Source organism: Calothrix sp. NIES-3974 (assembly GCF_002368395.1).
Lineage (GTDB): Bacteria > Cyanobacteriota > Cyanobacteriia > Cyanobacteriales > Nostocaceae > NIES-3974.
This window is the reverse complement of record NZ_AP018254.1, coordinates 1,384,117-1,499,459: the sequence shown is the minus strand read 5'-3', so window position 1 is coordinate 1,499,459 and position 115,343 is coordinate 1,384,117. Positions and strand designations below refer to the sequence as shown.

Annotated in this window: 97 protein-coding genes and 1 tRNA gene (2 of these 98 only partly in view); 54 read left to right on the top strand and 44 right to left on the bottom strand. The window is 42.4% G+C overall.

What is annotated here, in order from left to right; genetic code table 11:
* The 4 genes from CDC37_RS05815 to psbX all read right to left on the bottom strand — a co-directional run.
* Positions 1-516, bottom strand: partial view of a TolB family protein gene (locus CDC37_RS05815; protein WP_096625946.1) — the 5' portion only. The gene continues 3 nt to the left of window position 1, outside the view; 516 of the gene's 519 nt are visible here — the first part of the coding sequence; the start codon lies at positions 514-516; its stop codon lies beyond the left edge, outside the window.
* A gap of 535 nt (positions 517-1,051) precedes the next feature.
* Complete coding sequence (locus tag CDC37_RS05810; RefSeq protein WP_172892760.1) at positions 1,052-1,609, bottom strand: TolB family protein; 558 nt, start codon at positions 1,607-1,609, stop codon at positions 1,052-1,054.
* A gap of 530 nt (positions 1,610-2,139) precedes the next feature.
* The gene (locus tag CDC37_RS05805; RefSeq protein WP_096620905.1) at positions 2,140-3,117 is read right to left on the bottom strand and encodes a Ycf66 family protein; all 978 of its coding nucleotides are present in this window, start codon (positions 3,115-3,117) and stop codon (positions 2,140-2,142) included.
* 373 nt (positions 3,118-3,490) lie between these two features.
* Entirely contained in the window at positions 3,491-3,610 is a 120-nt protein-coding gene (gene psbX / locus CDC37_RS05800; RefSeq protein ID WP_096620904.1) for a photosystem II reaction center X protein, read from the bottom strand.
* Between the two features lie 545 nt (positions 3,611-4,155).
* Here psbX and CDC37_RS05795 point away from each other — a divergent pair.
* Positions 4,156-4,446: a YggT family protein gene (locus tag CDC37_RS05795; protein ID WP_096620903.1), complete on the top strand. Its 291-nt coding sequence runs from the start codon at positions 4,156-4,158 to the stop codon at positions 4,444-4,446.
* 33 nt (positions 4,447-4,479) lie between these two features.
* On the opposite strand, the gene accC is transcribed toward CDC37_RS05795, so the two are convergent.
* On the bottom strand, positions 4,480-5,841 hold the full coding sequence (gene accC, locus CDC37_RS05790) for an acetyl-CoA carboxylase biotin carboxylase subunit (protein ID WP_096620902.1): 1,362 nt from the start codon (positions 5,839-5,841) through the stop codon (positions 4,480-4,482).
* Positions 5,831-5,971: a hypothetical protein gene (locus CDC37_RS24050; RefSeq protein ID WP_157780664.1), complete on the bottom strand. Its 141-nt coding sequence runs from the start codon at positions 5,969-5,971 to the stop codon at positions 5,831-5,833. The genes accC and CDC37_RS24050 overlap by 11 nt, the downstream gene beginning before the upstream one ends.
* 218 nt (positions 5,972-6,189) lie before the next feature.
* On the opposite strand from CDC37_RS24050, the gene CDC37_RS05785 reads away from it, so the two are divergent.
* The 5 genes from CDC37_RS05785 to CDC37_RS05765 all read left to right on the top strand — a co-directional run bounded on the left by CDC37_RS05785 (position 6,190) and on the right by CDC37_RS05765 (position 10,385).
* Positions 6,190-6,270 (top strand) — tRNA-Leu (locus tag CDC37_RS05785).
* 401 nt (positions 6,271-6,671) lie between these two features.
* A complete protein-coding gene (locus CDC37_RS05780; RefSeq protein ID WP_096620901.1) occupies positions 6,672-7,277 on the top strand; it encodes a chorismate lyase in 606 nt (201 codons plus the stop codon).
* A gap of 109 nt (positions 7,278-7,386) precedes the next feature.
* Positions 7,387-7,776 (top strand): DUF2358 domain-containing protein, encoded by a 390-nt coding sequence (locus CDC37_RS05775; protein ID WP_096620900.1) that lies wholly within the window; start codon positions 7,387-7,389, stop codon positions 7,774-7,776.
* 65 nt (positions 7,777-7,841) lie between these two features.
* Positions 7,842-9,032 (top strand): TRC40/GET3/ArsA family transport-energizing ATPase, encoded by a 1,191-nt coding sequence (locus CDC37_RS05770; protein ID WP_096620899.1) that lies wholly within the window; start codon positions 7,842-7,844, stop codon positions 9,030-9,032.
* Between the two features lie 741 nt (positions 9,033-9,773).
* Entirely contained in the window at positions 9,774-10,385 is a 612-nt protein-coding gene (locus CDC37_RS05765; protein ID WP_096620898.1) for a glutathione S-transferase family protein, read from the top strand.
* A 94-nt stretch (positions 10,386-10,479) separates the two neighbouring features.
* On the opposite strand, the gene CDC37_RS05760 is transcribed toward CDC37_RS05765, so the two are convergent.
* Both CDC37_RS05760 and CDC37_RS05755 read right to left on the bottom strand, forming a co-directional pair.
* A complete protein-coding gene (locus CDC37_RS05760) occupies positions 10,480-10,707 on the bottom strand; it encodes a DUF167 domain-containing protein (RefSeq protein WP_096620897.1) in 228 nt (75 codons plus the stop codon).
* 730 nt (positions 10,708-11,437) lie between these two features.
* Positions 11,438-12,646, bottom strand: coding sequence for a M20 family metallopeptidase (locus CDC37_RS05755; protein WP_096620896.1), 1,209 nt, complete (start codon positions 12,644-12,646; stop codon positions 11,438-11,440).
* 176 nt (positions 12,647-12,822) lie between these two features.
* On the opposite strand from CDC37_RS05755, the gene rpsO reads away from it, so the two are divergent.
* The 3 genes from rpsO to aroF all read left to right on the top strand — a co-directional run bounded on the left by rpsO (position 12,823) and on the right by aroF (position 15,470).
* Positions 12,823-13,092 (top strand): 30S ribosomal protein S15, encoded by a 270-nt coding sequence (gene rpsO, locus CDC37_RS05750; RefSeq protein WP_096620895.1) that lies wholly within the window; start codon positions 12,823-12,825, stop codon positions 13,090-13,092.
* Positions 13,093-13,113: 21 nt separating this feature from the next.
* Positions 13,114-13,593 (top strand): PAM68 family protein, encoded by a 480-nt coding sequence (locus CDC37_RS05745; RefSeq protein WP_096620894.1) that lies wholly within the window; start codon positions 13,114-13,116, stop codon positions 13,591-13,593.
* An 818-nt stretch (positions 13,594-14,411) separates the two neighbouring features.
* Positions 14,412-15,470 (top strand): 3-deoxy-7-phosphoheptulonate synthase, encoded by a 1,059-nt coding sequence (gene aroF, locus CDC37_RS05740; protein WP_096620893.1) that lies wholly within the window; start codon positions 14,412-14,414, stop codon positions 15,468-15,470.
* A 554-nt stretch (positions 15,471-16,024) separates the two neighbouring features.
* On the opposite strand, the gene CDC37_RS05735 is transcribed toward aroF, so the two are convergent.
* The gene (locus tag CDC37_RS05735; protein ID WP_096620892.1) at positions 16,025-16,387 is read right to left on the bottom strand and encodes an STAS domain-containing protein; all 363 of its coding nucleotides are present in this window, start codon (positions 16,385-16,387) and stop codon (positions 16,025-16,027) included.
* Between the two features lie 492 nt (positions 16,388-16,879).
* Entirely contained in the window at positions 16,880-17,344 is a 465-nt protein-coding gene (locus tag CDC37_RS05730; RefSeq protein WP_096620891.1) for an MEKHLA domain-containing protein, read from the bottom strand.
* A 256-nt stretch (positions 17,345-17,600) separates the two neighbouring features.
* Between CDC37_RS05730 and CDC37_RS24690 the strand changes: the two genes are divergently transcribed.
* From CDC37_RS24690 to CDC37_RS05710, 6 genes are all read left to right on the top strand, one after another.
* On the top strand, positions 17,601-17,768 hold the full coding sequence (locus tag CDC37_RS24690; RefSeq protein WP_172892759.1) for a hypothetical protein: 168 nt from the start codon (positions 17,601-17,603) through the stop codon (positions 17,766-17,768).
* A 671-nt stretch (positions 17,769-18,439) separates the two neighbouring features.
* Positions 18,440-22,180: a hydantoinase B/oxoprolinase family protein gene (locus tag CDC37_RS05725; protein WP_096620890.1), complete on the top strand. Its 3,741-nt coding sequence runs from the start codon at positions 18,440-18,442 to the stop codon at positions 22,178-22,180.
* A gap of 69 nt (positions 22,181-22,249) precedes the next feature.
* The gene (locus CDC37_RS24045; RefSeq protein ID WP_157780663.1) at positions 22,250-22,390 is read left to right on the top strand and encodes a hypothetical protein; all 141 of its coding nucleotides are present in this window, start codon (positions 22,250-22,252) and stop codon (positions 22,388-22,390) included.
* A 170-nt stretch (positions 22,391-22,560) separates the two neighbouring features.
* The gene (locus CDC37_RS05720; RefSeq protein WP_096620889.1) at positions 22,561-23,385 is read left to right on the top strand and encodes a peptidylprolyl isomerase; all 825 of its coding nucleotides are present in this window, start codon (positions 22,561-22,563) and stop codon (positions 23,383-23,385) included.
* A gap of 775 nt (positions 23,386-24,160) precedes the next feature.
* A complete protein-coding gene (locus CDC37_RS05715; protein WP_096620888.1) occupies positions 24,161-25,300 on the top strand; it encodes a beta-ketoacyl-ACP synthase in 1,140 nt (379 codons plus the stop codon).
* Positions 25,301-25,791: 491 nt separating this feature from the next.
* Complete coding sequence (locus tag CDC37_RS05710; RefSeq protein ID WP_096620887.1) at positions 25,792-27,993, top strand: HAD family hydrolase; 2,202 nt, start codon at positions 25,792-25,794, stop codon at positions 27,991-27,993.
* A 50-nt stretch (positions 27,994-28,043) separates the two neighbouring features.
* Here CDC37_RS05710 and CDC37_RS05705 read toward each other — a convergent pair whose 3' ends face one another.
* The 4 genes from CDC37_RS05705 to CDC37_RS05690 all read right to left on the bottom strand — a co-directional run bounded on the left by CDC37_RS05705 (position 28,044) and on the right by CDC37_RS05690 (position 33,041).
* The gene (locus CDC37_RS05705) at positions 28,044-29,780 is read right to left on the bottom strand and encodes a S8 family peptidase (RefSeq protein ID WP_096620886.1); all 1,737 of its coding nucleotides are present in this window, start codon (positions 29,778-29,780) and stop codon (positions 28,044-28,046) included.
* Positions 29,781-31,170: 1,390 nt separating this feature from the next.
* A complete protein-coding gene (locus tag CDC37_RS05700) occupies positions 31,171-31,374 on the bottom strand; it encodes a hypothetical protein (RefSeq protein ID WP_096620885.1) in 204 nt (67 codons plus the stop codon).
* A gap of 12 nt (positions 31,375-31,386) precedes the next feature.
* Positions 31,387-31,950, bottom strand: coding sequence for a peptide deformylase (gene def / locus CDC37_RS05695; protein WP_096620884.1), 564 nt, complete (start codon positions 31,948-31,950; stop codon positions 31,387-31,389).
* 140 nt (positions 31,951-32,090) lie between these two features.
* On the bottom strand, positions 32,091-33,041 hold the full coding sequence (locus tag CDC37_RS05690) for a homogentisate phytyltransferase (RefSeq protein WP_096620883.1): 951 nt from the start codon (positions 33,039-33,041) through the stop codon (positions 32,091-32,093).
* A gap of 424 nt (positions 33,042-33,465) precedes the next feature.
* Between CDC37_RS05690 and CDC37_RS05685 the strand changes: the two genes are divergently transcribed.
* Positions 33,466-34,824: an IS4 family transposase gene (locus CDC37_RS05685; protein ID WP_096620005.1), complete on the top strand. Its 1,359-nt coding sequence runs from the start codon at positions 33,466-33,468 to the stop codon at positions 34,822-34,824.
* A gap of 433 nt (positions 34,825-35,257) precedes the next feature.
* Here the strand turns inward: CDC37_RS05685 and CDC37_RS05680 are convergent, their stop codons facing one another.
* The gene (locus tag CDC37_RS05680; protein WP_096620882.1) at positions 35,258-35,500 is read right to left on the bottom strand and encodes a hypothetical protein; all 243 of its coding nucleotides are present in this window, start codon (positions 35,498-35,500) and stop codon (positions 35,258-35,260) included.
* Positions 35,501-35,572: 72 nt separating this feature from the next.
* Entirely contained in the window at positions 35,573-35,782 is a 210-nt protein-coding gene (locus CDC37_RS05675; RefSeq protein WP_096620881.1) for a chlorophyll a/b-binding protein, read from the bottom strand.
* A 358-nt stretch (positions 35,783-36,140) separates the two neighbouring features.
* On the opposite strand from CDC37_RS05675, the gene CDC37_RS05670 reads away from it, so the two are divergent.
* Together CDC37_RS05670 and CDC37_RS05665 are read left to right on the top strand one after the other, a co-directional pair.
* Positions 36,141-38,720, top strand: a complete 2,580-nt coding sequence (locus tag CDC37_RS05670; RefSeq protein WP_096620880.1) for a sigma 54-interacting transcriptional regulator — start codon at positions 36,141-36,143, stop codon at positions 38,718-38,720.
* A 639-nt stretch (positions 38,721-39,359) separates the two neighbouring features.
* Positions 39,360-39,599, top strand: a complete 240-nt coding sequence (locus CDC37_RS05665) for a ferredoxin-thioredoxin reductase variable chain (protein WP_096620879.1) — start codon at positions 39,360-39,362, stop codon at positions 39,597-39,599.
* A 126-nt stretch (positions 39,600-39,725) separates the two neighbouring features.
* Here CDC37_RS05665 and CDC37_RS05660 read toward each other — a convergent pair whose 3' ends face one another.
* The 3 genes from CDC37_RS05660 to CDC37_RS05650 form a co-directional block, all read right to left on the bottom strand.
* Positions 39,726-39,944, bottom strand: a complete 219-nt coding sequence (locus CDC37_RS05660) for a hypothetical protein (protein WP_096620878.1) — start codon at positions 39,942-39,944, stop codon at positions 39,726-39,728.
* 161 nt (positions 39,945-40,105) lie between these two features.
* Complete coding sequence (gene ppc, locus CDC37_RS05655) at positions 40,106-43,150, bottom strand: phosphoenolpyruvate carboxylase (RefSeq protein ID WP_096620877.1); 3,045 nt, start codon at positions 43,148-43,150, stop codon at positions 40,106-40,108.
* A 139-nt stretch (positions 43,151-43,289) separates the two neighbouring features.
* Positions 43,290-43,547, bottom strand: coding sequence for a hypothetical protein (locus CDC37_RS05650; protein ID WP_096620876.1), 258 nt, complete (start codon positions 43,545-43,547; stop codon positions 43,290-43,292).
* 407 nt (positions 43,548-43,954) lie between these two features.
* Here CDC37_RS05650 and CDC37_RS05640 point away from each other — a divergent pair, with 407 nt between their 5' ends.
* Together CDC37_RS05640 and CDC37_RS05635 are read left to right on the top strand one after the other, a co-directional pair.
* Positions 43,955-46,939 carry a DUF1574 family protein gene (locus CDC37_RS05640; RefSeq protein WP_096620874.1) on the top strand — a complete coding sequence of 995 codons (2,985 nt, stop codon included), beginning with the start codon at positions 43,955-43,957 and terminating at the stop codon, positions 46,937-46,939.
* Positions 46,940-47,176: 237 nt separating this feature from the next.
* Positions 47,177-48,685 (top strand): MBOAT family O-acyltransferase, encoded by a 1,509-nt coding sequence (locus CDC37_RS05635; protein ID WP_096620873.1) that lies wholly within the window; start codon positions 47,177-47,179, stop codon positions 48,683-48,685.
* A gap of 411 nt (positions 48,686-49,096) precedes the next feature.
* Here CDC37_RS05635 and CDC37_RS05630 read toward each other — a convergent pair whose 3' ends face one another.
* The 7 genes from CDC37_RS05630 to gor form a co-directional block, all read right to left on the bottom strand.
* Complete coding sequence (locus CDC37_RS05630; RefSeq protein WP_096620872.1) at positions 49,097-49,810, bottom strand: Uma2 family endonuclease; 714 nt, start codon at positions 49,808-49,810, stop codon at positions 49,097-49,099.
* Between the two features lie 198 nt (positions 49,811-50,008).
* Entirely contained in the window at positions 50,009-51,448 is a 1,440-nt protein-coding gene (locus CDC37_RS05625; RefSeq protein ID WP_096620871.1) for a phosphoglucomutase/phosphomannomutase family protein, read from the bottom strand.
* Between the two features lie 254 nt (positions 51,449-51,702).
* The gene (locus CDC37_RS05620; protein WP_096620870.1) at positions 51,703-52,269 is read right to left on the bottom strand and encodes a plasmid segregation centromere-binding protein ParR; all 567 of its coding nucleotides are present in this window, start codon (positions 52,267-52,269) and stop codon (positions 51,703-51,705) included.
* A gap of 5 nt (positions 52,270-52,274) precedes the next feature.
* Positions 52,275-53,429: a ParM/StbA family protein gene (locus CDC37_RS05615; RefSeq protein WP_096620869.1), complete on the bottom strand. Its 1,155-nt coding sequence runs from the start codon at positions 53,427-53,429 to the stop codon at positions 52,275-52,277.
* A gap of 281 nt (positions 53,430-53,710) precedes the next feature.
* Positions 53,711-54,328 carry a DedA family protein gene (locus tag CDC37_RS05610; protein ID WP_096620868.1) on the bottom strand — a complete coding sequence of 206 codons (618 nt, stop codon included), beginning with the start codon at positions 54,326-54,328 and terminating at the stop codon, positions 53,711-53,713.
* Positions 54,329-54,492: 164 nt separating this feature from the next.
* Positions 54,493-55,572, bottom strand: coding sequence for a Gfo/Idh/MocA family protein (locus CDC37_RS05605; RefSeq protein WP_096620867.1), 1,080 nt, complete (start codon positions 55,570-55,572; stop codon positions 54,493-54,495).
* A gap of 480 nt (positions 55,573-56,052) precedes the next feature.
* Positions 56,053-57,435: a glutathione-disulfide reductase gene (gor, locus tag CDC37_RS05600; protein WP_096620866.1), complete on the bottom strand. Its 1,383-nt coding sequence runs from the start codon at positions 57,433-57,435 to the stop codon at positions 56,053-56,055.
* Between the two features lie 471 nt (positions 57,436-57,906).
* Here gor and CDC37_RS05595 point away from each other — a divergent pair, with 471 nt between their 5' ends.
* Entirely contained in the window at positions 57,907-58,263 is a 357-nt protein-coding gene (locus tag CDC37_RS05595) for a winged helix-turn-helix transcriptional regulator (protein ID WP_096620865.1), read from the top strand.
* Between the two features lie 826 nt (positions 58,264-59,089).
* On the opposite strand, the gene CDC37_RS05590 is transcribed toward CDC37_RS05595, so the two are convergent.
* Positions 59,090-59,809, bottom strand: coding sequence for a Crp/Fnr family transcriptional regulator (locus tag CDC37_RS05590; RefSeq protein WP_096620864.1), 720 nt, complete (start codon positions 59,807-59,809; stop codon positions 59,090-59,092).
* 316 nt (positions 59,810-60,125) lie between these two features.
* On the opposite strand from CDC37_RS05590, the gene CDC37_RS05585 reads away from it, so the two are divergent.
* The 3 genes from CDC37_RS05585 (at position 60,126) to CDC37_RS05575 (ending at position 63,206) form a co-directional block, all read left to right on the top strand.
* Positions 60,126-60,929, top strand: a complete 804-nt coding sequence (locus CDC37_RS05585) for a DALR anticodon-binding domain-containing protein (protein WP_096620863.1) — start codon at positions 60,126-60,128, stop codon at positions 60,927-60,929.
* A gap of 304 nt (positions 60,930-61,233) precedes the next feature.
* Positions 61,234-62,319: a Tll0287-like domain-containing protein gene (locus CDC37_RS05580; RefSeq protein ID WP_096620862.1), complete on the top strand. Its 1,086-nt coding sequence runs from the start codon at positions 61,234-61,236 to the stop codon at positions 62,317-62,319.
* Between the two features lie 62 nt (positions 62,320-62,381).
* Positions 62,382-63,206, top strand: a complete 825-nt coding sequence (locus tag CDC37_RS05575; protein ID WP_096620861.1) for a MinD/ParA family ATP-binding protein — start codon at positions 62,382-62,384, stop codon at positions 63,204-63,206.
* 32 nt (positions 63,207-63,238) lie between these two features.
* On the opposite strand, the gene CDC37_RS05570 is transcribed toward CDC37_RS05575, so the two are convergent.
* Entirely contained in the window at positions 63,239-64,033 is a 795-nt protein-coding gene (locus CDC37_RS05570; RefSeq protein WP_096620860.1) for a pentapeptide repeat-containing protein, read from the bottom strand.
* A gap of 839 nt (positions 64,034-64,872) precedes the next feature.
* Here CDC37_RS05570 and CDC37_RS05565 point away from each other — a divergent pair.
* The 4 genes from CDC37_RS05565 (at position 64,873) to CDC37_RS05550 (ending at position 70,937) form a co-directional block, all read left to right on the top strand.
* Entirely contained in the window at positions 64,873-67,374 is a 2,502-nt protein-coding gene (locus tag CDC37_RS05565) for a sialidase family protein (RefSeq protein WP_231943231.1), read from the top strand.
* Positions 67,375-67,599: 225 nt separating this feature from the next.
* The gene (locus CDC37_RS05560; protein ID WP_096625944.1) at positions 67,600-68,268 is read left to right on the top strand and encodes a pseudouridine synthase; all 669 of its coding nucleotides are present in this window, start codon (positions 67,600-67,602) and stop codon (positions 68,266-68,268) included.
* 315 nt (positions 68,269-68,583) lie between these two features.
* Positions 68,584-70,266, top strand: coding sequence for a sensor histidine kinase (locus tag CDC37_RS05555; RefSeq protein WP_096620858.1), 1,683 nt, complete (start codon positions 68,584-68,586; stop codon positions 70,264-70,266).
* 179 nt (positions 70,267-70,445) lie between these two features.
* The gene (locus tag CDC37_RS05550; RefSeq protein ID WP_096620857.1) at positions 70,446-70,937 is read left to right on the top strand and encodes a GNAT family N-acetyltransferase; all 492 of its coding nucleotides are present in this window, start codon (positions 70,446-70,448) and stop codon (positions 70,935-70,937) included.
* 539 nt (positions 70,938-71,476) lie between these two features.
* Here the strand turns inward: CDC37_RS05550 and CDC37_RS05545 are convergent.
* From CDC37_RS05545 to CDC37_RS05510, 7 genes are all read right to left on the bottom strand, one after another.
* Positions 71,477-73,135, bottom strand: a complete 1,659-nt coding sequence (locus CDC37_RS05545) for a dipeptide ABC transporter ATP-binding protein (RefSeq protein WP_096620856.1) — start codon at positions 73,133-73,135, stop codon at positions 71,477-71,479.
* Between the two features lie 828 nt (positions 73,136-73,963).
* On the bottom strand, positions 73,964-74,083 hold the full coding sequence (locus tag CDC37_RS05535) for a photosystem II reaction center protein J (protein ID WP_096620855.1): 120 nt from the start codon (positions 74,081-74,083) through the stop codon (positions 73,964-73,966).
* A gap of 69 nt (positions 74,084-74,152) precedes the next feature.
* A complete protein-coding gene (locus tag CDC37_RS05530) occupies positions 74,153-74,272 on the bottom strand; it encodes a photosystem II reaction center protein L (protein ID WP_172892758.1) in 120 nt (39 codons plus the stop codon).
* Between the two features lie 12 nt (positions 74,273-74,284).
* Positions 74,285-74,425 (bottom strand): cytochrome b559 subunit beta, encoded by a 141-nt coding sequence (gene psbF, locus CDC37_RS05525; RefSeq protein WP_096620853.1) that lies wholly within the window; start codon positions 74,423-74,425, stop codon positions 74,285-74,287.
* 15 nt (positions 74,426-74,440) lie between these two features.
* Positions 74,441-74,689, bottom strand: a complete 249-nt coding sequence (gene psbE / locus CDC37_RS05520) for a cytochrome b559 subunit alpha (protein WP_096620852.1) — start codon at positions 74,687-74,689, stop codon at positions 74,441-74,443.
* A 389-nt stretch (positions 74,690-75,078) separates the two neighbouring features.
* The gene (locus tag CDC37_RS05515; protein WP_096620851.1) at positions 75,079-76,080 is read right to left on the bottom strand and encodes a photosynthesis system II assembly factor Ycf48; all 1,002 of its coding nucleotides are present in this window, start codon (positions 76,078-76,080) and stop codon (positions 75,079-75,081) included.
* A gap of 217 nt (positions 76,081-76,297) precedes the next feature.
* Entirely contained in the window at positions 76,298-76,648 is a 351-nt protein-coding gene (locus CDC37_RS05510) for a rubredoxin (protein WP_096620850.1), read from the bottom strand.
* Positions 76,649-76,862: 214 nt separating this feature from the next.
* On the opposite strand from CDC37_RS05510, the gene ndhC reads away from it, so the two are divergent.
* The 4 genes from ndhC to thrB all read left to right on the top strand — a co-directional run bounded on the left by ndhC (position 76,863) and on the right by thrB (position 79,667).
* Positions 76,863-77,225 carry a photosynthetic/respiratory NAD(P)H-quinone oxidoreductase subunit C gene (gene ndhC, locus CDC37_RS05505; RefSeq protein ID WP_096620849.1) on the top strand — a complete coding sequence of 121 codons (363 nt, stop codon included), beginning with the start codon at positions 76,863-76,865 and terminating at the stop codon, positions 77,223-77,225.
* Positions 77,226-77,248: 23 nt separating this feature from the next.
* Positions 77,249-77,980 (top strand): photosynthetic/respiratory NAD(P)H-quinone oxidoreductase subunit K, encoded by a 732-nt coding sequence (ndhK, locus tag CDC37_RS05500; RefSeq protein ID WP_442861081.1) that lies wholly within the window; start codon positions 77,249-77,251, stop codon positions 77,978-77,980.
* The gene (locus CDC37_RS05495) at positions 77,973-78,497 is read left to right on the top strand and encodes an NAD(P)H-quinone oxidoreductase subunit J (protein ID WP_096620847.1); all 525 of its coding nucleotides are present in this window, start codon (positions 77,973-77,975) and stop codon (positions 78,495-78,497) included. The genes ndhK and CDC37_RS05495 overlap by 8 nt, the downstream gene beginning before the upstream one ends.
* Before the next feature lie 243 nt (positions 78,498-78,740).
* On the top strand, positions 78,741-79,667 hold the full coding sequence (thrB, locus tag CDC37_RS05490; RefSeq protein WP_096620846.1) for a homoserine kinase: 927 nt from the start codon (positions 78,741-78,743) through the stop codon (positions 79,665-79,667).
* Between the two features lie 55 nt (positions 79,668-79,722).
* On the opposite strand, the gene dprA is transcribed toward thrB, so the two are convergent.
* On the bottom strand, positions 79,723-80,853 hold the full coding sequence (dprA, locus tag CDC37_RS05485; RefSeq protein WP_096620845.1) for a DNA-processing protein DprA: 1,131 nt from the start codon (positions 80,851-80,853) through the stop codon (positions 79,723-79,725).
* 749 nt (positions 80,854-81,602) lie between these two features.
* Here dprA and CDC37_RS05480 point away from each other — a divergent pair.
* Together CDC37_RS05480 and CDC37_RS05475 are read left to right on the top strand one after the other, a co-directional pair.
* Positions 81,603-82,073: a hypothetical protein gene (locus CDC37_RS05480; RefSeq protein ID WP_096620844.1), complete on the top strand. Its 471-nt coding sequence runs from the start codon at positions 81,603-81,605 to the stop codon at positions 82,071-82,073.
* A gap of 200 nt (positions 82,074-82,273) precedes the next feature.
* Positions 82,274-82,927 carry a DUF1295 domain-containing protein gene (locus CDC37_RS05475; protein ID WP_096625942.1) on the top strand — a complete coding sequence of 218 codons (654 nt, stop codon included), beginning with the start codon at positions 82,274-82,276 and terminating at the stop codon, positions 82,925-82,927.
* 146 nt (positions 82,928-83,073) lie between these two features.
* Here the strand turns inward: CDC37_RS05475 and CDC37_RS05470 are convergent, their stop codons facing one another.
* Entirely contained in the window at positions 83,074-86,265 is a 3,192-nt protein-coding gene (locus tag CDC37_RS05470) for an efflux RND transporter permease subunit (RefSeq protein ID WP_096620843.1), read from the bottom strand.
* Positions 86,266-86,553: 288 nt separating this feature from the next.
* Here CDC37_RS05470 and CDC37_RS05465 point away from each other — a divergent pair, with 288 nt between their 5' ends.
* Complete coding sequence (locus CDC37_RS05465; RefSeq protein ID WP_096620842.1) at positions 86,554-86,748, top strand: DUF4089 domain-containing protein; 195 nt, start codon at positions 86,554-86,556, stop codon at positions 86,746-86,748.
* Between the two features lie 63 nt (positions 86,749-86,811).
* Positions 86,812-87,411: an SH3 domain-containing protein gene (locus tag CDC37_RS05460; RefSeq protein ID WP_096620841.1), complete on the top strand. Its 600-nt coding sequence runs from the start codon at positions 86,812-86,814 to the stop codon at positions 87,409-87,411.
* Between the two features lie 376 nt (positions 87,412-87,787).
* Here CDC37_RS05460 and CDC37_RS05455 read toward each other — a convergent pair whose 3' ends face one another.
* Positions 87,788-88,132 carry a translation initiation factor gene (locus CDC37_RS05455; RefSeq protein ID WP_096620840.1) on the bottom strand — a complete coding sequence of 115 codons (345 nt, stop codon included), beginning with the start codon at positions 88,130-88,132 and terminating at the stop codon, positions 87,788-87,790.
* A gap of 150 nt (positions 88,133-88,282) precedes the next feature.
* On the opposite strand from CDC37_RS05455, the gene CDC37_RS05450 reads away from it, so the two are divergent.
* The gene (locus tag CDC37_RS05450; protein WP_096620839.1) at positions 88,283-89,473 is read left to right on the top strand and encodes a glycosyltransferase family 4 protein; all 1,191 of its coding nucleotides are present in this window, start codon (positions 88,283-88,285) and stop codon (positions 89,471-89,473) included.
* Here the strand turns inward: CDC37_RS05450 and CDC37_RS05445 are convergent.
* Complete coding sequence (locus CDC37_RS05445) at positions 89,457-90,812, bottom strand: ATP-binding protein (RefSeq protein WP_096620838.1); 1,356 nt, start codon at positions 90,810-90,812, stop codon at positions 89,457-89,459. The two genes, CDC37_RS05450 and CDC37_RS05445, sit on opposite strands and share 17 nt — an antisense overlap.
* A gap of 689 nt (positions 90,813-91,501) precedes the next feature.
* Between CDC37_RS05445 and CDC37_RS24040 the strand changes: the two genes are divergently transcribed.
* From CDC37_RS24040 to CDC37_RS05430, 4 genes are all read left to right on the top strand, one after another.
* Complete coding sequence (locus CDC37_RS24040) at positions 91,502-91,678, top strand: hypothetical protein (protein ID WP_157780662.1); 177 nt, start codon at positions 91,502-91,504, stop codon at positions 91,676-91,678.
* A 3-nt stretch (positions 91,679-91,681) separates the two neighbouring features.
* Positions 91,682-92,917 carry an aminoglycoside phosphotransferase family protein gene (locus CDC37_RS05440; RefSeq protein WP_096620837.1) on the top strand — a complete coding sequence of 412 codons (1,236 nt, stop codon included), beginning with the start codon at positions 91,682-91,684 and terminating at the stop codon, positions 92,915-92,917.
* 358 nt (positions 92,918-93,275) lie between these two features.
* Positions 93,276-94,361 (top strand): T3SS effector HopA1 family protein, encoded by a 1,086-nt coding sequence (locus tag CDC37_RS05435; RefSeq protein WP_096620836.1) that lies wholly within the window; start codon positions 93,276-93,278, stop codon positions 94,359-94,361.
* Between the two features lie 172 nt (positions 94,362-94,533).
* Entirely contained in the window at positions 94,534-94,980 is a 447-nt protein-coding gene (locus CDC37_RS05430; RefSeq protein ID WP_096620835.1) for an acyl-CoA thioesterase, read from the top strand.
* A gap of 29 nt (positions 94,981-95,009) precedes the next feature.
* Here CDC37_RS05430 and CDC37_RS24685 read toward each other — a convergent pair whose 3' ends face one another.
* Complete coding sequence (locus CDC37_RS24685) at positions 95,010-95,234, bottom strand: SH3 domain-containing protein (RefSeq protein WP_172892757.1); 225 nt, start codon at positions 95,232-95,234, stop codon at positions 95,010-95,012.
* Positions 95,235-95,812: 578 nt separating this feature from the next.
* On the opposite strand from CDC37_RS24685, the gene CDC37_RS05420 reads away from it, so the two are divergent.
* Together CDC37_RS05420 and CDC37_RS05415 are read left to right on the top strand one after the other, a co-directional pair.
* Positions 95,813-96,052 (top strand): hypothetical protein, encoded by a 240-nt coding sequence (locus CDC37_RS05420; RefSeq protein WP_096620834.1) that lies wholly within the window; start codon positions 95,813-95,815, stop codon positions 96,050-96,052.
* Entirely contained in the window at positions 96,049-96,510 is a 462-nt protein-coding gene (locus CDC37_RS05415) for an HNH endonuclease (RefSeq protein WP_096620833.1), read from the top strand. The genes CDC37_RS05420 and CDC37_RS05415 overlap by 4 nt, the downstream gene beginning before the upstream one ends.
* 142 nt (positions 96,511-96,652) lie before the next feature.
* Here the strand turns inward: CDC37_RS05415 and CDC37_RS05405 are convergent, their stop codons facing one another.
* Positions 96,653-98,083, bottom strand: a complete 1,431-nt coding sequence (locus CDC37_RS05405; RefSeq protein WP_231943230.1) for a peptidoglycan DD-metalloendopeptidase family protein — start codon at positions 98,081-98,083, stop codon at positions 96,653-96,655.
* 134 nt (positions 98,084-98,217) lie between these two features.
* Here CDC37_RS05405 and CDC37_RS24035 point away from each other — a divergent pair, with 134 nt between their 5' ends.
* Positions 98,218-98,394, top strand: a complete 177-nt coding sequence (locus CDC37_RS24035) for a hypothetical protein (RefSeq protein ID WP_157780661.1) — start codon at positions 98,218-98,220, stop codon at positions 98,392-98,394.
* A gap of 384 nt (positions 98,395-98,778) precedes the next feature.
* Here CDC37_RS24035 and CDC37_RS05400 read toward each other — a convergent pair whose 3' ends face one another.
* Positions 98,779-100,449: an NAD(P)H-quinone oxidoreductase subunit 4 gene (locus CDC37_RS05400; RefSeq protein WP_096620831.1), complete on the bottom strand. Its 1,671-nt coding sequence runs from the start codon at positions 100,447-100,449 to the stop codon at positions 98,779-98,781.
* Between the two features lie 407 nt (positions 100,450-100,856).
* Between CDC37_RS05400 and CDC37_RS05395 the strand changes: the two genes are divergently transcribed.
* Both CDC37_RS05395 and rocD read left to right on the top strand, forming a co-directional pair.
* Positions 100,857-101,309 carry a thiol-disulfide oxidoreductase DCC family protein gene (locus tag CDC37_RS05395; protein WP_231943229.1) on the top strand — a complete coding sequence of 151 codons (453 nt, stop codon included), beginning with the start codon at positions 100,857-100,859 and terminating at the stop codon, positions 101,307-101,309.
* A gap of 915 nt (positions 101,310-102,224) precedes the next feature.
* Entirely contained in the window at positions 102,225-103,472 is a 1,248-nt protein-coding gene (rocD, locus tag CDC37_RS05390) for an ornithine--oxo-acid transaminase (protein ID WP_096620829.1), read from the top strand.
* Positions 103,473-103,818: 346 nt separating this feature from the next.
* On the opposite strand, the gene CDC37_RS05385 is transcribed toward rocD, so the two are convergent.
* A complete protein-coding gene (locus CDC37_RS05385; protein WP_096620828.1) occupies positions 103,819-104,607 on the bottom strand; it encodes an SAM hydrolase/SAM-dependent halogenase family protein in 789 nt (262 codons plus the stop codon).
* Between the two features lie 137 nt (positions 104,608-104,744).
* Here CDC37_RS05385 and pirA point away from each other — a divergent pair, with 137 nt between their 5' ends.
* The 4 genes from pirA to phnE all read left to right on the top strand — a co-directional run bounded on the left by pirA (position 104,745) and on the right by phnE (position 108,467).
* The gene (gene pirA, locus CDC37_RS24030; RefSeq protein ID WP_157780660.1) at positions 104,745-104,903 is read left to right on the top strand and encodes an arginine synthesis PII-interacting regulator PirA; all 159 of its coding nucleotides are present in this window, start codon (positions 104,745-104,747) and stop codon (positions 104,901-104,903) included.
* A gap of 381 nt (positions 104,904-105,284) precedes the next feature.
* Positions 105,285-106,208 (top strand): phosphate/phosphite/phosphonate ABC transporter substrate-binding protein, encoded by a 924-nt coding sequence (locus CDC37_RS05380; protein WP_096620827.1) that lies wholly within the window; start codon positions 105,285-105,287, stop codon positions 106,206-106,208.
* Between the two features lie 172 nt (positions 106,209-106,380).
* A complete protein-coding gene (locus tag CDC37_RS05375) occupies positions 106,381-107,154 on the top strand; it encodes a phosphonate ABC transporter ATP-binding protein (protein ID WP_231943228.1) in 774 nt (257 codons plus the stop codon).
* A 509-nt stretch (positions 107,155-107,663) separates the two neighbouring features.
* Positions 107,664-108,467 carry a phosphonate ABC transporter, permease protein PhnE gene (gene phnE / locus CDC37_RS05370; protein ID WP_096620826.1) on the top strand — a complete coding sequence of 268 codons (804 nt, stop codon included), beginning with the start codon at positions 107,664-107,666 and terminating at the stop codon, positions 108,465-108,467.
* Positions 108,468-108,663: 196 nt separating this feature from the next.
* Here the strand turns inward: phnE and CDC37_RS05365 are convergent, their stop codons facing one another.
* On the bottom strand, positions 108,664-109,104 hold the full coding sequence (locus tag CDC37_RS05365; protein ID WP_096620825.1) for a hypothetical protein: 441 nt from the start codon (positions 109,102-109,104) through the stop codon (positions 108,664-108,666).
* A gap of 542 nt (positions 109,105-109,646) precedes the next feature.
* On the opposite strand from CDC37_RS05365, the gene CDC37_RS05360 reads away from it, so the two are divergent.
* The 4 genes from CDC37_RS05360 to CDC37_RS05345 form a co-directional block, all read left to right on the top strand.
* A complete protein-coding gene (locus CDC37_RS05360; RefSeq protein WP_096620824.1) occupies positions 109,647-111,014 on the top strand; it encodes a folate/biopterin family MFS transporter in 1,368 nt (455 codons plus the stop codon).
* A gap of 91 nt (positions 111,015-111,105) precedes the next feature.
* On the top strand, positions 111,106-112,581 hold the full coding sequence (locus CDC37_RS05355; RefSeq protein WP_096620823.1) for a carotenoid oxygenase family protein: 1,476 nt from the start codon (positions 111,106-111,108) through the stop codon (positions 112,579-112,581).
* Between the two features lie 844 nt (positions 112,582-113,425).
* Positions 113,426-113,923 carry an FHA domain-containing protein gene (locus CDC37_RS05350; protein ID WP_096620822.1) on the top strand — a complete coding sequence of 166 codons (498 nt, stop codon included), beginning with the start codon at positions 113,426-113,428 and terminating at the stop codon, positions 113,921-113,923.
* A 31-nt stretch (positions 113,924-113,954) separates the two neighbouring features.
* A protein-coding gene (locus tag CDC37_RS05345) for an FHA domain-containing protein (RefSeq protein WP_096620821.1) crosses the window boundary here: on the top strand, positions 113,955-115,343 show its 5' portion. It continues 663 nt past the right edge of the window; the window shows 1,389 of its 2,052 coding nt (coding positions 1-1,389); it begins with the start codon at positions 113,955-113,957; its stop codon lies beyond the right edge, outside the window.

Below are 115,343 nucleotides of genomic sequence, written 5' to 3'. Positions count from 1 at the left end.
TCTGGGGTCTTGGGGGATATTCAACCTGTCTCCAGTGCGGTTATAAACCCAGATATCCCATTGTCCGTTAACGGTAGTTTCAAAAGCAATTCGTGTCCCATCAGCACTGATGGTGGGACTACGTACCTCCGTTGACAAATTTGCCGTGAGATTGCGTAGCTGACGGGTTTCGCGATCGAAGAGAAAAATATCCGAACGACCTTGACGGGAACCAGCAAAAACGATGTATTTACCATCACTTGATGCACTAGGATGGGAAGCGATGGTATCTAAAGAATTTAAACCCGGTAAATCGATTAAATTACGGGTAATTGTGTCGAACATATAGATATCTTGACTTCCCCTGCGATCGCTAGAAAAAACCACAAAGCGACCAGATATTTGGGGGTTTTGTTCCGAAGCACCACTATTTAAACTACGTCCACCGGGGTCAAACGGGTAACTCAGCAAGCGGGGATAACCAACACAACTACTTAAAAGACTGGATAATAATAGGAATAAAACGGGACTTTTCATAATTTCATAATTAGGAAGACAGGACATAGGAACCATCGGATGAAATGATTTTGGTTTTTACGAGCGTTACACAGCGATAAATACCAAAATCTGTCATATTGATGGGAACACCCACAAAATCCATAGACAATACAATATTGCGCTTATACCTGTTGTTATCCTATTTCTCATCGATCAGCTTCGAGTAATGGGTTAATTTTCCTACCACTGTTAACCAAGATGTTAGTTTGAGAGATTTGTGAGAAATCAGGGATATATCCATCTTTTTTCTGACATTCTAAAGCTGATGGGGTGACAATCTAGCTCAAAAGGCTGATGTTGCAAGGATTATAGAAGAGTTACGAGAAAAAAGATAAAAGTAAATTTAGAACCTTACCCTAAAATCCTTGCTGCGTCTTTGTTTATGTTTATCGGGATTTTCTTCACCCCTCAAGAGACTAAAGTAATCCAAAATTCAAATTTATAAGGACTTTCGTCACCTCTTAAGAGACCAAAGTAATCCAAAATCCAAAATCTAAAATCCAAAATCCCTTAATTACTGACCAACAGTAGCACCATTAGGTATATCCAATTCAATATTTGGTCCACGGTCAAGAACTTCGATATCCCATTGTCCACGGATAGTCGTTTCAAACACGATATATCTTCCATCAGGACTAATATGGGGATTGCGTAACCAACCCCGATAGGTAGGAGTAACAACCTGCGATCGCCCAATTGCACGGTCGTAAAGAGCAACTACAGGACGACCCTGGTCACTGGTAATATAGGCAATATAGCGACCGTTGAAGCTTAAACTGGGACTTTCGATAATAGTATTAGGTCGGTTCAGACCCGGAAGTTGAATGAATTCTTGAGTTTCTAAATCATACACCAGCAGTTGATGAGTTCCGTTACGGTTGGAAACAAACGCCAATAAACGTCCATTACCACTTAAAGCTGGTTGTTCTTCTGTGTAACGACTATTTAAGGATGTTGGACCAATGGGAATACTATTGCCACCACAACCAGCTAATAATATTGTCATGGCGATAAAAAATAGACTCCAGGAAATTTGTAGTCGGAGCCTAAACAAGGAGGTACTTAGTCTCACTTTATCTACATTTCAGAAAACCTGAAAAATTTTAACAATGACTTCACAATAAGGGAGAATAGAAGTAGAGGAAATAGGGAACAGAGGGGAAAATGGAACCAAACCACCTCCATCATCAAAACAGGGGTCTTCCGTCATAGTATAGACCGACACCCTTCCCCTGGGTCGTAAGGAAACAATCTCATAATCGCACCTAACCTAAGAGGATGTTTTAAAAGTTGATTTTAATGCTTAACAAGTTCGTTTCTTGGGAGTAGGAAGAGACGCGACATGTCGCGTCTGTAGAGGAATAGGGAGTAGTTTACAACGACAAATATATCGTTTGAGCCTATTGACTGCTATCAACAAGTAGCTGATAAAGTATTTATTAATACTTGACCAACATCCTCTAAGACCCAAATCTCCCGACTACATAACTTGCACACCAACTAGCGAAATCACGTAGACGCACAGCAGGAATTACGAATTACGTAGCTTGCTTCCCGCGTAGCGGGTATTACGAATTACAAATTCTCCCCTACTCCCAACATTCAAGTAATAGGCGTATCATCATCATATTTTCCGGGATTACCAAACTCCTGATCAACAGGTTCGATAGGTTTGTAATCCACATAATCAGTGGGGATAGCATCATCATCACTTTTGCTTGGTGATGGGGTATCACTAGAAGGACGACGACGACGGGGACGAGGACTTGGAGAATCATCTTCCACTCCATCACTAGGACGACTGGAATCGGTCGGTCTGCGTCGCGGGGGACGACTTTCTTGAACTCCACTGCTACCCCAGTCATCTTCGTTTTGAGGACGACTGGAACTATTCCAATCCTCATCATCGTATTTTTCGTAGGAGCGACTGCTAGGACGGGAACTTCCGCTGGTAGAGCTACTCCGACGACGGGGATATTCGCTGTTGTTTGTATCCCGTTCGGGACGGTCGCTTTTACGGGAACTGCGACGCGATCGCGTGGAGGTTTCATCGTCGTAACTGTAACTATCACGGCTATCACGACCGGAACGACTATCACGACTTGCGGGAATGCGTCGTCGAGGTTCATCGTAATCATCATCGTAATAGGGTAAAGGTTCCACCCCTACCACCTCCCGCTCTTCCCGATAACGGGAACTACGTCCACCATACTCATAATCGTCGCTCACAGGGCGATCGCGATCCACAATTGGTGTATTACGCTTGGCTTGTTCGGTGGCTATTCCCCGTAAGCGAATACTTTCAAAGGCAAAAAATACTGTAGAACCAACTAGTAACAACTGTCCAAATTGCAAAATCGGATCAAGTCGCCAACCTTGGAAAATCAAAATAAAACCACACAGCAATCCCACCGCAGCAAAAAAGATATCTTGGTCGCGGGATAATTCCGGTCTCACTGTACGCAGGAAATATAATGCTGCCCCAGCTATCGCGAGGAAAATACCTAAAATGCTGGCTGAGTTTGTACCAAAATTTACTTGAGCCAGAACACTGGCTGAGTTCAGCCCAAAAATAACCATGATTTCGTTTCCCAATATCAAAATCTATGTTAACGATTCAGAATAAAAATCTCTACTAATTAGGCGACACAATAGCAGTTAACCATAGCCTGCGGCAATACTAAAACTGAAAAATCAACTATTTCTTCCCGAAGTTGGAACAGCAAACTCCTAAAACTATCAGTGAGCTAGGGAGTCGTGAGTCGTGAGTAAGAGGTGGTAAGTGCGGGAGTAGGGAGAGAATTGAATCTTAACTGAAAATTTAAGCTTCAAAGCATTATGACCTGCTTTGAAGCCCCTAATTCAAAGCTAAACGCTTTTTTTAACTGGGATTGATGATGTCAGTCTTCAGGAAAATCTCCCCCAGCAGCCATCAAAAATCCCCGTCCCACTCCTAAGAGCGCTGAATTTTATCCGATTGGCTAATAAAAATAAGTGCAACCGTTGCGGGGATGACTACAATTACAGTTCCCCAAAAAAGGCTCCAAAGAAAGTTTGCTAAAGAAGGTGTCATTGTTTCAACCTAATTTTTGTTACACACATCATCCTAATTCTAAATGTTCTCCTACATCCTTGAGAAGGAAGATTTACCGGATTGGTAGATAAAGTATCTGCAAATCAGCCTTCACCACGGTTCAAAGGAGGATAGATAAAGTATTTGGCTCTCAGATTTGCGGTAAAATTTGAGTAAAATATTGTTACAAAGCTTAAAATATGGGAAAAGCCTAGTGGTATGTCTTAACCAACAATGATGGACATATTATTTTTCCCATTCAAACGGGGACAGGGTGACTGGACTGATTACACTTTTGGTTGGTTGACAGTTGACTGATAAAAGTTGACCTGCAAGTTTTAACCATATAAACCAAAAGCTCATTGGTGACAGTGTAAACCTGTATTTCTCACGAGTGAATGGTCAGCCTTGAGTGGGAGTGTAACTATTTTTTTATTCCCTACTCCTCACTCCCTATTCTAGCCCATCGAAATTAATGTGGTGGAGTACTAGTCTTCAACAACCCTACGCGTACCAGCTAATCCAAAATCCAAAATCTAAAATCCATGACATCCATTGAAATTACCAACATCAGTTTAGGAATAATTCTCGGAATCATGATGTTCCTATTCATTTTCCGCATCGTTCTAACTTGGTATCCCCAGGTAGAACTAAATAAGTTTCCAATTAACCTAGTCACCTTTCCCACAGAGCCATTTCTCGCACCGACACGCAAACTGATTCCACCAATGGGAGGAGTTGACATTACACCTATTATCTGGTTCGGGATTGTTAGCCTACTGCGGGAAATTTTACTCGGTCAGCAAGGTTTGTTAACAATGATGGGAAGGGTGTAAATCAAGACCTGCACTCCTCCCCATTTCCCGTTCCTAATCCCGACTCCTCAAACTATCCCCTAACTCCTGGACAAAATTGGTAGAAACTTGACCTTGGATAAATTGGGGGACTTCCATAATTTTTTGATGGAAGCCAATAGTGGTGGTGACTCCGGTGATGGCACACTCCCGTAAAGCTCTTTTCATTCGGGTGATGGCGGTGGAACGGTCAGGACCCCAGGCAATCAATTTGGCGATGAGGGAATCGTAGTAGGGGGGAATTTGGTAATCTGTGTAGACGTGGGAATCGATACGTACTCCTGGACCACCGGGGGGTAGATAACCACTGATTCTCCCTGGGGATGGACGAAAATTATGGTCGGGGTCTTCAGCGTTGATGCGACATTCGATGGCATGTCCCCGCAGTTGAATTTGGTCTTGGGTTAATTTTAAGCGATCGCCTTGGGCAATACGAATTTGTTCTACTAATAAATCTATCCCTGTCACCATTTCCGTAACTGGGTGTTCGACCTGAATACGGGTATTCATTTCCATAAAATAAAATTCCCCGGAGCGGTCTAGCAAAAACTCGATGGTACCCGCCCCTGTATAATTAATAAACTGGGCAGCTTTCACGGCTGCTTGTCCCATTTTTTGCCGCAATTCCTCATCCAATGCGGGACTAGGGGATTCCTCAATTAGCTTCTGATTCCGACGCTGGATAGAACAATCTCGCTCACCTAAATGGATCACATTGCCATAGTTATCTGCCAAAATTTGAAACTCAATATGACGGGGTTGCTCAATAAATTTTTCCAAGTAAACTCCCGGATTACCAAAGGCTGCACCAGCTTCTCCTTGAGCAGCTTGGAATAGCTTAACAAATTCGCTTTCATCCCGCACTAGACGCATCCCCCGACCACCACCACCCGCAGTCGCTTTAATCATCAGTGGATAACCAATTTTTTTCGCTAGTTGTAAACCTTCGGTTTCCGATTCAACCAAGCCATTACTTCCAGGAATTGTCGGTACTCCCGCACGCTGCATGGTTTCCTTCGCGGTGGATTTATCACCCATCAAGCGAATTGCTTCCGGTTGTGGACCAATAAAGGCAATTTGGTGGTCAGCACAAATTTCCGCAAATTTGGCATTTTCTGACAAAAATCCATAGCCAGGGTGGATAGCACTAGCATTTCGAGTTAATGCCGCAGAAATTATGTTGGGAATATTCAAATAACTTTTACCACTAGGTGCTTCTCCAATACATACGGCTTCATCCGCAAGTTGAACGTGAAGAGCATTGCGATCCACCGTCGAATGCACTGCTACCGTGGCTATTCCCATTTCCTCACAAGCTCGGAGAACGCGCAGCGCTATTTCTCCCCGATTGGCAATTAAAATTTTGTCAAACTTCATTTTCTAGCTTCAAACTTAAAATTATAGTTAATAATTCAGCTGTCAGGCGATCGCACTTGCGCTCTTCCCTGGGGAAAATCATCACAACCTGCGATCGCAATTGATTGTTTCTGCTTAGACCCAAAATCATAGAGAACTTAAGTACCAACCCAAGCAACTACTTAACCTCAAACATATCCCTTCGTTTTCGCTTTTCCCATATCCACATTACAGAACAACCACCTATTTTCTTAAATTCTGCAACCGAAAACAATTATTTCATTGCAAAATTTTGCGTTTTGCTTCTAGATATATCTAGCAGTTGTGATATAATATCCTAGTTGGACTAAATACAAATGTTCAATCCTTGCGGATGTGGCGGAATTGGTATACGCGCACGTTTGAGGGGCGTGTGCCTTTGGCTTGCGAGTTCGAGTCTCGCCATCCGCATTTCCCAACTCCATAATTCATGTGAAATTAAAGCGCGGTCTCGAATTTTCCCGATACCGCGCTTTTTACATCGGTCACTAGTAGTCGATTTATAACAGTTGCCTATTTCCCACACCCTCAAGATTATGCTTTTATAGAGATAAGTGAACTTTTGTAAAGAACTATATTTATCATCTACATCAAACCTCGCTTGAAAATAGGGAGCGGGGAGTAGGAAGTACAAATGAGCTATTTTCTTGTTTAGTCATGTCCAAATGACATGGGGGACTGACTTGCAAGAGAGTCGGGAGTCGGAAAACCACCTTCATGGGTTCTGGTGTAAGTAATACATGTAGGTTACTCCCCACTTCCAAAATCCAAAATTCAAAATCCAAAATTCACAATCCAAAATCCAAAATCGAATGACTGCTACTTTTATTCCCAGCAAAAACAAGACATCTCCAGTCGGGTGGTATCGCTTAAATCCAATTTGGCAAGGAGACGAAGAGGTAATTCAGCAAGGACTACCCCATACCCAACTTGCTCCTGCATGGCAATTATTACTGTTAGGAGACGGTTCCCCCACACGACATTTACAATTATTAACCGGTGAGCCAACGGAAGTAGACGTGATTGACATGTCTCCCATTGGTATGGATTTAGACCACGCACCCGACTTAATTCAAGCAGTACCCGGACCACGTTTGCGACGACAGGTGTGGTTGAGAACAGCTTCCGGACAAAGATTAGCCTATGCCACTTCCTGGTGGGAAGCTTCCCACGTAGATGAATATTTACAAAACCGCTCCTTACCAATATGGGCCAGTTTAGCGCGATTAAGGACGGAATTGTACCGTGATGTCCAAGGAATTTACTATGGGCGATCGCAATCCTTAGAAATCGGGTTTAATGTCTCCGGACCATTTTGGGGGAGACACTATTTATTTTGGCACCACGGACAACCATTAACATTAATTTATGAGGTTTTTTCCCCCTATCTCACCAAATATTTAGGACCAACACAGTAGAGACGACCCGTCGGGTCGTCTCTACCATCGTCGGGTCGTCTCTACCATCGTCGGGTCGTCTCTACCCCCTGTATTTCTGAAAATTTAATCCAAAATCCAAAATCCCCAGATGGATATTATCGACATTTTAACCACCGATTACCAACGCTTCCCTGTCAATCAAACCTATAGCATTTACGCAAAAGACGTTTACTTCCAAGACCCCATGAATAAATTTCGGGGAATTGAACGTTACCAAAAAATGATTCAATTCATCCAAACTTGGTTTTTAAATATCAAAATGGATTTACACAGCATCCATAAAGAAGATAACCGCATTAAAACCGAATGGACATTGCACTGGAATACCCCCCTCCCTTGGCAACCCAGAATATCTATTTCCGGCTGGAGTGATTTATTATTAAATGACGATGGATTGATTGTTTCCCACATTGATTATTGGCATACTTCCCGCTTTGATGTTCTCAAACAGCACTTTTTCCCCAGAAATAGTCAATAAATGCTTCATAATGTAAATATATGTAAATCAATCTCTCATCTTAGTTTAATATTAAAGAACCATCCATGCGCGTAATATTGATGACAGGGAAAGGCGGAGTTGGCAAGACCTCCGTTGCCGCAGCAACCGGATTGCGTTGTGCAGAAATGGGTTATCGTACATTGGTATTGAGTACCGACCCAGCACACTCCCTTGCTGACAGCTTTGATTTGGAATTGGGACACGAACCCCGCGAAGTTAAACCCAAACTTTGGGGTGCGGAGTTGGACGCATTGCTAGAGTTAGAGGCAAACTGGGGTAGTGTGAAGCGCTATATTACTCAGGTTCTGCAAGCGCGCGGTTTGGATGGAGTACAAGCCGAAGAATTGGCGGTTTTACCGGGTATGGATGAAATTTTCGGATTGGTGAGGATGAAACGTCATTATGATGAAGGAACCTATGACGTTTTGATTATCGACTCTGCACCGACGGGGACGGCTTTACGGTTGTTGAGTTTACCGGAAGTCAGTGGTTGGTATATGCGAAGGTTTTATAAGCCGTTCCAGAATATTTCGGTGGCTTTACGTCCTTTAGTGGAACCGATTTTTAAACCCATTGCAGGGTTTTCCCTTCCTGATAAGGAGGTGATGGATGCACCCTACGAGTTCTATGAGCAAATTGAAGCCTTAGAAAAGGTGTTAACTGATAATACCCAAACCTCGGTGCGATTGGTGGCTAATCCTGAAAAAATGGTAATTAAGGAATCTTTACGCGCCCATGCCTATTTAAGTTTATATAATGTGGCGACGGACATGGTGGTCGCCAACCGCATTATTCCCGAAGAAGTGCAAGATCCATTTTTCCAGACTTGGAAGGACAATCAAAAGCAGTATCGACAGGAAATTCACGATAATTTCCATCCCTTACCAGTCAAGGAAGTACCTTTATTTTCCGAGGAATTGTGTGGGTTAGCAGCTTTGGAACGGCTGAAAAACACCTTATATCCCGGTGATGAAGACCCTACCCAGGTCTATTACAAAGAAAACACAATTCGTGTCGTTCAAGAACAAAACCAATACAGCTTAGAGTTGTATTTACCAGGTATCCCCAAAAATCAAATCCAACTGAGTAAAAGTGGTGACGAGTTGAATGTGAGAATTGGTAATCATCGTCGTAACTTGGTATTACCCCAAGCTTTAGCTGCATTACAACCTGCGGGTGCAAAAATGGAGGATGATTATCTGAAAATTCGCTTTGCTGACACCAGTAATATATAGTTCAACACAGTCATCGCAAGGGTGTATTCCAGCTTTTATCGCTTGGTATCAAGAATAATCTTGTCATTGCATTTAAAGTACGACCTTCAGCAATCGATAGACTCGTTCTGAGTGATAAATTTTGCGATCGCTACTTTGCAATGGTAATGACAAAATATGTTTTTACACATTTGGGATGCTCCCCACCAGAGAGACGTAACATTGCTACGTCTCTTCTGTTGACTATAAAAACGAGCTTTTCAGATATTAAAATCGACTTTTAATACATCCTAATTATATAGCTTTGAAAACTGGCATATTCAGTATTGACAAAATGAAAATACAACAAAAAAATGACCGACTAAAATTGACAATCAAATTCAGCCACAATCAGCTTGAGGGAGTAGGAAAAAGTCCATATCATTTCATCAGTTTTTAATACCCTATAGCCAAGTTTTGTGTTTGCATTCCTATGTGTATTTTTTATCAGCATTAATCTCTATCCCTTGCTCTTCATTTGAACCTTTAAGTGCTAATTTACTTTGTCGGTAAGGATTTCTGGTATTTTGTGATTTCATTTGCTCCATCAAAATTATTGGCAATAAATCATACCAACTTTACAAAAATCAACAAAATGACTAAAAAAGTAATTTTATTTTCTGCAAAAAATAGGAAATAAAGATTTAAATAAGTAACTTAACTTGATAAGATAATACTTTCTAGCGGGTGCAAGTCAAGTTAATACATCTATTATTTTTGTGCATGAATACTTTGCGTTTGTACGATTTTTTACCTTCTGGCAATGGATATAAAATTCGTCTTTTACTGGCACAATTAGGAGTACCATTTGAACGAATTGAGTTAGATGTAACAAAGGGTGAAACACGCACAAGCGAGTTTTTGAGCAAAAATCCGAATGGAAAAATACCTTTGCTAGAAATTTCCCCTGGACAGTATTTAGCAGAATCGAATGCCATTTTAATTTATCTGAGCGAAGGTACGGAATTTTTGCCCTATGAACGTTTTGCCAGGGCACAGGTTTTTCAGTGGTTATTTTTTGAACAAAATAGTCACGAACCTTATATAGCTACACCCAGATTTTGGTTATCAATTCTGAAGCAAGGGGAAGAACATCAACAGGAAATAAATCAGCGTCAACAGATGGGGTATAAAGCCCTAGATGTGATGGAAAATCACTTACAAAACCGTGATTTTTTTGTCAATCAGCGTTATTCAATTGCCGATATTGCCCTATTTGCCTATACCCACGTAGCGAATGAGGGAGGATATGATTTGAGTCGATATTCAGCAATTAATAGATGGATTGAACAGGTTAAAAGTCAGCCGGGTCATATTAACATTCATGAAGTATAGAAATTGGCAATCAAACGATTTGGAATTTGAGATTTTGGATTCCTGGAATTTAGTAGGTATAAACTGCATTTGGAGCAAATTTGGAGATAGCTTTTTAATTTATATCTATTTCTACGACCTTTTGACGGGAGTGAAAACCAGATTTAATCCGAACTGACTTTTGGGGTATAGAAAACTTTTCGGCAAGAATTTCGATTAATTCAGCATTCGCTTTTCCATCTACAGGTGGAGATTTAAGGTAAATTACTAAATTACCTTGGTTATCTTCGACGATTTTGACTTGTTTAGAATTAGGTTTAACTTTGATGGTTAATTTTTGCATATATTATTATCTGCCAACCGAGTCTTTTCCTGATTACTTTCCATCATATTCACTCAGAAAATGCATAAAAAGCCCACCGTAGCGACGATGGGCAAAGAGAGGATTAAATCAAAGTTATGAGCTTGTTTTGATATTCCTATCATAGGCATAGATGAACACGATTAAAGTTTCAAAAGAACGGTTTGGGAATTTTGGAGTTTGTGTACGTATATTCACTTGTAAAACTGCTTGCAAAAAAATACAGGGAATGGGGAAAAGGGAGTAGTAATAATAACTATTTAGACACTTGTTGCTAAAGCTCAAGCTACACGTTCAGTTACATACAAACGTACTCCAAAGGAAGGTTACGCCTACATGGGGGACTAATACCGATTCCAAAAATGTTTGTCACAGAATCCATGATAAATATTGTAGGTATTGTAAGATGGGATATAGCCTCTTTCAAAAGATGTTTGGAAAGTGTCAAGAAGTACTTTATCAACCACTTCTAGGAGACAGGGAATAGGCTCAAACAGTATACTTGTTATTAGAAACTGTACAGACGGACATGTTGCGTCTCTCCCGACTCCCAAAAAAGAGCTTGTTAAGTATTAAAATCGACTTTTAAAACATTCTCTCAGACTCTCAGAGGAGCTGAACGCTAACGCGTCTCTACCAGCAAAATTCATCAGTCGTATTATTTTGTCCCAATTGGTATGTATACGGTGTCCCATCTCCTAGGGGATTTCGTTTAAATTTGATACAGATTATCTTCACTATATAAACCTTGCTGCCAATACTTATAAGCCGCATAGGCTAGGGTGACGACTCCGGTGATGATGGCGGATTCGTCCACTTCAAATTGGGGATGGTGTAGGGGGTGGTTAGGAGCTTGAGCAAGTCCGACACCAAGACGAAACATCGTTCCGGGAGCGTAATCTAGATAAACAGAAAAATCCTCTGCACCGAGGGATGGTTCGGGTAAAATTTGCACGCGATCGCTACCCCATGCTTCTTCGGCTGCTGCTTGTAAAATTTGTGTCAAATTGTAATCATTTTGGACACTGGGAACCCCTTGACGATAGTCAACTTGATATTTAGCTCCATAGGAATTGCAGGTATTAGCGACAATCGTTTCAATCCATTTCGGGAGTTGGGCACGGGTTTCCCGATGGAGCGATCGCACCGTTCCCCTTAATTCTACCTGATCGGCAATAATATTCGGCGCTCGTCCCCCTTGAATTTGCCCAATACTCAACACCACCGGACGCAAAGGGTTATGGGTTCGACTAATGGCCTGTTGTAAAGTGGTAATCACCTGGGAAGCAATCCAAATGGCATCAATCGCCTCATGGGGACGCGCTCCATGACCCGATTCGCCAAAAATCTTAATTTCCAACTCATCAGCAGCAGCTGTTAATGCTCCATACCGTAAACCAATCGAACCACCAGGAATGGAAGGAAACACATGCAAACCAAAAATTGCCGACACATCCTCCATCACCCCATCCTTAACCATCCAACTTGCACCCTGAGCAATTTCTTCTGCTGGTTGGAACAAAAAGCGCGTTTTCCCCGGTAAATTTCCAGCTAAATCCGCCAAAACCATCGCCACACCCAAACCAACCGTTGTATGTACATCATGGCCACAAGCGTGCATTACCCCCGGTATCCGGGAGGCAAAATCCAACTGGGTGCGCTCTTGAATCGGCAATGCATCCATATCCGCTCGAATCGCCAAAACCCTTTTGTCATCACCATTTCCCACTAACTCACCAACGACACCCGTTTTCCCCACCCCTTCAACCACATGTAACCCACTCGAAGACAAAACACCAGCAACAAAAGCCGCAGTTTGATATTCTTCCCCACTTAATTCCGGGTGGGAGTGTAAATGACGACGAATTTCAATCAAGCGGGGAGCAATTTTACTGGCTAAGTTTTTAATTTGGGTCAACATTGTGTTTTATCTATAGATTTTTAGACGTAATATAGTGCCTTTCTCCCATGATATTCATAAATCACCAGGGACGCAGGACATAGGATTATAAACGACCCGACGGATAGTCTCTATTTTCCAGCGACCTGTGATAATATAGGAGACTGCTGCATATTATCAGGAAAATTAGATTTGTCATGGCTTTGAAGCAACAGGAAAAACAGGAAATCATGTCCAAGTATCAAGTTCACGAAACTGATACAGGGTCAGCCGATGTGCAAGTAGCAATGTTAACCGAGCGCATTAACCGCCTCAGCGAACACTTGAAGACGAATAAAAAAGATTACTCTTCCCGTCGTGGACTATTGAAAATAATTGGTCAACGGAAGCGCCTTTTGGCTTATATTCAAAAGTATGACCAGCCACGTTACAAAGATTTGATTACCCGTCTAGGTATTCGTGGATAAATAGAGTTATAGATATTGCTTATGTCCACAGAACCCGAAGCAAATCCCATTCCTTTTGAGCCGAAAACAAAGCGTCAAAAAACAACTACGAAAAAGTCCCAAACTCCCGTAGTCAAAGAAAAGCCCACCCAAACGCACGGTCAAAAGCCACCGTTTAACAAAAAAGACATGGCAATCCCCGAAGTCATTAGCCAACGCATGATTAAACGCGTTGCCTTCTTTAGCGGAACGCCGACCATACTAGGTATTAGTACTTTAATTATTAGTTATTTACTGATTACCTTTGCCCATATCACCCTTCCCCCCATCGCTGTATTACTGGTGAATATGGGATTTTTTGGTTTGGGTGTATTGGGTATTACCTATGGTGTCCTCTCCGCCTCATGGGATGAAAATAGAACTGGTACCCTAATTGGTTGGAACGAGTTTACGACCAACTTTGGACGGATGGTGACAGTTTGGCGAGAAACCCGCAAAAATAAAGCTAATCCTTCCTCCTAGTAGTCTTTAGAGTCAACTTTGATGGGTAAGAAAAAAGGTATGTAGTTGCGTTCATAGCGCTCTACAACTGAAGCTTTGTTGGGGCTAGGACACTACTACAAACACCGTGTTTTCGGTTGCTAGAGTTCTAGAAAAAAGATTGAACTAGAGTTAGTAGGAATGGGCGAAGCATCTCTATAAATTGGTAAACTAATGCAATAATCCCAATTTTCTCGGTATCTGCTGGAATAATTCTAAAGGCGTGGTCTTGTGCTGCGTCTTTAGCTAGTTCTCACCAGCAAATTTTGCCGAAAAAGTTTTTTATGTCTTCAAACCAAGATATATAGATAATCCGGAAACCAATAAAGATTATAATAATACCAATTTTCTCAATTAACAGCACTTGTTCACAGATGCCTATCAACAATTATTCCCTGCCAATACTGAAAACATAATGGATACATAAGTCTTAATCAAATAAATAAAACTGCGTTACTTTCTCCAATCGTTCCTCAATCAGGTAAAATCTCGGATGGTATAAGTTCTAATCAGAATTTCAAGTATAAACTCTATACTTCTGCCAGCACAAACCTAGATATAGTATTTTTCAGATAGACAAAGCACATTTAGATTTTGAATTTTAATAATTCTTGAACATCAAAACATACAGATTAAAATTTTGCCTCACTGAACCGAGAAATATTACACAGTCAATGGTAAGAGTTTCTTAAGCCGGGAATCAAAATACAAAGAATCACAAATTAGCAGCTTAAGAACACCGAAGACGGATTAAATTTCCACAACACGTTCCACTCACACTTAACACAGGGGATTTACGTATGATTATTGTCATGAAAGCAGGTTCTCCAGAAATAGAGATTGAACGGATAAATGCCGAACTCTCTACATGGGGACTCAATCCAGAAAAAATTGTCGGTAAACACAAGGTGGTCATCGGTCTCGTTGGGGAAACAGTCGATTTAGACCCTTTACAAATTCAAGAAGTCAGTCCTTGGATTGAAGAAGTTTTACGGGTAGAAAAACCCTACAAGCGTGCAAGTCGCGAATATCGCCACGGTGAAGCTTCTGAAGTAGTCGTTAGTACACCTGATGGTCCTGTCACCATTAGTGAACATCATCCCGTTGCAGTGGTAGCAGGTCCCTGTTCGGTTGAAAATGAAGAGATGATTGTGGAAACTGCGCTCCGTGTCAAAGCCGCAGGAGCCAAATTTCTGCGGGGTGGAGCCTACAAACCTAGGACTTCACCCTATGCCTTCCAAGGACATGGGGAAAGTGCCTTAGATTTATTAGCCGCAGCACGGGAGAAAAGTGGACTCGGTATTATTACTGAGGTGATGGACGCATCAGATTTAGAGCGGATTGTAGAAGTTGCGGATGTGGTGCAAGTTGGCGCTCGTAACATGCAAAACTTTTCCCTCCTGAAAAAGGTGGGAGCGCAGCCAAAGCCAGTATTATTAAAGCGGGGTATGGCCGCCACCATTGAAGATTGGTTGATGGCAGCAGAGTATATTCTCGCTGCGGGAAATCCGAATGTGATTTTGTGTGAGCGAGGAATTCGTAGCTTCGATCGTCAATTTACTCGCAATTTACTTGACATTTCCGTGGTTCCCGTGCTAAGACAATTAACCCACCTGCCAATCATGATTGATCCCAGTCATGGTACAGGTTGGGCTAGCTATGTACCTTCGATGGCGATGGCTTCAATTGCCGCAGGTTGCGACTCGTTGATGATTGAAGTGCATCCAAATCCGAAAAAAGCCCTATCGGATGGACCTCAATCCTTGACACCTGATGCCTTTGATCAGTTAATGAAGGAATTGGCGGTGATAGGTAAAACTGTTGGACGTTGGGAGTTACCTGTTGCAGCAGTTGTGTAGGTTTAGTTAGGGTAGCGCAGCGCTAGCTGTAAAAGTCTTTTAGTAGGGGTAGGGATTACAGACGCGATATATCGCGTCTTTACTATTTTCAGTAAGCTTGCTACGTGAGATATTACTTCCCCCTTCCCACCCTACGGGAAGCAAGCTACGTAATCACCCAGTGGCCTTACTTTTGTGTAATTCCTAACTGGGAAAGAAACCTTAATTCCGAAAACTTACAGGGAGTAGGGAGTAGTGAATAGAGAGTTGGAATAAATTATCAATAGTTTCAGAGATTAGGGAGTAGGGAGTAGTGAATAGGGAGTAGAAGGAAAATTTAACACCCGCATTTCTCACAAGTTCCTAAAACTTATGGGGAGTGGGGAGTAGTGAATAGGGAGTAGAAGGAAAATTAATGCATCACTTAAGACTCATAATTTACTCATGAGAAATCCGGGAACAGTAAACAGCCATAGACCTGGACATGGGTAGCGCAACTTCTCTACAAGAAGACTTCCCGTAGGGTACAGCCAAAACCAATATTTTTCACTATTTAAATCGGATTGCTATGGGAATTAGCTAGCAACAACTAAATCTGGTAAAGCTGAAGATGCGGATTCTGCAAAAATATCTTCATAGGTGTCATAAATTTCAAATACTGAATCTAGTTGGGTTACTTCTAAAATCAGTCGCACAGGTGCTTGCAGATTGCACAAGACAAATCGACAGGAGTGCTGACGAGCTTTTTTATAACCATTCACTAAAGCGACTAATCCCGAACTGTCCATAAAGTTAACAGAGGCGAAATTGAAAACCCAAATTTGATTTTTAGCGGGAATTATTCTGGCTATTTCTTCAGTTAATAGGTTTCCACCTGATAAATCAATACTACCTGGAAGCTCAAATAAAATTACCTGATTTTCTGCTGCTGGACTCATAGAGGTGTTTGTGTAAAAGTTTTCGTTAACAAAAAAACAAAAGACATAAATACCACCTGTCCGCCAACCCGTTTTCCTGTCAATCAAGTTCAAATATTTTGATGAATAGATCAATCAGAAAACATGATCTGCGGGAATTTTCAGTATTTATGCCGTATAAATAGCATCACTCTAGCCAGTATAGACAAGTTAAAAGTATTACTTGGTTGCATCTGACCACTTTCACAAAACTTTTATAGTTTCACTGGGTTTTGACGAAGTTACGGTAAAAAAGCTATTTTTTTTTGCGTAGTTATACCTAAATATAGGGGAAAAATAGGGGAAAAGAAGTAATCAGTGGTACGACCATTTAGAGGGAAATATGGTATTATTTCCAGCTTGTAAAATCAGGGAGTGGGGAATAGGAAATAGAATTGGTAAGAGATTGCTATGGATATATAGGGCTTGCGGAAAAGTTTTAAATCGGTTTTACTTTTTGAAAAACAGTGACGGTTACACATATCGCCATTGAAAAAACATCGCAGCTTGACCAGCATAGGTGTTATCGGGATTCAATACATTCCACAGGGTGCCATTCTCAATGTAAAACCTTCTACCACTGCTGGAAATGCGTACACCGGAATAATAACAAAAACCCTTTTCACTACCTCTGCTTAAAAGCTGGTTACGTTCTTCCTGTTCTGCTGGTTCCGCACTATAACGGGAGGGCATACTGGTAAAATCAGCCCATGACATTTCCCAAAGTTCTAGTGCAGCGCGATTACCATAATTGTAAATTGGGTCGGATTCAGTACCGTGGGAAATGACGACAAAGGGAGCATCAAATACCAATTGGGTTAGGTCTTCTGGTGTGACGCTGAGATCAAATAAAGCTTGTCCCGTCCAATGTTGATAGCTGCGCATTAAATTCTGCGTATGGCGAATTATTTCATCTGGGAATGCGATCGCGTCTGTCATGGGAAAATTATACAGATATACTTCCCTTGTAATTATCCCATGTTCCAGTCACCTACTGGTCAGTTTTACAGGTTTTCAACGTTGACAGGAAAAATAATATTCGATACAATTGATTGCTGATTAAAATATTGCTTATAGCTGAGTTAGGTACTGGTGACATAGCATCGGTCACGTAGGCGATAGTTGTTTGAGTGACAGTGTACTGCCAGGTAAAAGCCTAAATACAGCTTTTTTGTTGTTTATTCATGAGGTGAATATGGCCAAGCGCCGTAATCCGAAAAAAGAAAAGGCGCTACGAAACCAAGCGTATGCCCGCAAGTTTCGTAAACGGACTACCACTGGAAGATTCCAGAGAAGATTCCAGCAGCAAAGTTCGGGTAAGAGTGAAGAGGATGAGAACGAAACGGCAATGGGCGCAGAGTAATTCTCAGTTTTGTAGTCACCTTGCTATTTGCAGTCTGAAATTCCCGTAGTTAATGATCAAGAAAATGATAGGGGAGATAAGATATACATTACCTCCCCTATTTTTATTTTTTCAATATTGTCCGCATACCGCATAAACGCGTAGCGTGTCCGCAGGACTTGGAACCAAGTTAAGTCCCTTGGAGAGGTTTCGCCAACACAAAGATTTCAGCGTGTCGGAATGTCAAATTATGAATATAAAGGCGCTCTGGGGGGGTGACAATCTAGCTTCAAAGGTTTGTGCAACAAGGATTATAGAATAGCTTTCGCCCTAAGTATAAAACAATACGGTTCAGTTAGACTTAAAAGCCTGATTATTGGGTAGGTTGGGTTGAAGAATGTAGAGGCAGAGCCCAGGCTGTGTACTTTGTGCCTTTTTTGGGGTCGCAAATTCATCCACAAACCGTGACAACAAACTTGTTCCAATACTCCAGCAGAAAAATAGTTCATTCCTACTCCCTACTCCCCTGAAGAGGACCCACCGGGTCGTCTCTACTCCCCATTTTCAAACTAAACAAGCATCTCAAAAATACTTACGGCTATCAATGGGATTTAACTGGATTTTGTTGCTTAATAGCTTTGTAGAAGAATTAATCAAATCACAAATCACACAGATAGCTGTATATTTGTCCTATGTTAAAAGTATTCGCAGACCGAGGGGGAACTTTCACGGATTTGGTTGTAGTGACGGATGACCAGTCGATTGTTGATCGACTCTCCCATGCTCCAGAACGCTTCCAAATCACACCCCTTGCTAACCGTACCTGGATGATTATTTATAAACTGCTTTCAGAACAGCCGGAACGGTATCAGGATGCGGTGATTCAGGGGATTCGAGATGTACTGGGACTTGCTGGGAACCAACCTATCCCCCCTGGAGCGGTGGATGTTGTAAAAATGGGGACAACGGTGGCGACTAACGCCCTGTTGGAACATAAGGGGGAGCGTACTATCCTTTTGATTACTCAGGGTTTTGGGGATGCTTTAGCCATTGGCTATCAAAACCGACCGCATATTTTTGCTCGTCAAATTATATTACCCGATCGGGTTTATGAACGGGTGATTGAGGTGCGAGAACGCTACACAGCCCAGGGAGAAGAGATTATCCCAATTACAGATCAAGAGAAGCAGCGATTGCAGACGCTGTTACAAAAGGCTTACGAGGATGGGATGAGGGCAGTTGCGATCGCTTTTATGCATGGTTATCGTTATCCAATGCATGAGCAGCAAGTTGCTGAATTGGCTCGTCAAGTGGGGTTTACCCAGGTTTCCGTTTCCCATACAGTTAGTCCGTTAATGAAGTTAATTCGTCGCGGGGATACAACGGTTGTGGATGCCTACCTGTCACCAATTCTGCGACGGTATGTGGATCAAGTTAGCACGGCATTGTCCCAGTCAGCTACTGGTACTAAATTGGAATTTATGAAATCCGATGGGGGACTAACGGAAGCCAGTAGATTTCAAGGTAAGGATAGTATTCTTTCTGGACCTGCGGGTGGTATTGTGGGGGCGGTAAAAACAAGTACAGCCGCCGGATTTTCCCAAATCATTGGTTTTGATATGGGTGGTACTTCCACGGATGTGTCCCACTACAACGGTGAGTATGAGCGTACCTTGGAAACGGAAATCGCTGGGGTACGTATGTATGTACCCATGATGTCCATTCATACCGTTGCTGCGGGGGGTGGATCAATACTGCGATTTGACGGCGATCGCTATCGGGTGGGTCCAGAATCTGCGGGAGCGAATCCGGGTCCTGCTTGCTATCGTCGCGGTGGTCCGTTGACGGTGACGGATTGTAATGTGCGTTTGGGTAAAATTCAGCCGCAATTCTTTCCCCAGGTGTTTGGTCCCCAGGGGAATTTACCCATTGATGACCAGGTGGTAATGGAAAAATTTGCCCAGTTGAATGCAGAAATTCGCGCGCAAACGGGTGATACTCGCAGTGATGAGGAGGTTGCTGCCGGATTTTTAGCCATTGCCATCGAGAAAATGGCCAATGCAATCAAAAAAATTTCCATCCAGCGTGGCTATGATGTCACCCAGTATACCCTCTGTTGTTTTGGTGGAGCTGGTGGACAACATGCTTGTTTGATTGCGGAAGCGTTGGGGATGAAACGGATTTTTATCCATCCTTTGGCAGGGGTTTTATCTGCCTATGGAATTGGTTTGGCGGATGTACGCATTTTGAAGGAAAGGGCAATTGAAGCGAAACTAGAGGAAAGTATCATGGCCTCCCTAGAGCAGGCTTTGGTAGACCTGGATGGGGAGAGTCGAGGGGAAATTATTGCCCAGGGGGTGAGTCCAGAGCGGATTCAAACTGTTCCTAAAATCAGATTGCGTTATCAGGGAACAGATTCCGCTTTAAATGTGGATTTTGCCAAAATAGACATTATGCGATCGCAATTTGAGCAGATGTATCGGCAACGCTATGGATTTTCCTTCCCTGATAAGGATTTGATTGTGGAAGCTGCCTTTGTGGAAGCCATTGCTCCTGCTGAACCCATTCCTGTACCTTTACCACCTCACCAGAGAACTACCCCTTTACAGGCGATCGCATCTGTGCAAATCTACACTAAGGGTGCATGGCATGATACCCCTGTTTACCGTCGTCAAGACCTGAAAGTCGGCGATCGCATTACGGGAGCGGCGTTGATTTTGGAAGCTACGGGAACCAATGTCATTGAACCGGGTTGGTGTGCGGAAGTGACACCCCAGAACTATTTGATTTTAACCAAAGTCGAGGAAATTACCACCACCCCATCTCTCCCCATCGCCACAACCACCAGACCCGATCCAGTTATGTTAGAGATTTTTAACAATCTCTTCCAATCCATCGCTGAGGAAATGGGCATCGTTTTACAAAATACCAGCTACTCAGTAAACATCAAGGAACGACTGGATTTCTCCTGTGCCATTTTTGACCATCAGGGACAACTAGTGGCAAACGCTCCCCACATTCCTGTGCATTTGGGTTCTATGGGTGACAGTGTGGGTAGTTTAATTCGTGTCAAAGGCAGCACCATGAAACCGGGAGATGTCTTTGCTGCCAATAACCCCTACAACGGTGGTACTCACCTCCCCGATATCACGGTCATCACCCCCGTATTTCTTCCCGGACACACCACACCCACCTTTTATGTTGCTTCCCGTGGACACCATGCCGATATTGGTGGTATTACACCGGGTTCGATGCCGCCCTACAGCCAATCAATCGACCAAGAAGGCATTTTACTGGATAATCTGCAAATCGTAGACCAGGGAGGCTTTCTGGAAGCAGAATTACTAAATGTGCTGGCCAATAGCCCCTATCCTACCCGTAATCCGATGCAAAATTTGGGTGATCTGCAAGCCCAAATTGCCGCCAATGAGCGAGGAGTACAGGAACTGTGCCGCTTGGTAGCCACCTATGGGTTGGACACGGTACAAACCTATATGCAGTACATACAGGATAATGCGGAAGCGTCGGTGCGGCGAGCCATTGAGGTGCTAAAACCCGGTAAATTCACCTATCAACTGGATGTAGACGCGCCTTTCTACGCAGCTAGTTTAGGGAATAATCACCACATCTGTCAAATCTGTGTAGAAATCCAAATTGATGCAGCCACTCGCTCCGCCCGCATTGATTTTACAGGTACTTCCCCCCAGCAACCCACCAATCTCAACGCACCCCTAGCAGTTTGTAAAGCCGTTGTTCTCTATGTCTTCCGTACCCTGGTTGCCGATGATATCCCCCTCAACGCCGGCTGTCTGAAACCCTTGGAAATCATCGTCCCCGAAGGCTGCTTACTCAATCCCCATCCCCCCGCAGCTGTCGTCGCTGGCAATGTGGAAACCTCCCAAGCGATCGCTAATGCTCTTTATGGTGCATTAGGAGTAATGGCAGCTTCCCAAGGGACTATGAATAATTTTACCTTTGGTAATCAGCACTACCAGTACTATGAAACAATTTGTGGCGGTTCTGGAGCCGGAGCCAGTTTTGATGGTGCGGATGCCGTTCACACCCATATGACCAATTCACGCCTTACCGACCCAGAAGTCTTAGAATGGCGATTTCCCGTCATCCTTGAGGAATTTGCCATTCGTACCCATAGTGGCGGCATCGGTAAATACCGGGGCGGTAATGGTGTAATTCGTCGCCTACGTTTCCGCGAAAACATGACAGCAGCAATTCTATCGGGACACCGGATTGTCCCTCCCTTTGGATTGATGGGTGGTCAACCGGGGAAAACAGGACGTAATTTGATTGTGCGTTCTGATGGTACGGAGGAGATTTTAGCAGGGAAGGCAGAAGTAGTGGTGAATCCAGGGGATGTATTTGTCATCGAAACCCCTGGGGGTGGGGGATTTGGTTCCGTCATCGTAGAAACTTAATATTATTATAGACGTAATATATTACGTCTCTACAATCTACAATCTTGTTCGCTCGAATCCTTAGAAAAGATGGCAGGACTTTCAGAATTTCGGAATCTGATTCCTAAGCTTTATCAAGATTGTGGGGAATTATTCGTTTCCCAAAAGCAACCGACTCAAGCGATCGCTCTCTACGAAAAATTCCTTGATCAGTTTCCCGTTATACCTTGATCAGTTTCCCGTTATATTAAAGCGTGGGGACATCCAAGATGAAAGTTCTGCCTCAAATCTGGAAACAGTAGCTACCATCCGTGGTAGAATTTCAAATTGAATTTGTATATTTTCACCCCAAAATCGCCTGGAGAGTATTAAGATACGGTGGTCGAATTTAAATCTGAACCATGCGGTTGAAGTTATCCAGATTTTGCATTACCTTTCTTATTCTCACGGTGCTGACTCTGAATGGATGTGCAAATCAGTCCTCAATCTCCAACAACGCCATTAATTCTGCCGTTGCTGCTGCTACAAGTCAAGCTGTTGCATCCAATCCTCAATCCACGAAAACGGAGGATGGGGAAGAGAAAATCGCAAACAATACAACAAAAGAGGTTATTCCCGGAATGAACAATATACCAAGACTGGAAGGCAAAGCAACGGTGGTCATGACCGTTAAAGGTTCGCCAATCACCATCGAAGTAGATGGGAATAACGCACCCATTACGGCAGGTAATTTTGTTGACTTGGTTCAACGCGGAGTTTATGACGGTTTGGTATTTCACCGTGTCGTCCGTGAACCTCAACCTTTCGTTGTTCAGGGAGGCGACCCCCAAGGAAAAGATGAAAAATTCCCCATTCAGCGCTTAGGTACGGGTAGTTTTATTGACCCTGAAACCAAGAATGTGAGATACGTACCCTTAGAAATTAAACCCAAAGGAGCGGCTGAACCAATTTACGGTAAAACCTTTAAAGAGGCGAAAATGTCCCAACCACCGGAGTTAAATCATAAATTAGGTGCAGTGGCAATGGCGCGATCGCAATTACCAAATTCCGCTTCTTCCCAGTTTTATTTTGCTCTGACGGAATTGGGTTTCCTAGATGGTGATTACGCTGTATTTGGTTATGTCACCGAGGGAATGGATGTGGTTGACAAAATTCAACAAGGCGATCGCATTGATTCCGCTAAGGTGACTGAAGGTGCGGAAAATCTCAAAAAACCTAATGAGTAATAGTGGAACAGCCTAAATGTAAAGCTGACACCATAACCTAGGAAAGTATTTTTTTCCTACTATTCACTACTCCCTATTCCCCACTCCCTATTTACAACCAAGGGAAGAGGGAAGATTAATCAGAACTAGGATTACCAACCGGATTTATTTTTGCCGAATATGTCATCAAAATTTGACACGGTGGAAATAAATCCAATTTTTTTGAATTAACGTGAATATACATCTGTCCGAGGGTGATTTGTGAAATCATAAGATGTGGGGTTGCTAACAGTTGACAGTCAACGGCACGCTATTTTTCACGACTTAAATCGGATTGCTGAATATATTTTATCGTGGTTTGTAGTTTGTTGACAGTTAACGGGTGACAGGTGACATTAGAAAAGTAGCATGGCTATGTCTTTTCAAGCATTAACCATCTCAAAACACCTCCCTTAAGTAAGTCAGCACAAATCAACTTCATTATGAAACCGATTGTAAACAACATTTATAGCCTTGAGATTGCTTCCTTTCACTGCGTTCCACTTGCTTCGGACATACCTTGATTTTTGGTGTTGCGGAATTTGGGTATGAATTATGATTATTTACATTTTGTCTGGAAACCACAATTGTCGTAAAGACATGGCGATGCTACGTCTCTACACTTCAATTCATATTTGTATTCAGCAACCCCTAATTTTTTTTACACCGACTTACTTCTTGATATATTCAATCCAAAATCTAAAATTAAGACTAAAAAAACCAACATTCAATCCAAAATCCAAAATCCAAAATCCAAATGCGGGTCGTTGTCACAGGTATAGGTTTACAATCAGCCCTAGGAACAAGCTTACAAACTAGCTGGCAAAATTTAATCGCAGGTCAATCAGGGATCAAAATCCACCAACCCTTTCTGGAACTAGAACCCTTACCCCTGGGGATGATTGCTGATCGACCGCAAACACTAGGGGAAATTACCGCACCTATCCTCACCTCCGCACTGTTAGATGCAGGTTTATCATTATCCTCCCCCTTAGTGGATACAGGGGTCGTGATTGGGTCGAGTCGGGGATTTCAAGCTCAGTGGGAAGCCCTTACTCGCTGTGGATACACGGATAAAAGCCAAGCAGAAAACTGGTTAGAAAACTTACCCCATATGAATGCGATCGCAGTTGCGCGCAAAATTGGAGCAACTGGTATTGTCCAAGCACCAATGGCAGCCTGTGCAACGGGAATTGTCGCGATCGCCCAAGCAACTTCCTTAATTAAATTTGGTCAATGTCACCGAGTAATTACGGGGGCTATAGAAGCACCAATTACACCATTGACAATTACGGGTTTTCGGCAAATGGGAGCCTTAGCAAAAACCGGAGCCTATCCCTTTGACCGAGAACGACAGGGATTAGTTTTAGGGGAAGGAGGAGCAATACTAGTGTTAGAGTCCCTAGAGCTAGCCCAGCAACGTCAAGCGCAGATTTACGGAGAAATTCTCGGTTTTGCCCTCACCAACGATGCATATCATCCCAATGCTCCCGACCCAAGTGGTAAAAGTGCAATTATCGCCATTCAAAAATGTCTGCAACGCAGTTCCCGACAAGTAAGTGATATAGAATACATTCATGCCCACGGCACTGCAACCATCCGTAATGATATAGTCGAAAGCCAAATTATTCAAACCGTATTTACCAACCATCCCTACGTCAGTTCCACCAAAGGAGCAACTGGTCATACAATTGGTGCATCTGGAGCCTTGGGTGTAGCTTTTTCTTTGATGGCACTAAAAACCCAAATATTACCCCCCTGCGTTGGCTTAAATAATTCAGAATTTCCTGTGAACCTATTAAATACAGCCAAAGAAATACCCGTCCAAAATATTATCTGCTGGAGCTTCGGTTTTGGCGGTACAAACGCTGCGATCGCATTAGCATCCATCGATTAAATACGGCAGATAGCATATTTTTTGCCAGTAAGTTTTCAAATTCAAAAAACTCACCTAAAACCGCTTTTATATTTCCGATGCGCCCAATTTAATGACAATAAAAACCTTGCCAACACCTGGTGTGAAACCCCATTTTACAGCAAAAAGCAGCATTCACAACAAATAGAACGTTCAGTGCTGCAACCAGACATATATAATATTTATAAACACCATCAGTAAAATCATGAATCTATCGGCAACAGATGGAAACATGATGAATATTTTGACGATAATTTGAGCCAGATATCAAGATACGTTAGTAGAATTTACATTTTCCTAAAATACTCCTTTAGGTATAGGCATAATTATCTATATCCGATGACCAAAGTAAACTAAACTGTACTTTATAGTGTCCCCATAATCGTATTCATGATTCATCTATTTCTGCCCTAAATAGCCAGTTAGTTACATTTATTTTGCCTACCAAACACACAGTTGCAAAGGAATTCACAATGTTAAATAGCTCAGGATTATACATCCTTCTGGTTAGCGTTCATGGCTTAATTCGCGGAGATAATTTAGAACTAGGTCGTGATGCAGATACGGGCGGACAAATAAAATACGTATTAGAGCTAGCCTTGGCTTTAGCAGCTAATCCAGAAGTCAAAAGAGTTGACTTAGTGACTCGCGCAGTTCACGACCCCAAGGTCAGTCCCGACTATGGCAAATCCATTGAAGTTTTAAATGATAAAACCCAAATTGTTCGCCTTAATTGTGGTCCACGTCGCTACCTACGCAAAGAAGTTTTGTGGCCCTATTTAGATGCTTTTGCGGATGAATTACTAAGGTATCTGCGTCAAATTGGCCAATTACCAGACGTAATTCATTCCCATTATGCCGATGCTGGTTACGTAGCTTGTCGGGTAGCAGGGTGGTTGGGGGTTCCCCTAGTACATACAGGTCACTCCCTGGGAAGGGTAAAACGACAAAGACTATTAGAAAATGGCAGCAAACCTGAATCCATTGAAAGTAATTTCCATATCAGTACCCGCATCGAAGCTGAAGAAACAACCCTAGCTAGTGCTTCCCTAATTATTGCCAGTACAAACCAAGAAGTCGTCCAACAGTACGGAATGTACGACCATTACCAACCAAAACGGATGGTTGTGATTCCTCCCGGTGTAGCCCTTGATCAATTCTATCCCCCACCACAAGATTGGCAACCTCCCCAAATTACCCAAGAAATTTATAGATTTCTCCAAGACCCCAATAAGCCAATCATTATGGCATTATCGCGACCAGCAATTCGTAAAAATGTTAGTACCCTGGTCAAAGCCTACGGGGAAGACGCGGAATTACGTCAGTTAGCGAATCTACTTTTAGTGTTAGGAAATCGTGACGATATTACGACGATGGAATCGGGTCCACGTCAAGTTTTAACGGAAATACTCCAACTAATTGACCGCTACGACCTTTACGGACATGTTGCCTATCCCAAACATCATACAGCCGATGATGTACCGGAATTATATCGATTATTAACCGCAACCCAAGGAGTGTTTATTAACCCAGCCTTGACCGAACCCTTTGGTTTAACTTTAATTGAAGCCACAGCCTGTGGAGTGCCAATTATTGCCACCGCAGATGGGGGTCCTCGCGATATTCTTGCAGCTTGTCATAATGGTCAACTCATCGATCCCCTGAATATTCAACAGATTCAAGATGCCTTAAAACTAGCACTCACAGACAAAAAACAGTGGCAAGAATGGTCAAAAAATGGCTTGAACAATGTCCGTCAACATTTCTCCTGGGATAGTCACGTCAAGAGTTACCTAGAACAGGTTCAACAACTCAAACAATTACGGGTTCAATCCTTACTCAGTCCCCTACGTCAAGCACCTGCCGATAATTTACCCGATTGGCAAGTTCCGGAAACTAACCGTTTACCGACTGCGGATCGATTTCTGGTGTGCGAGATTGATAATACCCTATTAGGAGACCAGGAAGCGCTGAAAAAACTCATTGAACGCTTGCGTAGTGAGGGAAATACAACTGGAGTCGGCATTGCCACTGGTCGAAATTTACCCAGCACACTGGAAATGTTGGAAGAATGGCGCTTTCCCATGCCAGATTTATTAATTGTTTCCACTGGCAGCGAAATATACTATGGACCAAAAGTGGTTCTGGACACGAATTGGCAAAGACATATTAATTATCGCTGGCAACCAGAAGAAGTTCGACAAGCTTTAGCGGAATTACCGGGAATTGAGTTGCAACCACCGGAAGGTCAAGGCAAATTTAAAATCAGCTATTTTGTCGATATGCAAAAATCGCTGAGTTTTCGAGAGATTATGCGCCACCTGCGTCGGCGTAGACTACATGTGAAGGGTATATTTAGCCATAATATGTATCTAGATTTATTACCAATTCGCGCATCTAAAGGTGATGCAATTCGCTATAGTGCCCTAAAGTGGGGATTACCAATTAAACGCTTTTTAGTTGCAGGTGCGTCGGGTAATGATGAATCGATGCTAGCTGGTAATACATTAGGAGTGGTAGTTGGTAATTATAGTCAGGAGATTGAAAAACTCCGTGGTTACTCACAAATCTATTTTGCTAAGGGTCATCATGCTTGGGGGATATTAGAAGCGCTGGATTATTACGACTTTTTTGGCAGTTTATCCCCCCAGGAACAGGAAATGGTTGCCGTGTAATGGGTTTGTATTGTAGAGACAACCTGTCCGGTCGTCTCTACGCAAATACCCTAGAGATTTTCGGCGTTAATTAAACCAAAACCCCATTTAATATCAAATGTTCCCTGTTCTTGTCCCGGAATCTGGGAATTTTTCCGGAAAATTTCTTTAATTGCATCCGGTGTTAGTTGGGGATCACGTTCCAACAACAATGCCACCAATCCACTGACAAAGGGTGTAGCCATACTGGTTCCCGCCATTGCGACAAATTTGGAATTGAGCATCATGGAACGTGGCATTTTGGCACTAGAAGAGAGGGTAGAAACAATCATGGCTCCAGGTGCTGCTACATCGGGTTTTTGTGCCCCATTACGTAGGGGACCTTCGCTACTAAAGTCGGATATATCATCTAGGGTTAATCCAACTTCCCGCTTTTGATTATCAATATCTGTATATTGATTACGGGTGGTAAATGATGCCACAGTGATTGCACTGGCGGCAGCACCGGGAGAGCCAATTTTCATACTATCTTGGGCACTTTGTCCGGTGAAGAAAACAGCACCCGCATCATCTAAAGTCCAAACGTTAACCTGGGTATCTTTTTGACCCTTGTTGCGTAGGCGTAATTGCCACACACCACCAGTCACAGGAACTGAACCGCTCACACCGCGAATTTGGACAAAAAAGTTGTAATCTCCATTCATCGGGTCTGGACCTGGTGCAACTACTTGTACACGAGCATCGGGAAGTCTATATTCTTGGGCTGGATTTACCGAGGGGTCGCTGACAACTTTTTGCCAAGGGGTGACAAAGCCACTGGGACTACGCATTTGAATTTCCAGTTGGGTTTCCCCAGAATACCAACCGTTTAACCAAACTATACCCACCTGTCCCCAGGGGACTCGAAAGCGCATGGAATGCATTTGATTGACTGCAACTTGTCCCTGTCCGTGGATATTATCGTTGCCCTCATTACCTGCGGCACAACAAACAATTCTACCTGGACCGGTTTCGGCATCAATCACTTTGGAGAGGGAATCGCTACCATCATGGGCATCTGCGTGGCCACCCAAACTCATGTTGACCACAGCTGGACGACCTAGCTCGGTGGCAATGCGGAAAACATAACGGACTGCATCGGCAATATGGGCATCCTGTAGGTCGGATTTGACAACAATTAACTCAGCATCAGGAGCAACACCACCATAGGTTTCATCTTGAGCAGATGCAATACCAGCCACGTGGGTTCCGTGGGCATCAGTGTCTTGGGAAATGGTTAATTGTTCCCCTGTTAACTCGGCTCCATATTTACCCTCTGGCACACCAGAACCTGGTAGGGTTTGATCCCAAATCCGGAGAATACGTCCAGCAAAAGCGGGATGTTTGGCATCGATACCGCTATCAATCACGCCGATAATTACGCCTTTACCAGTGAGTTTGGTTTTGAGTTTAAATTCAGGTAATTTCACCCGTGCAGGAGCTGTTTCCATCAACAGTTTCATTTTCCGTGATGGTTTGATGCGTTGGATGGCGGGGTCTTCGGACAGGGCATCAATCGCTTCCATCGACAGGTAGGCTGTACGTACACTTCCATGATTTTGGTTGAATTCGATACCATACTGTTCTAGATGGCTGAGGTCAGCATTTTCGTCGCAGTAGACAAAAACTATACTGCGGGTGGGCTTAATTGTGCTTTTGGGTGCAACAATCCCCAAGGAACGGCGATGGGTGACTAATCCTTCGTCTCCTTCATTTTCAAAGTCTTCAACTGCCAGGATTAACCCAGGGGAAAGTTTATCTCGTCTCATAATTTACCTCTGTTGTGATTGCGGTCAGATTGTAGCAGTATATGTCGTCTAAACAACAATACCTATAGTCCCTGATTTCTCAAAAACCCCTAAAAATCTTAGGGAATAGGGAGTGGAGAGTGGGGAGTGAGGGGAAAACAACCCATAATTCAACACTTATCACTCGTGAGAAATGCAGGTAATGTCTTTCATTTGTAACTTCCATTACTGAATCCTTATATAGGGATTATTTGGTTTTTGTTCGTTTATACTTAGTATTCAAATACACAGTTTCTGAGGGGTTTGTAGTAGTGGCTTGAGCCGGGAAAAAGCTTGAATATGAAGCGCCATACCCGCAGGGTCGTCGTAGACTAGCGCAACTAAGGGCCTTTTCTTACCCATAAAAATCAATGTGGTGGACTACTAAGTATTAGAGGATGTTTTAAAAAGTCGATTTTAATACTTGAATTATCGTTTTTGGGAATGGGGAGAAAGGCGACATGTCGCGTCTGTACTCTCGCAAGAAAAATCAGCTTTATAACCCCATGTCCAGAGTCAGGACGATAGTCAAAATAGTGATAATTAATACTTGACCAACAACCTCTTAAGTATGACGTTTACTGGGTGGTTAAATTAGGAATTTAGCAGAATCAATCATCGTGGACTTTTCCAACCCAAATATGACAATTTTATAGATGATATATAAAAAATTGATTTGGGTAGTGACTAGTTCTCAATTGACGTAAATAAGTGGGAGGGGATTTTGCTACGACTAAATGAATGTGATTAGTCATTTTTACTTGGTGTAAAAGGGGCAAAATCTAAATTTTACTGGGAGTAAAAAGTTGGGTTTTTAGAAGTTGAGTTTCTTCAAAACAACCAGCTTTTGGGATTTTCTTCGTAGTTTATTTTCCCGCAGGGATATTCACGTTGAGTTGAGTGGATTTTTAGTGTTTGAAATGCCACTGGATGATACTGGTTATGGTATACATGCTGGAAGAGGGTAATTACGGAAATTTAAGATTTATTTAACTGCAACTGAGGGTCTGCGGTAACAGTCTTTATTGTGAGTATCGGGAACAGGGAGAGACGCGACATGTAGCGTCCGTACAGGGAATAGTTTTAACCCTACGGATTCCATTTTTCACACCGAAAAATTACAAATGCCAGGTTTTTAAGCCTTATATACCTGTTTACGCACTCATGAGGAGAAATCAGGTGTTTGGGATTGCTACTTTGCAAGAAGCGACTGCGCGATCCGCTACGTGAAGAGGTGCAATGGCGGTGTTTAGGTTTTCCTTGTGTAATTCCCGCATTCATAAAAAAGGACAAACCAAGGTTCGTCCAAAGGGATTTATTGATTAATTCATAATATAGGATTTTGATGTCCTATACTATTTTTCAGCAAGCCCTATTTAATATTGGCTTTTGTGTCCTTGACTGCGGCGAGAAAAAATATAATTGTTAGGGGGATACTAAGAGCCAAAATGATTGCGGTGTTTTGGGTTCCGAAATCAGGTTGTCCGGATGTGAGTTCAAAAACCGAACCGACAGCTGCGATCGCAGTGATGCATGATCCGGCTAACAATAAGCCACTTTTTGGTGTCATGTACATAATTTCTGCACCCTATACAATTGGTTTAACTGCTTGTTGAGAGAAGCCGTGTTTTTTTAATTCTTGCGCAAGAGCGATACTGTTTTCTACCCGATCTACAAATACTACTCCATTCAGGTGATCCATTTCGTGGAGGATGCAACGCGCTAGTAAATCACTGGCTTTGAGGGTACAGGGACGACCCTGTTCGTCTTTATAGGAAATTTCCACTGATGCGGGTCTTTTTACGTCTAAATAGACACCTGGTATACTTAAGCAACCTTCCTGTCCAGTGCAAATCTCCCGACTGACTTGTTTGATGGTCGGGTTAATGAGGATTAACGGTTGGTTTTTAGGGTTATCGGGTTCTAAATCAATTACGATTAGTTGTTTATTAATGCCAACCTGGGGTGCAGCCAAACCAATTCCATCACTGCTGTACATGGTTTGGAGCATTTGCCGTGCAAGTTGACGAATCTCATCATCAACCTTGGCAATGCGTTTTGCTGGCTGACGTAATACGCGATCGCCTAAATAGTGTAATTTTAATGGGGGATTTTTGAGCTTTGTCTTGTCTACGGCAATTTCTAATGGCACTTTCTAAATACTCCCTGTGGGCTGGGTTTTAGTGGTTTTTGTTTCCCTATCTTAACAATTCTTGGCACTGACTGGGGAGGTAATTCCAAAGATGCGGTAAGTAGGTAGGTGCAATTAAACATAAAACCGCAACGCAACCCCTAAACCAATACACAAGCGAGGGGAAATAGGAGATATTCCAAAAAGAAGAGTTTCCAAATAAATTGGTAGAAACTGGCGATTTGGGATTTTTCTTGTAGGTTAACACCGCGACTCAGCCACCAGGTGCAACCGAGCAGGAATAGGTGGCTAGTAATCAGTAATAATCGGTTAATTGCCACGGTTGGTAACAAAGCAGCGGCAATGGTGACTAAATAACAAACGGTAATGACTGCGAGGGAGAGGTTAAATACTGTTTTTTGACCAAGTTTGATGGTGAAGGTGTTGATGTTGTATTGTTTGTCCCCTTCCAGGTCTGGGATATCTTTAAAGATGGCGATCGCAATCGTAAATACCAACACAAACCAGGTTAACATCCACATGACTACGGGTATGGATTGGGTGGTGTGGAAAATATCGCTGAAGTGTAAAAACAAACCAAGATTCACAATTGCCCCTCTAACTGAAAAGATACATATTGCCGCCCAAAATGGAAATCGCTTCAGCCGAATTGGTGGTAAGGAGTACATAGTCCCAATTGCTAGACTAATGGCTACCATTGTCAATAAATAATTTCCCTGTAGTCCTGCCAATATTAAGGCAGATAAGCCGGTTGCTGTGACAATTATTTTACCTGTAGTCATGGAAAATTCACCAGATGCCAAAGGTAAATGGGGTTTATTAATTTTGTCGATTTCCACGTCTTCTAGCTGATTTAAACCGACGATATAAATATTTCCACAAATACAGGCTAACCACACCGCCAAGAGAGGAAACAGAAAATTTAGCTCTAATTTATTGCCAAAACTATCTAAATAACCAGTGGTTTCTACAGCGATTATATATACACCAATTACACTTAAGCTTGTACCAATAATTGTGTGGGGACGAGAAAATTTCCAGAGGGAATGTAACCATGAAAATGGATGTTTTAGCTCAATGCTACTACTCATTTCTAGATACCTTGGTTAGAGATACATTGCAAAATCTTTCAAAGGATGTTTTAAAAGTCGATTTTAATACTTAACAAGCTCCTTTTTTGGGAGTACAGACGACCTGTTGGGTCATCTCTACAGGGAGAAATAAATCGCTAGAGACGCGACATGTCGGGTCATCTCTACAGTTGATAAGGAGAAATATATGGTTTGAGCCGATTGACTGTCTTCAATCAGTGGTTGATAATACAATTTAATATGAAGACGCATAGAAAGAACCCCACCCTAACCCTCCCAGATTACGGGGAGGGGACTAGATTTCTCCCTCTCCGTAGGTGCTATCCATTACCCGGATCTTTCTTAACAAAAAGTAAAAATACTTAAAAGAAGACGAAAGGCTTGATAGGTATAGTTTTGAGAGAGGAAAGATAGGGTGTAAAAAATGGAAAAATGGGCAGCAAGGGAATTGAAGCACTTGGATTTGGGAGATAAACGGCGAAACAAGCGTTTGATAAAGATGGTAGAAGATTTAGCAGCACAACCAACATCGAGTGTACCTCAAGCATGTGGGAGCGTAGCAGCGACAACAGCAGCATATGATTTGTGGAGTTCGCCGTATATAAAACCATCAGATATAAGCAATGGACATATCAAAAGTACAATCGAAAGGGCAAAAGAACACGAGATAGTATTAGCAATACAAGACACAACAAATATGGATGTAACAAGTCATCCAGCAACAGAAGGAATTGGATATCTAGACCAGAGAAAAAGTTTAGGATTAAAAGTACATTCAACGTTATTATCAAGCATAAAAGGAGTTCCACTGGGAGTAATAGACCAACAAGTATGGTCAAGAAATATCGAAGATTTAGGAATAGCAAAAACACGTAGAAAAAGACAAACAGAAGAAAAAGAAAGCCAAAGATGGTTGGAAGGGCTAGAGAGAACAAATAAATTACTACCAGAAAAGATAAAAATCATAACAGTAGCAGACTCAGAAGCAGATATATTTGATTTATTTAATCAGGAAAGACCAGAAAATAGCCACTTACTAATCAGAGGAACTCATAATAGAAAAGTTAGCCATACAGCGAATTATCTACATGAGGCGATCAGGTCAAGTCCAACTCAGGGAGAAGTAGAAGTCAAGGTAAGAAGAAATCCAGAAAGACCAGAAAGGATAGCAAAACTAACAATTAGATACGAAACAGTTGAAATAGAAGTACCAAAAAATAAGCTCGGGCGTTCGCTTTGTAAACCAGTAAAACTACAGGTGATATTAGCAGAAGAAAAGAGTCCACCATCGGAGATAAAACCAATCAGTTGGTTATTGTTAACGACATTGGAAATTAATAGCCTTGAAGATGCGGTAAAATGTGTTGAATGGTATACATATCGTTGGTTAATCGAGCGTTATCACTATACATTGAAAAGCGGTTGTCGAATCGAGGAATTACAACTGGAGACAGGAAAACGCCTATCAATGGCATTAGCGACATATTCGATTGTGGCATGGCGATTATTATGGTTAACTTACCAAGCAAGGGATAATCCAGAACAAAGTTGTGAAACGGTTTTAACTACAGTTGAATGGCAATCTTTATGTGTAAGTGTGAACAAAAACCCAATTCCACCAGATCAGCCACCAACATTAAGAGAAGCTGTACGAATGATTGCTCGACTAGGTGGTTTTCTGGGTCGTAAAGGTGATGGGGAACCTGGAGTCAAGACGATTTGGAGAGGGTTACGACGATTGCACGATATCGCCGTAACTTGGAAGCTAGCCCATCAAATCTAAATGCATACTTTCTGAGTTTTGTCTAATCTTAATGCTTAATCCCTCTACTGAAATCATTTCTATAATCGCTTTTCAGACTTTGTTAAGAAAGATGTGACTAATGGATAGCCGTAGGTGAAGGAGTGGGTTCAAATTATGTCCAACTTTACATTAAATTGGTATAAGGTATTTATTAATACTTGATCAACATCCTCTCAGAATAAATTCAAGAGCTAGCCCCCACTCTGTTTATATTTTATAATCCATAGCTCCCAGAGCTAGTCTGCAACAACGCTACACTTAACCGTAAGGGAATCTCAAATAATGGTATTACTGACCCACAGAAATATTCACGTTGATTTAGAACACATTTTACCTTGAATTCACAACAAAAAATCCGGAGAGAATTATCCCCCCGGAAGCACGCTCAAATATTCATCGTATAATTAGCTAATTAACCAATGATGCCAGTAAAATAAATACCCCAAATAGTACCGGTCACACCGATGGCAATTAACAGGTTGGTGAACAAATTACCTAACTCACGCTGTTCACCAAGAACTTTATCGTCCTGTCCAGCACTGAAAAAGAGTGACCATGCTTGGTTAGCATTAATGTTTTCAAATTGGTTGAAACTGGGACGAAATACAACTGGTCCAAGCAGGTCTTTGTTGGGGTAGTCAAAGTCAGTACGCATAGATGTCTCTCCTCTGTTTGTTTTAATTAATCTGTTGTCAGTTGTGAACTACTTGGGAATCGCTGTTTGCAATTAAAAGTTAAATAAAGCACTCAAACCATGTCCGGTAGTCGCTTCAAGGACGATTAAGGCGACAAATCCAATCATTGCTAAACGTCCGTTTAATTTCTCCGCATATTGGGTAAATCCAAATCGAGGTGATTCCTGTAAATACATTTCTGGTTCAATCGCGACTTTGTTGAGACGAGCTCGTTCGTTCATGGCAAAGTTTCCCTGGGTCATAGGTTTCCTCCGTTTATTTTGATTACCTTAACTATTTGTGTAACTGTTTTTTAACTTATGTAAATAAGTATTACAAAAATCTTGACAAATAGCTTGGTGTGTAAACCGAACATTGAGGGGGGAAAACCGTCGAGGGATTGAGAATTTTCCTTGGTTCCGCACTCTGGGTGGAGACAAGGAACGAGACTCTCTTTATCTCGAATCATTGCTAGGAGCCTTTTCCCTGCTATCAAAATTAACGTGGGTACTCACGTAAAATTCGTAAAATTAGTGTGGTGGAGTACTAGCCGCTTTTGCGTCTACACTTTCAAGTCAGTAACTGCGTAGAAAACATCAAACAACAGACAGGGAATCTACCATGACTGAAGATCAACGAATTGTATGGTTGCAAGAACGAACAGTTCTGGGGGTATTATCGACCGAGGTACTAAATGCGATCGCATCCCAATTTATTCACAAAGTAATTCCCGCCGATACTCAATTTATCAGTGAAAATACTATCCCCGATGGTCTATATCTGTTGGAAAGTGGTCGGATTGAGACCAATAGCACTAATCCCAAATATACAAGTGCTTGTTGCGGTTTACTCCCCGGTACGGCAATTAATTTAAAAGAATTACTTCTTGATCAACCTTCTGTCTGCAATATTGTCACCCTGAATGAATGCCATCTTTACTTTCTCAGTGCCGATAAATTTCGCACCATCATTCATCAGTACCCGGAAATCAACCAAGCTATTTCTCGACTGTTAGCGGACGAATTAGCCCAACTCGCTTCCGCTTTTGACTACGAACAACAGCGTTCCTTGGAATTGCGTCCTTACCTGGTTACAAAAGCTAAACGGGGAATCGTCGGTAGTAGTCGCTATGCCAAAAAATTACGTGAACAAATTCGGATTGCCGCCAATAACCGTAATTCTACCCTCATTTTCGGTGAACCTGGTCTAGAAAAAGACAATATCGCCGCTCTTATCCACTACAGTTCACCCCTTCGACGCACCCCTATCATTAAAGTCAACTGTGGTTTTCTCCAAACCAGTGGTGCAGATTTGTTTGGTCGAGTCGGTGGTAAACCAGGATTACTCGCCTATTTGGGTAATGGTACTCTTGTTCTGAATAATATTCAGGAATTACCCCAGGAATTATTACCAGCAATTGTTAATTTATTACAAACCAATACCTATAAACCCGTACCACGTGTTGGAGAAGCAGAACCGGAAACCTATACTAGTCAAGCTCGTATCCTGATTGTCTCGGAAAAAACTGTACCAGCAATTGAGCGTAGTGTTAGCTCCACGATCAAAGTTCCACCCTTACGGGTTCGCAAAAGTGATATTCAAGTCCAAGTTGACTATTACATGGGCTTATATACCCGTGCAAGGGGTATTCCCAAACCCCAAATGACACCGGAAGCATTACGACGCTTACAATCCTATGATTTTCCTGGGAATCTCAAGGAACTAGAAAGTTTAGTAGAACGAGCAATTATTCAAGCAGAAACTAATCAAGAATTAACCGAAGAAATATTTTGGTCAGTCCAAACTAAGAAAAAACGTTTTCGTGTCAATCTACTGAATTTATATCCCCAATTACGGCGATTCTTGCGGAGTGATTGGTATCCTGACCGGATTAATTTTGGCTTTACTACTATTGCCTTTGCTGTGATTGTGGCGGTGTTATTTTTTGGTCCTCAAACCCGTGCAGAAAACTTTGGTTTGAATTTATTTTGGGCTTGGTGGTGGTTAGGTTTTCTGTTATTATTTCCCTTTCTCGGTCGGATTTGGTGCGCCTTTTGTCCATTTATGATATATGGTGAAATTGCCCAAAAATTATCACTATATCTATTTCCACGCACTTTGAAAAAATGGCCCCGTGAACCAGCAGAGAAATGGGGCGGTTGGTTTTTATTTACTTTATTTACTTTAATATTTTTGTGGGAAGAACTCTGGAATTTGCCAAATACTGCCTATTTGTCGGCATGTTTATTACTATTAATTACTGGGGGTGCCGTAATTTGTTCGCTGATTTTTGAACGCCGATTTTGGTGTCGTTATCTCTGTCCCATCGGGGGAATGAATGGTTTATTTGCCAAATTATCTATGACTGAATTACGTGCCCAACAAGGAATTTGTGCAGCTAGTTGTACAACCTATCAATGTTATAAAGGTGGCCCCCAAAAAGGCGAAGGTATGGCAACAAATGGCTGTCCATTATATTCCCATCCCGCCCAATTAGAAGATAACCGGGATTGTGTTTTATGTATGACCTGCTTAAAAGCCTGTCCCCACCGTTCCGTAGAATTTAACTTACGTCCACCGGGAATTGAACTTTGGACAACCCATAATCCCCGCAGTTATGAAGTAGCCCTATTATTTTTACTTTTAGGTGGAGTATTCCTCCATCGCTTACCAGAAATTCAAACTTGGCTGGGATTAAACCTGGATTTACAGCAATTTTTCCCCCACTCACTACTATCCATTCTTGCCCTAATCATTCCTGGATTCATCTGTATTGCTGCCAATATTTTCACTCAAATTTGGTGCTGGATTTACCCTCAATTACTATCACTCCAGCCAAAACAACCAGTAACCCCAATACCTCGGATCAAAGCTCGTAAATTCATCGAACTTGCCTATGGTTATTTACCCTTAGTATTAGGTGGGAATATTGCCCATTATTGGCACTTAGGATTAAGTGAAGGCGGAAAAATTCTCCCCGTCACCCTTGCGACCTTTCAATTAAATAATATCCATGTACCAATGTTTGTTGCCCATCCCGCAGTGATTGCTTTTTTGCAGGGTACAACATTAGTGTTTGCGGTACTGCTTTCCATGATTTTGACCCACAAAATCGCCCGTCAGCCATTATCCATCTTAATTTGGCAACATTTAGCAACCCTGGGATTAGCAGCTAGTATGTGGCAAATAATAATTGTTTGAATTGTAATTTCTGGGCTGATATGTTTTCCTGTTAGTTTGTTGACAGTTGACAGTTGACGGGTAGAGGTAGGGAGATTGCCCATGAACTATCCCCAGCGAAAAGCCCGCTTATTGACAGTGTAAAGTATAATCAATATTCCGATACTTATGATGAGAATATCGATTTGTGGATTGACCTGTTGTACATTTAGGGCGAAGATAAAAATTATGGTCTAATCTCAAATCTGGTTATGGTTGTCGTGTCTTGTCTGTTGGAGAAAATGCGATTGAACTAAGGTTTGTATTCCTGAATATACGACTTCTAGTTCAATCTGCTTTCCCAGACTGATAGATTTAGGTTTGGTTGCAATCAATCAAGCTGCTGGCAATTCAGGCATATTTCAGAAGGTACAGTGATTAAATTTAAAAAAACTTTAGAATGCTGATATCCAGTCTATTATTTTCATCTTGATTCTGTACCCGATCGAAATTGCTGCATTATCAATTATCAATAGTCAGTTAGTTTTGATTTCAATCAATCTTGCAACAAAGTCATGGCCAGTTGTTTCAGCCAGAATCATCAAATCAATTAGTCAATTAGCGTGAGGGACGGGTGTGGAAACACTTACACAGCAGAAAAATATAGGTTCTAGTGTCGGTATGAAAGTAGGCGATCGCGTTCGTGTTAAAGATTCGATTGTTGTTTACCACCATCCGGAGCATCGTGGTAAACCCCTCAATATTCAAGGGTTTGAGGGAGAGGTGGTCAGTATTGTGAATGAATGGCAAGGTAGACCTGTCAGCGCTAATTTCCCGATTCTAGTTCAGTTTGCTGATAGCAAAAAGTTTAAAGCACATCTACGGGAAAATGAACTGGAAGTGATTTCTTCACCCGATTAGATTTTCCTTCATATCTGGGACTGGAGAGAAAGTCCCAGTATCACAGTATCATATCTAGGTTTTGCTTGGGAATATCAAGCAAGTAGGGAAAATCTAAAAGCGCTCCAGTTAAAATTAGTAATTTTATCAACGGCGAAACCAGGCAAAAATATTCAATTCGCCGCGCATTTTTTGCAAATCATGGCGGTTTGCGGCTGCTGTGGCATGATACCATTGACAGTATTGGGCAAATTCGTTTCGACTACGCACCTCCGCATAATATTCCCGCGTAATTTGGGCTGCTGCTAGTACGTCTTCTGCTTGGGGTGGTAGTGCTGGGATGATGTGTGGTAAGTGATTAGACATTGGTTTTCAGTATATGGGAGTAGCCTACATGTATTAGGTATGAAAGCGGCTTTTCCCCACTCACCTTCAAGTCAGGGGATAGGTTGTCAAGTGAGTGAGGTGCAAGGAGCGCTTTTATCTTAACGCTTTTTCGGGGCTAAAACCGCAACTACAAATCTAAATCAACCTGTGTTACGCATTCCCGCAGCGATACCGTTGATGGTCAAAAGTGCGCCACGCAATAGTTCACCTTTGCTATAGCGGGAATGGATAACTCCAGTGGTGACGGTTTGTTTTGATGCTCGCAGACGTTTGAGGAGAGCTACTTGAATAAAACCTAACGGTACAATTGTTGCATTCCGTAATTGTACGGAGCGCTGGAGGGTGGGGTCGCCGTCTAGCAAGCGTTGGTGTTGGGTGATTTTGAGGACTAAATCACGAATGAGGTAATATTCTTGACGGATTTGGGCGAATAATGCCTCAAATCGTTGTCGGTCTTCAGGTTGGGAAAGTTGTTGGACATAGTGTTGGGCCATTTGTAGGTCAACCTTGGCTAGGGTCATTTCGGCTTTGGAAATCACCATTTTGAAAAACGGCCATTTGACGTAAAAGGAACGTAATAATTGCAGGTTTTCTTCTGGGTTTTCGTTGAGAAATTCCTGCATGGCGGTTCCCATTCCATACCAGGAGGGGAGGAGAAAACGGGTTTGTGTCCAGCTAAATACCCAGGGTATAGCCCGGAGACTGCTAATATTTTTTTGCCCAGAGGGACGACGAGCAGGACGGGAACTAATTTGTAGTTGGCTGATTTCTTCGATGGGGGTGACTTGGTGGAAAAAGTCAATAAAATCGGGTTGTTCGTAAATCAGGTTGCGATAATGTTGGCGCGATCGCACGGCTAGTTCTTCCATGATTTCGTTCCAGGGTTCGATGTTGTCGAAGCCGTTACGTAGTAAGCTCGCTTGGATGACTGCGGTGGTGATGGTTTCTAGATTGTACAGGGCTAAATCTCGTAGGGAGTATTTGGAGGCTAATACTTCCCCTTGTTCGGTGATTTTAATGCGTCCATTGATGCTGTGACCTGGTTGGGCTAAAATCGCTTCGTAGGCTGGCCCACCACCGCGACCCACGGAACCACCACGCCCGTGAAATATGCGTAGATTAATACCATGAGCTTCAGCGATTTCCTGGAGGGATTTCTGGGCTTTATGAATTTCCCAGTTACTACTTAAAAAGCCGGAGTCCTTATTGCTGTCGGAGTAGCCCAACATGACTTCTTGGAGGTTGGGAGTGAGGGGGGAGACCGGTGCATCGGGTTGGTTGTGGATGGCTGGGAATCCACCTGCGAGTAAAGCTCGATACAGGGGTAAATCGAATAATTGGGCCATGATACTGCGCGATCGCAACAGGTCTTCCACGGTTTCAAATAGGGGGACTACTTGCAGGGAACCGATAGCTGTACCGGGGTCAAAAATACCAGCTTCCTTGGCAAACAATAGTACTTCTAACACGTCGCTGACTTCGCGACACATGCTGATAATGTAGGTTTGACAAATGTTGTAACCAAATTCCTGCTGGAGCGATCGCACGGTTCGCATGGTTTGAATGACATCATTGGTGCGATCACTAAAGGGTAATTCAGCTGGGATGAGGGGACGACGGGTTTGGAGTTCGCTGACTAACCAGGATATACGTTCTGCTTCACTGAGGTCATTGTAGGAACGGTCAAGAATTCCTAGGTAGGTGAGAATTTCGTTGAGAGCATCGCTATGACGGGAAGATTCTTGACGAATATCCAACTGGGTCAAGTTAAACCCAAAAATTTCGACTTGGCAAATTAAGTTTTCTAGGTGTTGACAACTGAGACCAGTTTCCGTCAGGTTGCGCTGGATTAACCGCAATTCATTCAAGAAATCATCACCCGAACGGTAGTATTCCCGTAACTCATCCTTGAGGATTTCACCATTTTGCAGCAGAGAATTGCGATCGCGGGTATTTTCTAAACGTTTGAGGATATAGGACAGTTTGAGACGGTAGGGTTCCTGACGGTAACGTAGGGCTAATTCTTCGTAAACTTTGCCCAACTGGGATTGATCAAATTCCAAGGACTCCAGTAAATCGGGGAGAACATCACTCCAGTGCATGGAGACACTTAATAATTCTCGCAGCGATTTTACTGATTGAATGTATTTTTCCAGGACTAAATGACGTTGATAACAGGCTGTTTCCCAGGTAATTTCCGGAGTTACAGAGGGATTGCCATCGCGATCGCCCCCCACCCAGGAACCAAATTTACAAAAGTTTTTCTGGGGAGGTTCCAACCAGGGAAAGGTTGCCTGTAAAGTTTTGCTTAACCGACGATATAACTGGGGAATCGCATCAAAAATCACTTCTTGGAAGTAATGTAGCGCATAATCAACTTCATCCAAGACCGATGGTTTAAACTGGTGTAACTCGTCGGTTCGCCACCACAGACGAATTTCTTCCAATAACAAAGATCGAATCTCTTCCACTTGCCAAGAACTAGCTCCACCATAGCTGGAAGGATGATTTAAGGCATCTAATTGCTGGAGAAGTTGGACAACCCGTCTTTGTTTACCACGAATGGTATGGCGGACAATTTCCGTGGGATGGGCTGTAAATACTAAACGCACATCCAATTGATCGATTAAACGTTGAATGTGTTTAGGAGGAACATTTAGCTTGAATAACTTGGGAAACAAACTGCCAAAAGTACCCTTATCTTTGGGAGAATTGGCTTGATGCCAACTTTTGGCTAGCATTTCGGCTCCAATGCTGTTATTATTTGCACCCACGGTTTCCGCAGCTGCTAAAGCCACCTGTTGATGACCATAGTGGGTCGGAGATTCCGGTTCCACCTTATAGCGCATCATTTGCTGGCGTTGTTCGTAATCCTGCTCAATAATATTAATTAGCTGAAAATACAGGGCAAATGCTCGCGAAGCTCGAATCGCCTCATTGATATCCAACTGCTCAATCAATTTGAATACCGAAGCCGCGTTTTCATTCGTAGCATGGCCCTCCGGTGAGCATAAATCACGCAACTGACGTAACAAATCGACCATTTGCTGACCGCATTCTTGCAGTAATACCTTTTCCCACAGTTCCTCCATAATTTGTAGGCGCTGCCTTAGAAATAAATCCAATTCGGGGTCAATATTTACTGCTGGAGAATCAATTTCACTATCGTATAAAAGGGAACTCATATCTGCTGGCCACGAAAATGGGTGTTTGTAGGTATGCTCAACCACTGCCCCAGGATCATGATTTCAATGTCAACTAGTGCAAGCATTGCGGAGGGTGAGTAGAGCGCGTAAAATTTGAAAGTTATATTATGTAGTCTATTTAACGGTTTATCGAAGTGGTATCAGTACCATCATTAGTGCTATTTGTCGAGGGAAATGGCAAAATTGGCAAGCGATCGCCCCGAAAAATTTCCTCACTAGCTTGGGAACAGGAAATGATTGTCTCCCCCACAGCTTTCTGGCAAAATACTGCCCCTAATAGACAAATCGTCCCTAATCCCAGTAGGAGGGAAGAAGGAGGGGTCAAGAATTCGGGAATCATGGAAGTCGAAGATGGTGGAGGATTAATTGATGACATTGCGGTGATATTCACTCCTATCGGATTTGTACTGACTGTTGAGGTTCTCCCCACGCCAAAAAATGTAGGATGATTTCTCAAACAGTAGGATAATTCTATGGTTCTAGTTTACAAGTTATTGGTGATTCAGGATTTATCGCGGTTGAATTCGATGACAATTTTACAAGTTCGCCAATGGGAGTTGGACGAATCCCAAAATCAGTTTATAAGATTATGTTTTGATCTCGATCCTTCAAATTTAAGGTTCCTTGACCAAAATAGGGCAGAGGATAATCGGTTTAAGTATAAATTCTGTCCTCAGTCCCAAAAGGTGACAACCTCCTAAATTCAAGCTCCTAAACTTTGTATTGTGGGGATTCCCTTTTATTTATTTTTCTGCCTTCCCGTGTCCTGTCATGCAATTTTCCATGAAAACAGTCCTTCCAGATACTCAGCAATCCCTGGCACAATGGGTCAGCCAAGCTACGGGTATAAATACGTTTGGGGTGAAAATCAGATTGCTTGGCAATGATTTACATATTCTTTGCGAAGCGGTGGAATGTCCCCAGCGTTGGCAGATGCTCTCGGATTTACTCAGAGCGCTACAGCAGACGGATTTGGATGCATTAACCAAGGCCAATCAAGTTGGGGAAACCCAAAATCGTGAGCAGCCCTCAATATACCAAGTATTTGTCTACGGCAGAAAAAAAGGTGAACAGCGACCGCGATGGTGTCACCGGGTTTATCTTAACCAAATTGACCGCCATTTGGAACAGGTAGAAAAAGCCCTGGTCAAGGTGAATCGGTCACAAATTGAACCGGGGGGGGCTTTGATTGTGTCGAATGAAAGTTTGGCACGTCAAGGAAAACCAGAGGCGATCGCGCGGTATTTAAGCGAAACTCTCAGCCCTTTGGGGATTGATGTCCAGGTGAAAGTTCGCCCCCACAAGTCCCGTTTTTCCCAAAACCCAGATAATTTCCGGCTGTGGGTTTTTTGTCAATCTGCCTACAGTCCTGACCCCCAGTTAATTGCTGAACCTGTAGCGGCAAAATTGCGTCATCTGAATCTAACGGGCTATGGGGATGCAATTATCGCTAACCAAGTGCAAGGGGAATCCAAACCCGATTGGTTATTGCGGATCGATTTAACTCCTCCCGAACGAATGTTGAAGGAATGGTCGCGGTGGGGGGATGTACAAGCAATTTCTCGGTTGTTAGCTCAGGAATTATCCACCCTACAAGCCAAAGTAACTGTCACCCTCAAGGATACCACTCTGCATATTTTTTGCAGCCCCGCTAGTAGTGTAAATCCCACCTATGTTCCTCCCAAGCAAAGATGTCTGGAAATTATTGGCAAATTCCTCGAATCCATTGCTCCCCAAGCCATAACGGCCGCAACTGTCTACGGACAAACCCAAGCAGTTAATGATACACCAACATGGATTGATTGGTTATCTTTACCTGCGAAGGAACATCCAGCTTTGGCTCAACCGGTTTTGGAACTTGCTAGCTGTGGTGATGAACCAGCAATTTTATTTTTGATTGAGCGGTTACTTAATCCGAATTTGGATTGGCGTTTAAAAACAGGTGGAATTCGGGTTTTACTGAGTCGCAGGGGCGATTTATTACATATCATGTGCGATGCTCCCATCTGTCCCCAGCGTAAACAGGTAGTTCATCCAATTAGTAAGTTAATACGGGAACTACGCATTCCCGGTATAGCTGGTATCAGGATTTACGGTCGTCGGGCTGGTAGTAAGGAGCCATTTTGGAACTACGGCACTGATTTTCAAGCTCGTGATGTCATTGTCCCCGAACCAACACCAGAATTTGCCGCCACATCAGCCTACGTACAGGAATTATTACCAACCGACAATGCCGAAGCTACCATCCGTCCCGATTTAACCAAAGAAGACCTACAAACCTTCGTCACCACAACTATTCGAGCAATAGGCGATCGCATCCGCCAATTTTTACTTAGCAGTCAACTATTTGCCGAATCCCTCACCCCCGGTCAGACAACTTACCCATCCTCTAATTATTTAACTTTACTTGTATGGGGAACCCTCGGCATACTATTAACAGTGCAAGCTGATTGGTTATTTCATTACGTAATCACCCAAACTAAACCGAACACCCCCCTCACCCAAGTAACTAGTCCACCTCCACCCCCACCAACAAACAACCCAGACCAATTTACCACCAACTCCCCCTCCGCAGAATTTAACGCCTCCGGCTTTACAACCACCAACCCCCCTAGAGGTAATGGAACCGCCACAGCCATTTTACTCGCAGCGCGATCGCCCATTCCCACCTTCAACGCTCGTCAGCTAGATGAACAACTAGCTCTGTATAAACAAAGACTTCAAGAGTGGGGTAATCCCCCGGATGTATTGATTATCGGTTCTTCACGAGCCTTACGGGGAGTAGACCCAGATGCCTTAGCCAAATCCCTCAAAAATCAAGGTTACAGTCAACTGAATATTTTTAACTTTGGGATTAACGGTGCGACAGCCCAAGTAGTTGACTTTATTTTACGTCAAGTCCTTGCCCAGGAAGAACTACCAAAAATGATTATTTGGGCAGATGGAGCGCGGGCTTTTAATAGCGGTCGGGATGATTTAACATTTAATGCGATCGCGGCATCCCCTGGTTATCAGTATGTCATTGAACAAGCCATTAAACGCAACCAAGGTGAACAAACATCAGATACAGCCGAGCTTACCAGTCAGCCCGCAAAAAATCACAGCAACAGCTATCAAATCGCCAATAACTGGTTAAATGAACGGTTCAGTAACCTATTTGCCACCTATCCCCATCGTCAAGAGTTGAAACGCTTAATCACCGACCAAATCAAATTTTTCCCCGGTTTGGGTGCCAATAATCCCGCATCAAACTCCCCAGATTCCCCATTAGCAGCCAATCAAACCGTAGATTTTGACGGATTCTTAGCCCTTTCCGACCGCTTCAACCCCTCAACCTACTATCAAAAACATCCCCGCGTTCCCGGTAACTACGACAATGACTATAAATCTTTTCTGTTATCAGGACAACAGGACGCAGCCCTACAGGCAATTTTACAATTTGCCAATACTCAAAAAATTTCCCTCGTATTTGTCAATATGCCCTTGAGCAATGAATATCTAGATCAATATCGTACAATCCACGAACAGGAATTTCAGCAATACATGTTGCAAATAGCCAGTGAAAACTCCCACTTTATTTTTCGCGATTTAAGTTTACTTTTTCCCACCCAAAATCAATTTTTCTCAGACCCCAGTCATCTAAATCAATATGGAGCCTATGAAGTATCGAAAAAACTTGCCACCGACCCCATGATTCCTTGGAAAATAAAACAACGGGAGTCGGGAATCGGGAGTCGGGAATCGGGTAAAAAAAGCCAAGGAATATAATTAATTATGGAACAACGGGAGTTGGGAATCGGGAGTTGGGAATCGGGTAAAAAAAGCCAAGGAATATAATTAATTATGAAACAAAGGGAGTCGGGAGTTGGGAATCGGGAGTTGGGTCAAGAAAGTAAAGGAATATAATTTAATGATGTCTGATGATTTCTGAATTGATGAATCCAAAATCTAAAATCCAAAATCGAATAATCCAAAATCTAAAATCCAAAATCTAAAATCGATCGAATGAATTTCATCTCCATCCTATACAGCATATTCTTATTAAGTGTTTTGGGAATCTACTGGTCAGTCAATTCCGAATCTCACCGACTGTGGATTATACTGATGGCGAGCATAGTTTTATATGCATCCCTACAACCCCAATATCTTCCCCTGTTAGCCGTATTAACCCTAGTTAATTATCAGTTAGGTGTGGCTTTAGGACAAAATACTGCCCCTGGTCGCCATAACTTTGATTTCCAAATATCTAATATTGAATGGCAATTTGCCCAAGCGGATTGGAACCGAAGACGATGGAAAATTATGTGGCTAGGAATTATTTTAAATATTTTGATTTTAGCCACATTCAAATATGTTGAACCCTTCCTCAAATTTATTTCTACCGATACTGAAAACACCAGTTTCTTCAACTTCCAACTAATTGCTCCCCTCGGTATTTCCTATTTCATTTTTGAATGCATTGCTTACCTTGTTGATGTTTATCGTGGCGCACCTGCAACTAAAAATTGGCTGAAATTTGCAGCCTATAAAATCTTTTTTGTCAAAATCGCTTCTGGTCCGATTACCCGATTTCATCACTTTGCCCATCAACTTCACACCGCTCGATTTCCCGGTGGGGAACAAATTGCCGATGCACTCTGGCTAATTGCCCGTGGCGCTCTCAAAAAAGGTATACTTGCTGATAATATCGGTGTCTACGTGGATTTATGCTTTGGTAATATCCAGAGGGCTGGTAGTGGCGACCTGTGGTTAGGTACATTCGCCTATGGTTTACAACTTTATTTAGACTTTAGTGGCTACGTAGATATAGCTAGGGGTGGAGCCTTACTCTTTGGGATTAACCTACCCCAAAACTTTGATGCACCATATTTTAGTACTAGTATTGCTGAATTTTGGCGGCGTTGGCACATGACTTTAGGGGATTGGTTGCGCAATTATTTATACTTTCCCCTGGGAGGTTCCCGTCAAGGTCTGACTCGCACCTGCATTAATCTGATTATTGTGATGTTGATTGCTGGAATTTGGCATGTGGAACCACGGGGATTTCTGGGATTCGTGATTTGGGGACTTTACCACGGAATCGCATTAGCAATTCATCGGATTACTGATGTATTGAGCGATCGCACAGGAACTTTGGAAAATTTCTGGCAATCACCCTTGGGAGTATTCCTCGCTTGGTTACTCACCCAACTGATGGTATTCACCGCTTGGATTTGGTTCCGTTTACCAAACCTCCAGGACTCATTACTGGTATTCCAACGTTTGTTTAACCATAAAGCAGACCCCCAATTCATCCAACAGGTTTATGTGGAAGCCCTCAAAATTAGCCCACCCCAACTTACCTTTTTGTTGATGGCGATCGCAACCCTCATGAGTTTAGTTTATCTTTTTAATCGCCAATTTAAACTGCAATTCAATTGGCCTGTCAAAATCCTATTTGTACCCATGTGCTTCTACCTGGTTGCAATCCTTGCTCCCGAAGGAAGTGTCCCCTTCATTTATTTCAATTACTAAATCTGAAAGGGATTAATTAATGCAGTAGTGCCTAAGAGGTTGTTTGTCAAGTATTAACGTAAGTTCGATGAACCTTACCCCAACCCCTCTCCAGGATGGAGAGGGGCAGAAAAATCCGTATTTTTAACCAAAAATTTATGTTTTCAAAGCCTCTCCCCAAGAAGGGGAAAGGTTTGGAGAGGGGTTATTTGAATCCGTCGTAGCTCGCTACGACCCAGGAGTACTCACGTAGTATTAATTATCAATATTTGGACTATCGTCCCGACTCTGGACATGGGGTTATAAAGCTGATTTTTCCTTCGAGAGTACAGATGCGACATGTCGCGTCTCTCCCTATTCCCAAAAACGATAATTCAAGTATTAAAATCGACTTTTAAAACATCCTCTAAGTCATCAAATCGGATTCCGATATTAAACTTCCTCTGGATTTATTCCCAAATCTCTTAACTTCGCAGCGAAACGTTCAGCTTTTTCTGTTGCGGTCAAAATCCAATTTCCCGAACTATCATACCAGCGCAACCACAACCGTTCGATATCCTGGTAATTACCCAACCACAAACCAATCCCTAATCCTAATTCCGGTAACCAAACCCGATTATCAGTAATTGTCATCGACTGATAACGTCCGGCAATATTTTGAAATACCTGAAGTTCGTCACTGTAGCGGTCAAAAACAATATAGTAAGGAATACGTAAAATCCGCTCATAGACTTCCCACTTAGTGGGGGGTTGATTAACTTCTCGTAAACTCTGTCCTAAATCTTCCTTCTCTGTACCTGGAGAGATTAACTCCACCACAACACTGGGATCGACACCCTCTTGCCAAATTACATAACTTAACCGTAAATCATGACCCTGGTATAAACGTGGTACACCTAAGACCGCAAACCAATCTGGACGCTTGTACCATTGGGTATGATTTGGGTCATAGTAAACATTCAAGTCTGCGGCAATAAATACCTCATCTTTGGGGTAGTCGGGTGGAGTAAAGGTTTCCCGCAATAATTGGGGTTGGAAATCGTGAAATTCGTCAGGCAAACCAGGTTCCTCCGGGTCTTCACTTTTTAAATCGTACATCGTGGGAAGTACTTCCTGGGCAGGACGTGGAGGATCTGTTTGAAACATGGGATATAAATCAACTCATTAAATACTCATTTATTACTCATTTATTAGGTTAGCTGATTTTCATGGAAGTAGCCTACATGTAATGCTGATACCAGAACCTATGAAAGGGATTTTTTCCCACTCCCAACTCACTTTCAAGCAAAACATGGGGTTGTCAACTGTTGACAATCACCAGTCAACAGTCAACGGTCAGCATTCCTAAGATTCAGCCCAATTTTTCGCCCAATTCAAGGTAGCATGAACATCATCCAAAGTTGCGGCTTCACAATATAACCGTAACACTGGTTCCGTACCGCTAAAACGAATCATGAGCCAACTGTTGTCAGCCAAACGGAACTTGTAACCATCGATGGTTTGACAATCCGTTACCGCTTTCCCCGCAATTTCCGTTAATGGTTGATTTTCCAATTGGGCTAATAACTTTGCTCGTACATCCATACTCGCCAAAGGTAAATCAATGCGGTCGTAGGCAGAACTAAACCCGGTTTTTTCCTGCAACATCCGGTAGTACTCACCCAAATCTAACCCCGAATCGACAATCGCTTCCAAGACATACAAAGCCGAAAGCAGAGCATCCCGTTCTGGAATATGATTACCATAACCAATTCCCCCGGATTCCTCTCCCCCTAATAATACGGGTACTTCCAACATCCGGTCAGCGATATACTTATAGCCAACCGGAGTTTCAAACACTGATAAACCGTGCATTTGAGCCACCTTTGGCATTAAATCAGAACCACTGACGGTTTTAATTATTTCCCCAGTAAATTGCCGACGCAACTTTAAATGGTCGATTAAAATCGGAATTAATACCTGGGAACTCAAAAAATTACCATTGCCATCAACGGCAGCAATGCGATCGCAATCTCCATCAAAAACCAAACCCACACTTAAACTATCAGGATTTTCAGTCCGATGTTCTTGCATGACTGCAAACAACCGTGATAGATACTTAGGTAAAGGTTCCGGTGCGCCACCCTCAAATAACGGATCGCGATCGCTATTAATCTCCCGCACCTGATCACCAATCAATCTTCCCAAACCACCAGCCGATGCACCATGCATTGCGTCCACAAATACGGTCAGCTTACCTGTGTTGACAGCAGTGCGGATTTTTTCGATATCAACCTTTGTTTGTAAACCCTGACAATAACTATCCCAAGGGTCAAACATCTCGACCTGTCCAGGTTCCGCATTCACGGTGACATCCTGAGTCAATAAAGCTTCAATTTCCTTCGTCACCTCTGGTGGAACCGAACCACCAAAAGCACCTTTGACCTTCAAACCCGAATATTTACCAGGATTATGACTAGCTGTAATCACCAACGCACCCAAGGCATTGCGATTTTTTGCAGCCCAACTAAAAGCCGGAGTCGGTGCAAAACACTCCGTTAACAGCACATCAAAACCAGCCTGAACCACCGCATCGGTGACAACCCTAGCAAAGTCTTCAGACATAAATCTGCGGTCATAACCGACAATCACAGTCCGATTACCGACCATCTGACCATAGGTATAGGATAAAACCTTCGCCGCAATCGGTGCCACCAAAGCCACGCGCTCAAACGTAAACTCTTTGGCAATTACACCGCGCCAACCATCAGTTCCAAACTTAATTAAACTCACATCAACCGACATATCAGGTCCCCCCAATTTTCAACTCAGGATTCTAGCATTTATATCGGGCACCCGGTAGGAAAATTATAATTATAAGTATAAAATCACACTATAACCCGCCCACAGGCGATGAAAAATCACGAATTACGTAGACGCGTAGCGGCTTGCCGTAGGCTATTACAAATTACGAATTAAGAAAGCAATACTCCTTAATAGACCTAACTATTAAGGAGCTGATGTAAATTGTGGAGAACAAATTGCACCCTGAATGAAGTTTAAAAATCATCAACTAAATGACTGAGACGACTAATCACAGGGTCAACCTCCTGGGGTGGAGGTGAACTGAACCCAGGACTGGAATGGGAACGCTTATCTGCAACAGGTGGTGATGGCATTGATGAAACCTGGACTGTCACACCTTGGGTAAGAACCATCGCCAGTTGGGCAATTTGTTGATTTAACTGCAATATCTGGCGTTCCATCACATCCAATCGATTTGCTTCCTTTGCAAAAAAACGTTCCTCTAGGTCAGCCATTTGTCGTCGCAATACGGCAAGTTGTTGTTCAACCCCTAAATTAGACCCAGTGATTGCGTGAGCAGAGTTGGACGATTTTGTCTCCTCTGCGACTTTCCCCTCCGGTAACACCATTGGGGAACCGGAGACGGGACGAACAGACTCTGGTACGCACAAAGCTTGCCAAAGTGCTTCCTTGCATAAATCGCTAAACGACTTGTCAGGGTCTTTCTCCAAATGACTTTCGACTAATGCAAGTAAACTTTCGTCCGCGACTCCAGGATTAAACGAAACGGATTTAACGACTTTTTTGGACCATTGGAACATCAGAATTAGGCCTTAGGTGTACGATTGGCAGATAATTGGGTTTCTCCATAAATATACTGCCCCAAGGCATTGGCTTGACGCGATGGTGCGGCTAGGTGGGCGTTAATTTTTGCTTCTTTGAGTAGACGTTGCATGTCTTCCCAGAAAAATTCGCCACCACCACCAGTTAAAATCACGTCAGTAACCCGTTCTGGGAGCCAAGCCAAAATCCGACTGCAAATTTCGCGGGAGAACATTTCCGTTAAATTGGGGAGGAAATCGTCCAAATTGGTTGGTTTGCTCGCACCACGGGGACGATAAAAGCGATCGCCTTTGGGACGATTCACTGCTGCAATTAAGGAGAGTGACTGTGCGTCAGAACCTTCAATTTCTGCTGCCACTAATTCATAAAACTTATTCATCCCGAAGTCTTCACTCTTGGAAGCCCCCCGTGCAAAGCGGAAATTATCCACCATCAGGCAATCAATGGTTTGGTGTCCAATATCCACAATTGCCACGGATACTTTGGTAAAGTCGGAAGTAGATGGGCCTTTCTTCGGTTGAGCTTCGCACCACAGGAGGCTACCATAGCCTTCTGGCATTACCCAAACCTTAGTCACATTTAAGTTTACCTCTTCTCCACGGAAGTTGAGAATGTGGGGACCGCTAACCTGACTGATTAACTGGCTTTTTTCCCGTTCAAATTGTTCCTGGGAGTGGTAAGGTAAGCTCAATACAACCGAAATTTCGTCCTTGAGTTTGAAATATCCAGCCGCAGCTAATACTTTACACAACGCATCTTCTACTTTCGATTGACCTACACCGAGATTGGCTCCGAAGTCAGCAGCTAATTGACCGACAGCATAACCGCTACCCTGATACTCAAACCATAAATCCATTAAGGGGTCAGTAGCACGTGCTTCAAATACTCCACCCCGAACCTGTTCCATTGACATTTTTTTGACATTGGCAGGGATAAATACCACATTATTGGGTTCGCGACTGACACAGGTCTTAGTCGAAGTCCGACCCAGGTCTACACTGAGGATATTTTTCCCAGAAGGAGAACCACCACCATTCATGGGTTTGGGGATGGCGTTAATCGGAGTCGATGCTGTAACCCGGTTCATAGGGATTGCAGCAGCATTCATTGGTGTAGCGGCAGAAGGTTGTTCCGTCATGAAAGCTCCTAGTAATTACTTCAAGTTTGAACAAGTCATAAAATGCTCATTTTATAAAAATGCGAGCATAATCAATTGGTTTATTGGGAAACAGTAGTCAGATATACCTTTACTGTTATACCTGTTGCCAAGAGCGTATCAATTGTAAATTTAATTCACTCCTTTGTATCCCTAGCGACGATAACGACTGCAACACTTTGATATTGACAGCATCGTATCATTTTTGGACTAGTTTCTTCTGCGATTTTTGTCTACAAAGTTGTAGATAACCGTATAATTTTTTATCTTCTTTGGCTGTAACGTTTCCGTTTCACCACCCACCAGACAAAAATTAGGGCGATCGCAAGCAGCACTATTTTTGATACAGGAGCTAGGTATCGCTCGACAAGTTCATATTGTTTACCCAATACGTATCCTGAGTATGTTAGCAAACCTACCCACAAGGCGCTACCCAAGCCCGTATACAATAGGAAGGTAATTATGGGCATGTTACTAATTCCTGCCGGTACGGAAATTAATGTCCGTACTCCCGGTATTAATCTGCCGATGAAAACAGCTTTACTTCCTTGACGATTAAACCAAATATTTGCTTTGGTAATATCTTTGCTGGATATTGTCACCCACTTACCATATCTGTCTGCTAATTCCTGGAGTCGCTCTAGTCCTAACAGCTTACCCGGATAATACCAAACCAAACCGCCCAACACTGAACCAATTACACCCGCCAAAAAAACACCTACCAAACTCAATTTTCCCCCTGCTTCTGGACTGGATGTAAATCCTGCTAAAGGCATAATCAGTTCTGAGGGGAGGGGAGGAAATAAATTTTCTAAAAACATTAATAAACCAATACCAAGGTAGCCAAGGGAGTTGATTGTATTTGTAATCCATTCCAGCATTGAGTTTGCGATTCCTCTAATTTTCCGTAGCTGTTGTTATTTTAGTTTGAAGTAAATTGTTGAAAAAATTACCAATTACTCACAAAAATCAATCAAAAAGAAAGGGTAAAAGGAAATAATTATTACCTCTTACCCCATTTATTAAAATTATTTATATTTGCTACTTAGAATCTGGTTAAAGACTGAATACGCTCTTGTGATTGCCATTCCGAGGGGTCCCAAACCCGGTCATCCAGTGCCATTTGTTCAATTAAACTTGCTAACCGCAGGGCTTTGAGGGCTTGTTCTCCACCGACGGATGGTTGATTACCACCCCGAACACAGTTGATAAAATGCTCCAATTCTGCCCGTAATGGCTCCACATTGGTGGTGTAAACCTTTTCGATTAAACCATCTTGACGATAAAGAGCTTGACCATATTCCGGTGCTGGATTCCCTGCGGTATGACGATGGATCAAAACTTCATTTTGTAAAAAATCTGTTTCTGTAAAGGAATTTTTGCAGTGAGCAACAATACGTCGGATTTTGCGGTGGGTAACTTTGCTGGCATTTAAGGTGGCAACTATACCATTGGCAAAGCCTAAAGTTGCTGTCACATAATCCAGATAGGGAGAATCCTGACTACGTGTACCACTAGCAGAAAGCTTAATCACTGGAGATGCAGCCAGTTCTAACAACAGGTCAATATCATGAATCATTAAATCCAAAACCACCGAGACATCATTGGCTCGATGGGAGTATGGACTCAGGCGATGGGATTCCAAGGCAATAATTTGTTCGGTTTTTACGACTTTACTTAGTTCCTGAAATGCCGGATTAAACCTTTCAATATGCCCAACCTGAAGAATGCATTGGGATTCCGCCGCCGCATTCACTAGGGATTCCGCCTCCGAAATGCTGGCTGCAATCGGCTTTTCAATCAGAACATGGATACCAGCCAACAAACAATTAATTCCCACCGCATAATGTAAACGGGTCGGTACTGCGATACAAACCGCATCCACCAGGGGTAGCAAGTCGCAGTAATCCTCAAAAAAACGGGCTTTGTACTTACTTGCAGTTTCCAGCCCCAGTTCAACGTTAACATCCGCCACCCCCACCAGTTCCACATCCTTCATGGAACTGAGGACACGGGTGTGATGTTGTCCCATGTTACCCACGCCAATCACACCGACACGAATCGGTTGTGGCTGGTTTCGCTGCGTATGTGGATTTGGTTCTGCCACTGACATGCTATCTTGCACTACTATTCTCTCCTCAACCACCGAATTTAGAGACGTTGGGATTCGTCGGCTTTAAATTGTATTTTGCCAGGTGCGAACCCTTTCAAACCATCCAGATGGTAACATGGTGGTTCTGTATATGAAGAATTTCAAAGTTTATTGTGAGTTCCCGCCATTGGCTAATGGATACTCTTTCCTGTGTTCTTCAAGCCTTTGACCCTGATTTTGTTGCGCTTCATCAAAAATACAATTTTTCTTGTTGATAACTTCACAATTCTTTCTGGAGGGTGGAGACGACCCGACGGGTGATTTCGAGACGACCCGACGGTGATTTCGAGACGACCCGACGGTGATTTCGAGACGACCCGACGGTGATTTCGAGACGACCCGACGGTGATTTCGAGACGACCCGACGGTGATTTCGAGACGACCCGACGGGTGATTTCGAGACGACCCGACGGGTCGTCTCTACGAGAAATTTCCCCTGTTTGTAGCTCCTTTTTACCTCATGGTGACAAATTCCTCGGCCGCAGAGGGATGGATACCGACGGTTGCGTCAAAATCTTTTTTGGTTGCACCCATTTTGACTGCGATCGCAATTCCTTGAATAATTTCCGCCGCGTTATCTCCAACCATATGCGCTCCCAGGACTTTATCGGTGGCTTTTTCCACCACCAATTTCATCATGGTTTTTTCCTGTTTTCCGGTTAACACGTAGTACATGGAACGGAATTGGGTACGGAAAACTTTAATCCCGTCTTCACCGTATTTTTCCTTAGCTTCGGCTTCCGTTAACCCCACTGTTGCCGCTTCTGGTGTGGAAAAAATTGCCGTCGCCACGTTTGAGTGACTAAATACACGACGGTTTTCCCCAAATTCACTATCGGCAAAGGCTCTCCCTTCGCCAATTGCTACAGGTGTCAGGTTCAATCGGTCAGTAACATCACCGACAGCGAAAATATTGGGTTGGCTGGTTTGGCTATACTCATTGACCTTAATGGCGCTCATTTTCCCATAACCAGGCCCCTCCACTACGCTATCTTCCGCTAGTTCCACGCCAGCTGCTTCTAAACCTAAACCAATTACATTCGGTGCGCGTCCAGTGGCAATTAAAAAGACATCGGCAATCACTGGTTCTAATTTCTCGTCTGATAGGGTTAGCTTCAATCTCCCATCAACTTGCTCAACTTTTTCCACCACGCTATTTTTAATTAATCTAATCCCGTGGTTAACCATACCCTCTTCGATATTGCTACGAATATCATCATCGAATCCCCGCAAAATCATTCCACTGCGGTTAATATGGGTGACTTCGCTACCCAAACCCCGCATAATGCAAGCAAATTCTGTACCAATATAACCTGCACCAATAATGGCAATATGTTTCGGTCTGGTTGGCAAATGAAAAATTTGGTCAGAAACGATGCCATGTTCAAAACCCGGTACGTCTGGTTTCACGGGACGACCACCCACCGCAATCAGGATTTTGTCGGCTGTGTATTTTTTGTCACCAACCTCGATTGTATGGGGATCTAATAATTTTGCCCTACCTTGAATTAGTTGAACACCATTTTTTTCCAACAAACTAATATGCAAAGCCGATAACCGACGGACTTCGTTATCAATCGAGGTAATAAATTTTTCCCAATCTAATTCCGCATCCCCTACTTTCCACCCGTAACCCGCTGCTTCGGAAAACAACGCGGGGAAATGGGAACCATATTTCATTAATTTCTTGGGAACACAACCACGAATCACACAGGTTCCACCCACCAGGTCATTCTCAGCGATCGCTACCTTTGCTCCATAGCTAGCAGCACGTTTGGAAGCTGCTAAACCACCACTTCCTGCACCAATCACAAATAAGTCGTAATCGTAAGCCATTGACAATCAGCCTCTTATTTTTCACTCTTAAATTTTAGATTCAACTTAGGAGGAAGTGGGAAGCTTTTTGCCACTGGGGAAGGGATGGGGAGTAGAATAATTAAGTATTTGAGTATATTCGGGTCTGCTGTCAAAGTCTTTGAGTGAGGGTAGGGAGTCGGGAATAGTTTTACTCCAAAATTCCACTTTTCATTGACTCCCAAAAATTACAGATGCAAGTTTTTTGAGCTTCTATATGCCTATTTGTTGGCAATTTTGGCGCATAAAATACCCTCTAAAGCTTACTTACTGTATAACCCGCATTTCTCACAAAACCCTAAAACCCACAGGGAGTAGGGAGTAATCAGAAAATCAATCCGTTACTCAAGGCTTACAACTTACTCGTGAGAAATCCAGGATAAGAGTTTTACTACTTTGCCGCAAGCCTATATTAATCGTTAAAATGTTAGAAGTAACACGGGTAAATTTTTCATGGGTGGTCAATTACACTCTAATCAGGATGAAGAACGTCTGACGTGCGAAGTTGAAACCACTCTCAAGGTAATTGGGGGACGGTGGAAGGTTTTGATTATTCGCGAATTATTGAGTGAGGTCAAACGGTTTGGACAACTGCAACGAGCTTTATCTGGTATTACCCAAAAAATGCTGACTCAACAATTACGCGAACTGGAAGAAGATGGTATTATTTTTCGCCAAGTTTATCCCCAAATTCCCCCCAAGGTGGAATACTCTCTCACCCCCAAGGGAGAAACCCTGAAACCAATTTTACACGCTATGCACGAATGGGGTGCAAAACATTCACCGCACCCACAAAGCGAACAAAATTAACAAACTTTTATTTAGGGTCTGCGGAAAAAGTATTTTCGTGAGGGTAGGGAATAGGGAACAGGGAGTAGTTTTAAACCAACTTGGCTGCAAAAAATTACAGATGCAAGGTTTTTGAGTTTCTATACATTCGGGAAACACTGTTTGCGACTAAAATACCCTCTAAGGCTTACATATCGCATCTTTACTATTTTTTTCCCAAGCCCTATTTGTATTATGTTTTACACGACTTTTAGTCGGTCTTTCGTCTGAGATTTTTGAATATCTATCGCAATCCGTTGAGGATTTGTAAAATCTTACATGTAGGATTGTTGACTGTTAACCGTTGACTACCATAGGTGTAGTGCTATTTCTCTAGGAGAAGGCTTACCCTAGAATACAGCCAAAACCAACATTTTTCACTACTTAAATCGGATTGCAATGTAAAGTTAACTGTTACCTGTCAACTATCAACAACAAATAAGTATAGCTGCGCTCACTTAAACTCCTAGCGAATAGGACTTACACCAGGAGTTTTGATTGCACTATACCAAAGCTGCTTGTTCTGCCATCAGCTAGCTTTGGCAATAGTTATTTAGTTTTGTATCAAAGTGAAATCTAATTAACCATGACCTGCTTGTGGTGGTAAAACAGGATGATTTATGATTTTTGGATTAACCTTAACGAATTAATCCAAACGACTTTTCCATATCAACCATTCATACTTAAGTCTGAAGGCTGATTAGAGCCAGATTGCGCTAACACCATTGTTGACTGCGCAGGTACAGGAATTGATTTACCCCAGCGGGATTTGTCAAGACTCCCTGACACCTGCTCCAGTCCAACGTCTCTAGCTTGCGCGGTTGATTGATTCCGCAGGTAAGCAAATTAGGTTGTCTCCTTGGGTAAGGATTAGTCCGCGCTGACGCAATTTACCCATCAACCGGGTGACTGTTACACGCGTAGAACCAATGGCGCTACCAATTTGGGCATGGGTCAAGGGGAAGGGCAAACAATAACCGCGAATTACATCTGGGTCTGTTTCGCTCATTGCTGGCTCTCCGTACTCCTCGATTAACAAGGTCAAGAAACCCAAAAGTCTATCAATGGTACGCCGTTGACCAAGAGCGCTCAACCATAGGAGTTTACGTTGGTGCTGGTAACGGAAAGCATCCATGACTTCCCGGCGAAAATGAGGCCAGTTATCCAAGTCATGCCAATACATCCACAGGACGGATGTTTGATCGACATGGGCGTAGGACTGGAGCGTAAATGGCGATTGAGCCACTATTTCAAACGGCTGTCCCGCTCCCACGAAACCGAGAAAGGCTTCTTCTGGGGTGCGATTGATGCGCCGTGATGTCAATTGGCTGGCGGTAGCACTTACTTGGGCTGTTCCCACCATCCGAATCGCCCCTCTCTGAACCAGATAAAGCAATCCAGGACGAGCTGGTATGCGTTCATCTTTACTGAAGGTGCGACAACGATAGTGTTCTTGAGCCCAGTCAATAATGCGTTGCCAAGTTAAAAAAGGACGTGATGCCTCTGAGAATGAGGATGGAGATTGCATAGGTAACAAAGAGTTTTCGGCTGAAGACAAAGACGTTAAAAAAAGTGCAAAAAGTTGGCAAGGAGTGTCTTTGTGTGGCTCGTCAAGCATGACACCTAACGATGCCAGCCATTCAAAAGCAGAAATTTTATTTTCTACTTTCTTACGATACTTCTCTACTGTACTACGAAGGTAGTAAAAATTACCGTTCGTTCAAGAAATTTAACCCTATTTTAATTTATCTCTTGTAAATGTAAAATATCTCTAAAGACAGATGACCTATGTGTAGCAAGTTTGGTAGGCTACGGGGCTGTCAACCGGATACTATGTGCATAAAATGCTACTAGTTAAGAATTACACATCTATTAAGCAGTCATTATACAGTCAAATGGTAGCTGCACTGGGTATTTATCCAAAAAAAGAAAAATTTCTTCATCATCCATCGACAGCCCTAATACGATTGAAAAATAAGGGGAAATGTAAATTAGTGTATCGTTCGAGTTTAGCGCTGCGATGCGCGAATGCTTATGGGGTAGGGGTTAGAGAGATTGCTGGTAATTTGGCTTCTCATTTAGCGATGGACTCAGATCAAAAATGGCAAGTTCAAGTCAGCGAGTTAGGTTGGCTGGAAATTGAGGTCATGTCGGAGTTATTAGCAGCTTGGTTGCAAAGTTGGGTGGACTTGGTTCCAGTGCAGGGGAATTATTTCCGTGATTTGGGGTTGACAGAAATGGAATTTGGTGTACAGTATGCCCATGCGCGGTGTTGTGGGTTAGTAAGATTAGGAATCGGTGAGGGGTTGATTTCACCCGTGGATTCCGAAACGCGAATTCCCTGGTGGGATTACCATCTCTTATATTTTCAAGAACCAGCAGAATGGGATTTTTTGGGTAATTTGATTGATGCAACCGATGCGATCGCGTGTTTAGTGGATGCGTCCGTGGAGCGTTGGCAAAGATATGCTCTGGATGTAAGTAGGGGGTTTGAGCGGTTCTGGGCTGAATGTAATATTTTTGGAGCGACTAAAATCCGTAATCGTCAGTTGGCGATCGCTCGATTGGGTTTAGTGATTGTTTGCCGACGGGTTTTGCAGGAGTTACTAGAAAAGAAATTAAATCAACCTGTTATTTACTATTTGTAAATGTTCAAGAATCACCTTTTAAGTAGTCATCATGAACTGCGTACACCAGGATGTATGAAAGTGATTTTTCCCACTCCCCACTCACTTTCAAGTCAGGTAGGTACAATTAAATATCAAACCACAATGTAACCAATCATTCGGCGAAAAGTAGAGACGCGATATATCGCGTCTCTACCCCCTGATTGGGACGACAATTTTCACCACCCACCTAATTGCAGGAAATGAATTCTCAATATTTGCAAATTGCACGAGTACCTAGCCCTGAGAAATATAGATAATTGAATCACTCACTAGGATTGGGGATATGCTCAGTCGCATCGATTTCCGAAAACTCACTCAGTTCAAGCTCGCATCTCAATTTACATTATCTTTACTGCTAATTTTTATCATCGGGATTGGTTTAGGTGGATTAGCCCTATCCTCCGCACTAGAACAAAAAGCCGAAGCAGAAATAGTTTATCGCGGACACTTGGCCATGCACTTAGTAACTGCGGTTCGTAACTATACCCTCAATCAAATAGGTCCGCGGATTTACGAATTGGCCAATATGGAAAATGGCTTTATTCCAGAAACTGTTCCCAGTATCGCCGCAAAAACCGTATTTACCAAACTGAGGGAAAATCAGGAATACCAGAACTTAGCCTACAGGGAAGCAACCCTTAACCCCACCAATCCAGAAGACCAAGCTAATCTCTTTGAAGCTCGATTAATCCAAAGATTTCAGAGCGATCGCACTCTCAAGAGTCTATCAGACTTTCGCACCGAAGTTGATCAAAAGCAGTTTTACATCGCCCAACCCCTAGTAGTCACCAGTGAAAGTTGTTTAAGGTGTCATAGTACCCCAGAACAAGCACCAAAAAGTTTAATCGAAAAATATGGAACCCGTAACGGCTTTGGGTGGGAAGTTAATCAAGTAATCGGAGCGCAAGTAATTTACGTCCCCGCAAACGAAGTATTCATGAACGCTCGCAAAGCCTTATTTTTATTCATCAGCATTTTCAGCGTCATTTTTGCATTAGTTCTAGGTGCAATTAACTATCTACTAAAAAGAAGAGTTATTCAACCACTCAAACCAATGGCTAAATTAGCTCAAACCATTAGTCAAGAAAACGTCAGTGCAAAAGAAGTACGCGCAATCGAACGTCAAGGACTACACGCGATCGCCAAACGAGAAGATGAATTAGGACACCTCGGCAAAATCCTCCAAAAAATGGTACGAGAAATTTACCACCGCGAGCAAATCCTCTCAGAACAACTACAGCAACTACGCTTTGAAATCGACCAAAAACAGCGCGAAAATCAAGTCAAAGAAATAGCCGAAAGTGATTATTTCCAAAACCTGCAAAAAACAGCCAAACAAATCCGCAACCAACCTGACCCAGAAACCTAAAAAATACCCTAAAAAACCCTTAGCGACCTAGCGTGACCCAAAAACCCAACTCGGTATACAACATGTCTAAAATTATCTCAATCCATTCCTTTCGTGGTGGTACAGGAAAATCCAACGTCACTGCCAACCTTGCCACCAATTTAGCACGTACCGGCCATCGTGTCGCCATTGTCGATACGGATATTCAATCACCGGGAATTCACGTACCATTCGGACTAGATGAAAGCAAAGTCAAATTTACCCTTAACGATTACCTTTGGGGAAAATGTAGCATCGATGCAGCTACCTATGATGTCAGTTCTGTATTTACCACCCGACAAAAATCCGGCTGGTTTCAACAAAATCGTGGTAAGATTTACCTAATTCCCTCCAGCATCAAAACCGGAGAAATATCCAAAATTTTAAGGGAAGGTTATGACGCACGTCTTCTCAATGAAGGCTTTCGTCATTTAATGCAAAAACTTCAACTAGATTATTTATTTATTGATACCCATCCCGGAATTAACGAAGAAACCCTTTTATCAGTAATTATTTCCGATATTTTAATTGTTATCCTCCGACCAGATAAACAGGATTACCAAGGTACAGCAGTCACCGTTGATGTTGCCCGTAAACTAGATGTACCAAAAATGATGTTAGTGGTCAACAAAGCCCTACCGAGCTTAAATACGGAAGTATTAAAACGACAAGTAGAAGAAATCTATCGCGTCCCCGTCGCGGGAGTTTTACCCGTATCTGAAGAAATGTTTCACTTAGCTAGTAGCGATATTTTCTGTTTACGTTATCCTGACCATCCTTGGACAAAGGTTATTAATAGTATTGCAGATAATCTCCGAGATACCAATCAAGCTGCCAAGAAAACCTTTTCTTTTCCTGGTAAACGCTAACTCATTTTATATCTAAAACTAAAATTTTAGCTCTAACTTTCCAAACTCTCCCTAGTCGTTCTGCGTGTGAAGGAATTCCACACATCTAATTCTGCTGGGGAGCGACCTAATAACATCCCTCGATTTGCCGCAGTTAAACCCTGAACTTTGTAAAAATCAGCACCTGCAATATTGTCAAGGTACTCTAACTCGGCATCAGTTAAATCCGCACCACGCATATCAACCATTTTTAAAATACACCCGGTTAATCTCGCTCCCCGCAAATATGCACCCGTTAAAAAAGCCCGATTTAAATCTGCACTACTTAAAGCCGCGTCTTTTAAATTAGCACCCGTTAAATCCGCACCACTTAAATATGCACCCCGTAAATTAGCTCCTTGCAAGTCGGCGTAACGCAAATTGGCTGTGCATAAATAAGCACCACTTAAACTTGCACGGGGACCAACTGCACCGGATTTTTGATAGTTAAAGTTTTCTGGCCAAATTGTGTCGCAATTGTAGCGTGCTAAGGGAATTTTTACCCCCTCTAAGTTGGCATTGGTAAAGTTAGTATTTTCCAGGATAGTTCGATGTAAACAAGCATTTTTTAAGTTTGCACCAGTTAAATTTGCATTCCTTAAATCAGCACCTCGCAAATCAATTCCTGATAGGTCTGCACCTTGTAAATTCGCATTGCGCAGGTTCACTCCAATGAAATTACCGTGACTTAGTTGGGTATTTTCTAAGTTGACTCCTTCCAAATTCGCTTTGTATAAGTCTATTTTCTGATGATATTTTCCATCTCTAATAGCAGTGATAATTTCATGGGTGAGAGCTTGTTTGTCCATTTCTATCTTGCCATTAAATTTTTATGTCTTACTTTTTATCCTACGACAAAAAGGTGTGATCAAAAAATCCAATTCTATCCCTACTATTTTTGATTGAGATTGAGTTCAAACAGAGTTTGGCTATTTCATACCATTTCACTCAAATTTTGATACCTTTTCTGACCCTGCTCTCCTTGCTCCCGAAAGCTCCCCTGAATGTATCGACTCCAAGGTAAATAGTATAACTTTATATCCTCTCGGCAAGAAAGCATCCCCCTTGTGATTATTCGAGCAAAAAATAATTCTGTCCGCAGGGAGGAGGTGACAATGAAGCGATCGCTTCGGACTCGTTTTGATTGAAAGATTCTGCGATTGATCGATCTCCACTACCCTTCGGGATACAAGCAACGCTGCGATCGCTTCGGATATTTTATTCTCCTGTTACTCAATCAAAATTGGGATGTAACCATCAACAGGTGAGCTTTTTGTGGAGATGGTTAATGCTTCAAGAAACGTTACATTGCGGCATCTCTACTATCACTGTCCACCTACTAGCTACTCAAATTTTATTGCTCAATGTATAGAATAATCTTATCATTGTATTGGAAGTATGACCTTTAGCAATTGATGGACTCATTCTGAGTGATGGATTTTGCGATCGCTGTGTTGCACTTGCAATGACAAAATATGTTTTTATCCCATTTCACTCAAACCCTGCTCCCAAAAGCTTCCCGTCAGGTATCAACTTCAAAGTGAAACGGTATTACATATTGGGGATGCTCCCTGCGACCCCTACTCCCCGTCAGGTATCAACTCCAAGGTAAAACGGTATAAATATTGAGAAATTACCAGTGATTTGTGTGCGTCGATTTCTTCCTGGGGCTTTGGTTTTTCTAACCGCATACGCCTGTCAACAACAGCCAATTATTTCCTTCCCATCCAGGGAAATTTCCTCTCAACCCACTGTAAAACCTCAACTTCCGGTTTCTCAACATCCCAATTCCTTTGTGTGGCGAAATGTGAATATCCAAGGAATGGGTTCGGTGACGGGTTTGGTAATTAACCCCCAACCCCCCCATGATATCTACATCCGTACCGATATTGGTGGTGCATACCGATTTGACCGTCAACATCACCACTGGATACCCTTAATGGATATGTTCGACACCAATTTTGCTGGAGGTGGTATTGGTGTGGAAAGTTTGGCGGTGGATGGGAATTTTCCCCAACGGGTTTATGCTGTGGTGAATTATCGTTCTCAAACTCAGCGTGAAGGTGATAAACTAAAGTATGGGTATAGTGGGGAGGTCTTTGTCTCTAACGACCGAGGGCAAAATTGGCAACCGACTGGATTAGCTCCACACCAAGTATTTGTCGGACCCAATCAAGATTATCGGGGAGATACGGGAGAAAGATTAGCTGTTGATCCAAATTTATCCAGTTTGCTGTATTTTGCTTCCCGTCGTCACGGTTTATGGCGACGTAATCCCCAGGGAAGTTGGCAACGGGTAGGGGGAGGTTTACCCAGTCCCCAAAGTTTACCGGGGTATAAAACCAAAGCGGGTAAAGATAATTTGGATTTGCCGGGATTTACCTTTGTGGCTTTTGACCGACGAACGGGAAAGCGTGGTCAACCAACCCCAATTATGTATGTTGGTGTACATGGTAGTGGGGTTTGGCAAAGTCGGAATGGAGGCAAATCTTGGCGCAACCTGGGGGGTGGGGATAACCCGGTGCGGGGTGTTGTCGCTGAAGATGGGAGTTTATATGTTTCCTTTGCCACTCGTGGTAGGGATGATGAAAAGGCAAGGGGAGGCGTAAAAAGGTATCGAAATCAATCATGGCAGGACATTACACCGGAGGGAGAAAATAAACCCTATGGGGGAATTACGGTTGCTAATGATAGCAGTGATACCGTGATGCTCGTAAGCGATCGCATTGTTTATCGTTCCCGGAATGGGGGGAAAAGCTGGGATAAGCAAACAATGGATATGGCTGCTAGGGTTGGTGAGCCATCCACACCGGGATATTATGACCAGGATGCGAGTACCAGATTAGCAGCAATTATGATTGATCCGGCTAACCGGAAACAGGTATGGTGGACAAATGGTTGGGGAGTTGCTCGCACTACAGATATAACGGCAAATCCAGCTAAGTATACATGGGTAATGACCAACTTGGAAGAACTGGATGTGAATATGGTTCGGGTTCCCCCCAAACCCAAAAATCAGGGAGGAGCAGAATTATTGAGTGCGGTACAGGATCGAATTGGGTTTAGACACGTAAGTAGTGATAGCGTCCCCCAGCAGCAAATAAGTCCAGAAAATATCGTAATCAATCCCGCATTTAAATGGGCTAATCCAGATTGGCAAGTATATCCAGTACCTTTTCCCCACGTTGCTGGAGCAACCAGTATGGATTATGCAGCTAGTAAACCCGATTATTTAGCTTTTGTGGGTTTCCATCAATGGCAGGGATACTGGTCAATACATGGTATGAGTCGTGACAACGGTAAAACCTGGCAGAGTTTCCCATCAGTACCCACCCAAATGCTGTGGAAACAGGATAAATCCAAACAGGAAGAAGTGAAAGCGATCGCGGGACAGATAGCCATATCACCAACCAATCCGCAAAATCTAGTTTGGGCAGCAACCTGGGGAACCTGGCCCCATTATACCCGTGACGGAGGTAAAACTTGGCATTTAGCCCGTAATTTAAATCCCAGTCCCCGACCGGACCCCTTTGACGAGCGTAACAACGACCATATTTACTATGATGCCTTACCAAAATCTTGGTCAAACAGCATTAGTCCTTGGTTGAGTTCCCATGTACTTGCTGCCGACCGCCAAGACCCTAAAGGACAAACTTTTTATTATTACGCCCAAAACACATTTTACTTCAGTCGTGACGGAGGAGCAACCTGGAGCAAAGGAGCAAACGGACAATTTCCCATGTGGGTGACACGACCGACAATAGTACCCAACCCCACCCGTCAAGGGGACGTGTGGTTGAGTTTTGCTCGCAACCCGGAAGATGTCAAGGGTTATCCCCTGTACCGTTCCCAGGATGGTGGTAAAAGTTTTACCAAAGTGCCAAATATTCACAGTTGTGAGTTTATTACCTTTGGCAAGGGAAAATCAGCAAATACACCGTATATTTACATATTTGGTCGAGTGAAGGGAGCAACTCGTGATACCATGTATAAATCGGAAGACATGGGTAAAACCTGGAAACCAATCAGCAACCCGCAGATTCTCCAATTTCCAGGGATTACCCATATGGAAGCAGATTTACGCATCCCCAATCGGCTATATGTGGCTTTAAGGGGAAGGGGAATTATGGTGGGATCACAGGGGATGTAATTTGTAATAGCCTACGGCAACGCTTCGCGTACGTAATTCGTAATTACGAATTACGAATTATTTACTCAACTATTACCAACACCAAATCAAAATCGAAAAAAGGGTCTGCCACCACTCCCCCCTATCACTGGATATGCTGGTATTCTAATGGGGTCGGTAGTGACAATTGTCTTGAGTGCAGGTTCCTACATCCTTGAAATTCAAATCCACCCAGGGATTCAGATTATGTCGGCTCAATACCGCTATATTGCTTTCTATAAACCCTACGGTGTGTTGTGTCAGTTTAGTCAAGACACACCGGAACGTCTCACCTTGAAGGATTTTATTGATGTTCCCAATGTTTATCCGGTGGGAAGGTTGGATTGGGATAGTGAGGGGTTGGTATTGTTGACAAATCATGGTCAACTGCAACATCGTCTCTGTCATCCCCAGTTTGCCCATCAACGAACCTATTGGGTGCAAGTGGAACGTTTACCCAGCGAAAGTGCTTTACAGCAGTTACGCGATGGGGTGGAGATTCAAGATTATCGCACTAAACCTGCTCAAGTTCAATTACTAAGTGATGTTCCCGACCTACCTCCACGCATTCCCCCAATCCGCGATCGCAAAACTGTTCCCACTGCTTGGCTAGAAATTACCATGACTGAAGGGAAAAATCGTCAAGTTCGACGAATGACTGCGAAAGTTGGTTTTCCCACTTTACGTTTAGTGCGTGTCCGAATCGATGTTCTGGGTTTAACAGGATTACAACCTGGACAATGGCGAGATTTGACTCCAACGGAGGTCAAGGCTGTTACTGGTTCTGTGTTTGATTTTCCTACATCATCACTCAAAAACCAATCCAATCGTCAAGCAACTGGTAAATCCAAATTTTCACGAATCGTAGCAAAATAGACTGCTAAACCTGGGTAAATATTCGTAAACTAGAAATAGGAGGTAGGGTATAGGAGACAAGATACAGAAGAAATTATTTTGTTAGGTGTTGAATTAATTCAAAGCTGAAAATCACTCTGCTCTATTAGTGTGATGCCAAGCTGATGAAAATATTATCGGCGGGGTTGTTCATGATTTTCCATGACTGTCACTTAAATAACTGTCACGTAGGTCGAAGCAAAATTTGTTCTAAGCAAGTATAATTTTCCTTTCTCAATCTTTTTCTAAATCACTTTCACAACCGCAATCAAAGGGTGCAAGTAAAAAAATCCTACTATGAGCCGTAATCAATCATCGAATCGGCAGCACGCTTGCCAAACAAAATATAATGATATCACTGCTAACAGTTCGCCCCATTTGGAGCTGTTACGGGAGCCTGAGTTGGAATTAGAACGGCGCACCCTAGAAACATTACCCATATATCCACCGGACGGATCACTATACAAACAACTGTACGAACATATTCCCACCGTTTATATCACCCTTGATTTGCGAGGTAAAATCTTGACTGTGAATCGGTTTGGTGCGCAGGTGTTGGGTTTTAGCCTTGAACAATTATTACAAAAAGATATTCAACGCATTTTTGCATCTTGGGAATTTTCCCGAATTACCGATATGTTGACAAAAATATCGGAATTTTCCCCCTTGGAAACGGCTGAAGGTGAATTTCAACTCGATTGTCCAAATCCTGATATTGCTTGGGTACGGATGACGGTGCGTAAATTAACTATGCCGGAATCGGAACCGATTATCCTGATGGTATGCGAAGATATTACGGAACAGAAACGCTCAGAAGATGTGCTAAGGGAAAGTGAACAAAGATTTCATACCATTGCCGAGATTGCTCCGGTGATGCTGTGGACTGCGGGTGCGGATGGTTTTTTTAACTTTTTTAACCAATACTGGCTAGAATTTACGGGGGTAGATTGTGAAGAAGCTACAGGTTATGGTTGGTTAAATTTAGTGCATCCTGAAGAAAGACTGCATTGTTTACAAAGCTATCATGCAGCCTTTAGCGCTCGCCAACAGTTCGCCATTGAGTATAGATTATTACGTCATGATGGAGAATATCGTTGGATTTTGGATACTGGTGTACCGAGATTTAGTCCGGCTGGGTTATTTAGTGGTTATATTGGTTGTGGGATTGATATTAGCGATCGCAAATTAGCCGAAATTGCTCTGACCCAAAGTCAAAGTGCAGTCAAAGCGCAAATTGAGGAAATGGAAAGATTGGATCGACTCAAGGATGAGTTTTTGAGTACGGTTTCCCACGAATTGCGCACTCCCTTAACGAATATGAAAATGGCGATTCAGATGCTGGGGATTTCTTTAAAAGTGGAATCGAACCCAGTTCATGGAGGAATTAATGACAGGGATGTCGCCAAAACCAAGCGTTATTTACATATTTTAAATAATGAATGCGATCGCGAAATCAATTTAATTAATAATTTCCTGGATTTACAAAAGCTCGACAGCAACACGAAATCACTGATTTTAGAAACCATTAATATTCCTAGCTGGTTAAATAGGGTTGTTCACGTCTTCCAAACCCGTCACCATCGCTTTACCCAACCCATTCATTTACGTATTCCCGAAAATTTACCCCTATTCACCTGTGACCCCTTTAGTTTGGAAAGGATTCTGATTGAATTGCTGACCAATGCATGTAAATTTAGTCCTACCCACGCAGAAATTGAAGTCAAAGTGGAAAGTGTAGAGCAAACGGTGAAATTTGCTGTTACGAATACGGGAACCGAAATACCCAGTAGTGAGATTCCCCGAATTTTCGATAAATTTTACCGTATCCCCAGTAACGACCCCTGGAAACAAGGAGGAACCGGATTAGGATTGGCTTTAGTGAAAAAACTCACCAAATATATGGGAGGTGACACCGAAGTTGTAAGTGGATCGAATATTACCTGTTTTACGGTCAGTTTTCCTCTGGGTTGTAGTATTTAGGGGTGGGGAAAATTATCGTTGTAGACAGGGAGTCAGTACAGACGACCCGTCGGGTCGTCTGTACAGGGAGCAGGGATAAACCTTTGAGGTGAATTTAACTAAACTTTTACATAGTACTCTCAAAAGTAGATGCTGTGCATTTAGGGTTTATTTTCGCCGACTTAGTTACTTCAAAACCTATGCATTTGAATTGGCAAAATTTTTTAATTCGCAATTGGGAACCACCTGACCGGGAAATAGTTGCGAAGTTGATTAGTCAAGTGTTAGCAGAATACGGTTTAGGTTGGGAACCAGAAGGTGCAGACCGTGATGTTTTATGGGTGGAGGAATATTATTTGCACCGGAAAGGGGAATTTTGGGTGGTTGAGCAAAACCAGCAAATTGTTGGGACTGGTGCTTACTATCCGATTCAACGGGGTCATCAAGCAGTAGAAATTCGGAAAATGTACCTGTCACCGGAAGTTCGAGGATGTGGTTTAGGGAAATTTTTGTTAACAGCTTTAGAGAAAACCGCAGCATCACGGGATTTTCGGGAATGTTGGGTAGAAACAGCTAGTGTATTAAAGGAAGCTGTACAACTATACGAAAAATACGGATATGTACCCGCAACCGGAGTCGAAACCAAAAGATGCGATCGCATTTATGTGAAATCTTTAGATTTTGGATTTTAGATTTTGGATTGTTTTTTGTTGTGAAAAATCGTATTAATTTTACGTGAGTACTCCTAGGTCGTAGCTCGCTACGGTGAGTTATAAAGTCTGAAACTTTTGTCCAGTCTTATTCGTAGGAAATAGAAGTTTTTAAAAACCTCCGAGTATGATGTTGAGAATAAAATCATTAAACCTGAAATCAGTCATTTATATCGACTCTCTTTTACTTTGAAATCAAGGCAACTTGGATAATCAACGATTATAGCTCCTGATATGTAGCGACAATTAGCGTAAACTATATTATTGAATTTGTTCTCAACTAATGGATGGGGTTACTTTAAACCTTTACTTTCAAAATCATTGATTCACAGAGATTGTCGCGTTTACAATCCGTCATAGCTCCCTACGACCTAGGAGTATTCACGTTAAATTTGAACAATGAAGAAAAGTACGTAGTAGCGCTATTCTACAATAACCCTGGGGGTATAGCGCCTTATGTTAACGATTTTTCAAGTCTAAAGCCACTACTACGAATCCCTGAGAACCGATGGGATAGACCACTAAGTTCTTGCCAACAATGGAGCTGCTGCTAATAATTTTTGTGTATATTCGTGCTGGGGATTTTGGAAAATTTCCTTTGTATCACCGATTTCCACAATTTGACCCCCATTCATCACCGCAATGCGATCGCACAAAAATCTCGCTAACCACAAATCATGGGTAATAAACAGATAAGTTAAATCAAATTCCTGTTTTAATTCCAACATTAAATCTAATACTTGGGATTGGACACTTGCATCCAACATACTCACCGGTTCGTCACAAATCACCAATTGGGGACGGGTAATTAATGCACGAGCGATCGCTACCCGTTGTTGTTGTCCTCCGGATAAATCGGAGGGATGACGTTGATAGTAGGTTTCACTGGGTGTTAATCCTACCCGTTCTAACATGGCTAATACTTGGGTTTTCGCTTGTTCAGGATTAGCTAAACCATGAATTAATAGGGGGTCAGCGATATTTTCTCCCACGGTCATCGCGGGATTGAGACAAGCATGGGGGTCTTGGAATATCATTTGCATATGTCGGCGTTGACTACGCATTTCTTTGCGAGATAATTTGGTTAATTCGGTTCCCGCAAATTCAACGCTACCGGATGTGGGAGTAATTAACTGCAAAATTGTCCGGGAAAGGGTACTTTTTCCACATCCCGACTCTCCCACCAATCCGAGAATTTCTCCCCGATACAACTCCAAATTAATCCCATCTACAGCTTTAATGGTTTGTCCCTGCTTTTGAAATAAACGCTCAATTAAATTCGGTTCAATTATGTAATGTTTCTTTAACTCCCGCACACGCAACAGGGGAGATGGTAAAGTCGCAGGAGGTTGATGGGTACTAATATGATCTGCACTTACCTCATCAATACTTTGGATATGTAAAGCAGCATTCAATAAAGACTGGGTATAGGGATGCTCCGGACGACGGAACACCTTTTCTGTGGGTCCGGTCTCCACCATTTTGCCAAAATACATCACCCCAATGCGATCGCAATACTCAGCTACCATCGCCAAATCATGGGATATTAACAATAGGGCCATGTTTTCTTCACTACATAACCTAGTTAATTCCTGTAGAATTTCCGCCGAAATTGTCACATCCAAACTTGTAGTCGGTTCATCCGCAACAATTAACTTCGGTTGCAACAACAATGCCAAGGCGATCGCGACCCGTTGTCGCATTCCTCCACTAAACTCATGGGGATACTGATACCAACGACTTGCGGGAATTTTCACCTTCCCTAAGGTTGCGATCGCTCTTTCTTTTGCTTCTTTGGTAGTTAATTCTGGTGCATGAGCTTTTAAAGTTTCTAAACAATGGTCTCCAATCGTCATCAACGGATCAAGTCTCGTCATCGGGTCTTGGAACACCAAAGCAACTACCTCCCCCCGAAATTTCCGCACCTCCTCTGGTGTCATATCCAATACGGATTTACCCTGGAAAACTACTTTACCCGTAACTTGACTACCTTGAGGTAACAACCGCATCACTGCTCGTCCCAGGGTCGATTTTCCACAACCCGACTCCCCGACTAAACCCATCCGCTCACCTGGTTGTAAACTAAAGGATACACCATCAATTGCCCAGTTGATTTCTTCCCCTTGACGCTGAGGATAGGCTACTTTCAGGTTTTCGACACTAAATAAAGTTTCACTCATGGCGATTTTAGATTTTGGATTACTCTTCGAGAAGACGCTAGCCTAAAGGCATGGCTTTCGCCAACGCGTCTATGGATTTTGGATTTTGTTTTCGGGTTCCCTACCGCACACAAATTTTGTCTGTAAAGATGTAGCGTTGCTACGTCTCTTATCGAACCAGTTTTTTGAATCAGTATAAGTCCTATTTGCGAGCAGATATTTTCATATCGAGTGTTGTATAAGTTCTGTTTTATATACCGTATCCTTGTACTAGCAATAATATCCCCTCCAACTCCCTTTTTTAGATTACAGACGAAACCATGTACCAAACCGATCCACCACTCCCCCAGTCAAATCCTACCAACCATGTATGATTTACCCAGTGAAGATCCAGAGGAACCAGGTTTGCCAGACGAATTCATATTTTTCAACCCCGTTTACTTCTACCTGTCAACTCCCCACCTACCCTAGAGAAGAAATATTCATTGGTACAGATATTAACTTATACTATGATGTCCGCAATCCGTTGTGGCATAAAAAACCAGACTGGTTTTTAGTCCCCGTGGGTCGTCTCTACCCCTCACTCCCTCTACATCAAGCAAGCAAAACAAATGGCTAAATGCTAGGGAAATCCACTGAGAACATTTAGCCACTTATCGTCTAAATTTTAATTTGATTGAACTGGAATTTATCACTCAAATAACCGGGGCTGCCAACACTTAAATTTTCCCATACTTGCCATCAAAAGTTAACAGTTAACAATCAAAAGTCAACCCTCAAGGCAGTTTCAACAGGATAATTTATCGGTTGGTATTCCCACACCCCAAATTCAAGTTGGGCAATAAACCGTTAAATCGAAGAACCGAGACCCGCGTAAGCTCCGTAAAAGAAAATACCTACAACGGTAATCACACCAAGACCTGCGACTGTTGCCACAATCCACAGGGGAATTCTCCCACCACCAGACATGCTTTTATCCTCTCTTTACGAAAAACAACGCAGAATGTATCAAATCGGTTTACAAAGTTAAAATCCCAGTTAGTTAAAGAAATAACTGGAGAATAAAATTCCTAGTACGAAGATCAACAGTAATCCTAGGAACAGGGAAGTCCGGTTTAACTCAACCGGTTGATTGTTGGGATTAGGCGTTCTTTCCATGATGGCTATCTCCTAACGTTGAATAAACTGCATCGCGGCGATCGCGCCTAAAAAGAATACGGTGGGAACCGCAAGGGTGTGTACCGCTAACCAACGAACGGTAAAAATTGGGTACTGTTGTACTGGTTGATTGAGATTATTGCTACTGGTCATGACTTACAACTTCAATTATTTACCAATAAACTGTTCAACTTGTTTTTTCGATTCATAGCGATCGCTAACAATCGGTAACTCTTGACGAGTTTGGGTAAAGTACTCATTGGGACGAGGTGTACCAAACACATCGTATGCCAATCCGGTGCTGACAAATAACCAACCAGCAATAAACAATGCCGGAATGGTGATGCTATGAATTACCCAGTAACGAATACTGGTAATAATATCCCCAAAGGGGCGCTCTCCAGTAGTACCTGACATATTTCTCTTACCTTAGACAACGTTGTTAACTTGTTGCTACTGACAAATTAATTCCCCTCATTTTTCTGAGGTATAAGTCAGTGCTAAACACGCTTATTAAATTTATTATCCTACAAAGTTTAGAAACAGTTACAACTTGCAACTTGTTTCTCATAATTTGGGCAGTTTTCTGCAACATTTTGTTACAAATCCCAGTGACTCTCGTTTGGTGCAGAGTTGTAGAGACGACCCGATGGGCCGCCTCTTTTATAGTACAAATAAACTATAAAGTACTTTGTGCCAAGCTCAAGCCACATGTTTGGTTGTCTACAAATAGCTCAGAACACGTGTAGGGCTTAACTCCTTCCTCCCCCATCCCCAGCATCCATCATTTCAAGGTTGGTCGAGTACTAAGCCGCACTGGGTTGATACTTCAACACAATACCCTTATCACTGAGAACAAAACCGCGTTCAGGGGAGAAAAAGACGATTTTGTAAAAATTACTGGGAACTTCAGCCACATCTACATCTTTTTCCCAGGTCTGTCCTCCATCGGGACTACGGAGGAGTGTTCCCCCCCCACCAGCGACCCAAATTTCGTCGGGGGTACGGTAGGCCATATCCAATAATCCCCAACTGGATGCACGTTCTGGACTGAAAGGTTCTTGCCATTCTCCGGGTTGATCGGGGACGGTAAATTGAATTTGTCCACCTCGTGCGAGCATCCAGAGCTGTCCGTGGTTATCAAAACCCATATTCTCTACCCGACGGGAGCTATTGCGGTTTTGGGGAGACCAGGAATCATCTCCCGGTGTCCAAGTGGAGTAAAAATTCCCCTTCGCCGATACCGCTACATAACGACCATCGGGGGCACGTTTGAGGTTACGAATTACACCAACCGCATCATCCACCTGAGATTTCCAATTTAAACCGGAGTCGCTAGTGCGGTAAATTGCGCCGACATCGGTGACCATTTCCGCAGTTTTGGGAGCAAGGGCAGTAATACTAACCGGATTACCAGGTAATTGATTACTCAGGGGTATGCGTGACCAGGATTTGCCCCCATCGATGGTGTGTAGGATTAAACTTGGTTCACCTGCAATCCAACCTTCATCGCCAGCAAAACTAACCGCATTAAAGCGATATTTTTGGTCGTCTCCTAATTTTAAACTCAAAGGGTTCCAGGTTTCGCCGCCATCATTGGTTTCCAGCAAAGTAGAATTACTACCAACTAGGAATCCGTGGTTAGGATTATCAGTAAAGGCGATATCCAATAACTTTTCGTTGGTGGGAACACTTATAATTTCCCAAGGATTAGAGGCAGTACTAGGTAAATTTCCACAGCCAACACAGACAACCGCCACTAGTGCGATCGCGATGATTCGCTGCCACAATTTTGTCAATCGCTTCATCTCGTAACTTTTTCCAATGTCAACATTAATTTAATACTTTTGTGTTAGTAGCCTCGTGGTCTGTGTCATTATTTCTCATGGGTTCGTGGTAGTAGCTCTAGCCTCGAAAAAGCTTTAAGATAAAGGCGCTATACCCCCAGGGTTGTCGTAGACCAGCGCTACTACGTGCCTTTTTTTACCCATCAAAAAAACGACATGGAGTACTAGGGTGGGGATGTTAATGTAACCCATAAAGGCTAAGGAAGAACAAAAAGGCTAAACCCAAACCCCCAAAAATTAGTAAATTCTTCTGGGATGGGGTCATCCGGTTTACCCCAAATCCGTAATTTAAATTTTCATCAAACCCGGAAGCTCGACCAGAAGGACCAATATTCACAAACGCGATTTTCTTGGCGCTACAAACTGGACAGCGCCAATTGACAGGTAAATCTTCAAATGATGTCCCACCAGGAATATCCCGACGGTCATCTCCCTTCGCAGGTTCATAAACATACCCACAAGCCCGACATTCATAGCGGTCTAGGGGCTTTGGTTCCGGTGTAGTGTTCTCAACAGCCTGTTCGCTCATGGCCCTGTATTCTAGTTGCTATACAGCAAATTATTAAATATACGTTACAAATTATGACACAAGTGTTAGACTTTTCTATCACCATCAGAATTTAATCAAATATCCTGGGCATAAGTTTTCTGGGATTCAGAAAAGCCAAATCGATATAATGTAAAAAAGGTAAACATTGTCCTGTTTAATTTATTTTCCATCTAGCAAACGGTAGAAATCTATAGTGTTTGTCCTTAGCGGTTACGAGTACCTTCTAGGCTTCCTGATTATCTGTAGCCTAGTCCCAGCCCTAGCTTTGTCAGCGTCTAAACTACTTCGACCCAGTGGTCGCTACCCGGAAAGACGCACAACCTACGAATCCGGTATGGAGCCGATTGGCGGAGCTTGGATTCAATTTAATATCCGTTATTACATGTTTGCCCTGGTCTTCGTAGTTTTCGATGTGGAGACGGTATTTCTCTATCCTTGGGCAGTTGCATTCCATCGTTTAGGGCTATTGGCTTTCATTGAAGCGCTGATTTTTATTGCAATTCTTGTCGTTGCCTTAGTGTACGCGTGGCGTAAAGGAGCTTTGGAATGGTCTTAGATACAAATTCATCTATTCAAGATATGAGCGCTCAACAAACTGAGCGCATTCTCAATCCGATTCAACGACCGACGGTGACTCAGGATTTATCAGAAAATGTGATTCTGACCACCGTTGATGACCTATACAATTGGGCTAGACTTTCCAGTTTATGGCCAATGCTGTTTGGAACCGCTTGCTGCTTTATCGAATTTGCAGCGATGATTGGTTCCCGGTTTGACTTCGACCGCTTTGGTTTAATTCCCCGTTCCAGTCCTCGTCAAGCGGATTTAATTATTACTGCCGGAACCATTACCATGAAAATGGCTCCCCAGTTAGTACGTCTGTATGAACAAATGCCCGAACCCAAATACGTAATTGCAATGGGTGCATGTACAATTACGGGCGGAATGTTTAGTGTTGACTCCCCCACAGCCGTCCGAGGTGTGGATAAATTAATTCCGGTGGATGTTTACTTACCTGGTTGTCCTCCCCGTCCGGAAGCGATTATGGATGCAATTATTAAATTGCGGAAAAAAATCGCCAATGATTCGATGCAGGAGCGTGGTGTCATTAAACAAACTCACCGTTATTACAGCACCACCCATAAAATGAAACCCGTTGAGCCGATTTTGACTGGGAAATATCTTCAATCCGAAACTCGCTATACCCCACCCAAGGAACTCACCGAAGCTATCGGTATGCCTGTTCCCCCAGCACTGTTAACGTCATCAACACAGAAAGAAACACAAAAAGAGGTAAGCGAACGTGGCTGAAGAATCGAAACCAGTACCAGCAGCAGAAACCGCCGTTGTGAAACCAGGAAAAGTCTCCGAATGGTTAACAACAAATGGTTTTGACCATGAAATCCTGGAACCAGATGCCAATGGTGTAGAGGTAATCAAAGTTCCGGCGGATTTTTTACTGCCGACTTGCACCGCGCTGTATGCCTACGGGTTTAATTATTTACAATGCCAGTGTGGTATTGATATGGGTCCGGGACAGGATTTGGTCAGTATGTATCATTTGATTAAGGTCAGTGATAATGCGGATCGACCGGAAGAAGTACGGATTAAAGTTTTTCTGAATCGTGAAAATCCTGTTGTTCCTTCCGTTTACTGGATTTGGAAAACCGCCGATTGGCAAGAACGGGAATCCTACGATATGTACGGTATTATTTACGAAGGACACCCCAATTTGAAGCGGATTTTAATGCCGGAGGATTGGGTGGGATTTCCTTTGCGTAAGGATTATATTTCCCCTGATTTTTACGAATTACAAGACGCGTATTAATTCCCTATTGTTGTGTTGCTTTACAACTGCGATTTGTTAATTAATACATCAGTCGGATAACTCTCTCTACCTAATGCATGGGGGGAGAGTTATTTTTTGACTTTAATATTTTGACTTTAAGTAAAAGTCAATTAAGTTTAAATTTAAAATCACCGATCAAAAGGGTCAATTCCGTGGGATGCTGGTAAATCAATTGAGTATACTCACCCCCAGGGTCATCCAATATCAAAAATCCGCCGACACATGTCTGAACATCTTTCTGTCACCGTCACCGTCCCCGCAACAACTGCTAATCTTGGAGCTGGTTTTGATTGTATTGGTGCTGCTTTGAGCTTGTACAATGAATTTACCTTTAGTTTCAGCGACAGCGAAACCCAAATTTACATCACAGGTGCGGAAGCAGAACGGGTCGCGACAGATAAAAGTAATCTGCTGTATCAAGGGTTTTCCTACCTGTACCAACAACTTCAGCAAATACCTCCACCCGTAGAAATACAGATTAAACTGGGTATCCCCCTTGCTAGAGGTTTAGGTAGCTCTGCAACTGCAATCGTCGCTGGTTTGTTAGGTGCGAACGTACTACTAGGGAAACCTTTTAGTCAAACAGAAATTATGAATTTTGCGATCGCAATGGAAGGACATCCGGATAATGTTGTCCCTGCATTGATTGGAGGTTGTCGTCTTGCAGCGACTTCTGTCTTTGGTTGGGAAATTTGTGATATTCCCTGGTCTGATGCGATTATCCCCGTCGTTGCAATTCCCGATTTTGAACTGTCCACCTCCACAGCAAGACAAGTACTTCCGATAAATATTAACCGTGCAGATGCAATTTTTAACATCGCCCATCTAGGATTATTAATACGGGGACTTGAAACTGCAAACCCCGCTTGGATAAGTACAGCCCTTGATGATAAATTACATCAACCCTACCGAAAATCACTGATACATGGCTACCCAGAAGTAGAGCAGGCAGTGAAGGCAGCAGGTGGTTATGGGATGGTAATTAGTGGTGCTGGCCCCACTTTATTAGCATTAACAGATCCTCACCATGCTCAAGATGTAGCAGTAGCAATGGCAACATCTTGGCAACAACAGGGGATTAAAACATCGGTGCATACCCTAACAATTGATCATGTGGGAGCAAAAATTGTCTGTACTGGAATGGGTTGATTTTCTGACTACTCCCTACTCACTGAAGGTTTTAGGAGTTTGCTCCAAATTTGGGTTAACAGCGTTGATATTGCATACCCGGTAATTGGGTGATCAGTCCCATTAATTCGAGTTGTAATAAACTGCTGGATACCATCCCTGGGGATAATCCAGTTTGCTGGACAATTAGGTCAAAGGATTGGGGTTCGACGGGGACAACAGCAAAAATAGTTGCTAAATCCGGGGGAAGATGGGGTTGGGGAGGAGGTGAAACCATCTTGGAACTGGTTGAATTTGGGGAAATGGTGACATCTAGAGTCGGTATTGCTCCCAACATTTTAATTAATTCATCCAATTCCGACAAAATCGGTGTTGCACCATTGGCTAATAAACGCAAACAACCTTGGGATGCATAATCATCAACCCGACCTGGTAGTACATATACATCCCGTCCCGACTCATTTGCGTCCTTCGCTGTAATTAACGCACCTGATTTACTGGGAGCTTCAATCACAATTACAGCTCGACACAAACCCGCAATAATCCGATTGCGACGGGGAAAATTCACCCGATTCGGTGGGGTTTTAGCTGGATATTCGCTCATAACTAAACCCTGTTGGAGAATATTCTGGTATAAAGTACGATTTTTAGCTGGATAAATCACATCTACTCCCGTTCCCAACACCGCAATCGTCCTTCCCCCCGCTTCCAGGGTTGCAGTATGAGCTTCCGTATCGATTCCCTCAGCTAATCCCGAAACAATAGTAAAACCGTGCTTCACCAAAGTTTGAGTGATGTGTCGTGTCCAGCGAATTCCGTAGGGGGTAGGTTGACGAGTACCAACAATTGCGACTAGTGGTACTTGTCCAGAATTTTCCTTCTCACAGAACTGACCACGATAGTAGAGAATAGGTGGTGGTGCGTCTATTTCCCACAATAACCGGGGATACACCTGATCAACCGGAGTCCAAAATCGGGGATTATCCTGGAGGTGATCCTGCAAAAGTTGGTGAGGATTAATTTGCGATCGCACAGACATCACTTTCTCCAAAGTCCGACCACCCAATCCGGATACTGCTGCTAATTCCTCCCCACTAGCTTCCCACGCAACAGCCAAACAACCAAAATGATTATATATCCGTTGTAATGCGATCGCGCCAATTCCAGGTATGCGTGACCAAGCCAACCAATATGCGCGAGCATCCATCTATATTCCCACCTCAACTCTGGGTTTATTATTCCCACTTCCTCCGGCAAATTTATACTTTACCCAGTCAATCAGTAAGCTTTTCGTTTAGATAATGCTTGAAAAGACCCAGCATTGCTACCTCACTCTCTCTAGTACAGACGCGATATATCGCGTCTCTCCCTGTACAGACGACCCGACGGGTCGTCTGTAACCCCTGATCTTAAGGACAATTTTCACCACCCACCTACTTTATGATTTTCATAAAGCAAATATAATTCTCATACAATAGTTTATTTATGGAGGAATATCAGTATATTTTCCTTTCTTGCTCCTGGGATATTTTCTAATAATAAATAATTTAAAAATATCCATTTAAAGTTTAAAAAATATCTAAGAATTTACCACAAAAAATATATTTTTTATGTCTAGATAAATCTGTTTTGATTTTTGAAATTATTTGTATGGGTAGGGAGCAGGGAGTGGGGAGTAGGAAAAACACTTTTGCTGTATCTGGAGTTTTTTTGTCAATTAAATATGAATTATTATATGAATGAGCTAGCTTGGATTTTCAAAATTATAGCAACCCAAAATCATTTGTGAGATTTTATTACCCTTAAATAGGTTGAATATTGCCTTTATTTATAATTTGAGAAAAGCATAATATTCATTGGGAAAATTCCGAAATCACTAACTTGATGTTTGATGTATATATTAGAACTTCGGTTCTCGATTCAAACCCAAACATCAAGTTCACAAGGTAAAATATTATGCGTAAGCAATTAAACTCCGTACTTTTCCTCTCCGCATTATCCGCGTTAGTATTTGCAGTTGCAAGCAAACCCGCATTAGCAGAAAAAAAAGGTTTAGATGGAAGCTATGTTGGAGTCGGTGCTGGTGTTGTTTCCGGTCAAGGTAGCTATAGTACCCTTAGTATTAATGGACGTGTACAACTAGGAACATTACCCGTTTCCCTCCGTCCTTCCCTACTCTACTTCCCCGACAGTAATGATACAGCTTTTATTGGTACAGTTACCTATGATGCTGGAATTGCGAAAAATACCAATATTTACGTTGGTCCTGGAGTTGCTCTAAATGGGACAAATGACTACTCTTCTCTTGCTTTACAAGCTGGTGCAGAAACTGCGATCGCGAAAAATGTAGTTCTGTATGGTGATGTAACTTATCTAACTTCTTCCGGTGAGTTCCCTGTGAAAGTAGGTGTTGGCTATCGTTTCTAAAATAAAAGGCACTGAAAAATAACGTTTTTCAGCACCGTGACTTTTCTTCACAATTTTATTGCTTAGTCTTTGTCCCAAATAATACCACATAATCAATTATTTGCCGACGGGTTTTGCCCGTCTTTTTTTTATAAATAAAATTTCCCTACAATGGAAAATGTTTGTAAGTCTAAGTTCGTAAATCTAATTAGTTAATGATGATTAAGGTCAAATACCCCATAAATCTCAGCAAAGCCTTGACTGGTTTGGTAATTCTGGGAATGATGTTTTTCTTCGATAATTTTACTCTTGGTGCTTGGGTGTATCTAGCGCTACATGGAACCTATGGATTTTTATGGTTGCTGAAAGACCGCATTTATCCGGATAAGCAATGGGAGCAGGAGGTGTCTTTAATACAAGCTATCCTGGCTTTTGTAGTGGTTTGCCTATACTGGGTTGCACCCTATCTTCTCATCAGTAGGGGTAGCGTTCCTCCTCTCCCCCTGGTTGCTGCGGCAATTTCTTTGAATATTATTGGTGTTTTTCTCCACTTTACCAGTGATGCACAAAAATATTACACCCTGAAATATCGTCCCGGTCTAATTACGGAGGGTTTTTTTGCTCGTAGTCGCAATACTAATTATTTAGGAGAGATTTTTATTTACTCTTCCTTTGCCATGCTAACCCAACATTGGCTTCCCTTTGTTATTTTTGCTGGCTTTATTATTGTGATTTTTATTCCCAATATGCTGAAAAAAGATAAATCATTATCCCGTTATCCAGAATTTGCTGCATATAAAAATAATTCAGGATTGCTACTACCAAATATACTAGGTGAAAGTTCTCAACCTCAAAATCAATCCCCTATTTCTTAATACCAATTGTGAAAATGTATCATATCATGTCTGGTCATCGATGTTGCTGGATACAAAGATGAATTGAAAATTTGACGTTGCGTAGAGACGTAGCATTGCTGCGTCTCTACAATAATTTTGGTTTTAATCCCCAATCCCAAATTGGATTACCCGCGAAATACCTTTAACCAGCGGGATGCGAAGATATCATGCAACAAGACGTAAAAACAAGGGATAATTACCAAGGTGAGGAGGGTGGCCAGGGATAATCCGGAAAATACAACCACTCCCATTGGCTGGAGAAATTCCGCACCTTCGCCAATTCCCAGTGCTAAAGGAAACATCCCCAAAACAGTCGTAAGGGTGGTCATAAAGATGGGACGTAATCTTTGGGGAGCAGCTTGGACGATTGCCTCTTGACGGGTAATTTGGGCTTCTGCACGGATTTGATTGGCTAGTTCCACCATGATAATTGCATTGTTGACCACAATCCCCACCAGTAGGATTGCACCGACTATCACCGTTGCACCAATGGCGGTTTGGGTGATGTACAATCCTAAGACTCCCCCGGTAATTGCTAGGGGAACCGTTAAAATAATTACTAAAGGGTCTACGAGGGAGTTGTATTGTACCGCCATCACCACAAACACTAGGAATATGGCCAATCCCCCTAGAATTTTCAGAGAATTTTGCAGTTGGTTGTTGGAATCTGCCGCAGCACTGGGGAGAACCGTGACTCCCTCCGGTAATTCCAATTCATCGAGGACTTGTTCGACCTGATTTGCGGCTTGACTGAGGCTTGCACCTTCACTTAAGTTGCCTGCAATAATATATACTTGTCGTTGGTTGATGCGCTTAATTTCACCGGGTGCGAAGTCCTCGCGGATGGTTGCCACGTCGCTGATGCGAATTTGGCGATTTCCTTGGGTAAATAGGGGTAAACTGTTAAGTTGGGAAGTGTTTTGAATCGATTGTTCGTTTAATTGCACCCGCACATCGACCAGGCGATTTCCCCGTTGTAAGCGGGTGGGAATGGTTCCCTCGATGGCGGTTTGAATTGTATCACCGATATCCCGTGCTGTTAAACCTAATTCGGCGGTTCTTTCCCAGTCGGGACGGATTTGGATTTCCGGTTGACGGTCGTCTGCGTCGGGACGAAATCTCGCGAGGGTGACATTTTGGTCGAGTGCGGCTAATACTTGTCTTCCAGCAGCTTGTAAAGCATCACTATCTTCACTTTGGAGAACAATATCTAAATCTGCACCACGGGTAGGGGAATTATTCAGGATTAGACCCCGTACTTGTCCCGGTGCAAGTCGCAAGCGAATATCAACCAAATTTAGTTGATTAAATTCTTTTGTCACCTTTTCAATATAGGCGTTGACATCACTACCGGGTTTAAGGGTGATGGTGCTGGAACTGCGGAGGGGATTGGCAAAGGTGGAAGTACCAAATAGAGTACCACCGACGCTGGTAAATACGTATTCGGTTTCCGGTTGGTTTTGCAGGATTTCGTCTACCTTCGTCATCACTTGACGGTTGGTTTCAATGGGTGTCCCTGGGGGAAAACTCGCAAATAAACTCGCTTGTCCGGTGTTGATTCGGGGTAGGATTTCCTGGGGGATTTGGGGTAACATCCACCAGGTGCTAGTTGCAAAGACGGTGATGGTAAGTGCTAATACCAGAATACGGATTTTGAGAATTTTTCCCAGAAGTTTGCTGTAGAGGTTGGTAAAACCAAGAAAGCGGAGGTTAAATTCTCTAAGTAGGAAAAAGCGGTGCAGACCACTTGATATTTTCCATGCCAACATCCGTGATGTCAACATGGGTACGACGGTGACTGCAATTAAAATAGAAGCAGCGACAGCGAAACTAATTGTGAGGATTAATTCGCTAAAAATTAAGGAAATAAATCCACCGATGAGTAAAAAGGGGATGACCGCAACCAGGTTAGTTGCAGTGGAAGCAATGAGGGCTGATTCAACTTTTTGACTGGATTCTGCTGCAACATCAACAACGGAAATTAAGCTAGTGGGATGGGGATTTTCTGCCGCAGCGAGTTGTTTTTTGTGATTGATTCCATCGGCAATGGTTTCCAACATGACAATGGAATTATCGACTACAATCCCTACCCCAAAGGCTAATCCACCCAAACTAAAAATATTTAGGGAAAGATTAAATAATCCCATCAAAATAATTGCTGCAAGGGTAGCTAGGGGGATGGAAACGATAATAATAAAAGTTTGGCGGAGGGAACCTAAAAATATAATTACAGCCAATGCCGCTAAACCTGCACCGAGTAATCCAGAGGTGGTGACATTGGCGATGGAACTGCGGATAAATCTGGATTCATCTAAGGTAGGAATTAGTAAGGTATTGGGGGGGATAACACCGGTTTTTTTCAAGGCTTCTAACCGATTTTTGACCCCATCTACCACCGTAATTGTGTTGGCATCCGGTTGTTTGCGAATACTCACTTTCACTGCTGGTTGCTGGTTGAGGGAAACAAAAATCCGCTGATTTTCTGTACCATCAATCACTTCCGCAAAATCCCGTAAATATACCCGTTTAGCTGGTAAAGAAACTGGATTTTCCGAATTAGTGCTGTTACTTCCAGCGACAATAAAAGATAAATTTTTGATTTCCTCTGCATTCGCAAACCTACCCACGGTACGGGTCAAGGGTTCCGAACTATCACCGAGAATTCTCCCACCAGAAATATCCTGATTGCGATCGCGTAATTCATTTAAAACGTTTGTTAACCCTACTCCTAAAGCCTGTAAGCGCTGCAAATCTATATTTACACGGACTTCTTCCCCAACCCCACCGGAAATATCAACGGCTGCAACTCCCGGTACTACTGTCAACTCCCTGGCTAATTCTTCCTCGGCAAATACCCGCAAATCCACCCCCGATAGTTGGGGGGAAGTCAGGGCTAATTCGTATACTGGTAACTGGGAAGGGTCAATTTTGACAATCCGGGGTTCCTGGATAATGTCTGGCAAAGTCCCACGCGCTCTATTAAAGGCAGCTGTCGCATCATTTAAGGCTTGATCTATGTTACCACCAACCTCAAAAAATAATTGCAGGTTCACCACACCTTCCCGTGTTTCCGAGTAGACCTGCACCACTCCTTCTGTCGCTGCAAAAGCCTCCTCCAGGGGTCTGGTAATCTCATCCACCGCCACTTCTGGGGAAACACCGGGAGCTCCCACCCGCACACTAATACGGGGATAGGTAATAGAAGGAAGTAAATCAACAGGCAGTTGAATAATGAAAAATAAACCGACGATAATTACCGCCAGAGTTAGCATCAATGTACCAATGTGACGACGGATAGATAGATTGCTGATACTCATGGTGAGGTTATGCGATTTTGGATTGTGGATTTTCGATTCAGAAAGGGGATAGGCGCAGCGTTGTCCTGGACTGGACGCTGCGAGTCTATGGATTTTTCATGGGAAAGCTCTTGTTATACAAGGGTTTCATCTTTCCGTCTGTCGTCTTCATCTTTCAAAGTTGGTATGATTATGGGGGGTTGATAATGTAATTGCTATGTGTTTATTATCTAGATTTTCCTGAATATTACTAGGTGTCTTTAGTCATAATTATGTGATGATGTGGGGATACCTTGGGCTGATAAAACCATGTCTGAAAAGAAATTGGAATTGGACTTCAATACTTTTGTAGAACAAATGTCCCGATTAATAGATTTAAAATTACGGGATGAATATCGTACTGGGGTGACAGAAAATCTAGAGCGAATTTATACCCAAGCTAAATTAGTCAATGAATTTGAATTACCTGAGAATATGGAAATTTTCGGTAAATTTGAACCGTAATTTAAGTGACCAATTATATTTAGAGTAGGAAAAAACTTTTTAAAATACATCCCAGGGGGGCTTATGCCAACACAAACCGTAACAGGGAGCAATGCTGTCTTAAAAAGCAATAGTAGTACTACTAACAAGGTAAATATCCGTGCTGGTGCTTCAGTTAATCATAATATTGTTCACACAGGTAATGCGGGAGACGAGGTAAAAATCCTGGAAAAACTCAAACCCGCAGGTGACAGATATACCTGGTACAAAGTCCAGTATGGTAACGCTAGTAATCAAGTCGGTTGGGTACGGGAAGATGTGATTGAATTGCGTGGTGAGACCAACCCCAGTGATGCTGCCACCTTACTTTATTTTGTCACCGAGGGCAAAACCCTGCGGATATATACGGAAGCAGGCAAAAGTTTAATGAATGTTTATGACAACCGTCGTGAGCAAACGGAAATTACGGGCGTAGTCTCCGCCAAGATTCCCAAATTTGAAACCAGTACCACCAGCAGCAAATTTATTACCTACGTCGCTGTCAAAGACCAGGTTAGTTACTATGCCCGATTTATCCCCTTTGGAGAGACGGAATTAGTAATTGCTGGTAGCAACGATGGGGTAATAACATATCGAGAAAAAGGTTTTCGTGCATCTGGTAGCGAATACCGCCGAAATCAGTAAAACCACAATATGTATATCATATAGGATTGGCGGAAAAGAGACGCGACATGTCGCGTTTGTACAGGGAATAGTTTTAAGCTAAAAATTCCACTTTTGTTTGGCTCTCAAAAATTACAAATGTAAGGTTTTTGAACTCCATAGACCTATTGGGAAAGCGCTTTTTGCGACTAAAAACCCCCTCTAATTCTTGTGATATATAGAGACGCGATATATCGCGTCTTTTTTTCCACAATCCCTAAGTATATACCTATTTTTTGCCCTTTTGGCGACTGAAAATACTTTCCCAGGGAACTGTATTCCGCTAATTCTCATACCTCCCCATGGGGAGCAGGGGGATGAGCAGGAGTTCCATCACCTGTTGTTCCCCAATTTCTTCCTAACCTCCACTAATCTTAGCCTTATATCCCATTTGCAGCAGGATGTCTAAAATTTTTTGCTTATGGTCGCCTTGGATTTCGATTTCATTATCCTTAATGGTTCCTCCGCTTCCACACTGGGATTTTAGTTTTTTTAACAAAGCTTGCAAGGTTTCCGGTTGAGCTTGGAAACCAGTAATTACCGTGACCGTTTTGCCTTTACGACCTGCACGGGTGGCTTGTACCCGGACATTTTGCTGGGAAGGTGGTAATTCGGGGGTTGGTCTTGCTGTCGCGGCTAAATTCTCATGACCGAATTCCTGCCAAACTACACCTTCATTAGTTGATTTCTTTTTGGGTGACATTTTTTCCTATATATTACCTATATATTAAACTTATTCTTTTTAATTTTACTTACATGCAGTAATTGCGTATCCCTATAACCCTCATCCTTTCCCAACAGTCAGTTATTTGCTGTTTTGCCTTTTTTTTGTCGCTTCCCTATGTCAACACCCATGAAAATACTTGTACTGAGTTGGGAATTTCCACCGCGCATTGTCGGGGGAATTGCTCGTCATGTCAGCGAATTATACCCAGAACTAGTCAAACTGGGACACCAAATACATCTTATCACCCCTGAATTTGCCTCTGCACCAACTCAGGAAACTGTGGAAGGTATCCATGTTTACCGAGTGCCCGTTGCTCCTGGAAATGATTTTTTCCATTGGGTTGTCAATATGAATGAAAGTATGGGAAAACTGGGAGGTCAACTCATTTCAGAACTTGGGGATTTTGATTTAATCCATGCCCATGATTGGTTAGTTGGAGATGCGGCGATCGCTCTCAAACATCTGTTCAAAATTCCCCTAATTGCCACAATCCACGCCACGGAATACGGTCGTTATAATGGTATCCATAATGACACCCAACGCTATATCCACCTGAAGGAATATAACCTGGTCTATGAAGCGTGGCGAGTTATTGTCTGTACTAATTACATGCGTCACGAATTACAACGCGCCTTTGATACACCCTGGGAAAAAATGGATGTGATTTACAACGGTATCCGTCCCGAAAAAAAACGTCACCACCTCAATTTTCATGCCCAGGATTTTCGCCGCTTCTATGCGGAAGATGGGGAAAAAATCGTTTACTATGTCGGTCGCATGACCTACGAAAAGGGTGTACCCCTCCTCCTGAGTGCTGCTCCCCGTGTTCTCACGGAGATGGGTGGTAATGTCAAATTTGTGATTATTGGCGGTGGTAATACCGACCACCTCAAACAACAAGCCTGGAATCTGGGTATTTGGCACAAATGCTACTTTACCGGATTCCTATCGGATGAATACTTAGATAAATTTCAAACCATTGCTGATTGTGCAGTCTTTCCCAGTTTATATGAACCCTTTGGTATTGTTGCCCTCGAAAGTTTTGCTTCCCGTGTGCCTGTAGTTGTCTCCGATACGGGTGGTTTTCCGGAAGTCGTTCAACACACCCGCACTGGTGTTGTCACCCAAACCAATAACCCGGACTCCCTTGCGTGGGGAATTTTGGAAGTTTTAAAAAACCCTGGTTATCGGCAATGGCTAATCGACAATGCCTACGAAGACCTCAAACACCGCTTTCACTGGGGTAAATTAGCACTGCAAACCGAAGCAGTTTATCGACAAGTCTGCCAAGAACGGCAAATCACGACTTGGTGTTAGAAATCGGGTTTCTTTTTGAAACCCGATTTCTTTTCGTCGCAAGTTCTGCTCGCAGAAAATCAATAAATTGACGTGCGGAACGTCCGGAGCGTCCATTGTGACGGGTAGCCCACTGTAGTGCTTGAAATTTCAATTCTTCTGGTTTGATGGTTATGTTGGCCTTTTTCGCGAGATGCTCGACAATATTGAGGTAGGTGCTTTGATCGGCTGGCGTAAAAGTCAAGGTTAAACCAAAGCGATCGCTGAAGGATAATTTTTCTTCGTTGCTGTCCCAGGCATGGATTTCGTCTGCTTCGCTGGGTTTGGGTCGTTCACTAAAATATTCTCGCACTAAATGCCTTCGGTTGGAAGTGGCATAAACGACTACGTTGTTAGCACGGGCTGTTAAATTCCCTTCTAGGACTACTTTCAAGGATTTAAAGGCATCGTCGTCATCTTCAAAGGATAAGTCATCGACGAAAATGATAAATTTTAAACTCAGGTTACGTATTTTTTCGATGATTTCTGGTAACGCTGCTAACTCTTGTTTCCCCACCTCAATCATCCTGAGACCGGAATCAGCGTATTCGTTTAATAATGCTTTGACTAGGGATGATTTCCCTGAACCCCGACTACCGTACAATAAAACATGCAAAGCTGGAAATCCAGAAAGTAAAGCTTGAGTATTTTTCACTAAAGTAGCTTTTTGATGTTCATATCCCGCTAAATCACCCAGGGTAATTGGGTCGGGATGCGCTATTCCCACCAATTGATGGTTTTCCCAGCGAAAAGCGCCATACTGGGAAAATATACCCATTCCCCATTTTTGATAGTGTTTGGCTAAATCCTCCACCAGTTCTCCCCAATCCTCCTCTGTATGAAATTTTTCCATCAGTGTTTTCACTTCTGCTGATTTATGGGGATAGGAGGAAGTTTCTTGATACCACAACACCGGAGACACGGGTAAATGCACCACCGATTGCACCCAATGACTCAAAATTGCACAGCTACATTCATACAAACTTTGTAAAGCTTGCAAATCGTGACGCACTGCATTAATTAAAGCTGGTGACAACTCTGCAAACTTACACACTTGCACTTGACGAGAAAAGGGATTATCTGCATACAAAATTTGGGTAATTAAAAAGTCTTCCCAATTCTGCTGCTGAGTTGCTAAACAATGAAAATATTTGCCGTAAGCTTGCAAACATCCCCGACCATCCCCATCCCCATACCGGATCACTTCTAACAGTTCCCCAAAGGCTATCCCTACCTCTGATTGCAATACCGATTGATACAGCAACAAAGAAGCTGCTTGACGTTGTAGAAACTGAACCTGGGTAACTGTCTGGTTGTCCATATTCTCATTCCTGTATTCAGAAAAATCAAGGAAGTAGGGAGTACAGACGACCCGACGGGTCGTCTGTACGGGAGTAGGGAATAGAAATATCTTTTACTGAACCCTATTGACCTATAGCTGTTCCCGTGGAGTGGAAAAGCTAACCCAACAATATTTTATTCGGATTCTGGAAGTGAGAAAAATTTTCATGATACTAACTTAAATTACTGATACATTGATGCAAAAATTCTGGATTTTGCGATTTGTTGAGAGGAATTTTCCTTAAATGTAAAAAGCTGTTTCGATATATACTATTTTCTATACGTAATCCGACAAAGGTAATCTTGGATATGATTTTTATTCCTGGACTAAATATTTGTATCCCTTACCTAGAAGGAAATTGAGTATTGAATTTGTATGTGTTATTATTAGCGGCTGTGAATAGGGATACCCCACAGAAAAAGGATCAAACTATTCCGGAGAGCTAATATAATTTCGTGTACTTTGTAGATGTTGGTAGCTAGGATATAAAGAAGATGAATTAATCTAGATCAAAAATTCAAACTCGATCAGTACGGAATATGAGAGAATGTCTTTGTTGCCACTCAGCGAAAATATGTATCCATAGATGATGGAGATGATGGGTTTTTAAAGATTTAATCGTCTGTCCATGCATAAATTAAAGAAAAAGTAAAGGGAAAAATGCCAAATTGGCAGTTTTTTATCGGGGAAATCGGATAATAGTAGGAAGTAGCACAAAAACAACAGGTCATGCTGATACTGACAGTATTCATACCGAAAAAGACTATCTACCAGATTTTGCTGAGTTTTGCCAACGGTTAGGTATAAGTAAATTTTTGCAGCAATTCAAGGAACTAGGAAAATAGTAAATGTTATCATCACTATCTTCGCATAATGTTATTCAGTACCTGCAAGAGGCAGGGCTGTGTAGCTCGGAAGATGGCGCATCGGCAGATTCTGAATTGCCTCAGAGTAGTAAGAATCGAAATTTTCGGGTCAATTTGTCTGGAAATCGTACACTGCTCGTGAAACAGGAAGAATCGGCTCAATTTGACAATGCGCCCCACGAATTATTTAATGAGTGGTTGTTTCACGAGTTACTGTGTAAGTTTCCAGTCTTAGGGAATAATCCAGCGATCGCGTCATCGGTAATTCATTATGATGGCGCGAATGCAATTTTAGTGCGGGAGTATTTCCCCCAGTATCAAGAGTTAGGACAGTTTTATCGTCAAGGTGGTGTAGTTCATCAACGGATTGCCACAGAAATCGGTAGTAGTTTAGCAGCTTTACATCGAGCGACCTTTAACCGTCGTGAATACCGGACGATGTTAGCAACAGCACCGCAAGGGATGATTCGCTACCAATCCTACAATCCTGCTCAGGGGATAGAAGTGCTTGCACCGGATATGTTTGGTAATGTACCCCAAGCAGCATTTCAATTCTACAAACTATATCAGCGTCACGAAACCTTAGAATCTGCGATCGCGGATTTAGCCTATGAGTGGAAACCCTGTTGTGTCACCCATAATGACCTGAAGTTAGAAAATATTCTCCTCCGTTCGGGTAACTGCGATGTTGAGAGTAAACTGGTACGCTTCATTGACTGGGAAGCTTGTGGATGGGGAGACCCGATTTATGATGTGGGAACTTTAATCGCCGAACATCTACGTATTTGGTTAGGCAGTATTGTTGTTGATACATCCCTCAGATTAGAAGAATCTCTACAGTTGGCGATGGTTCCCCTTCAATCTTTGTATCCTTATTTACTAGCTTTAGTGCGTAGTTACATTACCTCATTCCCACGGATTTTAGAATACCGACGTGATTTTATTGTCCGGGTGGTCCAATTTGCTGGGTTGGTATTAATTCGTCAGCAACAAGCCGCAATTCTGTCTCAAAAAACCTTTAATCGGGTGGGAATTGCCACTTTAGAAGTTGCTAAAAACCTCATCACCATACCCCAAAAATCTGTGCAAACAGTCTTTGGAATTTCCGAAGCTGAAATCATTGCTCCCACGACGAAATTGCATCCCGTACCCAAAATGGAGAACAAACAAAACCTGCTACCAATTTATTACTCAAAAACCAGATTACGCGGTTGTTAATTCTAGTCCGTTGACAGGGACTGAAACTGTTCGCATTTTGGATTATGGATTACTCTTTGTCAGCGCAAACTGCATTTTGAGTGATTGCGGGATCAGCCTTGAGTAATGGGTTAATTCTCCCCATACTCCCCAGTACAGACGACCCGGTGGGTCGTCTTTTACCCGGTGGGTCTTCCTTTACCCGGTGGGTCGTCTCTTACGTAATCTCACATTCCAAGGGAACTATTTTATAAAAGCTTTATCAATCCGGAATTATGTATCCTGTATTCTTTAATTATATGCCCAGAGATTATTTTTAAATTTTTCATTATTCACCAATTGCCGAATTAGGCAAACCCTTTTATATTAACCTTTAATTATGTTGAATAATGTAGTTCCCTCCGGCGATGTCATTAGTGCGATCGCCCGTGATATTCGTATTGATAAAAACATGGGTATTCAACATCCCCTGTATCATTTTACCATCACAGCCGAAGCCGTACATCGCTTTACAGAAAATCCCGGTGAGTTACAGCGTAAATATTTAAATGTTATTCTCAGAAATTTTATTTATGGTACATACTATAGTGCAGCTTTAGTAGAAATTATTAAAAACACCCACAATCTTGATAGTCAATACCAAGGTTATCTACTCCACCACAACTTGGAAAACGATTCACCCTGGGGGGTAGAAATAGACTTTTACAAAAAACTGCACAGTCATAACCACGGAAGCGGATATCTAGAACCAGATTGGGAAGTACTGCGACGAGAACCGGATGGTAGTTTAGCCGTCACTAAAGCTGGACTAACCATGTACGCAACCAGAGGAGTCCATTGGGATAGTCCCAGAACACCCCGTCCGGGGGATTATATTGCGATTAAAATGCCCAAAAACCGATTGCATAATGGTTACTATATAGCCATTAGTAATATCGGCAAAATCGAACCAAGCGATCGCAATCATCCCCAACTGGGAAGAATTTATCTGAACTGTAGCGCAACCGGAGGTGTAGTCCTAATTGATGCACTTACCCATAAACTTAATCACGCAGAAATTTATTTTACTTTGCAAATGCTGTGTCATTCCCAAGCATTTACCCGTTATGATGCAGGTATTCTGATTTTTAACTTAAAGGATTATGGTAAGATTCATCAGATTCTGAGCCAAATTTATTCCCAAGACTATTTTCACCCAGAAATACCAATTTTGACCAAATATCTAGCTCCAGGAATTGGATTTGCGGAAGAACCTCAACAAAAATTTTATCCCCAGGAAGGATACGGTAGTAATCGTTGTCAAATTATTACCAACGCCTTAATTGAAACCTGGGAAAATGGACAAGATTCAGAATTGGAACGTATCGAATGTATCAATAAACATTTTGCCCAGCAACAAATTGATTTACAAAAGCCTTACCTCAATCCCGGTTCCGAGGATATTTATCCAACCCTCACAAATTAGAGATATAGCAATGCTACGTCTCTACGCAACGTCAAATGTTCAATTCATATTCGCATTCAGCAATACCTTTTAGACGTAGCAATGCTACGTCTCTACGCAACGTCCAATTTTCAATTTATATTTGTATTCAGTTGTCAATTAATCTTGCTCTCCCTTCCCTACCTACAAACAAATGCCTTTTACACACCATCGAACAGTCCACTTTTCCGATACTGATGCTGCGGGAGTAGTTTATTTTGCTAATGTCTTAAGTATTTGCCATGAAGCCTACGAAGCATCCTTGCAAGCAAATCAAATTCAACTACGGGAATTTTTTGGTAATTCCCCCCTTGCTTTTCCGATTCTTCACGCTAATGTCGATTTTTTTCGTCCCATGTATTGCGGCGATGATTTATTAATTAAAATGATACCGCAACAATTAGGTCGAGATAAATTTGAAATTAGTTATGAAATATTAGTGGGGGATATGGTGGTTAGTAAAGCTCTCACTCGCCATGTTTGTATTGATATTGCCACCCGCACAAAACAGGAATTACCGGAAATCATCTTAAATTGGTTAGAAAATTTCCGGCGAGGACGAGAAAATTTTGAGCGGGATAAATCACGTAGAATTATGTAGGATAGAAGTTAAATTCATGTTCGTATCATTTAACTTTCATAACAGCTAATAAATTCCCGAATGACCCATCCCCAGACCCGATACCTGTTGTTGTGATATCCAGCAACTCTTGCCCAAGGACGACCGCGATTGTCAGATTTAATATCTAAAATATCTACATCTCTGCCATTTCTGAGACTATTTATTACTTTGCCATTGGGGCGATCGCGAACATTGAGAGGTGTTCCAGTTGGGTCCGTAACGGTACAAATCATATTCTGTGCATTTGCTCTACTATTTAAGCTAAAAGTAGATGCAAAAACCAGAGTAGTCATTAGCGTCATCAAAAAGTATTTCTTAGGCATATTTTATTTATTGAGAGTCATTTAATATTCCCAATATATTTAATATTGATTTAATCTTGGTCAGATAAAATACCTATTTTGGCAGGGCATAAAAATGTGAGACAAGAAATTATACCGTTTTATTTTGGAGTTGATCCACTAAGCCCGCATTTCTCACAAAACCCTAAAACTCACAGGGAGTAGGGAGTACAGACGACCCGACGGGTCGTCTGTACGGGAGTAGTGTAGACGCGTAGCGTCTAGTCTACGACAACGCTGCGCGTACCCGTAGGGTATAGAAGAAAAATGAATTCGTTACTCAAGGTTTACAACTTACTCGTGAGAAATCCAGGTAAGTTGAGCTTTCGGGAGCAGGGGATGCAGCGATCGCACTTCTATACTTCTATAATTTTATAATTTCATTGTTAGGAGAATGTATCCACCCAATTTTGTAACTATCACAATTTTTCACTGCTAAAATACGGCTATACACCGTACCATAACCCACTATGATTACTCAAATGATGGTTCAACCCTCATCCTGGGTAGAATCTGGCATCAAAATTAGTAAAGTTAGAGACTTATATTTATTTAAATTTACCCCAGAGCTACAATCGCGGCTCGATGATCTTAATGACAAGAAAAAACTCGATACGCTGACATCGGAAGAAGAAGCCGAATTGACGGGGATATTGGAACTCGATCGTATTTTTACTTTACTTAATGCCAAAATTATTGCCGAATCATGACGGTTAATGATGCAACCAGAAAATTAGTTGGGAAACGTGCAAATTACCTGTGTGAGTATTGTCACGCTTTGGAGGAAGCGAGTTCGGCATTATTTGCAATCGACCACATTATTCCCCAATCGTTTCCCAATTCTTCGGATAAATCGGATAATTTAGCCTTGGCATGTCAGCGCTGCAATAGTTATCGCTACAATTTTACTACTGGTATTGACCCGAAAACAGGGAAAAATATCCCTATTTTTAATCCCCGTACCCAAAAATGGTCGGAGCATTTTATTTGGTCAGCAGATGGTCTAAAAATCATTGGGATTACAGAAACTGGACGCGCAACTTGCAACCGTCTCGATTTGAATGATGAGCGCCATAATGAGGGTTCGATTATCAAAGCGCGTCGGCTTTGGTTAAAAGGTGGTTGGCATCCACCAGAAGATGATCCAAGATTAGCAAGCGAGGTTTAGAAGTATTAGCTGGTATTAAGGAGCGATCGCAACTATTCCTTTCGATCGGCTAGCATTTTTTAGAACACCAACACTTGCGAAAAGCCTATCCCCGTCTGGGAAATATGGATTGGAAAATAGCTGCGATCGCGATGACTAATAATCAAACCCGTGGTGGTAAATAGGCAACAGGGTTAACAGCACCTTTCCCAGCAGGATGAATTTCAAAATGTAAATGGGAACCACTACTAAAACCAGTATTACCCATGTGGGCAATCATTTCTCCCTGCTGAACTTTTTGACCAACTGTGACAAAATGTCTGTGGTTGTGGGCATAGCGAGTTAAACTACCGTCAAGGTGGCGAATATCAATTAAGTTGCCATAGCCACGTTTTTTCCCCTCAAACTCTACCACACCAGCTGCTGCTGCAACGATGGGTGTACCAATTTTATTGGCAATATCGATTCCTCTGTGCATTCTCCCCCAACGCATACCATAACCGGAAGTTAATATTCCTGTTGCAGGCCAAATATAGGCTGTATTTGTCGTCCCTGGAGCTATTGGTGGAGCAGCATTTTCGTCGATAACTTGGGGAAGATAGCGATCAACTGCTGCTAAGGGTGGTAATTTAGGTATATTTGCGGAAGCGACTGGTGTGGGGGTAGTAGCTGGGTGACGATGGGAAGGTTGTGTAAGGGGTGCAGGAACAGGAATAACGACAGTGGCTGAATTTTGATTGTACCTGGGTACGGCTATGGGAACAGAATGATTGGAGTTGATATTGATGGGAGCGGTTTGTTGATAGTGAGATTGTTGAGTGCGGTATTGCTGACGTAAGGATTCAATTTCCGTGTTGAGGATGGAAAGTCCAGAATTTTGGCTGATTATACCTGTTTGCCGATTTTGTGATGTTGGCTGTATTTCTGCGATCGCTGGTGGGATGGGTGTGTTTCCCCCTACCCCAGAATAATTTTCTGCTGCTACTAACTTTGGTTCTGGAATTATTAATACTTGGGAAATTTTCAACTGGTGAGGATTGATTAATTTGTTGGCTGCAACTATATCGGCAATTGATACTTGATGACGGAGGGCAATGCTTGCTAAAGTATCTCCTGGTTTAACTTTATATCGTTTTGCTGCGCCCCTGACATTATCTGAAACTGAATCAATTTGCTCGCTTCCTAATTGGGCTAAATCTGCTCTGAAACGGTCGGTTTTTTGTTGTAATTGCAGCTTAACTGTATTTTCCTTTCCTTGCGCTGTATCTATATTTCCCTGATTGTTCAGAGAATCGTCAACACCACCTATTGAGTCTTGTCGATTAACCTTTTGTCGCAGAATTGCGCTGCTAATTTGCTCACCCTGATCAATCACAAAATCTTCAGAACTCCCTTCACCGACTAAGTTGGTTTCGACTGGTTCCACGGCAAACACTGGTTGAGTTTGTCCTGAAAGTAAAACACCCACGGTTCCGATAGAGATGGCAAAACCCAGTTTGAAAACAACTTCCTGAAGTTTTCGGTCATTTGCATCAATCAGAATACTCGAATTCGCGACATCCTGACCACTATGCGGCAAATTATATTGTAACAAGGATAACCTCCAAGTTAAGTAGTGTTGAGGAATCATCTACGGGTCGATAATAATGATTCTCAAGCATCTATGTCAAGGTTGATGGCATGCCAACAAAAATGTGATGGGCTGAAAATATACATCGGCAACAATTCATGTTAAACCTGTCGGTGATTTCAAAGTCTTCTAGTAAACCGAAACACAATCAACCCAGACGAACTTCTTCCCGACAACACGTAAAGCTCCCGAATCATCGCCCGAAATGGAAAATATCCCAATTTCCCTATTCCCCCATCTTAGAACAACGTATCACCCTGGATGTGGCGGTTTAAGAGTGTTTGATTTTACATTACCCCCAGGCAATGACAACGGAGAAAATTGTGCAGTGGTTATATTGACACGGATTATCCTATCGACACAAAAAAACTCGTTCACACGGCAATTATAGAAACTTTAGAATAGCAAGCCAATGGACACTATTCCCGTACAGACGCGATATATCGCGTCTCTCCCGACTCCCTATAGAGATGACCCGACGGGTCGTCTCTACTCCCTGATCTCAACGACAATTTTCACCACCCACCTACTTAATCCCAATTCGCAATAGCCGATGGCTAGGATAAACCTACCGAATTTTCGAGAATTAGTATAATCCAAAATGTGTAGACCCGCGTAGCGCGGATAAACCGAAGAGTAATCCAAAATCCAAAATCGTATTACTTTACAGTTCCCAAAACCTGGGTCATCTCCAATTTCGGTGCAGCCAAGGTGTTCCTGTAGATAGCAGGATTACTTTCAGCAATTTGAATGTAGGAATCCCGTACATGACTATTAACTGCCACAGTTTTCACATCATACATCTGCATTGCTAATTTCGGGTAAAGACCAATGCCAATGATTGGTAACAGAAAACAGGCTGCAATAAATACTTCCCGTGGACTGGCATCTCGGTAAATCGACTGATTGGGTAAAACGCAATCGGTACCAAAACAAACTGTGTCTTCTTCCCCTTGGTTTTGCATATCATTCAGGTCGCATTTTAAATCAGCACCTGTACCGTAAAATACCTGTCTCAATAGATTTAACAAATAAATCGGTGTAAGAATTACGCCAACAGCAGCCAAAAACACCGTCACGACACAAAATGCCGAACTGTAAATATCGCTGGTTGTCAATCCCACAAATACTGATAACTCACTGGCAAAGCCACTCATTCCTGGTAAGGCTAAGGATGCCATTGCGCCAATGGTAAACAGTGCAAATACTTTTGGCATCGCTTGACCAACTCCACCCATTTCATCCATGACCATTGTTTTTGTCCGGTCATAGGTGACACCTGCTAGGAAGAACAGGACGGCGGCAATCAAACCGTGGGATATCATCTGTAACATCGCCCCATTCACACCCAGGTCGGTGAAGGATGCTAAACCTAACAACACAAACCCCATGTGGGATACAGATGAATAGGCAAGTCGGCGTTTCATGTTTGTTTGGGCAAAGGAATTCAAGGCTCCGTAGACAATATTTACCACCCCTAGAATTGCTAACACCGGGGCAAAATATATGTGAGCATCGGCTAATACTTCCATATTCAGGCGAATTAAGCCGTATCCACCCATTTTTAGTAATACACCTGCCAAAACCATCGATACAGGTGAAGAGGCTTCCCCGTGGGCATCTGGCAACCATGTATGCAGGGGAAATATCGCTAACTTAACACCAAAGGCGATTAATAAACCCGCATACAGTAATAATTCTAGTCCCAATGGGTAATCTTTTAAACCTAAAACCGCCAAATCAAAGCTGAACTCATTACCGTAAAGAGCCATCCCCAAGGCTGCCACTAAAATAAAAATGGAAGCTGCCGCAGTATAAAGAATAAACTTGGTCGCGGCATAACGACGTTTTTGTCCGCCCCAAATATTAATCAGCAGGTAAACTGGCACTAACTCCACTTCCCACATGATGAAAAATAACATCAAATCCTGGGCAATAAACACGCCGATTTGAGCAGAATACAGCCACAGCATCAATGTATAAAATAAACGGGGACGACGGTCAACCTGCCAAGCCGAAAACATCGCCAAGGTGGTGACAAATCCCGCCAATAATACTAAAGGTGCAGAGATTCCATCGACTGAGACAGCCCAATTTAGTCCAAACTGGGGTATCCAAGCATAACTTTCTGCTAGTTGGAATGTGGCACTACTGGCATCATAGTGTTGCCAAAATGCGAAACACATCAACATCAAATCTGCAATACCTACACCTAGGGCATACCATCTCACCAGTTTTCCACCTTTGTCTGGCAATGCGGGTATAAACAAAGATGCTACTAGGGGTAGTAGCGCGATCGCAGTTAGCCAAGGAAATCGTTCTGCTATCATCTCAATAAGAATAAATACTCATTTGCTATTTATACCTATCATACTAAAGTTTGTAAAAAATCTTCATAAATATTCACCAGGGGTAGATATAGAGAGACACAGGGTATGCTGGTTCGGTCACTCCTAAATTCCGGAATCATGGCATTGCGGGGAATTTCTAGTCCTGTGCCTTTGGGTATCCCATCCTCATTACCTTCACGATGATGTGAATTTTTGTAAAAGTGATTAAGATATATAAATTAGGACTTACACACTCGTGATGAGAAATCAGGTGTTTGGGATTGCTACACAAGCAATTCGATCCGCTGCGCGTCTATCTTCGGTCGCAATCACGGTGTTTAGGTTGTCCTTGCGTAAGTCCTGATAAAGTAAACAGAATGATTTTAATCCTCAAAAGAAGCTCTTTTATGTCTACTGCCGTCTCCAAACCATCTTGGCAAATCAAATTACTATACGACAGTGAGTGTCCTTTGTGTTTGCGGGAAGTGAATTTTCTACGAAAACGCGATGCTGGTAGGGGATTAGTCGCTTTCGTCGATATTGCTGACTTAAATTACGACCCCCAGATGCATGGAGGAGTGGATTTTGCAACCGCAATGGGACGAATTCACGCAATTTTACCGGATGGGACAGTCATCAAAAATGTGGAGGTTTTTCGCCGTGTCTACGAAGTACTGGGGATGGGTTGGGTATACGCAATCACCAAGCTACCGATAATTGGGGCTGTAGCGGATTTTCTGTATGGAATTTGGGCAGATTTGCGCTTAAAGTTGACAGGTAGACCGGATTTAGCCACAATTATCCAAAGGCGACAGCAGAGTTTAGATTGTGTCGATACTGGGCGTTGTCGAGTTGACTAAGAAATAACTCTTATTCAATCTTGTACCTTAACCAAAAACACTTAAGCTTTACAAAAGATTTGTGGTCTGTCCCGTACATTGTGGGGGGTGGGGATTGGCTTATTAATTAGGAGTTGTGAGTTTGGCTTGCTTTTTTGGGAAAATATTGTTTTAATTAGTAATTAGATGGAAACTTCAATTTTTTCCATCTTGAGAATACTTGTAGCAAGTAAATTTTTTATTGAGGTATAGATGACTGTTATTGAGGTAACACAGCATCTAAGCAAGTCAGCCGTGACGCACGTAATGCGTCTTAAATCCTACGCACAGGTAGAATGGGCAAGTGGTTTCGCGTCATAGAGCTACTAACCCAGGTAATTGTAAGTTTTTCGTATTTATCTAAGTCGGTATACTGCTGCAATTTTAGCTTGCTAATTTCAATCCTTTTGATTTTGAAGTTTGTCTACATAATTTATATATCTATAGCTTAAATAGTTAGTTTAATTGAAAACTAGCTATTAATGGGTATCGTCCCGCAAACTACCGATATCGGTCTTGATTTTATCCCGATTTCTGGTGGAGAGTTGCCGCGGGTATGGATTTGTTAGATAAACCTTTGTTCAGAATCAGCACCCATATTTACCTAGTTTTTACGGTGACAAGCTTCAGGTGATGTCGGTTAGACTTATCGAGAAAAGGCTGAATGTGGGAAGCTCAGATGTGAAGTTGGGTTTGATCAAAATTGTCCAGTGTTACAGACATTTATACTCATAACTCTACTTTCCCCCCCAGACAAAATTGAGGTTTTACCTATTTTGCTCAAAATTAAAGATAACTGTTCGGCAATTTGGTCAAATGCATGTTAGTTAAAAATGAGTATTTCTTGGAGATAATACTCATCCACTGTTCATTGATAAATAATTTGAGGAATATCATATGCAAGCTGCATCCACTATCCGGAAAAATCAGATTTCTAATTTCAGTAATATCAACTATTATATTGAACTTGAAAATCAATATGGAGCAAATAATTACCACCCCTTAGATGTAGTTCTGACTGAAGGAAAAGGTGTCTGGGTATGGGATACAGAAGGCAAAAAATATCTAGATTGTCTCAGTGCTTACTCGGCTTTAAATCAAGGTCATTGCCATCCGCGAATTTTGCAGGCAATGATAGAGCAGGCAAGTAAAATTACCCTGACTTCTCGTGCTTTTCGTAATAATCAGCTAGGTTTGTTTTATGAGAAACTCTCGCAAATTTCTGGTTTAAGTAAAGTACTACCAATGAATTCTGGTGCAGAAGCAGTTGAGACCGCTATTAAAGCAATTCGTAAATGGGCTTATACAATTAAAGGTGTACCTAAAAACCAGGCAGAAATTATTGTTTGTAGTAATAATTTTTCTGGGAGAACTATTAGTTTAATCAGTTTTTCCACCGAAGCACAATATCAAGATGGATTCTTTCCTTTAACACCTGGATTTAAAGTGATTCCTTACGGTGATGCTCAAGCTTTAGCAGATGCAATTACACCTAATACCGCAGCATTTTTGGTTGAACCGATTCAGGGTGAAGGAGGAATTATTGTCCCAAGTGATGGGTTTTTAAAACAAGCAGAGACAATATGTCGGCAAAATAATGTGCTGTTGATATTCGATGAAATTCAAACTGGTTTGGGACGGACTGGTAAGATGTTTGCATTTCAGCATGAAGGGGTAAAACCTGATGGTATTACTGTTGGTAAAGCACTTTCTGGTGGTTTCTATCCCATTTCTGCATTTGTGAGTACGGATGAAGTCATGGGAGTTTTTACTCCTGGTGACCACGGTAGTACATTTGGTGGTAATCCCCTTGCCGCAGCGATTGGAATTGCTGCACTAGATGTAATTATAGAGGAAGATTTACCGGAACGGGCTGCAAACCTGGGACAATATTTTATCGAGAAATTGCGTTTAATTAAGAGTCCCCACGTTAAAGAGGTACGTGGTAAGGGTTTACTAATTGGAGTTGAGTTACACGAATCTTCAGGTGGTGCAAGACGTTTTTGTAAAGCATTGGCAAAGTTAGGAATTTTGGCAAAAGAAACACGGGATCATGTGATTCGTTTTGCACCTCCGCTTGTAATTAATCAGGAAGAGATTGATTGGTCTTTAGAAAGGATTGCAGAGGTGCTACTAGTTGAGTAAATTGGGTCGGTAGAAAAATTATTGTCTTGCGAGAAAATAGGTAATAGTATTTAGACCACATAGGTTCTGAGGGGTTCGTAGTTGTGGCTTTAGCCCCGAAAAAGGTTTATTGTAAAGCGCTATGAGCGCAACTACCTACCTTTCCTCACCATTAATGTGGTCGAAATAGTAGGAATGAGTTTTTCATGGTTTGGTTGTGTCCAAACGACATGGAGGACTGACTTGAAAGTGTAGACATGTAGGGAGTAGTGTGGATGCTAGGTAGTTGTGGAAAATTTCAGTCAGGTTGTAGGTAAATATCCTGACCGAAAAAAAATAAGCTGTTAAGCACTTAAAAGTCAAAATATCAATAAATTTTTACTTCTACCGTATCTGCAAAATTTAGACCCAATAGCTGGTGTGCATTCCCACCATTAACGGCTATTTCCACCCAACCATCACTACCAATAAGGGCGATCGCATTTCCTGCTGCCACATCACTGTAGGTTTTGCCACTCGGTATGACTTTACCATTAATGCGTACTGACCAGGTTTCCAGGTTTACTATATCATCGGGAATATTACTGATGCAATTACCAAATCTATCTATATACTGAATACAGCCAATCACCCCATCTGTGGTCAACCTTGGTAAAGATATATCTAAACTGACTAAACTATTTACATCAATTTCATTACCTAAATCTAGCAGTGACACCCCACTTGCTATGTGGGCGGCAACTGTAGCAAAAATATCCCGTCCGTGAAAGGTTCTACTCGGTATCTCTGTTCGCCAATACCGCCGATTTGTCAACTCCACCACCCGTAATACCTGGTTGCGTTCCACTACACCACTGACAATCCCATTGTCCGGTGCAACTAAAAACCCCTGTTCCAGTTCCAAAGCTATTGCCCGTCGCTGACTACCCACACCAGGGTCTACCACCACTAAATGCACCGTCCCCTGGGGAAAATAGGGAAAGGCATTCATTAACCCAAACCGACCAGCCATAATATCCTGGGGTGGAACTTGATGGGTCAAATCCACCACCCGAATCGCTGAGTTTACCTGGGCGATCGCTCCCTTCATCACTCCTACATAAATGTCGCGATCGCCAAAGTCGGTCAGCAATGTTAACAACCTAGGCTCAGGCATTTACATTAATTTCCTATAGGCCCAAAACTTAAATATATAATAAATTGTATTTTTTCTGTAACAATCGTTACTATTTATTTGCTATGTTAAGGATTGAAGATATATTAGTGATGATCCCAGGTTAAGAAGTCTCGTCTATGAATATCAACAGAAATAAAGCAGAAGCAGCGAGAAATGCTCGCGAAGTCCACCGTCAAAATCTCAAAAAAATCCTGGAACACAGATTAGAAGTAGCTAGAAGCCAAGGTAATGAGCAACTAATTCGTCAACTAGAAGCTGAAATGAAAGATTTGTAATAATTCGTAATTTGTAATTTGTCATTACGGATTACGAATTATTTGGGAGTCCTCTCAAGTAGAACAGTATTAGCTGGCGATCGCCTGCGGGATAAAAGCAAATTGATCAGGTGCTTTTTCTTATCTCCTCAGTGCGATCGCCTTTTTGTGTCAGGGTTTACGTCCAGCGAAAGAAAACTCCCGATTAATCTCATTCACCTCCAACAGAGACAGGTGCAAATTCCCACCTTTTTGCGCTCGAAATTATTTATTGAAATTATTTGCAACGTAAGTTATTGACTTTAGATATGAAGTGTACGAATATTTACATAGTAATTTTTGCAAAAAGTTTGCAATTTTGCTGGATAAAATCATAAGCATAATTTTGGAGGTATATTGCTAATGATTATTAGCAAAAAAGCGGTCAGCGCCATCATACTCACCACCCTCACAGGTTTAACTGCTGCTGGATTGGGAGCGCAACAACTGTTAGCTCAGGGAAAACGGACAATTAATATTGTCTTTCCTAGTCGTTCTGACACCACCGATTTACAAACGAAAGCTGATGCGGTTGCTGCATTCCTATCTAAAGAAACAGGAATGAATATCACTGCTCAAATCGGTGATGACACAGCTGCGGTGGAAGCATTGAGAGCAAATCGAGCTGACGTGGCTTTTTTGAGCAGTCGTCCCGCTTTGAAAGCAGAAAAATTCGCAAATGCAAGATTATTTCTGGCTGAAGTGCGGGAAAATTATTCCGGTGGGTTTACCTACAACTCCGTTTTTGTTGTTCCTCGGAATAGTCCCTTGCGTACTGGACAATCGCAAGGGACTTTGCAGCAACTCAAAGGGAGAAGAATGTCCTTTACTTCTCCCACATCGGGTAGTGGTTTTATTTTTCCGGTGAGTGAACTGGTGAAATTTAGACTAGTCCCCAATAAAGACCGTTTAGACGGGTTCTTCGGACAAGTTACCTACGGTGGAAACTACAGCAAAGCATTACAAGCTGTTTTGCGGGGACAAGCAGATGTTGCTGCTGTGTCTGAATATGCTTTGTTCCCACCCTACATTACTGAACAAGAGCGATCGCAATTACGGGTGCTGTATAAGATTCCCGGTGTTCCCGCTCATGGTGTAGCTTTTGATGATGATTTAAGTCCTCAGGATCGAGAAAGGTTGATTACAGCAATGTTGAAGTTAAATGAGCCAGCAAATAATTCCCTGCTACGTAACTTGTACAACTCCACCAGATTAGTACGTGTTCAACATTCCAGACATCTAGCTCCTGTTCGTACAGCTTTGCAACGTATTGGTATTGAACCGTAGGTGCTACATGGGCTATTTTTTAGTAATCTTTAACAAATAGCCCTAGATCAAGTTGTATACAAACAAAATCACTTAGTAGTAAAAATTTGTATTAAGCTTCATTCTTGGAGCGTAACTATTGATTTGGGTGTATCTATAACCAATAGAAACAAATAGGATTTATTCTAAGCAAGTGAACATTCCATCCTTCCAGTATCCCCAAAATCCCACGAAAGAAACCGTAATCGAGTGTTTAGGTTTAGAGAGCGTCTATTCTCAAAACCTACAGCGTCCGATTCTGAATGGAATCGATTGTCGGGTTCAACGGGGGGAATTTGTCGCTTTGTTAGGATTAAACGGAGCTGGAAAATCTAGCCTACTGCGATCGCTAATCGGATTAATGCCAATTACGCGGGGTAAGATTGTCATCAATGGTACTCCCTTAAGTTCCCACACCCTATCCCCTATCCGTCGTCAAGTGGGAATGTTGTTTCAAGGAGGAGGTTTAATACCGCAACTATCAGTAATTGATAATGTTTTGTGTGGTAAATTAGGAAACCTCAAACCCCAGCACACCCTATTTGGATTTCCGAAGCAAGACCGTCGTCAAGGAATAGAATTACTAGAGCGGTTAGGGTTGCGTGAACATGTGTATCAAAAAGTTTATCAACTTAGTGGTGGACAACAGCAACGGGTGGCGATCGCGCGAGCATTAATTCAATCACCGTCTATATTGCTTGCAGATGAACCGACAACCGGATTGGATGTGGTTGCATCGCAGCAGGTAATGGAAACCTTAGCAACCCTGAATTATGACAAGGGAATCACCATAGTTGCGGTTTTACACGATTTGGGAATTGCCAGACAATATGCCCATCGGGCTATTATTCTAGATGCAGGAAAGGTTGTTTATGATGGGGAGTGCGACCAGTTGCAGGACAAGTTTATGCAAATGGTTACAAATTGAGTTTTTTGCTTGCAATTTTGGTTAAAGCAAATTTGAGAAATACAGTATTTAAAATTTTTTTGGAGGTACTTTGTTGAAATTTTCCAGGCTGACTCAAAACCACTTTTACCGAACAATTTCAAAAGCATTCATTCATACATTCATAATTGATATTTCAGTAAGTCGGTGTCAAAAAATCAAGATATCTCCAAAGCTAGTGGAACGCAGTAAAATAAAGCAATTTCAAGACTGTGAATGCTGTTTACAATCCACTACATAATGAGGTTTATTGGTTCTGACTTATTTACTTTTGATACTGATTCCAAAAATATTGGCAACACATCCAGGATACCAAATGCGATATATTACAATACCAGACGCAATATATTACAATACCAGACGCAATATATTGCGTCTCTACAGGTAGGCAAAATTTATCGGTTGCATTATTTTTTAATTTGTATTAATTTTCAATTCTAACTACCAGTTAAAAACCATTCTATTTCCCTTATTTTTCTCCATCCACTGCAATGAAAAATATCCAGTTATTTTGGTTTAAATTTTCCCATTATTACCCTTGGGTACGTTGGTTGCTTGTGCTCGCAGGTGTAGTTGCAGTATATACTTGGGCATTAAGTGGTTTGCAAGTTGATTTTGCTCTGCTAAAAGATAGTTATCCCTATATTGTTGATTTTATCTCTCGTCTTTTTCCCCCCAACCTGGAAGTTGTTGATATTGCCATTAAAGCCTTAATTGAAACCGTACAAATGTCGTTATGGGGGACAACCATCGGTGCAATTATCTCTTTGCCGATTGCGATCGCTAGTTCTCGGAATATAGCCCCCCAATGGTTACGTTGGCTAGCCAACTTTCTCCAAAATATTGTCCGCTCAGTTCCTTCCATTGTTCTGGGTTTATTATTTGTTGCTGCTACGGGTTTAGGCGCACCTGCTGGCATGTTAGCATTAAGTATATATACCATCGGCTACCTAGCCAAATTTTACCAAGAAGCAATAGAAGCGGTGAATCCGCGATCGCTGGAATCGTTACGGGTTATTGGAGCATCTCCCATCCAAATCGCTCAGTACGGAATTTTGCCCCAGATTTTGCCGTTGGGTTTGGGATATACTTTATGGATGTTTGAATATAATATCCGTGCAGCTTCAGTTTTAGGTGTGGTTGGAGCTGGGGGAATTGGATTTCAACTCAAAAGTTATATTGACGGGTTTGAATATACAAAAGCAACCACCATGATGCTGGTGTTACTTGTGGTGGTAACGGTGATTGACGTAATTAGTAGTCACCTCCGTCACAAATTGGAGTCCATGTCTTAGCTCTACTTGAGCCAATTACCCTGCATCAGTAAGCAATATCTCACAAAACTGCAAATAGGGAGCGTACTTGTATCCGTACTTATCGTTTTTGGAAGTGGGTAGAGACAGGACATATCACGTCTCTACGAAAATCAGGAGTAGCCATCCATGTAAACCAAAACCAACGAAAAGTAGTTTTCCCCCACTCCCTACTTTACTAATACAACCGTCGTCGCACAATTAACCCATCTAAACCCTGTTTAATCCAACTAACACATTCAAACTCAGTATCAAACAACTTGGGAGCAGCAATATTATTCAAAGATTCCGGGGGGTAATGCTGATAAAAATATTTACCATCTTCCTGGGAAATCACCACCAGATGATTATGGTAGGTGTATCTGTATTTAAACCCATCATCAGCAGAGACAAAATCAGCAAACTGATCAAGATGCTCTTTGGCGATCGCAATTATATTTTCGATACTACTACCATAAATTCCTGCGGGATTTTCGGTTTTATGCAACGAACTGTTACAGCCGATTTCCGCTAACAACTTATAGGAGTAAATCTCGTGTCCGTCAACTTGGTTAAAAATAAAGGGAATGATGAGAAAACCTTTGTAGGCAACTGAACTTTCGTAGATAAGCCGACTCATTCTTACCTCCTTGAATTGCACCGTGAATGATCTCACCCAAATGCAGATTTAACTCCTGGATTTCCCCCTCTTGTGGTTAGGGCTGAGTAACGGACTGGCCTTTTTCCCAATACTCAGTACTTCTAGGCATTTCTGGAAAACGCAGGAATTACATCACAACTTGTAGTGAAGTGACAATAAATTTTGTCTTTTGTCAAAAATTTGGATTCGATTCCCAATCAGTTCGCCAATCAAAAAATACAGACAACCATTTGGCAAGGAAAAATGAGTACTTAACCCTTTTTCTCACAAACCCCAAAACATCCAGGGAGTAGTGATTAGAAACAGGCTTATAACTTACTCGCTCAAAGTCCGGATTAAGAACCTTCCCTGTCCAGTTGAAACTATATTTAGGTATTGATTTTGAACTGATAGACTAGTCTAATTCTCAACTTACCATATCCGGGTGATGAGGGAATGAGGGGTGTAGGGGCTTACCCACCATAAACTTGTTAAAAACTAGATATGATAGAAAAGTAATAAATCTTAAGAAATATTCATCGATGCTGGTTTCCTCCTCTAGTTTGTCCAAGGTCAAAGAATCAGTCAAAGCAAAAATCCTCTTCGGCAATGAACCCAGCGCCGAATTAATGGCGATTCTGACTGTCTACTTTGTCCAAGGTATCTTGGGGTTGGCGCGTTTAGCCGTCAGCTTCTTCCTCAAAGATGAACTGCTGCTAAGTCCAGCACAGGTTTCAGCACTTTTGGGGGTTGTCGCTTTACCTTGGATTGTCAAACCCTTATTTGGTTTTATTTCCGACGGTTTACCCATATTTGGTTATCGTCGTCGTCCCTACTTAATTTTATCTGGGTTGCTAGGAACAGTATCCTGGATTTGTTTAGCAACAATTGTTCACAATTCCCTAGCAGCGACAATTGCGATCGCCCTGGGTTCCCTTTCGGTAGCAGTCAGCGATGTGATTGTGGACTCCCTGGTAGTAGAAAGAGCTAGAGGGGAATCCCAAGCCGATGCGGGTTCACTCCAATCCTTGTGCTGGGGAACTTCTGCCTTGGGAGGATTGATCACCGCATACTTTAGTGGTTTATTGCTGGAGCATTTCACCACTCGCACCGTATTTTTGATTACTGCCACCTTTCCCCTCCTAGTTTCAGGGGTAGCTTGGTTAATCGCGGAATCACCCATCAGCAAAGAGAATCAGGATAATCCTGTCAACCCAGAATCCATCGATATTAAGCATCAATTAAAACAACTGCGTCAAGCCATCACCCAAAAATCGATCTGGCTACCCACCGCCTTCGTATTCATTTGGCAAGCCACACCCACCGCAGACTCAGCATTTTTCTTTTTTACCACCAACGAACTGCACTTTGAACCGGAATTTCTAGGGAGAGTACGTTTAATCACCAGTATCGCCTCCCTCATCGGCATCTGGATATTTCAACGTTTCCTCAAAAGCGTTCCTTTCCGCGTCATTTTTGGTTGGAGTACAATACTTTCAGCCATATTGGGTATGACCATGCTCCTACTAGTCACCCATACAAACCGAGCATTAGGGATTGACGACCACTGGTTTAGCATCGGTGACAGCTTAGTTTTAACAGTGATGGGGCAAATCGCCTATATGCCTGTACTAGTATTAGCAGCTCGGCTATGTCCTCCCGGAATCGAAGCCACATTTTTTGCCCTACTAATGTCCGTATCCAACCTTGCGGGGTTAATTTCCTACGAACTAGGAGCAGGTTTAATGCATCTAATGGGAATCACAGAAAATAACTTTACCAACCTCGCACTACTAGTAATCATCACCAACCTCACCACCCTACTACCCCTACCCTTTTTAAACTGGTTACCACCAGTTCAACCCGAACAAATCACCGGAAAAATCAATTCTGCGATCAGCGAAGCGTAACGCTCACAACCAGCCACAGAAATCAGGGAATAGCAAAATATCTTTTCAGCGCAACACCACCAAAACCAAACTAAGCATCAAAAATTCAAACATGCGTACATCCGAAAAAACATCTATCAACCACAAAACCTACACCCTCAAAAATTGGCAAGGTGGATATCAATCATTAAAACAAGAATACGACTATTGGGTTGAAGACATCGAAGGAACAATTCCACCAGAACTAACAGGAACACTATTTAGAAATGGTCCCGGTCTACTAGATATTAACGGACAAAGAATCCATCACCCCTTTGACGGAGATGGAATGATTAGCAAAATCACCTTTACCGATGGTCGTGTCCATTTTCGCAACCGCTTCGTCCACACAGAAGGATATCTAGCCGAACAAAAAGCCGGCAAAATTCTCTATCGCGGTGTATTTGGTACACAAAAACCCGGTGGTTGGTTAGCAAATATGTTTGATTTTCAACTCAAAAATATTGCCAATACCAACGTCATTTACTGGGGAGGCAAACTGCTCGCACTCTGGGAAGCAGCCGAACCCCACCAACTCGATCCCCATACCCTAGCAACTTTAGGTAAAGAATATTTTCAGGGAGTACTATCAACTGGTGAAGCATTTGCAGCTCACCCCCATATTGACCCAGCTTGTGTATTTGATCAAGGAAAACCCTGTTTAGTCAATTTTGCCATCAAACCAGGATTAGCCACAACCATCACAATATTTGAAGTGGATACAACAGGCAAAATTATCAGAAAACATGCCCATAGTGTACCCGGTTTTTGTTTTATTCACGATTTTGCCATTACCGAGAATTACTGTATATTTTTCCAGAATCCCGTACTATTTAACCCTCTCCCCTTTGTATTGGGAATACGCGGTGCAGGTGAATGTGTGAAATTTCAGCCTCACCAACCAACTAAGGCAATTGTGATTTCTCGTCATCCCCAAAAGCAACCAATTCAAACCTTAGAAATCCCATCCGGTTTTGTTTTCCACCATGCTAATGCATACGAGGATAATGGAGAAATTATTGTTGATTCCATCTGTTATGCCAATCTACCGGAAGTAAAACCAAATAGTGATTTTTTACAAACCGATTTTGACACATTACCACCGGGACAACTTTGGCGTTTCCATCTAAATTTAGCAACTAAAACTGTCAAACGGCAATTAATCGAATCCCGTTGTTGCGAGTTTCCCTGTTTGCACCCTGACAAAGTAGGACGTAATTATCGCTATGTTTACATGGGTGCAGCAGCTCAAAATCAAGGGAATGCACCCCTACAAGCAATTGTGAAAATTGATTTAACAACTGGTGAAAAATTACTTTGGAGTGCAGCACCCCAAGGATTTACCGGAGAACCCATATTTGTTCCCCGTCCCAGTGGAGAGGAAGAGGATGATGGTTGGATACTGGGATTAGTCTATGATTCGGAACACCATCGTTCAGATGTGGTAATTTTAAACGCCAAAGATTTCACATTACAAGCGAAATTACACCTCCGTCACCATATTCCCTACGGTTTACATGGTAATTTTGTCAAAGAGACGTTTATTTGATTTTAGATCTTAGATTTTAGATTTTGCATTACTCTACTAGTACCACGCGGCGTAAATACGCCTACCTTTTTCCTCGTACCCATGCTCCGCATAGATGCGGAATCTACGAAGCTCCTACCTCGTGAATGAATGAAGGCAGTAGCCCTCGCTGACTGAGTGACCACGCAGAGCATAGTCACTAGATAAAAGTTGTGACTAACTTAATACTCGGTTTATTTCCGCCAACCTGTACTAGTATCAGATAAACACTGGGGAATAGACTTCTATACTTTGCACGGCAATAAACCAAGTTTTTACTTCAGCAGAAAGAGTAATCAAAGAGGGAAACATATTACCGTGTGAAGTATATGTAGTATTCCACCACATTCATTTTGAAGAGTGAAGAAAGGCACGTAGTTGCGCGAAGAGTACCTTGATCGCCATGACAAATCTTCTTTGCGTAAGTCCTGTGTATCTTTATTCTTTATTTTTTAAGGAGTTAATAAATACATTTAGATACATTGGCAGTTCCAAAAATAAATTATTAAAAATATATTTAGATTTACATGTAAAAAATAAATAAAACCCAATCTATTTTGAGAATCATAATGATTAGTAGAAATCGGGAGATTGCTGCTCTGGAGCTAAAGTAAGCCTTCTGCTTCAGGAAACGCATATTGGTACAGAATTAACGACAACAGAAATATAAAAATACGGAAAAATCCGTAATTATACTCCAGAATAATTGCGTAAAATTACCATTTTTTTGTGTAAACGACAACTAGATTCCGATAACATTAACATGGTTAAATTCTGGGGGGAATACCTCCGAATTTTTTTTATCGAGTCATAAATAGGCAAATAAATGTACAAATTTACTCTCGAATGGTTTGAGGAGGGACGTAAGTTTTCACGAACTTTTTCTGCGGGAGACCAAACAAAACAAAAGGATCAATTTTTGCTAGGTCGAGATGAAAGTCAATGTGATATCGTCTTCAAAGACAGTGCGAAAACAGTTTCTCGTTTACACGCTGCCATTGTTTATGACCCGCAGAAACAACAATTGCTATTAAAAAACCTCACCTCTAACCGACCCAATCCAAACCCAGTGATTGTCAATGGAAAAGCGATCGCCCTCGAATCAGTTCCCCTATCCTCCGGAAACGTCATTAAGTTAGGTCGCATCAGTATTACCCTCACCAATCTGGAATGGACTCAAACCCAGCAAGTGTATGGGGTGAGATGTCGTAATGGACACCTAGTACCCTACGACTACATCGGGGACTTTTGTCCCCATTGTGGTGTGTCCCTGCAAGGTGAGGGAACCGTAATTATCCCTAATCCCAACCAGCTAAACCAGTAAAACATTATATTTGTCGCCAAATTACATAACTATGGACATCAGATTGACTTGGCAAGATTCGGTAAGTCAAGAGGAACAGCAACAGGATTATGCTCTACCCTTGGCTATTGGTCGAGACATAGGACGGATACCCGACACCTACAACGACCAATCACTGACTAAAGTTGTGTTTCCCCATAAGCAAGTCTCTGGTCATCATGCGTTGATTTACCTAGATGATCAGCAAGTTGTTCTGGAAGATATCAGCACCAACGGAACAAAAATCAACGGAGAACTGTATAAACAAACTAGTCACGTTCTCAATAATGGGGATGTGTTACAAATTGGTCCGTTTACAATCACCGTCACCCTGTTCACATCACCCGCAGGTACGGAGGTGATTATTGACGATGGAACTCAGGTAATCATCAAACCAACAGGTAAAGCAGACGAAAGCGATGACACCGCAGTTCACTTTTCCCCTGGTGTTTCCGACTCTTCTGCAGGAGACTCCACCATTTACTTCCACCCCGAAAACGATGAACCATCAGCACAACCCTTCACTCCTGAACCCCTAATGACTCCTTTTCCTCCACCAGAGTTTATGAAAGCGCAACTGGTGGATGTGCAATCCCTGTATGCAACCGGGAACCGAGTCGAAGAAAAGGATTATTTGGCTTTAGGTGGTGGGATGGGAAGCTTCGTCTGGGTGGACTACCTACGCATTTATGGAGTCAAAGCCGATCATATCGCCGTTCTCGGTTTAGAACAAAAACCCTACGGTCGCTACCAACGTCTCTGTCAAAATTCCCAAATTCCTCCCTACGAGAGATTGCGCTCCGGTTCCGATTCCTGTCCAGATAATATTTGGGGTTGGCCTGGTTATGCATGGCGGGAAGCTTGGCGAGAAATTGGTTCCGGTCAAATTATTTCTGCTGGTAAACACCTATGGCAAGTATTTGCGGAACCTGTATTTGCTGATACCTATACTCCTAAATCCGGCAAAGTATTTGAGTCTGTAGACAGGGAAGCAGCACGGATTGGTTGGTCATCCATGCTTCGATATGGAAGAATTCGCGCCATCCGTAAAACCAACGATGGTCGCTATGCTGTAGCCTATTCCATCCCTGGAGAAACCCAACGTACCCACGGGTTCATGGTGGGACGTTATGTACAAATTGCGACAGGTTATCCTGCGATTCGATTTTTACCCGACCTGCAAAAATATCGCCAAGAAACTGGAGATTATAAATCTGTAGTTAATGCCTACGAAAAACACGACCATGTTTACGAGCAACTGGAACAACGGGGTGGAACCGTAATTTTGCGGGGTCGAGGAATTGTTGCTTCGCGAATTCTCCAGAGACTATGGGAAGCTAGACGCAAAAACCCCAAAATCATGGTTATTCACCTGACACGTAAACCGGTTTTGGAAGGTTAC

Excerpts from the sequence above, each read along its gene's own strand:
- CDC37_RS05805 (WP_096620905.1), bottom strand. The coding sequence starts at position 3,117 with ATGGTTATTTTTGGGCTGAACTCAGCCAGTGTTCTGGCTCAAGTAAAT.
- psbX (WP_096620904.1), bottom strand. The coding sequence starts at position 3,610 with ATGACACCTTCTTTAGCAAACTTTCTTTGGAGCCTTTTTTGGGGAACT.
- CDC37_RS05795 (WP_096620903.1), top strand. The coding sequence starts at position 4,156 with ATGACATCCATTGAAATTACCAACATCAGTTTAGGAATAATTCTCGGA.
- accC (WP_096620902.1), bottom strand. The coding sequence starts at position 5,841 with ATGAAGTTTGACAAAATTTTAATTGCCAATCGGGGAGAAATAGCGCTG.
- CDC37_RS24050 (WP_157780664.1), bottom strand. The coding sequence starts at position 5,971 with ATGATTTTGGGTCTAAGCAGAAACAATCAATTGCGATCGCAGGTTGTG.
- CDC37_RS05780 (WP_096620901.1), top strand. The coding sequence starts at position 6,672 with ATGACTGCTACTTTTATTCCCAGCAAAAACAAGACATCTCCAGTCGGG.
- CDC37_RS05775 (WP_096620900.1), top strand. The coding sequence starts at position 7,387 with ATGGATATTATCGACATTTTAACCACCGATTACCAACGCTTCCCTGTC.
- CDC37_RS05770 (WP_096620899.1), top strand. The coding sequence starts at position 7,842 with ATGCGCGTAATATTGATGACAGGGAAAGGCGGAGTTGGCAAGACCTCC.
- CDC37_RS05765 (WP_096620898.1), top strand. The coding sequence starts at position 9,774 with ATGAATACTTTGCGTTTGTACGATTTTTTACCTTCTGGCAATGGATAT.
- CDC37_RS05760 (WP_096620897.1), bottom strand. The coding sequence starts at position 10,707 with ATGCAAAAATTAACCATCAAAGTTAAACCTAATTCTAAACAAGTCAAA.
- CDC37_RS05755 (WP_096620896.1), bottom strand. The coding sequence starts at position 12,646 with ATGTTGACCCAAATTAAAAACTTAGCCAGTAAAATTGCTCCCCGCTTG.
- rpsO (WP_096620895.1), top strand. The coding sequence starts at position 12,823 with ATGGCTTTGAAGCAACAGGAAAAACAGGAAATCATGTCCAAGTATCAA.
- CDC37_RS05745 (WP_096620894.1), top strand. The coding sequence starts at position 13,114 with ATGTCCACAGAACCCGAAGCAAATCCCATTCCTTTTGAGCCGAAAACA.
- aroF (WP_096620893.1), top strand. The coding sequence starts at position 14,412 with ATGATTATTGTCATGAAAGCAGGTTCTCCAGAAATAGAGATTGAACGG.
- CDC37_RS05735 (WP_096620892.1), bottom strand. The coding sequence starts at position 16,387 with ATGAGTCCAGCAGCAGAAAATCAGGTAATTTTATTTGAGCTTCCAGGT.
- CDC37_RS05730 (WP_096620891.1), bottom strand. The coding sequence starts at position 17,344 with ATGACAGACGCGATCGCATTCCCAGATGAAATAATTCGCCATACGCAG.
- CDC37_RS24690 (WP_172892759.1), top strand. The coding sequence starts at position 17,601 with ATGGCCAAGCGCCGTAATCCGAAAAAAGAAAAGGCGCTACGAAACCAA.
- CDC37_RS05725 (WP_096620890.1), top strand. The coding sequence starts at position 18,440 with ATGTTAAAAGTATTCGCAGACCGAGGGGGAACTTTCACGGATTTGGTT.
- CDC37_RS24045 (WP_157780663.1), top strand. The coding sequence starts at position 22,250 with ATGGCAGGACTTTCAGAATTTCGGAATCTGATTCCTAAGCTTTATCAA.
- CDC37_RS05720 (WP_096620889.1), top strand. The coding sequence starts at position 22,561 with ATGCGGTTGAAGTTATCCAGATTTTGCATTACCTTTCTTATTCTCACG.
- CDC37_RS05715 (WP_096620888.1), top strand. The coding sequence starts at position 24,161 with ATGCGGGTCGTTGTCACAGGTATAGGTTTACAATCAGCCCTAGGAACA.
- CDC37_RS05710 (WP_096620887.1), top strand. The coding sequence starts at position 25,792 with ATGTTAAATAGCTCAGGATTATACATCCTTCTGGTTAGCGTTCATGGC.
- CDC37_RS05705 (WP_096620886.1), bottom strand. The coding sequence starts at position 29,780 with ATGAGACGAGATAAACTTTCCCCTGGGTTAATCCTGGCAGTTGAAGAC.
- CDC37_RS05700 (WP_096620885.1), bottom strand. The coding sequence starts at position 31,374 with ATGTACATGACACCAAAAAGTGGCTTATTGTTAGCCGGATCATGCATC.
- CDC37_RS05690 (WP_096620883.1), bottom strand. The coding sequence starts at position 33,041 with ATGAGTAGTAGCATTGAGCTAAAACATCCATTTTCATGGTTACATTCC.
- CDC37_RS05685 (WP_096620005.1), top strand. The coding sequence starts at position 33,466 with ATGGAAAAATGGGCAGCAAGGGAATTGAAGCACTTGGATTTGGGAGAT.
- CDC37_RS05680 (WP_096620882.1), bottom strand. The coding sequence starts at position 35,500 with ATGCGTACTGACTTTGACTACCCCAACAAAGACCTGCTTGGACCAGTT.
- CDC37_RS05675 (WP_096620881.1), bottom strand. The coding sequence starts at position 35,782 with ATGACCCAGGGAAACTTTGCCATGAACGAACGAGCTCGTCTCAACAAA.
- CDC37_RS05670 (WP_096620880.1), top strand. The coding sequence starts at position 36,141 with ATGACTGAAGATCAACGAATTGTATGGTTGCAAGAACGAACAGTTCTG.
- CDC37_RS05665 (WP_096620879.1), top strand. The coding sequence starts at position 39,360 with ATGAAAGTAGGCGATCGCGTTCGTGTTAAAGATTCGATTGTTGTTTAC.
- CDC37_RS05660 (WP_096620878.1), bottom strand. The coding sequence starts at position 39,944 with ATGTCTAATCACTTACCACACATCATCCCAGCACTACCACCCCAAGCA.
- ppc (WP_096620877.1), bottom strand. The coding sequence starts at position 43,150 with ATGAGTTCCCTTTTATACGATAGTGAAATTGATTCTCCAGCAGTAAAT.
- CDC37_RS05650 (WP_096620876.1), bottom strand. The coding sequence starts at position 43,547 with ATGTCATCAATTAATCCTCCACCATCTTCGACTTCCATGATTCCCGAA.
- CDC37_RS05640 (WP_096620874.1), top strand. The coding sequence starts at position 43,955 with ATGAAAACAGTCCTTCCAGATACTCAGCAATCCCTGGCACAATGGGTC.
- CDC37_RS05635 (WP_096620873.1), top strand. The coding sequence starts at position 47,177 with ATGAATTTCATCTCCATCCTATACAGCATATTCTTATTAAGTGTTTTG.
- CDC37_RS05630 (WP_096620872.1), bottom strand. The coding sequence starts at position 49,810 with ATGTTTCAAACAGATCCTCCACGTCCTGCCCAGGAAGTACTTCCCACG.
- CDC37_RS05625 (WP_096620871.1), bottom strand. The coding sequence starts at position 51,448 with ATGTCGGTTGATGTGAGTTTAATTAAGTTTGGAACTGATGGTTGGCGC.
- CDC37_RS05620 (WP_096620870.1), bottom strand. The coding sequence starts at position 52,269 with ATGTTCCAATGGTCCAAAAAAGTCGTTAAATCCGTTTCGTTTAATCCT.
- CDC37_RS05615 (WP_096620869.1), bottom strand. The coding sequence starts at position 53,429 with ATGACGGAACAACCTTCTGCCGCTACACCAATGAATGCTGCTGCAATC.
- CDC37_RS05610 (WP_096620868.1), bottom strand. The coding sequence starts at position 54,328 with ATGCTGGAATGGATTACAAATACAATCAACTCCCTTGGCTACCTTGGT.
- gor (WP_096620866.1), bottom strand. The coding sequence starts at position 57,435 with ATGGCTTACGATTACGACTTATTTGTGATTGGTGCAGGAAGTGGTGGT.
- CDC37_RS05595 (WP_096620865.1), top strand. The coding sequence starts at position 57,907 with ATGGGTGGTCAATTACACTCTAATCAGGATGAAGAACGTCTGACGTGC.
- CDC37_RS05590 (WP_096620864.1), bottom strand. The coding sequence starts at position 59,809 with ATGCAATCTCCATCCTCATTCTCAGAGGCATCACGTCCTTTTTTAACT.
- CDC37_RS05585 (WP_096620863.1), top strand. The coding sequence starts at position 60,126 with ATGCTACTAGTTAAGAATTACACATCTATTAAGCAGTCATTATACAGT.
- CDC37_RS05580 (WP_096620862.1), top strand. The coding sequence starts at position 61,234 with ATGCTCAGTCGCATCGATTTCCGAAAACTCACTCAGTTCAAGCTCGCA.
- CDC37_RS05575 (WP_096620861.1), top strand. The coding sequence starts at position 62,382 with ATGTCTAAAATTATCTCAATCCATTCCTTTCGTGGTGGTACAGGAAAA.
- CDC37_RS05570 (WP_096620860.1), bottom strand. The coding sequence starts at position 64,033 with ATGGACAAACAAGCTCTCACCCATGAAATTATCACTGCTATTAGAGAT.
- CDC37_RS05560 (WP_096625944.1), top strand. The coding sequence starts at position 67,600 with ATGTCGGCTCAATACCGCTATATTGCTTTCTATAAACCCTACGGTGTG.
- CDC37_RS05555 (WP_096620858.1), top strand. The coding sequence starts at position 68,584 with ATGAGCCGTAATCAATCATCGAATCGGCAGCACGCTTGCCAAACAAAA.
- CDC37_RS05550 (WP_096620857.1), top strand. The coding sequence starts at position 70,446 with ATGCATTTGAATTGGCAAAATTTTTTAATTCGCAATTGGGAACCACCT.
- CDC37_RS05545 (WP_096620856.1), bottom strand. The coding sequence starts at position 73,135 with ATGAGTGAAACTTTATTTAGTGTCGAAAACCTGAAAGTAGCCTATCCT.
- CDC37_RS05535 (WP_096620855.1), bottom strand. The coding sequence starts at position 74,083 with ATGTCTGGTGGTGGGAGAATTCCCCTGTGGATTGTGGCAACAGTCGCA.
- CDC37_RS05530 (WP_172892758.1), bottom strand. The coding sequence starts at position 74,272 with ATGGAAAGAACGCCTAATCCCAACAATCAACCGGTTGAGTTAAACCGG.
- psbF (WP_096620853.1), bottom strand. The coding sequence starts at position 74,425 with ATGACCAGTAGCAATAATCTCAATCAACCAGTACAACAGTACCCAATT.
- psbE (WP_096620852.1), bottom strand. The coding sequence starts at position 74,689 with ATGTCAGGTACTACTGGAGAGCGCCCCTTTGGGGATATTATTACCAGT.
- CDC37_RS05515 (WP_096620851.1), bottom strand. The coding sequence starts at position 76,080 with ATGAAGCGATTGACAAAATTGTGGCAGCGAATCATCGCGATCGCACTA.
- CDC37_RS05510 (WP_096620850.1), bottom strand. The coding sequence starts at position 76,648 with ATGAGCGAACAGGCTGTTGAGAACACTACACCGGAACCAAAGCCCCTA.
- ndhK (WP_442861081.1), top strand. The coding sequence starts at position 77,249 with ATGAGCGCTCAACAAACTGAGCGCATTCTCAATCCGATTCAACGACCG.
- thrB (WP_096620846.1), top strand. The coding sequence starts at position 78,741 with ATGTCTGAACATCTTTCTGTCACCGTCACCGTCCCCGCAACAACTGCT.
- dprA (WP_096620845.1), bottom strand. The coding sequence starts at position 80,853 with ATGGATGCTCGCGCATATTGGTTGGCTTGGTCACGCATACCTGGAATT.
- CDC37_RS05480 (WP_096620844.1), top strand. The coding sequence starts at position 81,603 with ATGCGTAAGCAATTAAACTCCGTACTTTTCCTCTCCGCATTATCCGCG.
- CDC37_RS05470 (WP_096620843.1), bottom strand. The coding sequence starts at position 86,265 with ATGAGTATCAGCAATCTATCTATCCGTCGTCACATTGGTACATTGATG.
- CDC37_RS05465 (WP_096620842.1), top strand. The coding sequence starts at position 86,554 with ATGTCTGAAAAGAAATTGGAATTGGACTTCAATACTTTTGTAGAACAA.
- CDC37_RS05460 (WP_096620841.1), top strand. The coding sequence starts at position 86,812 with ATGCCAACACAAACCGTAACAGGGAGCAATGCTGTCTTAAAAAGCAAT.
- CDC37_RS05455 (WP_096620840.1), bottom strand. The coding sequence starts at position 88,132 with ATGTCACCCAAAAAGAAATCAACTAATGAAGGTGTAGTTTGGCAGGAA.
- CDC37_RS05450 (WP_096620839.1), top strand. The coding sequence starts at position 88,283 with ATGAAAATACTTGTACTGAGTTGGGAATTTCCACCGCGCATTGTCGGG.
- CDC37_RS05445 (WP_096620838.1), bottom strand. The coding sequence starts at position 90,812 with ATGGACAACCAGACAGTTACCCAGGTTCAGTTTCTACAACGTCAAGCA.
- CDC37_RS05440 (WP_096620837.1), top strand. The coding sequence starts at position 91,682 with ATGTTATCATCACTATCTTCGCATAATGTTATTCAGTACCTGCAAGAG.
- CDC37_RS05435 (WP_096620836.1), top strand. The coding sequence starts at position 93,276 with ATGTTGAATAATGTAGTTCCCTCCGGCGATGTCATTAGTGCGATCGCC.
- CDC37_RS05430 (WP_096620835.1), top strand. The coding sequence starts at position 94,534 with ATGCCTTTTACACACCATCGAACAGTCCACTTTTCCGATACTGATGCT.
- CDC37_RS24685 (WP_172892757.1), bottom strand. The coding sequence starts at position 95,234 with ATGATTTGTACCGTTACGGACCCAACTGGAACACCTCTCAATGTTCGC.
- CDC37_RS05420 (WP_096620834.1), top strand. The coding sequence starts at position 95,813 with ATGATTACTCAAATGATGGTTCAACCCTCATCCTGGGTAGAATCTGGC.
- CDC37_RS05415 (WP_096620833.1), top strand. The coding sequence starts at position 96,049 with ATGACGGTTAATGATGCAACCAGAAAATTAGTTGGGAAACGTGCAAAT.
- CDC37_RS24035 (WP_157780661.1), top strand. The coding sequence starts at position 98,218 with ATGTTAAACCTGTCGGTGATTTCAAAGTCTTCTAGTAAACCGAAACAC.
- CDC37_RS05400 (WP_096620831.1), bottom strand. The coding sequence starts at position 100,449 with ATGATAGCAGAACGATTTCCTTGGCTAACTGCGATCGCGCTACTACCC.
- CDC37_RS05395 (WP_231943229.1), top strand. The coding sequence starts at position 100,857 with ATGTCTACTGCCGTCTCCAAACCATCTTGGCAAATCAAATTACTATAC.
- rocD (WP_096620829.1), top strand. The coding sequence starts at position 102,225 with ATGCAAGCTGCATCCACTATCCGGAAAAATCAGATTTCTAATTTCAGT.
- CDC37_RS05385 (WP_096620828.1), bottom strand. The coding sequence starts at position 104,607 with ATGCCTGAGCCTAGGTTGTTAACATTGCTGACCGACTTTGGCGATCGC.
- pirA (WP_157780660.1), top strand. The coding sequence starts at position 104,745 with ATGAATATCAACAGAAATAAAGCAGAAGCAGCGAGAAATGCTCGCGAA.
- CDC37_RS05380 (WP_096620827.1), top strand. The coding sequence starts at position 105,285 with ATGATTATTAGCAAAAAAGCGGTCAGCGCCATCATACTCACCACCCTC.
- phnE (WP_096620826.1), top strand. The coding sequence starts at position 107,664 with ATGAAAAATATCCAGTTATTTTGGTTTAAATTTTCCCATTATTACCCT.
- CDC37_RS05365 (WP_096620825.1), bottom strand. The coding sequence starts at position 109,104 with ATGAGTCGGCTTATCTACGAAAGTTCAGTTGCCTACAAAGGTTTTCTC.
- CDC37_RS05360 (WP_096620824.1), top strand. The coding sequence starts at position 109,647 with ATGCTGGTTTCCTCCTCTAGTTTGTCCAAGGTCAAAGAATCAGTCAAA.
- CDC37_RS05355 (WP_096620823.1), top strand. The coding sequence starts at position 111,106 with ATGCGTACATCCGAAAAAACATCTATCAACCACAAAACCTACACCCTC.
- CDC37_RS05350 (WP_096620822.1), top strand. The coding sequence starts at position 113,426 with ATGTACAAATTTACTCTCGAATGGTTTGAGGAGGGACGTAAGTTTTCA.